Raw genomic sequence first — 114505 nt, forward strand, 5'->3', positions numbered from 1 at the left:
CGCGGGGTCACGGGTGAGGCCGCCGGACGCCGACCCTGACGCGTACACGGCGGAGGCACAGCTCGCCGCGGGCGCGATCGACGCCGTCGTGGCGCCGGAGCTGCTGCCCGCCCGCCTCGGCCGCTGGCTGCGGCTGCTCACCACGCCCGCGAGCGGCGCGCCCGAACCGCCGCGCGCCCTCGGCGCCACGACCCTGCCCGCCACCGGCTGGGACGCGGTGCACCGGGCCCGCGCCGCCGGGCGGCCGCGCGCCGAGGCCTACCTAGACGCCTACTTCGACGTCCGCGAACCGCTCAGCGGCGACCGCTGCGGCGGCGCGGACGACACCGTGCTGTGCGGCTTCGGGCTGCGCGCGGGCCGGGCGGTCGCGTACGCCGCCCAGACCGGGACGCCCACCCGGCCCGCGGGGTACCGCACCGCGGCCCGCCTCGTCCGCCTCGCCGACCGCCTTTCGGTTCCCGTGCTCACCCTCGTCGACACCCCCGGCGCGGCCAACGACGCGGCGGCGGAGCGGGCGGGCGCGGGCGCGGCCATCGCGGACGTCTTCGCGGCGGTGGCCGCCGCGCGCGTCCCCGTCACGTCCCTGGTGATCGGCGAGGGCGGCTCCGGCGGCGCCCTGGCCCTCGCCGCGCCCGGCGACACCTGGGCCACGCCGAACAGCTACTTCTCGGTCATCGGCCCCGAGGCCGCGGCCGCCATCCTGAAGCTCCCCCACGAGGACGTCCCCGACCTGGCGGGACGGCTGCGGCTGCGCCCGCAGGACCTGGTGGAGCTCGGCGTCGTACGCGCGGTCGTGCCGCACTGAAGCCGTCCACCGCTGCCCGGGGGCGGGCCCCGCACCCCGTCCCGAACGCGGTCCGTGCCTTGGGCCGTACCGTGCGGGATCGGGCCCCGCGTTGCAGGATGGCCGCATGTTGTTTGTCCGGGTGGCGGAAGTGTCCAAGGGTGTGGCCGCGACGTCCGCGCGGTCACGGAAGATCGAACTCCTGGCCGAGTTGTTCCGGGCGGCGGAACCCGACGACGTACCGCTCGTCATCCCCTATCTCGCCGGACGGCTGCCGCAGGGCCGCATCGGGGTGGGGTGGAACGCCCTCAAGGACCCCGTCGCCCCGGCAGCGGTGCCGACGCTCACCGTGGGGGACGTGGACCGCGCCCTCACCGCGCTCGCCGGGGTGGCGGGGTCGGGCGCGCAGGCCGAGCGCAGGCGCCTCGCCCAGGAGTTGCTGGGCGCGGCCACGGAGGTGGAGCAGCGTTTCCTGCTGGGGCTGCTGACCGGGGAGGTGCGTCAGGGCGCCCTCGACGCGGTGGCCGCCGAGGGGCTCGCGCGTGCCACCGGGGCGCAGGCCGCGCCGGTGCGGCGCGCGGTGATGCTGGCGGGGTCGCCCGCCCCGGTCGCGCGGGCGCTGCTCGCACGCGGGCCGGAGGCGCTGGAGGAGTTCCGGCTGACGGTGGGCCGTCCCGTGCAGCCGATGCTGGCGCACAGCGCGCCGTCCGTGGGCGAGGGCATCGAGAAGCTCGGCCCGTGTGCCGTCGAGGAGAAGCTGGACGGCATCCGCGTCCAGGTGCACCGCGACGGATCCGACGTACGCGTCTACACCCGTACGCTCGACGACATCACCGCCCGGCTGCCGGAGGTGACGTCCGCCGTACAGGAGTTGGCGGCCGAGCGCTTCATCCTGGACGGGGAGGTCATCGCGCTCGGGCCCGACGGGCGGCCGCGGTCCTTCCAGGACATCGCGGGGCGGGTGGGGTCCCGGCTCGACGTGGCGACGGCGGCCGCCGAGATGCCGCTGTCCCCGGTGTTCTTCGACGCCCTGTCCGCCGACGACGAGGACCTCCTGGACCTGCCGCTGCGGGAGCGGCACGCCCGCCTCACGCGCCTGGTGCCGGAGCCGATGCGGGTCCGCCGCACGCTGGTGCCCGACCCGGCGGACGAGGAGGCCCGCCGGGCCGCCGACGCGTTCTTCGCCGACACCCTGGCGCGCGGCCACGAAGGCGCGGTCCTGAAGGGGCTCGACGCCCCCTACAGCGCGGGCCGCCGCGGTGCCTCCTGGCTCAAGGTCAAGCCCGTGCACACCCTGGACCTGGTGATCCTCGCGGCGGAGTGGGGCCACGGCAGGCGTACGGGGAAGCTGTCCAACCTGCATCTGGGGGCGCGGCGCGACGACGGGACGTACGCCATGCTCGGCAAGACCTTCAAGGGCATGACCGACGCGATGCTCACCTGGCAGACCGAGCGGCTGCGGGCGCTCGCCGTCGAGGAGGAGGGTCCTGTGGTGCGGGTCCGCCCCGAGCTGGTCGTGGAGATCGCCTACGACGGGTTGCAGCGCTCCACGCGCTATCCGGCGGGGGTGACGCTGCGGTTCGCACGGGTGGTGCGCTACCGGGAGGACAAGCCCGCCGACGAGGCGGACACGGTGGAGACGGTGCTCGCGCGGTACGACGCGCCGTAGTCGGGTCGCAGTCGGACGGCGGCCCGGTGCCGGGCACCGCCCCGTCAGCGGCGGCGGGGGCGCCCCCGGCCGCGGGCCGGAACCGCACGGAGAGGCTCTCGGTCCTGCCGGCGCCGTCGACGGTGACGGCCACGACCGTGCCCCGGACGAGGACACCGTCCTCCTGGAGCCTGAGCACCCGCGAGTGCCCCACGTATCCGAACAGGGTGACGACGACCGAGCCGACGACGACGAGCAGCGCGCCGAGCCAGAAGCGCTTGACGCCCCGGCTCACCCGGGGGCGGGGGTGTGGAGCCCGCGTGGTCGTGGGGGACATGCCCTCAGCGTGCCCGGCCGCCGTGCCGGAAGGGTGACGCCGATGTCGGGGGTACGCCACAGCGGGCCGGCCGTGCGCGACTGCCCGGGGCGCGGCGGACGAGTGATCTGCCGTCACTTCCGCGGCCCGGGCGGCGTTACGTGTTCCGGCAGCGCGCCGAGCGTCCCGTGATGCGGCGCCGCGACGGCCGGTCCGTCGCACGCCACGGCGCGCCCGAGGAACCCGAGAGACCCCAGGAACCCAGGAACCCCAGTAACCCCAGGAAACGGAGACCGAACGTGAACATCGCCAAGGCCGCTGCCGGAGTCGTCGGAGTCGCGATGGCGCTGGGGGCCGCGTCCCCCGCCGTCGCCAGTCACGAGTCGCACGGCGCCGGGGATCAGCTCATCACCAAGGACCTCAGCACGAAGTCCTTGAAGAACCCGGTCAAGGACCTCCACCTCGCCGATACCGTCGGTGCGGTCGCCGACACCGTCGACCGCCTCCAGACCGACCGCTTCACCACGACCAACGTCACCGGTACGACGACCATGGCGGGCAAGGTCGCCGACGTCGCGGGGCTGCGCTGAGCGGGCGTGCGGCGCGGCGGCGGGGTGGCAGCCCCCGCAGCGGGCGCCGCACGCGGCGGGTCGATCGGTCCCGGGCGGGCCGGGGGCGGGCTACTTGCGCGGCACTTCCCCGGACGCCGCCCCGTAGTGCCACCGCCCCACCGCAGACCACCAAGTATGGGCAAAATCGTCACCGATAGGGTGGCATGAGCACGAAATGACGACCCGTACCAGGGGAGAGCTGTGTCCGCTTCACGTATGAGCCGAACGCCGCTGCCAGGCATCGGCATGCGCTACGACCTGACCACACGCGAGCAGCAGCGCCTCTCCGTCGTGGCGCACCGGGACGGCAGCAGGACGCTCAGCGCCTACCGGTCCGACGACCCGGACGCCTGCGCGCTCTCGGTGCGGCTCGGCTCCGGGGAGGCGGCCGCGCTCGTGGACGCGCTGCTGCCGACGCACCACAGCCCCAATCTGCTGCACACCACCGATCTGGGCCTGGTCGCCGAGCGGATCGAGGTCGCGGCGACCTCGCACTGGAACGGCCGGGTGCTCGGCGACACCCAGTTGCGCACCGAGACCGGCGCGTCCGTCGTCGCCGTGCTGCGGCGGGCCGAGGCCATCCCCTCGCCCGCGCCGGACTTCCGGCTCGCGGGCGGGGACACCCTCATCGTGATCGGCACCCGGGAGGGCGTCGAGAGCGCCGCCGCGATACTCGGCCGGGAGTGAGCGCATGCACTCCGCCGTCCTGCTCATCGAGTTCGGCGCGATCATTCTCGCGCTCGGGCTCCTCGGCCGCTTCGCCGGCCGCTTCCAGTTCTCCCCGATCCCGCTCTACCTCCTCGCCGGTCTCGCCTTCGGTACGGGCGGGCTCCTGCCGCTCGGCACCAGCGAGGAGTTCGTCGCCATCGGCGCCGAGATCGGCGTCATCCTGCTGCTCCTGATGCTGGGCCTCGAATACACGGCGAGCGACCTCGTCAGCAACCTCAAGACCCAGTACCCGGCCGGGATCGTCGACTGCACGCTCAACGCGCTGCCCGGCGCGGCGGCCGCCCTCCTCATGGGCTGGGGTCCGGTCGCCGCCGTCGTCCTCGCGGGCGTCACCTGGATCTCGTCCTCGGGCGTCATCGCGAAGGTCCTCGGCGACCTGGGGCGGCTCGGCAACCGGGAGACACCCGTCATCCTGAGCATCCTCGTGCTCGAAGACCTCGCCATGGCCGTCTATCTGCCCATCATCACCGCCCTCCTCGCGGGTGTGGGCCTGGCCGCGGGCAGCCTCACCCTCGCCGTCGCGCTCGGCGCGGCAGGGCTCGTGCTGTTCGTCGCGGTGCGCTACGGCCGGGTCATCTCGCGCTTCGTGTCGAGCGACGACCCGGAGAAGCTGCTCCTGGTGGTCCTCGGCCTGACGATCCTCGTCGCGGGCATCGCGCAGCAGCTCCAGGTGTCCGCCGCCGTCGGCGCCTTCCTCGTCGGCATCGCGCTCTCCGGGGAGGTCGCCGAGGGCGCGCACAGCCTGCTCGCTCCGCTGCGGGACCTGTTCGCCGCGGTGTTCTTCGTCTTCTTCGGTCTGCACACCGACCCGGCGAGCATCCCGCCGGTGCTCCTTCCCGCGCTCGCCCTCGCCGCCCTCACCGCGTGCACGAAGATCGCCACCGGCTACTGGGCGGCACGGCGGGCCGGTATCTCCGTCAAGGGCCGCTGGCGGGCCGGTGGCGCGCTCGTCGCCCGCGGCGAGTTCTCCATCGTGATCGCGGGCCTCGCGGTCTCGGCGGGCATCGAGCCGTCCCTCGGCCCGCTGGCCACCGCGTACGTCCTGATCCTGGTCGTGCTCGGCCCCCTCACCGCCCGCTACGCGGAGCCGGTCGCGGCGCTGGCCGCACGGGTGTCGGGCCGCGACGGGACCGGGGCTCCCGGCGCTCGCCCGCAGGACCACGCCCCCGTACCGGAGGAGTCCGGCCAGGTCGCGAGCCACGGGCGGGACGCCTAGCGTGTGACGGGGGTGCCGCTCGAGGCGGGGGGTCTGGAGGTCACCATGGACCGTTCGCCCGGCCCCGACTCAGGCGCGGGCCCCGGCTCGGAAGGCGTTCCGGAGGGCGTACCGGACCGTACGCAGGAGAGCACACCGCACGGCATACCGGACGCCACGCCGGAGGGCATACCGGACGGTATACCGCAGCCGGTGTCACAGCCGCCCCCGTCGGCCACCGACGCCCCACCCGCCACCGGCGCCCCGCCGGCCACCGCCGCCCCGCAGCACACCGGCGGCAAGCACGAGCACCGCTGGCTGATCCTCGCGGTCATCGCCGTCGCCCAGCTCATGGTGGTCCTGGACGCGACGATCGTGAACATCGCGCTGCCGTCCGCGCAGCGCGACCTGGGCTTCACCGACGGAAACCGGCAGTGGATCGTCACCGCCTACGCCCTCGCGTTCGGCAGCCTGCTGCTGCTCGGCGGGCGCGTCGCCGACCTGGTCGGGCGCAAGGGCGTGTTCCTCGCGGGCCTCGCCGGGTTCGCGGTGGCGTCCGCGGTGGGCGGCGCGGCCACCAGCTTCGGGATGCTGGTCGCCGCCCGCGCCCTGCAAGGCGTCTTCGGCGCGCTCCTCGCGCCCGCGGCCCTCTCGCTGCTCACCACGACGTTCACCGACCCGCGCGAGCGCGCCAAGGCGTTCGGCATCTACGGCGCCGTCGCGGGCTCGGGCGCCGCGGTCGGACTGCTGCTCGGCGGCGTCCTGACGGAGTACCTGGACTGGCGCTGGTGCCTGTACGTGAACCTCGCCTTCGCCGCGGCCGCGATGCTCGGCGGCGCCCGCCTACTGCACCCGGGAGCCCCGGAGGACCGGCCGAAACTCGACGTGCCGGGCACCGTCCTGGTGTCCGCGGGCCTCTTCGCCATCGTCTACGGCTTCTCCAACGCCGAGACCCACGCCTGGAGCGACCCGTTGACCTGGGGGTTCCTCGTCATCGGCGGGGTACTGGTGACGGCGTTCGCCTGGTGGCAGACACGGGCCGTCCATCCGCTCCTGCCCCCGCGGGTGGTGCTCGACCGGGACCGGGGCGCGTCGTTCCTCGCCATGTTCATCTCGGGCGCGGGCATGTTCGGCGTGTTCCTGTTCCTGACGTACTACATGCAGCAGATCCTCGACTACACGCCCATCAGCACCGGCCTCGCGTTCCTGCCGATGGTCGCGGTGATGGTCGTGGTGTCGGTCCTGACCACCAACGTCCTCGTGCCGCGGTTCGGCGCGAAGCCGATCGTGCCGCTCGGCATGGCCCTCTCGGCGGTGGGCATGGCCTGGCTGACGGCACTTCAGACCACCAGCGGGTACGGACTGCACGTCCTGCCACCGCTGCTCGTCGCCGGTCTCGGCCTCGGTCTGATCTTCGCCCCCGCGATGAGCATGGCCACGGCGGGCGTCGCCGCGCACGACGCGGGCGTGGCCTCCGCCATGGTCAACACCAGCCAGCAGGTGGGCGGTTCGATCGGCACCGCGCTGCTCAACACCCTCGCCACGACCGCGGCGTCGAACTACCTCTCCGGCCGCGAACCGACCCGGCAGGCACAGGCGGAGGCCCAGATGCGGAGTTACGAGACGGCATACTGGTGGTCGGCGCTCTTCTTCGCCGTCGGCTTCGCCGTCACGGTCGTGCTCTACCGCAGGGGCCGCCCCGCCGACAGCCACATGAACGACGGCGCGGTCCACATGTAGGCGGGCACCAGGCGCCCCCGCAATATAGGCGGGCACCAGGAGCCCCGCACGACCAGGTCAGGAGGGCGGTGGTCCGGTGACGACGTCGCCCGGTGGCGCCGACGGGGTGGCCCTGGCCTCCGCGCGGGGGCGCTGGGTCCTGACGAGCGCCGTCCTGGCATCCGGCATGGCCATGCTGGACGGCACGGTGGTCAATGTCGCCCTGCCCACCCTCGGCCGGGACCTGGACGCGTCCATCTCCTCGCTGCAATGGGTCGTCAACGCCTACATGCTGACGCTGTCCGCGCTGCTCCTGCTCGGCGGGGCGCTCGGCGACCGCATCGGACGCCGGCGCACGCTCGTCATCGGCGTCGTCTGGTTCGCGCTCGCCTCCGCCCTGTGCGGCCTGGCACAGGACGTGGGCACCCTGATCGCGGCGCGGGCCCTCCAGGGCGTGGGCGGCGCCCTGCTCACACCCGGGTCCCTCGCCCTCGTACGCGCGTCGTTCAGGGCGCGGGACCAGGCCAGGGCGGTGGGCGCGTGGTCGGGTCTCGGCGGTGTCGCGGGCGCCGTCGGCCCGTTCCTCGGCGGCTGGCTGATCGACGGGCCGGGCTGGCGGTGGATCTTCCTCATCAACGTGCCGCTGGCGGCGCTCGTCCTGGTGGCGGCGCGCCACGTGCCGGAGAGCCACGACGAGCACGCCGCGGGGCAGCGGTTCGACGTGCCGGGCGCGGTCCTCGCTGCGCTGTTCCTTGCGGGCGTGAGCTTCGCGCTGATCGGCGCCTCCGGGGACGCGTCGTTCGTCACGACCGTGGTGCCGGGGCTCGTGGGACTCGCCGCGGGCGCGGTGTTCCTGCTCGTCGAGCGCCGCCGCCGCCACCCGATGCTGCCCCTCGAACTGTTCCGCTCCGGCCTGTTCTCGGCCTCGAACGCCATGACGCTGTGTCTGTACGCGGCCATCGGCGGGATCCTGTTCATGCTGCCCGTGCAGTTGCAGACCACCATCGGCTACGACGCGCTCCAGGCCGGCACGGCCACCCTTCCCATCACCGTCCTGATGCTGCTGCTCTCCGCGCCCGCGGGCGACCTGGCACGCCGGATCGGCCCCCGCCTGCCGCTGTGCGCGGGCCCGCTGATCGCCGCCGCGGGCGTGCTGCTGATGCTGCGGATCGGGCCGGGAGCCTCGTACGCCACCGACATCCTGCCCGCCGTCGTCGTCCTCGGACTCGGCATGAGCCTGTTCGTGGCCCCGCTCACGGCGACCGTCCTGGCGTCGGTGGACGCGGGCCGCGCCGGGCTCGCCAGCGGCGTCAACAACACGGCGGCCCGCATCGCGCAGCTCCTGGTGGTCGCCGCGCTGCCGCTCGCGGTGGGCCTCACCGGCACCGCGTACACCGACCCGGACGCCCTCGACGGCGCGTTCGGGAAGGCGGTCTGGGGCTGCGCGGCCCTGTTCGCCCTGGCGTCCTTCGCGGCCCTCGCCTTCGTCCGGCCGCGCCCCGACGACTGGCACGGCGACGAGGGCAACACCCCGCACTGCACGGCGAACATGGCGGTGACCTCGCCGCCCCTCGAGCCGGGGGAATGCGGGCACCGAAGCTGACCCGGCGAACGGCGCATTGTCCCAGAACCACCCCGGTCGGCCCAACCGCCGACCCCGACAACCCAGTTGGCGCAGCCTCCACTGCGGAAGCTCGAGCGGCAGGCCCTATCGTGTACGGCATGTCCGCTCCCGAGCTGATCCGCATCGTCTCCCGCTCATCACCCATGGCCCTCGCCCAGGTGGAGCGCGTACGCGCCGAACTCGCCGCCCGCCACCCCGGCATCCGCACCGAGGTCCTGCCCGTGACGACCTCCGGGGACCGCTGGATGGGCGACCTGTCCGCGCTCGGCGGCAAGGGCGCTTTCACCAAGGAGGTGGACGCGGCGCTGCTCGCCGGGGAGGCCGACCTCGCGGTGCACTGCGTCAAGGACGTACCGGCGGACCGGCCGCTGCCCGCGGGCACGACGTTCGCCGCGTTCCTGGAGCGCGACGACATCCGGGACGCGCTCGTCGACCCGGCGGGCCGGACCCTCGGCGAACTGCCCGCGGGCAGCCGCATCGGCACCTCGTCGGTGCGCCGCATCGCCCAGCTCGCCGCGTCCCACCCGCAGCTGACCTGCGTGCCGATGCGCGGCAACGCCGGTCGCCGGCTCGCGAAGCTGGCGGGCGGCGAGGCGGACGCGCTGCTGCTCGCCGTGTCCGGTCTGGAGCGCATCGGCGCGACGGAGCACATCTCCGAGGTCCTCTCCGTCGAGACGATGTGCCCGCCCATCGGCGCCGGGATCCTCGCCCTCCAGTGCCGTGAGGACGACGCCACGACGATCGACGCCGTCAGCGGCCTCGGTGACCGGGACGCCTGGCGGGAGGCCACCGCCGAGCGGATGTTCCTGCACGTGCTCCAGGGGCACTGCAACTCCCCGATCGCGGGGTACGCCCGGTGTGAGCCCAGCGGTGACCTGTCGCTGCGCGCGAAGGTGTTCACTCCCGACGGCAAGACGGTGCTCAACGCCCACGAGTGGGCCGGTCCCCTCGACCCGGCGACCCTCGGCACGTCCGTGGCCGTGACCCTGCTGCGGCAGGGGGCGCGGGAGTTGATTGACTCGATCGCCCACTGAGCGCGCGGCGGCGGCCTCCGGGACCGGGCCCCCGCGTGGGGGAGAACCCCCGGTCCGGTCGGAGGAAAGCCGCATGACGGCGGTGCCCGCCCCGGACCTAGCATGATCTTCATGACACCGCCAGGTACGCGGGACGCTCCCTCGGCCACCCCGCGGGACGGCCGTCCGGCCACGCTCCGGGATCGCGCCACCGCGTTCCTGCGCGCACCGCTGTCCCGGCGCGCCCTGACGGAGACGGCGTACTGCCTCCTCGCGTTCCCGCTCGGCCTGGCGGGCGGTGTGCCGCTGGCCGTGCTGCTCGCGCTCGGCGCCGGTCTGACGGTCTCGCTGCTCGGTGCCGTGGTCGGGGTGTTCGTGCTGCTGGGGTGCCTGGGGCTCGCCCGGGGGCTCGGCGCGGCGCACCGGGGTCTCGCGTCGTGGCTGCTCGGTGAACGGCTGCCCCGTCCGGCGCCGCCGCGTCCCGGCTCCGGCGTGGTCGGGCGCGTCGACGCCCGGTTGCGGGACGGCGCGGGGTGGCGGGCCGTCGCGTACGCCCTGGTGAAACTGCCGGTGAGCACCCTCGGCGCCTACGCCGCGCTGGGGTGGGTGACCGGTCTGATCGACCTCACGGCACCGCTGCGGTGGGGCGTCTTCGGCCAGGACACCTCGGGCGGCATGCCCGTCCCCACCCCCGTCCCCGTCGGCGGCCTCGAAGTGCACGGCTTCGCCGGTACGTTCGCCGCGCTCGCCCTCGGGCTAGCGCTGCTGCTGCTCGCGCCCTGGCCGGTCCGGCTCGTCGTGGCGGCCGACCGGTGGCTCCTGCGCGCCCTCCTAGGGCCCGGCCCCCTCGCCGAGCGGGTACGGGACCTGGAGACCACGCGTGCGCTCGCCGTCGACGACTCCGTCGCCCTGCTGCGCCGCGTCGAGCGCGATCTGCACGACGGCGCGCAGGTGCGGCTCGTCGCCGTGGCGATGACCCTGGACATGATCAGAGAACACCTCGACGCCCCGGCCCTCGACCCCCGGATACCCGCCGCTCCGGCCCCCGCACCACGGCTGCCCGACGACCCGGCCCCCTCCCCCTCGCCCCCGGCTACGCCCCACGAACCCGCCGCCGCGCCCCCGCCCCAGCCCCCGCAGGTGGACCTGGACCTCGTCCGCCTGCGGCACCTGGTCGGCACCGCCCACCACCACGCCACCGAAGCCCTCACCGAGCTGCGCGACCTGGCCCGCGGCATCCACCCGCCCGCCCTCGACGACGGGCTGCCCGACGCGCTCGCGACCCTCGCCGCCCGGGGCGCGCTGCCCGTGGAGCTGCGCACGGACATCCCGCGCCGCCCGACCCCCGCCATCGAGACCATCGCCTACTTCTGCGCGGCCGAGCTGCTCACGAACGTCATCAAGCACAGCGGTGCCACCAGGGCGGCGATCACCGTGGCGGAGGGCGACGACGGCGTGCTGCGGCTGCGGGTGAGCGACGACGGGCGCGGCGGTGCCCGGGTGGGCGCGGGCAGTGGCCTCACCGGTCTGGTGCAGCGGGTGCGCACGGTCGACGGGCGGCTGCTCGTGGACAGTCCGCCGGGCGGCCCGACGGCGGTCGTCGTCGAACTGCCGCTGCACGCGTGAGAGCATGCCGCCATGCGTGTCGTGATCGCCGAGGACGCCGCCGTCCTGCGGGAGTTGCTGGGCCGGATGCTGGTGGAGCGTGGCCACGAGGTGTGCGCCTGCGTGGGCGACGCGGACGCGCTGCGCGCCGCGGTCGCCGAGCACCGCCCCGACGTCACGGTCGTCGACATCCGCATGCCCCCGGCACACACCGACGAGGGACTGCGCGCCGCCATCGACATCCGCCGCCGGCACCCCGGCACGGGGGTGCTCCTGTTCTCCCAGTACGTCGAGACGACGTACGCCACGCGCCTCCTCGCCGAGGGCTCGGCGGGCGTGGGCTATCTGCTCAAGGACCGGGTCGCGAACATCGCGGAGTTCACCGACGCCCTGGCCCGGGTCGCCGCCGGCGGCACCGCCCTCGACCCCGAGGTCGTCACGCAACTCGCGGGGGCGAGCCGCCGCACGGCCGAGCTCGCGCCACTGACCGCCCGCGAGCGGCAGGTCCTCTCCCTGATGGCGGAGGGCCGTTCGAACGCCGCGATCGCACAGACGCTCGTGGTCTCCACGGGCACGGTCGAGAAGCATGTGGCCGCGGTCTTCGACAAACTGGGCCTGCCCGTGTCGCAGGACGCGAACCGCCGGGTCCTCGCCGTCCTCCGCTATCTGCGCTCCTGAGCCGTACGCCGCTCCCGCGCCGGTCGAGGAACACGGCGGCCCGCCGATTCGTTTCCCCCGCAAGGACTGTGGCACATGCCAGAAGCACCACCGCATCGGGTGTTGCCAAATCCCTTACGGGCATGGGCGTGCTGTGCCAGAGTCGTTACCGGTCGAAGAGTTGTTACGGAAGTCGGTACCGCGCCCGGCCCGCATGTCACCCATGGCAGACCCGTAGGTGAAGCACTCGGGTCGACGCGTGCCTGCCGCTACCGGTCGAGGAGCCATGACCGGCGTTCCCCACAGCCAGCCCGGTCGCACCGGATCGTCAACGGAGCACCCCATGCCGTCCCATGTGTTCGCGGACCGCCCCGACCGGCCGCACGAGCACGGCGCGGTCGACGCGCTGATCTCGCAGACGCGCCGGTTGCGCGGCGAGGTCGACGCCGTGCGCCGTGAGACCGCCGCCGACCACGGCGACCCCGCGGGCCGCTGGCAGCGGGCACTGTGCGACCTGGCCGTCCACCAGCTCAACGACCTGCACGGACACCTGGCCCAGCTCCGGGAGGGCCCGCCGCACCCCCTCCCGCGGGCCGCTCCGCCCGCGCCCCCGGAGCCGACGCGCGGCTCCCTGCTCAGCAGGGTCGGCAGCGCCGAGTGGAACCTCCTCAACGACGAGGCCAGCTGGTCCGGCGAGCTGTACCAGATCCTCGGCAGGGACCCGGCGAAACCTCCGCTCTCCCTCGACGAACTCCCCTCCCTGGTGCACCCCGAGGACCAGCCGATGCTGACGGCGATGGTCACGGACTGCCTGGTCGACGGCAAGCCGATCGACGGCGAGTTCCGTGTCGTCCGCGGCGACGGCGACGTACGCCAGGTGCACATGATGGGCGAACCCGTGCTCGCCGCCGACGGCTCCACCGCCTCGATGTGGGCGGTGCTGCGGGACGTCAGCGAACTGCGCCGCAGCCAGCGAACGGTGCGCGAGACCCGTGACTCGCTCCAGCGCCAGCGGCACATCGCGCAGACCGAGCACCGGCTCGCGGTCGAGTTGCAGGAGGCCGTGCTGCCGCCGTGGCGCGGCTCCCTGCGGTTCCCGCAGGGCGGCTCAGGAAGCCTGGACCTGGCCGCCCACTACCTCCCCTCCTCCTCCCCCGCGCTGATCGGCGGCGACTGGTACGACGCTCTCGAACTGACCGACGGGCGTACGCTCCTGAGCGTCGGCGACCTCACCGGGCACGGCGTCACCGTCACCTCGGGCATGGCGATGCTGCTCGGCGCCCTGCGCGGCATGGCCGTCACCGGGACGGGTCCCGGTCGGCTCATGGGCTGTCTGAACCAACTGCTCGACGCCTCCGCCCAGCCCGCGCTCGGCAGCGCCGTGTGCTGTCTGTACGACCCGGGCGACCACACCCTCACCTGGGCACAGGCGGGACACCCCGCCCCGCTGCTGTTCCGCGGCGGAACGGGGCGCGCGCTCACCCCGCCCGAAGGCGTGCTCCTCGGCGCGACGACCGGCGCCGCCTACGGGCAGGCCGAGGAGCAGTTGCACCCCGATGACCTGCTGTTGCTGTACACCGATGGCCTGGTGCCGCGGCGCTCCCGAGAGGTCGCGACCAGGCGGCTGCTCGCCCTCGCACCGCGCTTCACCGAGGCGCGGTCGGCACAGGAGTGTGTGCGCGTCGCCATGGAGGAGTTCGGTGTGGCCCTGCGCGAGGACGACGCCTGCCTCCTGGTGGCCAGGGTCGGCGCCTGAGCCCCGTACCCGTCCGGGCTACGCCTTGGCCCACTTGCCTCCTCCCGGCCGGCCCGTCCTCGGCAGGGCGTGCTTGATCTCCTCGCGCAGGTCCTCGATCTTCGGATAGCCCGCGTACTGCGTGGTGAGCCGGTACATCTCGCGCAGGCGGTCCCAGGTGCGGTGCGAGGAGTTGGAGCCCATGGACACCAGTGCGAGACGCGCGTACCGGTCCGCCTGCTCCGGCTCGTCGGCGATGAAGCAGGCCGACGCGAGCGAGATGTAGTCGAAGATCGTCGAACGGTCGCGGCCCTTGGCGCGCAGCGCGATGGCCTCCTTGGCGTGCCGCTGGGCGAGCCGGGCCGCGGGCGCCTCGTGCTCGGCGAGGGTGCGGTAGGCGAGGGCCTGCATGCCGTGCAGGTCCGCCTCGTCGAACATCTGCATCCAGCTGGGCGGCGGCACGTCGCCCTTGTCCGACACGAAGAGGTCCTCGGCCATGCCGAGCGTGCGGCGCATGGCCTGGCCGCGCCCCATCGACGCCTGTGCCCAGGCCTCGATGGTGTACAGCATGGCCTGGGTGCGCGGCAGCGCCTCGTCGCCGCCGCCGGACTTGGCGAGCTTCATCAGGTCGAGGGCGTCGTCGGGCTTGCCCAGGTGCACCATCTGGCGTGCGGCCCGGGACAGGGCCTCCCCGGCGCGGGGCCGGTCGCCGCCCTCGCGGGCCGCGTGCGCGGCGATGACGAAGTACTTCTGCGCGGTGGGTTCGAGGCCGACGTCGTGGGACATCCAGCCGGCGAGTACGGCGAGGTTGGCGGCGACGCCCCACAGGCGCCGGTGCAGGTGGTCGGGGTGACGGTAGGTGAGCATGCCCCCCACCTCGTTCAACTGGCCCACGACGGCCTTGCGCTGCAAGCCGCCGCCGCGGGACGCGTCCCAGGCGCGGAACACCTCGACCGAGCGCTCCAGCTCCTCGATCTCCTGGGACCCGATCGGGGCGGCCTCGTAGCGGTCGAATCCGGCGGGGTCGGCGTGCAGGGGGTCGTGGACGCGGGGGGCGTCGGCGTTCAGGGTCGGATCGGTGTGCAGCCAGTCGTGCATGGCGCTGGTGAGTGCGGAACCGGCGGCGAGCGCGGCACCCGCGCCCACCAAGCCGCGTCGGTTGAGCATGAGGTCCATTCCCGTGAATTCGGTGAGGACCGCGGCGGTTCGCTCGGGCGCCCACGGCACGCCGTCCGGGTGCTCCACGCTCCCGTCGCCGCGCTGTTTGCCTACGCGCCCGTGCCGGACCAGACCGAGGTCCTCGATGGTCACGACACGGCCGAGACGCTCGGTGAACAGAACAGCAAGGACCCTCGGCACCGGATCGCGCGGGATCTCTCCCATGTCGATCCAGCGCCGCACCCGCGAGGTGTCGGTGGCCAGCTGCGGATGACCCATCGCTGCCGCCTGCCGATTCACCAGTCTGGCGAGTTCGCCCTTGGACCAGCCCGCCAGGCCGAAGAGGTCCGACAGGCGGGTGTTGGGTTGTCCGTTCACGTCAAGCCCCCAGGTTCTCGGCTGAGTTGACAGTAGCCCGCTGTCAGTTGCTGAGCGACTATTCGCCAGGGTTCGCCAGGGTGCGCCACATGGTGTGCCAGGGGCCGACGGGTGTCAGGTAGGAATGCGCCACCCCGACCCGGTCGCCGCAAGGCATTCCCCAGGGTGCACCCACTGCGGCCGGGGCGGGAGGGCGCCGCAACTCGCCGGCACACGAAGGGATCTGTATCGCCCATGTACGCAGCATCGTCCCCCGTGTCCGCCCCGCCCCGGTCGCTGCGCCCGCACCCTCCGACCCGCGGCTCCGCCCGCCCCGCGGAGGCCCCCCTCACCGGAGGCGGCCCCTATCTGGCTCCGGCGCGTTCCGCGGCCCCTCCGCTCGGTGCCGGCCGTACCCGCCCGGTACCGGCGTCGGGGCGGCTCAGCGGGAGACTCGACTTGTCGGGGCCACAGGGTGCCCAGCTGCGCACCGCGATCGCCTCCGTACTCCGCATCTGTCCGGAGTTCCAGCCGGTGCAGGTGCTGCGGCGCAGCGGACGCACCGTCCTCATGGTCGGCACGGCGGGCCGCGCCACCGCGGTGGCCAAGTGCCTGCTCGACCACTCACCCCTGTGGGCCGAGCGGATCAGGCACGAAATAGCTGCATACCGCTCGTTCGTCCGGCACCGTCCGCCCGTGCGCGCGCCGCGTCTCATCGCGGCCGACCCGGACGACTGCACGCTGGTGATCGAGCGGGTTCCCGGCCGGGTGGCCGCGCTGCAACGGCACCCCGTGGAGGCCCCGCCCCGGGTGGACATCCGGGCGGCGGTGGACGCCGTGCGGCGGCTCAACGCCTGGCGCCCGCCGCAGGAGATGTTCGGCAGGCCGCTGGACTACGGCCGGCGGATCTCCCGTTTCCACGAGCTGGGGCTGCTCACGGACCGGGACATGGGCGATCTACAGAAGCTGCTGCACGGCATAGCGCACGCCCACCCGTCGGGTCCGCATCTGACCTGGCAGTTCTCGCACGGTGACGCGTTGCTGTCGAACGTGCTCCTGTCACCGGCGGGTCCTGTTCTCGTCGACTGGGAGCACGCCGGCTGGTACCTGCCGGGCTACGACCTGGCGACGCTGTGGTCCGTGCTCGGCGACGCCCCCCTGGCGCGCCGCGACATCAGCCAGCTCGCCCAGGCGCCGGGCCCCGCGGCGCGCGACGCCTTCCTGGTCAACCTGATGCTGGTGCTCACGCACGAGATCAGGATGTGCGAGATGGCCGTGCAGCGGTCGCTGCACGACCAGACCCCGGGCGCCGCCCACGCCGGTGCCGCCCCGGCCGGCGAGGAGCAGCGGCTGTTGCTGCGCAGGCTGCACGACGACTGCCAGATGGCCCGCCGGGCCGTACGGGCGGCGGTCGGCACCCGCTGACGGAGCCCCGACGAGGACCCGCGACGCGTAAGGACAGGGACGCGCCGCGGGTCCTTGATGCGGTACGCGGGAGCCTTCCGCGCGCGGGGGCCTTCCGTGCGCTGGGGGGCTTCCGGGCGCGGGGGGCCTTCCGGGCCCGAGGGTGGCGCCCCCTGTCAGGTCACGCGGGCCGCGCGAGCCGGTCGAGCGTCTCGGTGAACCCCAGCCACGCCGTCCCGGTGTCCTCGGTACGGTCGTGTGCGCCGCGGAACCACCGCGTGAACTCGGCGATGTCCAGCAGGCTCCACCGCAGCCGGTACAGCGCGAGCGCCGCCGCGTCCGGCGTCCGGCCGGTGAGTTCGGTGTAGCGCGCGAGTTCCGCGGGCTCCGCGGAGAGCAGGGAGAGGTCGCGCTCGGGCAGGGCGAGCCCCACCGTGTCCCAGTCGACGAGGCGGTAGCCGTCCTCGCCCAGGATGAGGTTGCCCGGGTGCGGCTCGCCGTGCGTGACGACGAGGGGCGCCCCACGGCCCCGTACCTCCTCGGTCAGGGCGTCGAACTCGGCGCGGCGGGCGCGTACCTTCGCGGCGTGCTCGGCGAGGAGTTGCCGGGCGGGCTCGGCGAACGCGCCGCCCGACCAGGTGCCGCCGAGGTCGTCGAGGGCCGCACGGATGTCGTGGGGTCCGGTGGGCTCGACGGCCGTCGCGGGGGTGCTCTGCGGCGGTGTCCTGCCGTGCAGCTTGGCCAGGAGTTCCAGGACCTGGTCGCGCTCGGCGTCCGTGAGGCGCTGCCCGAACCGGCCGGAGCGGCCCGGTACGTGGGGGAAGAGCGCCAGGGCGTACCGTGCGTCCAAGGGGACGAGTGGGCTGCCGTCCTTCGTGGGCACGGGCGCGACGACGAACCGCAGCCCGTCGCGCTCCCGCAGGGTCAGCGCGGTGTCCATGGCCCGCCGCAGACCGTCGAGCGCCGCAGCGGCTCCTTGCCCGCAGTGCTCCTTGTGGTCGAGGTCGAAGACGGTGGCGAACCACGGTCTGCCGTCGTCGTCGGTGAGCTGCCAGTGATGGTCCCCGAAGCCGACCGGGGCGTAGGAGACGGCCGAAGGGGATATGCCGAACTCTCCTGCGGCATCCCAGAGGCGGGTTTCATCGAAGTTCTCGGGGCGGTTCTGCACGCGCACCACGCTAACAACTTCCGTGCCGAAAAGGGGTGTTGGGGCCCGGTCGGCAGCGGGGGGCCACCGTCGCCGGTGGCCCCCCCCGGGACGCAGGTCAGGTCACCGGTTCGGCGGCTTGACCCAGCCCTTCTTGACCAGCTCGTTGCAGTGCCACTTCCCCTGCGCCGGGCTCTCCCCCTTGTCGGCGGTGGCCTTGAGGCAGTCCTTGTACGCGTACGGGGGCCCGTCGAGGGGGGCGGAGGCGGCCTGGGCGGTCATCGCCGACGCACCGAGCCCACCGGCGGCGACGGCCAGAACCAGGGCCATACTCATCCGACGCACAGCTTTCTCCTCTTCTCGTGGCTTCCCACGACTTCTTGTCACTTCTTGTCACTTCTCGTACCGAATTTCGCTGTCCGCATCCTGCGTCGAACAACGACCGGTCAACGAACGAAGCCACCGCCAGGAAACCGCCCATTCGCTGTAATTTGGGCTGTGGGTTGTGGGCTGTGGGCTGTGGGGAGACAGGGCCACGGCTCACCGAGGTGCCGCTACAGCTCCCCGGCCGGGGGCAGCCGCAGCCCGGTGGCACCGTCGTAGGCGCCGAGTGTGAGCGTGCCGTCCAGGCCGTCGGGGTCCTTGGCCCTGACGGCGAGCACATGGGTGCCCGGGCCCGTGCCGCGGACGTCGAAGGAGCCTCCCGTCACCCCGGTCTCGGCTCCGTCGACCAGCCAGCTGAGCGCGCCGCCCGTGAGCGGTCCGTGCTGGGGCGAGCTGCCCTGTGCGTGCAGGACGGGCCCGTCCGTCGCGCCGGGCAGCAGGTGCGGCGGCCGCGGCGGGAGCCGGAACGGCGGGGTCTGCACGTACGAGGTGTGGTAGCCGTTGGTCGCGACGACTTGGGCCACGCAGCGTTGGTGTCCGGGCATCGTGCGCAGGTCGAGGTCGAAGGACTCGCCGGTGAGGTTGACGCCGGGGCGGGGCGCGAAGGTGCCGTCGGCGTTGGTGAACCGCACGTCTTAGGTGATGTCCGGTCGCGGTTCCGGCTCCCCCGTGTCCGGGCGCTGCCAGCGCAGGTGCAGGACGCCCTCGGTGTCGATCTCCGGTACGGAGCTGGGGGTGCGCAGCAGGAAGTGCGGCGGTTCCTGGGGCACGGTCATGGCGCCGAGTTCGACGCCGTCGCGGCGGAGCACGACGCGGTGGGCATGCGGTGTGTAGGGCAGGCGGGCGCCGAAGGGGGCTTCCTCGCGGTCCTGCCGGTGGAAGGCCACGGTGGTCGGGGAGCTGGCGAGGACCTGGCCGGAGCGGTCCTCGACGGAGACGGTGCAGGGGGACTGGACGGGTGCCGCAGGAGGTCCGCGGAAGGTGCGCAGGCAGGGCTGCCATCGCACGCTGCCCGACCGTGAGAGCCTGCCGCGGACCCGTACGTAGGGGCCGGGGAAGGGCCGGCTCGTGGTGGTGAGCACGGCGGGCACGGCGGCCCCGTACCCGGCGGGCCGTGGCGGCGCCCCGGCGTCCTCGTGCGCGGCGCTCGCGGACAGGACATTGAGCAGCCGCAACCAGTGGTAGCTGCCGATCCAGCGCACGGCGCGGTCGCAGTAGCTCATGAGGTCGCCGGTGGCGCCCGGGTGCACGCGCAGCGTAAGGGGTTCGATGCCGACGTCGCCGATGCGGCCGTCCGGCGGCCTGAAGTCCTCGTCGACGTCCTCGGGGCCGCCGCAGGGCGCGTGCTTCAGGCCCAGCAGGTGGCCGATCTCGTGGGCGAACGTGGTCACGATGCCGTACCCGAACGCCACATGGTCGTCCAGGCGCGCCATCCCCGCGATGTCTCCCAGGTGCACCGCGTCGTCGACCATGGCGTACAGCAGCTGGTCGTCGGACCCGTGGTCCTCCTGGATGTCCTCCAAGTCGTCGACGAAGTCGTCCTGACCGTCCTCGGAGGCCAGGTCACGGGTGGTGTGGATCTCTGCCAGGCCGGGGACGGTGTAGTAGGTGATGCCGTCCGTGTCGGCGATGGGGTACCGCAGCGGCAGGGTGTCGGAGACCGCGCGGTACCGCGCGGCGGTCGGTGCCGGGACCATCGGCGTCGACACCCGCACCATCCAGATCGTGACCGGCCGTGTCGCCCTGAACTCGGCCGTCACCTCCATCGGGTTGCTGCGGGTGCCGGCGACCTCGGCGTGTACCAGGATCCTCGCCGTTCCGGCCGCACCCGGTCCGCGGGGATGAGGAAGTTCAGGGTGTGCCCGGCGTCCCCGCGGTCGACCTGGGCGACGGGCCTCGCCGTCATGGGCCGCAGGGCGGGGGTGGTGAACGCGCCGCCGTCGAGGCTCAGCGTGCCCGTCACTCCGTCGACCGTGCCGCCGCCCTCGCGCGGGTCGATGCCGGAGTCGAGGTAGACGCGTACGAGAGTGGCCTTGCCCGCGGCGAGCGCGTGCGGGGGTTCGCCGCCCGTCGGCGGTGTGAAGTGCTGGATGGCCTGGGTGACTTCGACGCCGGTGATCTCCAGGTTCGGGGTGGCGTCGGGCGGGAGCAGTTCGCTGCTCATCGTGAGCAGGAAGCCGTTGTGCGTCTGGTCGGTCTGGGCGGGGCCGAGGACGTGCCGGCCCATGGTGTTCTCGGCGTCGCCCGGGTCGATGGTGACCATCGCGCGGCCGAGGAAGTTCTCGTAGGCGCCGGGGCCGGGCAGGGCTTCGTCGTCGTGGGTGTAGGCCTCCACCCAGATCCGGGTGGGGCCTCCGACGGTCAGGGTGGTGACGGGTCCCGGGGTGCCGCTGGTGAGCGGGAACAGCGCCTCGTCGAAGACGCGTGCACCGCCGTTGTTCCAGCGCAGGAGTTCCCTGTCGATGGCCTCGACGCCGCCCTGCTCCGGGGCGAGGGCGCGGACGTAGAGCCCCATGTGGGTGAAGTCGCTGTTCTCGTCGTCGAAGACCAGTACGTCCCTGAAGACGATCCTGACGTGCCGGAGCCCCCTCGCCGGCACCTCTTCGAGGACGCCGTTGACGGCGTAGCCGGTGTTGCCGTTGTCCGTCGTGGTGGGGCCGAGCAGCACCTGACCCAGCTGGCTGGGCTCCCGGGTGTCGAACACGACCTCCGCCTCGCCGAGGAAGTTCTCGTGGTGCCCCTCGCTCGGCCACTGTTCGTCGTTGTCCGTGTAGGCCTTGACGCGGATCCTGCCGACGCCGCCGGGAACTCCGCCGATGTCGAACAGCAGAACGCTCGGGAATTCCGTGTCGCCGTCCAGTGGATACGCGAAATTGTCCTCGACTTCGCCGTTCCGTCTGTTCCAGCGGAATTCGGCTACCTGGCCCGTGGAGTTGTCGAGGACGGTGACGTACAGACCCATTCGGGTCGACCCCGCCTCCTCGTCCTCGAAGAGGTGGACGGTGTCGAGTGTGAGGCGCATGAGTGTCATGGGCGCCACCCCTGTTCAAGAGAGTCCCACCACACTCGGCACGGGCCCGACGAGTGTCAAGGGGAATCCGCCCGCCCCCGTACGGAAACAACGGAAAGGCCGAAATGCGGGGGCGTGAAAGGAATTGGGGGCGCGGGAATGTCCGGCGCGCACCACCGGCGGAACTCCGCCCCCGCCCGGCGGACCCCTCGGCCCGGTTCACCTTTCCGCAGGTTCGCGGTGGTAGGGGGTCCCGCCCGCGGGCACGGTCCTCACCGCCGCCCGCCGAACTCCCAGGCCCGCACCTCCGTTTCGGCGTACGCGTGCGGACGCAGGACGGCCCGCGCGCCGTCCGGGTCCGCGGCCCGCACCAGCGCCGCCGTGCCCACCCAGGTGGTGGCGTCGTCGGACAGGAGCGGCCCGAACGCGATGAGTCCGTCCCGGTCGGACGGCGGGGCGAGGGCGGTGACCCGGTCCGTGCCTTCGGGGCCGAGGCCGAGCACCAGGTACTGGTCGCCGTCGGTCTCCCGGCCGGGGAACTGCCACATGGTGCGCCCCAGCATGTCGCGCCACCGGCGCAGCAGCACGTCCCGGTACACGCCGGCCTGGTGGTTGGGCTCGTCGAAGGCGAACGCGCGGGCGGCGGCGGCGTCGGGCAGATCGACGATGTGCACGCTGCCGCTGGGGGTCTCGCCGTCCGCGGCGAAGGTCGGACCGCGGGCGATCAGCCGCGCCGCGTACCGGTCCATGTAGGACCAGTGCTCCTCCACCAGCTTCTCGCGCAACGCCACGGATCCCGCTCGGTCACGGTGGTAACAGAAGTACTCCATGACCGGTGACTCTCCCTTATGGCGGGGTGGCATCACAACGTGTGCCGAACGGCTCAGTCCAGCGAGAGCGCCGTGGGGTGGGGTGCGGGCGCGGCGACCGGCTGGAACTGGGGGTCGAGTGTGATCGTCATGAACTGCTTGCCCTTGTGCATGGGCGTGGCGCTGACCCGGCCGAGCTGCGGGTCGACCCACACGACCTTGCCGCCGTGGTTGACGCCGCAGACGGCGTGCACGAAACCCGTCTCCTCGCGTTGGAAGACCACGACGCCGCACGCTCCGTGCCCCGCGCCCTTCAGCCGGCTCGCCACGACCTGCCAGACGCTCTCGACCCGCTCGCCCTCCGCCGCCTCTCTGATCGAGGTCCGCCACTGGGTCCGCAACATGGTCGCCGTCCGGTCGTTGCCGCCCTGTTCGACGTCCCCCGGCCCCGTGTTGTGCACCCCGGCGGCCACGGTGGGGTTGCCCGACCAGGAGGCCAGGAAGGAGCGGGCCGCGTCACCGCAGTTGCGGCGGTACGCGCCCCCTGCCTCGTCCCGCTGCGGGTTGATCGCCTTCACCCAGTCGGCGGCCTTCCCGAACTGGCCATCGGGCCCTTGGGATCGAGCTTGTTCAGCCTCTGGGTGAGCTGGCCCACCAGGGCGTAGCCCGTCGCGGTCGGGTCGGGGAACTGCTGGAACCCCCCGTCACTGTTCTTGGGGAAGACCCTCTCCAGGTTGTCCTGGTCCTCCTGCCGGGGCGGCTTCAGGCCGCCCGGGCCGAACTGCCGAGCGTCGTTGGACAGCACGTTGGAGGGCCCGCCGCCGGCCCGCTGCACGGGCACCCCGGGCCCCTGGCGCGCGCCGCGGGCCTGGCGCTGCGCCACCAGGGCACGGTTCGCGGCGGTGTTTCCGGCGGAGCCCTGGATGGTCCTCATGTCGGCGGGGCCGATCCGGCCGCCACGGGCCGCCGCGGCCGCCTCGTTCGTGCCCGGAGCGGCGGTCCGGGTGTCCTGGGCCGGCCGAGCCGTCGGCAGGCGGGCAGCGGAGCCGGCCCGGTCGTCCCGCTCACTTGTGTGCACGCCCGCACTCCCTTTCCGCTCTGCCTCGTCCTGCCCTCCGTAGCCAGGTGTAACAGGGAGCGCGCAGCGCCCGGAAGGACCGAAAGGGCAGGGTCGCCGACGCTCGCGTCTGCCGGGTGCGGCACGGAGGGCGCCCCTTCGCGCAGGGCGGCGGGCGCCCCGACCGTGACCACGGGTCACCAGGTAGTACAGGGTGGCTCTTGACGGAGTGTCGGGCCGCCCTCACAGGTCAGCGGCGATGATCTTCTCGATGTTGCGCTCGGCGAGTGCCGTGATGGTGACGAACGGGTTGACGCTCGTGTTCCCCGGGATCAGCGCGCCGTCGATGACGTAGAGACCCGGATGGCCGTGCAGGCGGCCGTGGTTGTCGGTGGCCCTGTCGAGGACGGCGCCGCCGAGCGGGTGGTAGGTGAGGTGGTCGCCCCAGATCTTGTACGTGCCGAAGAGGTCGGTGCGGTAGATCGTCCCCTCCTTGGCATTGATCTTGTCGAAGATCGTCTTGGCGGCGTCGATCGAGGGTTGCTTCCACGCGGTCTGCCAGTTCAGTTCGGCACGCCCTGCCGTCGCGTTCCAGGTGAACTGGGCGCGGTGCGGGTTCTTGGTGATCGACAGGTAGAACGAGGCGTACGTCTCGATCCCGGTGGGCAGCGGCGCCACCTCCGCGAAGGCTCCGCCCGCGGCCCAGTTGTCGATGCCCGCGGTGGGGATGGCCGACTGGAGGCTGCCGGTGGCGTCCCCCATGTGGTTGGCGCGCCCGCACATCACATTGCCGTTGTCGCCCCAGCCCTTGCCGATCTCACCGTTGAGGTGCGGCAGGGCGCCGGTCGCCCGCAGCTTCACCAGGAGCTTGCTGGTGCCGACGCTGCCCGCGGCGAAGAACACCCGCTCGGCCGTCAGAGTCTCGGTGGCGACGGTGTCACCGCTGGTGTCGATCCGGTCGACCGTGACCGCGTAGCCGCCGCCCGCTGCCGGGGTCACCGATGTGACCTTGTGCAGGGGGGAGACGGTGACGCGGCCCGTGGCCCTCGCGCGGGCGAGATAGGTCTGCTGGAGGGACTTCTTGCCGTGGTTGTTGCCGTAGAGGATCTCCCCCGCCAGCGCCGACTTGGGTGCGGTGCCCGCGGCCTCGCGCTTCATGTGGTCCCAGTCGTAGACGTCGGGCACGAAGACGAACGGGAAGCCGGAGCGCTGCGCGTGCTTGCGGCCGACACGGGCGTAGCGGTAGCACTCGGCCGTCTCGAACCAGTCCGGGTCGACGGCACTGACGCCGAGGCCCGCGTTGGCGCGCGGGTAGTAGGTCCCGTACATCTCGTCGGCGTCGACCGTTGGCAGTACGGCGCCGAAGTTCTCGCGCTTCGGGGTCACCGCCATGCCCCCGTTGACCAGCGAGCCGCCGCCCACTCCGCGGCCCTGGTAGACGGTGATGCCGCCGAACTCCTCGGCGTCGAGGATGCCGGTGTGCCGCGGGACGGTCTTGTCGAGCGGGAAGCCGAGGAAGTTGCTCAGGGGCTGCTTGGTCCTCGTGCGGAGCCAGTAGGAGCGGAGGTCCGGCTTCGTGGTGTTGGCGAAGATCTTGCCGTCGGGTCCCGGGGTGTCCCAGGCCATGCCCATCTCCAGCATGTGCACATCGACGCCGGCCTCGGCTAGCCGCAGGGCTGCGACGGAGCCGCCGTACCCCGTACCGATCACCAGGGCGGGGACCCGGGCGCCGTCGACGGCCCGGGCCGGGAACGGCTGTGCGCCCAGCGCCGCGGCGCCCAAAAGAGAACCTGTTCCTGTTAAGAATCGACGACGTGACACACCGTCAGATGTCTTGTCGCACACGGGTTTTGCCCTCACGTGACCTTCCTCGCCGGTGGCTGGATTGCAACGAGTTCTACTGCGGGCACTCCAGGAAGTCACGCCATACCAAAAGGTAACTTCTGTCCGAACTCGCCCCTGCCGCGCAGAGGTCGGCCTCCTCCTCCGGGTACGGGCGCCCGCTCGCGCTGTACCCAAACAGTCACAGTCGCACAGAGACGTTGGTGTACCGCAGCGCCGCCCACTACGGTTCGTGACGGGTTCGGCAGTGAGCCCGCATCCCCTCTCCTCGTGCCGCACCGGTCCGAGGAGCGGGGTCGCTCACGCGGAGCGTCAGGACGCCGGTCCGGCGCTGCCGCTCGGGGCGTGGCTCAGGTCGACGACGCAGAAGATGTTGCCGTCCGGGTCGGCGAGGACGACGAAGTCGGGGTCGGGCGGGTAGAGGTCCCAGTCGACGGCCCGTGCGCCGAGCGCGACGAGACGCTCGACCTCCGCCCGCTGCTCCTCCGCCGTGTCCACGAAGAGGTCCAGGTGGACCCGGGGGCGCGGCTCGGGCGGGGTGTCACTGCGCATGAGACCGAGCGCCCGGCCCGAGCCGTCGGCGTGATGCAGCGTGCACCACGTCTCGCTCCGCCACTCCTCCGCGGCCACCAGTTCCAGAGCCGTGGTCCAGAAGGTCACCGCCCGATCCATGTCCGTGACGCCGATGACGGGAATTCCGAGTCGCAGTCGCACCATGCGGCCGAGTCTAGGCGGCCCATCGGCGTACCCGCGGTTCGCCCCTGTCACTCCTGGTCGACCAGGCCGCCCCGGCCGCCCGATCAACCGATCGACCTTGCCAGGTCCGCCCCTCCACGGAGCTGGAGAAGCCGCCGGTGCTCGCGGCACGGGGCGGCTGCTGGTTCCGCGGTGGCGGGCTCGAGGTCCATCTGGGGGTCGACGAGGGCTTCCGGCCCAGTGGGAAAGCGCATCCGGGCATCCTCGTCACCTCGCCGCGAGCGCTCGCCGTACGGCTTCGGGAGCCGGTGCAGGAGCGCTGACGTCGGCCGCCGGTGTCGTCCATTGGTCCACTCCTCTGACGCGCCGCAGGCGATGGCGCCGCCCGTGGCGAAAACACGCCAGACCCGTGCTGACATGGGAAATCTCTTCCTCTGGGCATGATTGACGGATCGTCGGCCAGCGGGTACCACTGACGCACGCCCGGCCCCGCACGCCCCGTCACACTTCACCGGCCCAGAAGTTCCCAGGAGGCTGTCTTGCGAGGATCCGTCACCGCCACCGCCCCGCCCGCACGCAGACGCTCCGTCAGGACGGCGGGGGCGCTCGCGTCCGCTGCGCTGCTCGTGCCGCTGCTCGGAGCGGCCCCCTCCGGGTCACCGGCGGCCGCGCCCGGGGCCGCCGGCGCGAACGCCACGTCCGGCGGGTTGCAGCGTGCCTTCGCCGCGGCCGCCGCCGAGTACGGAGTGCCGCAGAGCGTGCTGCTCGGCGTCTCCTACATGCAGTCGCGCTGGGACGCGCACGGCGGCGCCCCGAGCGTCACCGGCGGCTACGGCCCGATGCACCTGACCGACGCCCGTACCGCCCTCGCCACCGCCCCGCACCACAGCCACGGCGAGGAGGACCCGCGCGGGGACAGCTCGCGGCCCCCGCTGCTGCCGAGGAAGAAGGCGCCCGCGGAGGCGCAGCTCCCCGCCCGGCTGAAGACCCTGAAGCGCGCCGCGCAGCTCAGCGGACAGCCCGCGCACCGCCTGCGTGCGGACGCCGCCGCCAACGTCCGCGGCGGGGCGGCCCTGCTCGCCGCCGCCCAGAAGCACCTGGGCAAGCCGCTCAGCAGCGACCCGGCCGACTGGTACGGGGCCATCGCGCGCTTCTCCGGCGCCGACGACCGGGCGACCGCGGCCTCGTACGCCAACGACGTGTTCGCCGTGATCCGCGACGGCCAGCACCGCACGACGGACGCCGGCCAGCACGTCGCCCTCGCCGCGAGGCCCGGCCTCGCCCCCGACCCGGCGCAGCTGCGTCACATGGGCCTGCGCAGGGCCCCCGCGGCCGGGACGGACTGCCCGCGGACACTCGCGTGCGAGTGGATCCCCGCGCCCTACGAGGAGTTCGGCGACAAGGACTACGGCAACCACGACAAGGCCGACCGTCCTGAGAGCCAGGGCATCGAGTACATCGTCGTGCACGACACGGAGGGCGCCTGGGAGGGCGTGCTCAAGCTCGTCCAGGACCCGACGTACGTGTCGTGGCACTACACGCTGCGCTCATCCGACGGCCATGTCGCCCAGCACGTGCGGACCAAGGACGTCGCCTGGCACGCCGGCAACTGGTACGTCAACGCCAAGTCGATCGGCCTGGAGCACGAGGGCTTCCTGACGGCGCCCGACACCTGGTACACGGAGGCGATGTACCGCTCGTCGGCCCGCCTGGTGAAGTACCTGGCCAAGCGCTACGACATCCCCCTGGACCGCCAGCACATCCTCGGCCACGACACCGTTCCAGGCACCACCGCTGCCACCATCCGGGGCATGCACACCGACCCCGGCCCGTACTGGGACTGGCAGCACTACTTCACGCTGCTCGGCAAGCCCTTCCACCGCACGTCGGGGCCCGCGGGCGGCCTGGTGACGGTCGCCCCGGAGTTCAGCGCGAACAAGCCGGTGTTCACGGGCTGCGCCAAGCCGGGCGAGACGTGCACACCGCACGGATCGAGCGCGGTACGCGTGTACACCGAGCCCCGCGAGGACGCCCCGCTGATCAAGGACATCGGGCTGCGGCCCGGCGGCGAGCCCTCCACCATCGACGTCAACGACATGGGGTCGCGCCTCTCGACGGGCCAGCAGTACGCCGTCGCCGAGCGCAAGGGCGACTGGACGGCCGTCTGGTACCTCGGGCAGAAGGCCTGGTTCAAGAACCCGAAGAAGCAGCCCACGGCCGTCGACGCCCGCGGACTCGTCGTGACGCCCAAGGACGGCGCCGCCGACGTGCCCGTGTACGGCCGCGCCTACCCGGAGAAGGAGGCCTACCCGGCCGGTGTCCCGGTCCAGGCGGTCTCGCCGCTGCCCTACAAGCTCCTCGCGGGCCAGAAGTACGCGGTCGGCGACAAGCTCCCTGGCGAGTACTTCTACTCGCCGACGTTCGACCTCGCCCCGCACCGCGTCGTGCGCGGCAAGGACGTCTACTACGAGATCCAGTTCGGCCACCGGGTGGCGTTCGTGCGCGCCGCCGACGTACGGGTGGTGCCGTCCGGATCGTGAGTGCGCGGGCTCCGCGGGCCGGACGGCGGCCCGCGGGGTCCGTGACCCCCGTACAGCGGTAACGCTCCGACCTGGGAATGTGCGCCCAGACGCACACAGTTGTCCCCCGGCGCCCGGCCTGCGGCAGGCTTCTCGCAGCACACCGGACGAGCCCCCGCACCGTGGCGGGAAGTCGCCACGGCGGACGCGGGAGCGAAGCTCGTCCCGACCGCTACGACTCCACTCTGGGGGAAACCATGGCCAGGACCAGGACATTGATCGCCGCTCTCGCCCTGGGCGGCGCGTGTGTCGCCGTGCTGCCGGGAACGGCCGGCGCGGCCACGGGCGCGCCCGCCGCGGCACAGGGCCCCGCAGCCGTCAGCTGCTCCACCGGCTACGCCTGCATCCACTACCACCCGAACCTCGAAGGCGCCGTCTACAAGAGCAAGAACGACGCGAACCACGGCAACAACAGCTTCGTCACCAGCACCCATCCGCGCGGCGGCAGCGGCGCCGGGCAGATCGTGCGCAACAACGCCGCCTCCGTGGACAACTGGAACTTCGGCCAGCGGTTCCGGGTCTACAAGTTCCCCAACTACCAGGGCGCTTACACCACCATCGCGGCAGGTGGCGAGGGCAACCTCGGCGCTCTGCGCAACGACAACGCCTCCGGCAAGTTCCTCTGAGGCCACACGGTTCCCGACTGCCCCGTCCCGCCTGCCGGGCGGGGCAGTCCCCGCTCCGTACCCGCCAGCGAGGAGGCGACCCCGTGCCCCGACCACTGCCCATCGACCCGCGTGGGCTCGCGCTGCGCCTGGGCGCGACCGCGCTGCTTGTCACCGTGGCCGGCTGCTCCTCGGGCGCACCGCGCGCCCCGCGTGACGCCGCCGCGCCACCTCCGCGCGTCGCGTCGTTCCCCAAGCTGGTCACGGCCGTCGACGAACGGCTGCCGATAGAGCGCTACTTGCTCAGGGACGACCAGCTCGACCGTCTCGAGCGGGCCCGCTCCACCCTCGTCGAACGCTGCATGGAGGAGTTCGGGTTCGCCTACCGGATGCCCCGCAACGACGCCGGTTTCCGGCCGAAGACCCGTACGCAGTACCGCTACTGGGTCACGGACGAGTCGGCCGCGCGCGTGCACGGCTACGCTCCCGCCGGCAGTGACCGCACCCCCCGGCCGCCCGACCAGCAGCAGGGGACGGCGCTGCCCCGCACCATGGCGCTGGCACTCGGCGGTACGGACGACCGCACCGTCAAGCCGGGCTCGGAGGCGGCGGCCGGAGGGCAGAGCGTCAACGGCCGCACCGTCCCGGCCGGTGGGTGCCTCGGCGCCGCGAACCGGCGGCTCAAGGCGGGCGGGCCCGAAGCCGGCGGGGACGCGCCGCAGGCCGACCGCATCAACCGGCGCGGCCTCGACCTCGCCCGGCGCGACCCGCGCGTCATCGCCGCCTTCGCCCGGTGGTCCCGGTGCATGGAAGGAAAGGGCTACTCCTACGGCACGCCGGTCGAAGCGGCGGGCGATCCGGCCTGGCGCACCCCCGAGGCCACACCGCGGGAGCGTGCCGTCGCCACCGCCGACGCGCGCTGCAAGAAGCGGCACAACGTGGTCGGCGTCTGGTACGCCGTCGATGTCGCCTACCAGAAGCGGGACATCGGCAAGCACGCCGGGCAACTCGCCCGGATCCAGCGGGACATCTCCGAGCGGCAGCGGCTCGCGGGCGCCGTGCTCGACGGCGGCCGGTGACCCGCCGGGCGGGTCCTCGTACGCGCCGGTGCGGCTCAGCCCTGCTGGAACAGCTCGGCGGGCAGCGGCTTCAGGAGGGCGTACAGGTCGTCGGTGATGGGGCGGTCCCAGGCGGCGATCGTCACCAGGACGTTGTCGCTGCGGTCGAACTGCACACAGGAGATGCGGCTCTCGGACAGCCGCAGACGGCGCACGATCAGGAGGTTGTCGCCCTGCATCACCGGTACGTCCTCGCTGGCGACGACGGTGACCTCCTCCTCGTTCTCCAGCGCGAGCAGCAGCTGGACGACCTCGAAGGGCGCCTCGCCGTCGGTGAGCTCCCTGGCCGGGGAGCCCTCCGGCAGATTGCCGATGATCATCGCGGGGCCTCGGCCGCCGAACAGGTCGTAGCGCAGGAAGATGCCCTGGCAGCTGCCGTCGGGCGCGGGCAGCAGACCGGCACCCAGGTTGCCGGGCCAGTCACCCGGATCCATGGCCAGGACATCGAAGTCCGGGCCCGCGGGTGTGGCGGAGCTGCGGCGGCGGAGGAAGGACATGCCGCCATGGTACGTGTCCGACGGGGTGGACCCGGCGCGGGGGCGGCGCCGGGAAAGGCCCTGGCGGGAGCAGGTACGGGCCGGTACGGGCCGGTGGGAAGCGGTACCGGCGGGCGCGGGGACCCGGCCCGCGCGCCGGGTGTCGGGGGGTGACCCTGCCGCACTCGTGGCGGCGGGCCACGCGGGCGCGGTTGCCGCAGGCGGGCTTGCACCACTCCTGGCGGGGGTGGTCCTTCAGGAAGTACCGCACGCAGCGAGGCGCGCGGCAGGCACGCAGCCGCTGCCGGTCGGGCCCGGTGAGGAAGGCGAGGGCTGCGCGGGCGAGGGGCGCGTTCAGGAGGTCCTTGCGGGTGTGCTCCTCGCGTGTCTGCGGGGGGGGGTGGCGGAGCTGCGGCGGTGGGGGCGCGGGGGGATTCCTTGGTGGTGGCGGTGTCATGGGCGGATGCCGTGCCCGCCTGGGCCGGTTCGTCCCTGGCAGTGGGCCCCGCGGCGTCCGGCCAGCTCAGGACGGGCACCATGGGCACCCGGGCCGCGGCTTCGTTGAGCCTGGCGACGGTCTCGCCGACGGGCGGCAGCCGCCGTGCGTCCGCGGGGCTCGGCGCCGCCGGACGCACCGCGGACGGGACCGTCGGCCCGGACGGAGCGGTCGGCCCGGACGGGGCGGAACACGCGGACCGCTCGGAACGCGAGGACCGCTCGGACGAAGCGGGCATAAGGTTGCTGATAGGTTCTGCCGCAACCATTAGCCGGGGGGAGGCGCACGGTGGCCGACAGGTTCGTGCTGGACTACTGGCGGGCGGGGCTCGACGCCGTACCGGAGCAGGTCTGGGACCGCCCGGGTCTCAGGGTCCTGCTGCTCGCCGACAACGCGCTGACGCACCTGCCCGCCCGGCTCGCCACCCTCACGGACCTGCGCACGCTTGACCTCGGCCACAACCGCATCGGCTCGGTCCCACCGGAGCTGGGGAGCCTGCCCGCGCTGACCGACTTCCTGTATCTGCACGACAACCGGCTGACCGCGTTGCCCGAGGAGCTGGGCGGCCTCGACCGGCTCGCCTATCTCAATGTCGGCGAGAACCAGCTCGACGCCCTCCCCGACGGGATCGGCCGCATGGCGTCCCTGGTCGAGCTGCGCGCCCAGCACAACCGCCTCACCGGCCTGCCCACGACGCTCGGCGGACTGCGCGGCCTTCGCGAGCTGTGGCTGCGCGGCAACCGGCTCACCGCGCTCCCCGACACGCTGCGCCACCTCGGGGAGCTCCGCGAACTCGACCTGCGTGAGAACGCGTTCGGGATCGTACCGGAGGCCGTGCGCGGGCTGCCGCTGCTTCGCCGCCTCGACCTGCGGGCCAATCGGCTGCGCGCGGTGCCGCCCTGGCTCACCGCGTTGCCGTCCCTGGAGAAGCTGGATCTGCGCTGGAACGACGTCCGCGACGGCGAGGACACCCTGGCGGCACTGCGCGCGCGGGGATGCGTGGTGCTGCGCTAGGACCTGGCGTCGAACTCCCCGCGTCGCACGGAGAGCGGCCCTGCCAGGACCCGACCGGGGAGCCGGGCGGGTCCTGGCAGGGTGGGCCCAGCCGTTCAGGGCGCGGCGTCGACCCCGCGGCGGCGCTCGATGAGCGAGGCGCGGATCTCGCCCGCCCGCACGGCCGTGTTGGACAGCAGGGTCGAGGTGAGGCCGTGGGTGTGCTCCGTGCCGCCTTGCAGATAGATGGCGGCGGAGACGTTCGCGTGTGTGGCGACCCGGTGGTCGCGGCCCACGACGAGGGCGTCCTCCTCGTCACGGCGGCACAGCTTGCCGAGCTCGCCGAGGCGTTCGTCGATGCCGCGCGGCTGGTAGCCCGTCGCGCACACCAGGAGGTCGGCGTCCAGGACGTCGCGTTCGGCGGTGGGCAGGAACTCGATGCCGATCCGCAGCCCGTCGCCCCGCGCGTCGATCTCACGGATGCGGGAGACGTTCAGCATCCGCATGCGCTGCCGCCCCTGGACCTTCTCCTGGTACATGGTCCGCGAGAGCGACTCGATGAGGTCCATGTCGACCACCGAGTAGTTGGTGCCGCGGTGGTAGTCGAACAGGGAACGCTTCACCTCCGGCGGCGCGTTGTAGAAGATGTCCACGGCCTCCGGGTCGAAGATCCGGTTGGCGAAGGGACTGTCGTCCGCGGGCGTGTAGCCGTACTTCGCGAAGACCGAGCAGATCTCGGCCTCGGGGAAGTGCCGGTGGAGGTAGTCCACGCTCTCGGCCGCGCTCTGGCCCGCGCCGAGGACGACGGCGCGGCGCACCGGGGTGCCCCGTTCGAGGAGCGCGCCGACGCGCGGGATCAACTCGCTGTTGTGGAAGACGCGTTCGGAGCGCGCGGCGCCGGGCGGCAGGTGCGGCTCCATGCCGGTGGCCACGCAGAGGCTGCGGGCCCGGCGCACGACGGTCGCGTCCGGGTTCCCCGGCTCGCGGCTGACGACGTCGAAGGCGACGACCTCGCCGTCCTCGGTGACCGGCTTCACGGCGACGACCTCGGAGGAGTACTCGACGAGTCCCGCGACGCGTGCGGCGGCCCACTCCAGGTAGTCGTGGAACTCGATGCGCAGCGGGAAGAGCGTCTTCTGGTTGAGGAAGTCCACCAGGCGGTCCCGCTCCTGGAGGTAGCACAGGAAGCTGTAGCCGCTCTTGGGGTCACGCATGGTGACGAGGTCCTTCAGGAAGGACACCTGCATCGTCGCGTCGTCGATGAGCATCCCCCGGTGCCAGCCGAACCGGGGCTGCTTCTCCAGGAATCCCGCGTGTATCCGCTCGCCCTCGGCGGCCTGGGCGTTGTGCTCCTCGACCGCGATCGCAAGCGCGAGGTTCGAGGGCCCGAAGCCTATGCCCAAGACGTCGTACGTCACTTCGCGTCCCCCGTGTGTCGGCTCGGTGCCGCCGTACGTCGAATCCGGCTCGCTGTGCAAGGTGTTCACCCGCGTCATCGCCTCCCTAAGCAGGCACATGTTAGATAAGGTTAGGCTTACCTTGCAATGTCTGACGAGGGATTGATGTGCGGTCGGCCGCATTCGACCGCCATCGGACCCGCGGGCATCGCCCACCGCGGCCCCGCGAACGCCCGGAAGTGCTCGATCTCCCCGGCACGGCAGCAGAATGTACACGACACCCTGTCGCCGCCCGCCCGCACCGGTTTCACGGCGCCGGTCCGGGCGTCGATCGCCTCCTCCCCCGCGCTCATGACTCGCCCGGCGGCCGGGCGTGGACCGGCAGGCCCTCGTCCACCCGCACGAGGCGGTACCCGCGTCCGCCCCCTGAACCCCCGCGCCGCTCCGCCCTCCTGGCCCGCGACCTGGCCCTGCGGGCGGCGGCGAGCAGGGCCGCGACCTCCGGACTGCGCCTGCGAAGGCGCAGGAAGGAGCGCTCCGACCAGCCGCCGAGCAGGGCGGCCGACGGCTGCGGGGCACCGTCGCGCACGGCCCGCAGGACGACCCGCAGCGCAGCGGCGCCGGGGCCGGCCGGGGCCGCCACCAGGCGGGCCCGCTCGCCCTCGCGCGCCGCGAGCCGGGCCGCCGCCGCCATCGCCGCCGCGAACGCCGGTTCCTGGGCCTGCCAGTTGAGCAGGATGCGCTCCGACACCCCCGCAGCCGCGGCGCAGCCCGCGGGACCCAGGCCGAGGGCGGCCGCGCGCAGCGCGTCGGCGCGGCGCACGGCGGTCTCCTCGCGCAGGCTCGGATCCACGTACAGCGCGCGCAACAGGGAGCGATCGACGTCTTCTTGCGCGTCGAGGTCCGCGACCACACCATCGGCCCAGGCCTCGAGGCGATTCACCGCGGCCACCCGCAGCTCCACCCGTTCCTCGTCCACCACCCACCACCCACCACCCCGGAAACTTAGGCTAGCCTCACCTAATAATAGAACACAAGGTCGTTGAGGACGCAGACCAGCCGTCACCCCCGCCCCTTCGAAGGGATCTGTCCGTGCTCTGCACCAGGATCACCAACGCTCATGTCGTCACGATGGACCCGGACCGCCCCACCGCTCGTGAACTGGGCATCTGGCGGGGCCGGATCGTGGGCCTCGACTCCGACGTCGCGGGGCTCCCGGCACGCCGGGTCCTGGACCTGGACGGCGCGACCGTGCTGCCCGGCTTCATCGACAGCCACGTACACATGGTCTGGGCGGGCCTGAAGGCACAGGTGCCGAGTGTCGCTCCGAGCAGGCGCGTCGACGACATCCTCCGGGTGGTGGCCGACGCCGTGGCGACCCGGCTGCGGGACGCCTGGGTGACCCTGGCGGGCTACGACCAGCGCGACCTCGACCGGCCCCTGACCGCCGCGGACCTCGACGCGGTCAGCGACGGTCACAAGGTCCACCTGGGACATGTCTCGGGACACGCGTGCCTGGTGAACACCGCCGTCCTGAAACTCCTGCCGTCGCGGCTCGCGGACTCGGAGGGGTTCCTCGCCGAGGAGGACATGGGCGAGGTGCTGCGCCTGCGGCCGCCGCACGCCCTGGGTGAACTCGTCGACGCGCTCGCGCACTCGGCGCGCGTGTGCAGGTCCGAGGGGGTGACGGCGGTCGCGGAGGCGGGCGTCGGCAGTGCGCTGTTCGCCCACAGCCCGATCGAGGCGGCGGCCTATCAACTCGCCCACGAGTCGGGCAGGCTGCCGGTGCGCGTGCAGCTGATGGTGGCCGCCGACGCGCTGCGCCCGGTCGAAGCCGCGCCCGGGGACACCACGACGCGGGCCTTCGGACTCGGCCTGCGCACCGGCTTCGGGGACGGGCCGCTCTCCCTGGGGGCGCTGAAGATCTTCACCGACGGCGGCATGATGGCCCGCACGGCCGCGCTCACCGAGCCCTACGTCGGCAGCGACTCGAACGGGCGGCTCCAGATGGACGCCGGGGTGCTCAAGGACACCATCGTCGCCGGGCACCGCGCGGGCTGGCAGCTGGCCGTGCACGCCATCGGCGACCTCGCCGTCGACGTCGCCCTGGACGGCATCGAGGCCGCGCAGCGCGCACACCCGCGCCCCGGCGCCCGGCACCGCGTGGAGCACGCGGGTCTCGTACGCCCCGACCAGCTGCGCCGGTTCGCCGAGCTCGGCGTCACCGCCGTGGTGCAGCCCAACTTCCTGCGGCACTTCGGGGACGACTACGCCGCGATCATGGGTGCGGAGCGGGCGCCGTGGCTGTACCGGGGGCGCGGCTTCCTCGACCACGGGGTGCGCCTGGTGGGCAGTTCGGACCGCCCCGTGGCCGACGGGGCACCGCTGCGGGCGATCCAGTTCATGGTGGAGCGGGCGTCCGCGTCGGGTGCGCGGATCGGCCCCGACGAGGGGATCGGCGTGGACGCCGCACTGCGCGCGTACACCGTGGACGCGGCGTACGCCTGCCACTGGGAGGACAGCGCGGGCAGCATCACCCCCGGCAAGCGCGCCGACCTCGTCGTCCTCGGCGACGACCCGAGGCGGGTCGAGCCCGCACGCATCGGGGGCATCGAGGTGGTCCGCACCTTCGTCGAAGGCGACGACGACCTCGGCCCCGACGCGCCCTGACGCCCGCCGCGGCCCGGCCGCGGACCGGCCGCCCCGCGGACCGGCCGCCCCGGGGACCCGCTCCCGGTCGAGGGCGACCCCCGGGGCGGGATCGAAGCCCCTAGGTGAGGTCGAAGCGGCCCGCCCGGGCGCCGTGCACGAACGCCCCCCACTCGGCGGGGGTGAAGATCAGGGACGGGCCCTCGGGGCGGCCGCCGTTGCGCATCGCGATGAAGCCCTCGACGAAGGCGATCTCCACATCTCCGCGCCCCTCACTGCTCGACCGCCACTCGGCGGTGCTGAGGTCGAGGTCCGGCTTGTCCCAACCCCGAAGCGGATGCTGCTGGGTGGTGGTGCTCTCAACCACGTCCGTGCTCCTCCCGATGCGACGTCCGCCGCCAGCCTAGCTTTCGCCCCGGGCGCAGCACAGGCCGCGGTGGCAGGACACCATCACCTCCGGCACCGGGGAACACCGCCCGGCGCTCGCCGCGCGTCACGTCGTGGGCGGCTCCGCGCCCACCAGCCACATGGCGAAGAACTGCGAGCCACCGCCGTAGGCGTGCCCGAGTGCCCGGCGCGCACCGGGGACTTGGTGCGCGCCGGCCTGCCCCCGCACCTGTAGGGCCGCCTCGGCGAAGCGGATCATTCCGGAGGCGCCGATGGGGTTGGCCGACAGGACACCGCCCGACATGTTCACCGGTAGGTCACCGTCCAGTTCGGTCACCCCCGACTCGGTGAGCTTCCAGCCCTCGCCCTCGGCCGCGAAGCCCAGGTTCTCCAGCCACATGGGCTCGTACCAGGAGAACGGCACATACATCTCGACGGCGTCGATCTCGCGGCGCGGATCGGCGATGCCCGCCTGCCGGTACACGTCGGCCGCGCAGTCCTTCCCTGCCTGCGGCGACACGAAGTCCTTGCCCGCGAACATGGTGGGTTCACTGCGCATGGCGCCGCCGTGCAGCCAGGCGGGCGGGCGCGGCGAGCCGGCCGCGCCCGCGCGGTCGGTGAGGACCATCGCGCACGCCCCGTCGGACGACGGGCAGGTCTCGGAGTAGCGGATGGGGTCCCACAGCATCGGTGACGCCCGCACCCGCTCCAGCGTGATGTCGTGCTCGTGCAGGTGCGCGTAGGGGTTCTTGAGGGCGTTGCGCCGGTCCTTGTACGCGACGAGCGAGCCGACCGCGTCGGGGGCGCCGGCGCGCCGCATGTACGCGCGCACGTGCGGGGCGAAGAATCCGCCCGCCCCCGCGAGCAGCGGCTGCTGGAACGGTACGGGCAGCGACAGGCCCCACATCGCGTTGGACTCGGACTGCTTTTCGAAGGCGAGGGTGAGCACGGTGCCGTGGACGCGGCCCGCGACAAGGCTCGCGGCGACGAGCGCGGTGGAGCCGCCGACCGAGCCCGCGGTGTGCACGCGCAGCATGGGCTTGCCGACGGCGCCGAGTGCGTCGGCGAGGTACAGCTCCGGCATCATCACGCCCTCGAAGAAGTCGGGCGCCTTGCCGATGACGACGGCGTCGATGTCCGCCCAGGTCAGTTCGGCGTCGGCCAGGGCCCGTCGCGCGGCCTCACGGACCAGGCCCGCGATCGACACGTCGCGGCGCGCGGCGACGTGCTTGGTCTGGCCGATCCCGACGACGGCGACGGGTTCCCTGCCGGGTGCGCTGCTCATCGCGGGTCTCCTTCCAGGACGGCGACCAGGTTCTGTTGCAGACAGGGGCCCGAGGTGGCATGGGCGAGGGCGCGGTCGGACGCGCCCCGGTGGATGCGGGCCGCGGCCTCGCCGAGCCGGATCAGACCGGCCGCCATGACCGGGTTGGCGGCGAGCGCGCCCCCGGAGGGGTTGACCGTGACGTCGTCGCCGAGCCGCAGCGCCCCGCGCAGGACGATCTCCTGCGCGGTGAACGGCGCGTGCAGCTCCGCGGTGTCGACGGGACGCGCGAAGGCCCCGGCGCGTTCGGCCGCGAGGCGTGTCGACGGCGAGTCGGTGAGGTCGCGCACGCCGAGGCCGTGCGGTTCGATGCGGTGGTCGACGCCGCTGATCCACGCGGGGCGCCCGCACAGCTCCCGGGCCCGCTCCCCCGCCGCGAGCACCACCGCGGCGGCCCCGTCGCCGATGGGCGGGCAGTCCCCCGTACGCAGCGGCCGTACCAGGTAGTCGCCGTGCGGCACCGGGCCGCGCAGCTGCGCGTGGCTGTTGCCGCGGGCCGCGTCCCTGCTGCGGGCGGCGACTCCCGCGAGGGCGGGCTCGTCGGCCGCGCCCGCGTCGATGAGCGCCTGTGCCTGGAGCGCGGCGAGGGCGACGGAGTCCGGCCACAGCGGCGCCACGTAGTACGGGTCGAGCTGGCGGGTCAGGACGTCGCGCACGGAGCCGGGCGACGACTTGCCGTAGGCGTAGACGAGCGCGGTGTCGGCGTCGCCGGTCTGGAGCTTCACCCACGCCTCGTACAGGGCCCAGGCACCGTCCATCTCCACGTGCGACTCGGAGATCGGCGGCCAGGCGCCCACGCCGTCCAGGGCCATCGTGAAGGAGAAGGCACGCCCGGCGAGGTAGTCCGAGGAGCCGGAGCAGGTGAAGCCGATGTCGCTGGTCCTCAGACCGGTGGCGGCCAGTACCTCGTGCAGGACGGGCATGAGCATCTCGACTTCCGAGAGCTCGTCGCAGGCGCGCAGATGGTCGGTCTGCCCGAAGGCGACGATCGCGACATCGCGGTTCACAGGAGCTCCTTGTACGTGTCGTAGTCGGCGTCGGGTTCACCGGTGGGGCGGTAGTGGTCGGGGAAGCGGGCGCCGTCGCTCCACACGGGTTCGACCCGCAGGCCCATGCGCACCCGGTCGTAGGGGATGCCCGCGATCCGGGCGTGCAGGGCGAGGTCGGCGCCGTCCAGGGCGATGTGGGCGTAGACGTACGGCACCTCGACGGCGGCGTTCGCGGGGGCCTTGGCCTTGATGTTGACGATGCAGAAGGTGGTGACCGTGCCCCGCGGCCCGACCTCCACCTGCTCCGCGGTGGCGACACCGCAGGTGGGGCAGGCGCCGCGCGGCGGCACGTACACCTTGCGGCAGGCGGGGCAGCGCTCGCCGACCGTCCTGCGCCCGGAGAGGGCGTGGAGGTACTGGGACTGGGCGCGCCCGGGGCTGTAGGTGTAGTCGAGCCGGGCGTGCGCGACGATCCCGTCGACAGGGGGCACGCCCGCGAACTGCCCGCTGTGCGCCCGGACTTGCGACGGCATCACCGCCTCCGCCCCCGCCGCCGGCTCCGGCTCGAAGCAGGCGATGTCGGTGATGGCGCCGGTGCGCTCGGCGGCCCAGCGGATCCGCACGCGCATCCCGGTGCGGACGCCGTCGGGGCCCGGTGCGTCGAGGGCGTGCAGCAGGGCGGTGTCGGCGCCGTCGAGGCGTACGAGGACCCAGGCGAAGGGGGTGGCGAGGGGCTGGCCGCGGCGGGGCTCGGGATTCCAGGCCCAGGTGGTGACGGTGCCGGCGGGGGCGACTTCGACGAGGTCGCACAGTTCGTCGGCGGTAGCGGGGTCGTACTCGACGGGCGGCACGAGCACCTTGCCGTCTGCCGTGCGCACGCCAAGCACGGTACGTTCGCGCAGTCCGGTGAGGAAGGCACTCTGCACGGGCCCGAGGGACCGGGTGAAGGGAAACTCGACGACGAGCGGCGCACGCAACACTTCGAACTCCGATTCCGTGAGGGGGACGCCCCGTCGGGGGCAGCGCCCCGTCAGGGGCGCGGGGAACTGCGCGACCAGCCACGACGACCCCGCAGCCGAGATACGACCGAGGCACCCGAACAAGACCGGGGCACCCGAACAAGAGGGACCGACCTACGCCCGCCAAGAGGGACCGCCCTACGCCCGCCGAAAAACGGGAGCCCTCTTCTCGGCGAAGGCCCGAGCCCCTTCCTCGGCGTCAGCCGTGTCGAAAACGGGCCACCCCCTCTCCAACTCGGCCGCGAGGCCATCGACCTCGCTCATCTCCAAGGCCCCGTACACGGAGGCCTTGACCGCCTCCACGGCCAGTGGCCCGCACGCATTGATCTGCTCGGCCACAGCGAGCGCAGCGCCCAGCGCGGTGCCGTCCGGCACGACCCGGCCGACGAGACCGACGGCCGCGGCCTCGGCGGCCGAGTAGGCGCGGCCGGTGAGCAGCATCTCCAGGGCATGCGTACGGGGAATCTGCCGCGGCAGCCGGACGGTCGAGCCGCCGATGGGGAACAGACCCCGCCTGACCTCGAAGAGGCCGAAGGTGGCGGACTCCCCCGCCACCCGGATGTCGGTGCCTTGCAGGATCTCGGTGCCGCCGGCCACACAGGCGCCCTCGACGGCGGCGATGACCGGCTTGCGGGGCCTGTGATGGCGCAGCATGGCCTTCCAGTGCAGGTCGGGGTCGGCCTTGAGCCGGTCCCTGTACCGCTCGCCGCCCATGCCCTTGCCCGCGAGGGCCTTGAGGTCCATGCCCGCGCAGAAGGCGCCGCCCGCCCCGGTGAGGACCACGGAGCGCACCGCGTCGTCCGCGTCCGCGGCCACCCAGCCGTCGTACAGGCCCACGAGCATCGGCAGCGAGAGCGCGTTCCTGGCCTCGGGCCGGTCGAGCGTGAGTATCAGCGTGGCGCCTGCGCGCCGTACGGAGAGATGTTCCGTACCACTCATAGCCGTCCTCCCGTCGTCGGACCCGGAACAGGTTGCAGCAGGGGACGTGGCAGTTCAATAGTTTTCTGACACCTAGTCAGTTTTCTGTCGCGGCGCCCCTTCCCAGTTGCGGGCGGCTCTGCTCTAGTGACCGCCACACGCGATGACGCCGGGGTCAGGAGGAGCGGTGGAGTACAACCTTGCCGACCTGTTCGAGTCCGTCGTGGACGTGGTGCCGGGCCGTGCGGCGCTCCTGTACGTCGACCACCCCGGCACGGGCGCGGAGCGCGCGCTCACGTACGCGCAGCTCGACGCCGCCGCGAACCGCCTCGCGCACCACCTGACCGACCGCGGCGTCAAGCCGGGCGACCACCTCGGCCTGCACCTGTACAACGGCGTCGAGTACCTCCAGACGGTCCTGGCCTGCCTCAAAGCCCGCATCGTGCCGGTGAACGTCAACTACCGCTATGTCGAGGAGGAGTTGGCCTACCTCTACCGGGACGCCGACCTCACGGCGCTGGTCTTCGACGCCGAGTTCGGGGACCGGGTCGCCGCGGCGCTGCCGCGGGCGCCGAAGCTGCGCCATCTGATCCGGGTCGGCGACGCACCCTCCGGGGCCGCGGCGCCGGACGCGGTGCCCTTCGCCGCGGCCGAGGCGTCCGGGTCGCCGGAGCGCGGCTTCCCCGAGCGCTCGGCGGACGACCTCTTCATCATCTACACCGGTGGCACGACGGGCATGCCCAAGGGCGTGATGTGGCGCCAGGAGGACCTGTTCTTCTCCGGGCTCGGCGGGGGCGCCCCGACGGGGGAACCGGTGACGCGTCCGGAGGAGGTCGCCGAGCGGGTGGCGGCGGGCGGCGACGGCATCACGTTCTTCCCGACCCCGCCCCTGATGCACGGCACCTCGACGCTGACCGCCTTCATCTGCTTCCACTTCGGGCAACGCCTGGTCGTGCACCGCAGGTTCGCGCCCGATGACGTGCTGCGCACCATAGCGAAGGAGAAGGTCACCAGTGTGTCCCTGGTGGGCGACGCGATGCTGCGTCCCCTCGTCGACGCCCTGGAGGGCCCGCTGCGCGGCACCGACCTGTCCTCGCTCATGAGCGTCTCGTCGTCCGGCGCGATCATGTCGGAGACGGTCCGCGCCCAGTTCGCGGCGCTCGCGCCGGACGTGCTGCTGCTCAACAACTTCGGCTCGTCCGAGTCCGGCTTCAACGGCACCGCGACGGACGACTCGGGACCCGACAAGGGCTTCCGGCTGCGGGTCAATTCCCGCACCCAGGTGGTGGACCCGGTGACCCGCGAACCCGTCCGCCCCGGCGAGGTGGGCCGCATCGCACAGCGCGGGCACGTACCGCTCGGCTACTACAACGACCCGCGGAAGACGGACGAGACGTTCTTCCGGCGCGGCGACGAACGCTGGGTGCTGCTCGGCGACATGGCGACGGTCGACGAGGAGGGCATCGTCACGGTGCTCGGCCGGGGTTCGCAGTGCATCAACACCGGCGGCGAGAAGGTGTACCCCGAGGAGGTCGAGCAGGCGCTCAAGTCCCACCCGGACGTCTACGACGCGCTGGTCGCGGGGGTGCCCGACGAGCGCTGGGGCAACCGGGTCGCCGCGGTGGTCCAACTGCGCGACGGCGCGGGAACCGTGGCCCCGTCCGCGCTCCAGACCCACTGCCGGAGCCGTCTCGCCGGATACAAGATCCCCCGCGCCGTGGTCTACACGGACCGCATCCAGCGCTCGCCGAGCGGCAAGGCCGACTATCGCTGGGCGCGGGCCGTGACGGCGGACGCGGTCCGTCGGTCCTCGGCGCGCTGACACCGAAGGGCGTTCAGCGCGCCGACACCGAAGCGCGTTCAGCACGCTGAACGCCGAACCAGCCCGCTGAAAATTCTGGTGGTCGTGCACCTTGTGAGCCGCTCCTCGCCGCTGCTATTCCTTGGTTAGGAAAGGTTCCTAACCTTCTACGGCTCGGAGTCCCCCATGAGACCAGTACGTCTGGCCACCGCTCTCGCCACCGCACTCGTCGCCGCCCTGGCCACCGCCACGCCCTCCGCCCTCGCCACCCCCAGCACGCGGGCGGCCACGCCGGTCGCCGCCAACGGCCAGCTCACCGTGTGCGGCACCAAGCTCTGCAACCACAACGGCAAGGCCGTCCAGCTGCGCGGCATGAGCAGCCACGGCACCCAGTGGTACCCGCACTGTCTCACCGGCGGCTCGCTCGACGCCCTCGCCGGCGACTGGAAGGCCGATGTCCTGCGCGTCTCCACGTACGTACAGGAAGGCGGGTACGAGACCGACCCCAAGAAGTACACCGACCTCGCCCACTCCCTCATCGAGCAGGCCACCGCGCGCGGCATGTACGTGATCGTCGACTGGCACATGCTCAGCCCCGGCGACCCGCACGCCAACCTCGCCCGCGCCAGGACGTTCTTCACCGAGATCGCCAAGCGCCACCACGGCAAGAGCAACGTCCTGTACGAGATCGCCAACGAGCCCAGCGCGGTGAGCTGGTCGCGCGTCAAGTCCTACGCCGAGCAGATCATCCCCGTCATCAGGAACATCGACGGCAACGCCCCGGTCCTCGTCGGCACCCGCGCCTGGTCGTCGTTCGGCGTCTCGGAGGGCGCCGACGAGAGGGAGGTGGTCAACAATCCGGTGAAGGCCGCCAATATCCTCTACACCTTCCACTTCTACGCCGCTTCGCACCGCGAGGAGTACCTGGACACGCTCGCGCGCGCGGCCGAGAAGCTCCCGGTGTTCGTGACCGAGTTCGGTACGCAGAACTACGCGGGCGAGGGCGCGAACGACTTCGCCATGTCGCAGAAGTACCTGGACCTGATGGCGTCGAAGAAGATCAGCTGGGTCAACTGGAACTTTTCCGACGACCACCGCTCCGGCGCCGTTTTCAAGACCGGCACCTGCGACAAGGGCGGCCCCTGGACCGGTACGGCACCGCTGAAGCCGGCCGGTGTCTGGATCAGGGAGCGGATGCGCACCGCGGACGACTTCTGAACCCGGCCGGGGGCCGCCGGGCGCGGCACCGCCCCGCACTCCGGTCCCCGGCACCACCGCCGCCCCAGCGCCGGATGCCGCCGCGCGCGCCACCTCGTACGAAACCCTTGCCAGAAGCGGTGAAGCTTGAATAACTGACCCCGACACAAGATCGGCCGACGGCACGGTCGCCCGGCACGGACGGGGGTATCTCCAGATGGCGCCCACACCGGCACTCCTCGACGCGGCGGAGCGGCTCGGCCGCGCGGACCTCGAGGCACTTCAGCTCGAACGGCTCCAGGACACCCTGCTGCACGCCTACGAGAACGTGCCCTTCTACCGGGCGGCGTTCGACGCGGCGGGCCTCGGGCCCGACGACTGCCACACGCTCGGCGACCTCGGGCGCTTCCCGTTCACGACCAAGGCGGACCTGCGGGCGAACTACCCCTTCGGGATGTTCGCCGTGGAGCAGTCCGAGCTGCGGCGGCTGCACGCGTCGAGCGGCACCACCGGGCGCCCCACCGTCGTGGGCTACACCGAGCAGGACCTGAACATCTGGGCCGACGTCGTGGCGCGGTCCATCCGCGCGGCGGGCGGGCGGCCGGGGCACAAGGTGCACGTGGCGTACGGGTACGGCCTCTTCACCGGCGGCCTCGGCGCGCACTACGGCGCCGAGCGGCTCGGCTGTACGGTGATCCCCGCGTCCGGCGGGATGACCGCGCGCCAGGTGCAGCTGATCCTGGACTTCCGCCCGGAGATCATCATGGTGACGCCCTCGTACATGCTGACCCTCCTGGACGAGTTCGAGCGCCAGGGCATCGACCCGCGCACGACCTCGCTCCAGGTGGGCATCTTCGGCGCGGAGCCGTGGACGGAGGCGATGCGGGCCGAGATCGAGGAGCGGTTCGCGATCGACGCCGTGGACATATACGGGCTCTCGGAGGTCATCGGCCCCGGTGTCGCCCAGGAGTGCGTGGAGACCAAGGACGGTCTGCACATCTGGGAGGACCACTTCTACCCCGAGGTCGTGGACCCGGTCACGGGCGAGGTGCTGCCCGACGGCGCGCACGGCGAGCTCGTCTTCACCTCCCTCACCAAGGAGGCCCTGCCCGTCATCCGCTACCGCACCCGCGACCTCACCCGCCTCCTGCCCGGTACGACCCGCGCGTTCCGGCGCATGGAGAAGGTCACCGGGCGCAGCGACGACATGGTGATCCTGCGCGGGGTGAACCTCTTCCCCACCCAGATCGAGGAGATCGTCCTTGCCACCCCGGGCCTGGCCCCCCACTTCCAGCTCCGCCTGACCAAGCAGGGCCGCCTGGACGCCCTCACGATCCGTGTGGAGACCCGCCACGACACCCCACCCGGCCGCGGCGAGGCCGCCGCCCGCGAAGTCGAGTCGGCGGTCAAGGAGAGCATCGGTGTCTCGGCGACCGTCGAGGCCGTGGCCCCGGAGAGCCTCGAACGATCGGTGGGGAAGATCCGGCGGGTGGTGGACCTGCGCGGGGTGTGAGCGGTGCGCCCTCAGCCGTCCGCCAGGCGCTTGCGCAGCTCCCTCTTGAGGATCTTCCCGCTGGCGTTGCGCGGCAGCGCGTCCACGAACACCACGCGTTTGGGCGCCTTGAAGTGGGCGAGCCGCTCGCGCGCGTGCGCGAGGAGTTCGGCCTCGGTGACGTCCGCGCCGGGGACGACGACGGCGGTGACGGCCTCGATCCAGCGCTCGTCGGGCAGGCCGATCACCGCGGTCTCGGCGACGGCGGGGTGCGTGTAGAGGGCGTCCTCGACCTGGCGGGACGCGACGAGCACACCCCCGGAGTTGATGACGTCCTTCACGCGGTCGACGACGGTGAAGTAGCCCTCCGCGTCGCGTACGGCGAGGTCCCCGGAGTGGAACCAGCCGTCGCGGAAGGCCTCCGCGGTCTCCTCCGGCTTGTCCCAGTACCCCTCGCACAGCTGCGGCGAGCGGTAGACGACCTCGCCCCGGGTGCCGTCGGGCACCTCCTTGCCGTCCTCGTCGACGACCTTCGCCTCCACGAACAGGACGGGCCGCCCGCAGGAGTCCATGCGGCCCTCGTGCTCGTCGGGGCCGAGCACGGCGGCGAGCGGGCCGATCTCGCTCTGCCCGAAGCAGTTGTAGAACGCGAGCCCGGGCAGCCGTGCGCGCAGCCGTTCGAGGACCGGCACCGGCATGATCGAGGCGCCGTAGTAGGCCTTGCGCAGGGCGCTCAGGTCGCGCGTCGCGAACTCGGCGTGCTGCGACAGGCCGATCCACACGGTGGGCGGCGCGAACAGGCTGTCGGCGCGGCCGGACTCGACCAGGTCGAAGACCGGTGCGGCCGCGGGCGCGTCGAGGATCCTGTTCTCGGCGCCCACCGCCAGGTACGGCAGCAGGAACACATGCATCTGGGCCGAGTGGTAGAGCGGCAGGGAGTGCAGCGGCCGGTCGGTTGCCTTCAGGTCGAGCGCGTGGACGGCGCTCACGTACTCGTGGACCAGGGCGCGGTGGGTCATCATCGCGCCCTTGGGCAACGCGGTGGTGCCCGAGGTGTACAGGAGCTGGACGAGGTCCTCGGCGTCCGGCTCGGGACCGTCGTACGGGCCGCTCGCGGCGAGCCGCCCGAGCAGGGAGTCGTCGGCGTCCCTGAGCGCGAGCACGGGGAGGCCGGGGGGCAGGTTCCCCGCGATGTCGGGGTCGGCGAGCGCGAGGGCGCTGCCGGACTGCCGGACGACGTACGCGAGGTCGTCACCGGTCAGGTTCTGGTTCACCGGCACGTGCACCAGGCCCGCGCGGGCGCAGGCGAGGAAGCCGATGAGGTAGGCGTCGGAGTTGTGGGCGTAGGCGGCGACGCGGTCCCCGCGGCGAAGGCCCCGCTCGGCAAGGACACGGGCGGCGCGCGAGACGGCGTCGTCGAGTTCGGCGTACGTCCAGGATCGGTCGGCGTAGTGCAGGGCGGTGCGGGCCGGTGTCCTGCGGGCGCTGCGCCGCAGCACTCCGTCGACCGTGCTCGCCCGCGCTCCCGGGGCGCCTGTGTCTGCGGGGGCACCCGCGCCCCCGTCCCCGCCCGCCGCCGCGTCGCCGTCGTCCCGCATGTCCCGCGCACCCGTCATGGGCGTGATCCTGCGGGCGGCCCGGTGCGCGGGTCAAGGCTCGGTACGAGGGAACGTCGTCGGCTCGACCGGCCCTCCAGACACAGCACATACCGCTTGGTACGCTCCATCGGCCCCTGCTTCCCCACCAGTTGCGAGGCACGATGCGCGCAAGCACCGGCTCCGTCGTGGCGTTCGGCGCCGCGCTGCTCACCGCCGCGGCTCTGCTCTCACCCGTGGCGGCGGCGCGGGACGACGCACGGCAGGGCGACGCCCACCCCGCCGCCCACGGCCTGCGCGCCACCATCAGGTACAGGGTGACCTCGCGGTTCTGCGAGAAGGACATCCGCAGCGCACCCGGCCTGAAGGTGGTGCGGGTCCGCGGGCGCTGACCGGCCCCCGGCAGCGGTGGGAGCGGTGTCACACGGCCCGCTCGCGTCCCTGCCAGTACGGCTCCCGCAGCCGCCGCTTGTACAGCTTGCCGTTCGGGTCGCGCGGCATGGAGGCGGTGAAGTCGACGCTCCGGGGCCGCTTGTAGCGGGCGAGCAGACGGTCGCAGTGGCGCAGGACGTCGGCGGCGAGCGCCTCGTCCGGAGTGTGCCCTTCGGCGGGCTCCACGACGGCCTTGACCTCCTCGCCCCAGTCGTCGTGCGGCACTCCGAACACGGCGGCGTCCGCGACCGCGGGATGACTGAGCAGGACCGACTCGATCTCGGCCGGGTAGATGTTGACGCCGCCGGAGATGATCATGTCGATCTTGCGGTCGCGCAGGAACAGATAGCCGTCCTCGTCCAGGAGACCGAGGTCCCCGACCGTGAAGAAGTCCCCCACGCGGTTCTTCATCGTCTTCGAGGCGTCCTTGTGGTACGAGAAGCCGCCGGTGCTCATCTTCATGTAGACGGTGCCGAGTTCACCGGGCGGCAGCCGGTGTCCGCCGTCGTCGAGGACCGCGAGCTCACTGATCGGCCACGCCCTGCCGACCGTACCGGGCTTCTTCAGCCACTCCCGCGCCGTGGCGAACGCGCCGCCGCCCTCGCTGGCCGCGTAGTACTCCTCGACGCACTCTCCCCACCACTCGATCATCGCCCGCTTCACATGGTCGGGGCAGGGCGCCGCCCCGTGGATGGCGTGCCGCATCGAGGACACGTCGTACGCGCCCCTGGTCTCCTGTGGCAGGGCGAGCAGACGGTGGAACTGGGTGGGGACCATATGGGTGTGGGTGCACGCGTGCCTGTCGATCAGCCGGAGCATGTCCTCGGGCGTCCACTTGTCCATGAGGACGAGCCGGTGGCCGAGGTGCAGGGACGCGCCCGCGAACTGGAGGACGGCCGTGTGGTAGAGCGGCGAACACACCAGGTGGATGTTGCCGTCGAAGGGCTTGATGCCGAAGATGCCGAGGAAGCCGCCCAGCGGGGACTCCTCGGGCGGCCTGCCGGGCAGCGGGCGCCGGATGCCGCGGGGCCGCCCGGTGGTGCCCGACGTGTAGTTCATCACCCAGCCGAGGGTGCGCTCGGCAGGCGCCGACTCCGGCTGCCCGGCGACGAGTTCGGCGTACGGGCGAAAGCCCGGCACGTCGCCCACCGCGTAGCGCCGGCGCACGGGCAGCCGCGCCTCGTCGGCCGCGGCGGCCGCCGCGGCGCCGAACCGCTCGTGCGCCAGCAGGACCTTCGCACCCGAGTCGGCCACGATCCACGCGATCTCGGGCCCCACCAGATGGTGGTTGACCGGTACGAGGTAGAAACCGGCCTGCGTGGCGGCGAGGTAGGCGGCGAGGAACTCCGCGCCGTTGGGCAGCACGACGGCGAACGCGTCGCCGCGCTCGAGGCCCGCCGCGCGCAGCCCGTGCACGAGCCGGTTGGCGGCGGCGTGCAGCCGCCCGGCCGTCCACTCCTCACCGTCGGGGGCGACGAGGACGGCACGCCCGGGGTCGGCGGCGGCCTGGGCCCAGAACCCGACGGGTGGCCCGGTGCTCCGGCCCGCGTCCTGCGTCACTCCTTGCTCCGGGGTGCTCATCGGTCTCCGGTCTCCTCAGGCTCGTCCTGCGATGCGGTTCATCCGGTCGACGGCGCGCTCGAAGCCGCGGGTGAGGTCGTCGAACACGGCCCGTACGCTGCGTTCGCTGCGCATCCGGCCCACGATCTGCCCGACGGGCGTGCCGAGGAGCGGCTCCACCTCGTACTTCTGGATGCGGGACACGGCCTCGGCGACGAGCAGCCCCTGCAACGGCATCGGCAGCGTCCCCGGCCCCGCGGGGTCGTCCCACGCGTCGGTCCACCCGGTCCGCAGCTGGCGGGCGGGCTTGCCGGTCAGCGCGCGGGAGCGGACCGTGTCGCCGGACTCCGCCGCGAGCAGCTTGCGTGTCAGCGCGGGTGAGTGCAGGTCGGCCTCCGTCGTGGTCAGCCACACCGATCCGAGCCACACGCCCTGCGCGCCGAGCGCGAGGGCGGCGGCGACCTGCTCGCCGCTGCCGATGCCGCCTGCGGCCAGGACGGGCAGCGGCGCGACGGCCTCGGTGACCTCGGGCGTGAGCACCATGGAGGCGATCTCCCCGGTGTGCCCTCCGGCCTCGTAGCCCTGCGCGACGACGATGTCGATGCCCGCGTCGGCGTGCTTGCGGGCGTGCCGGGCGCTGCCCGCGAGGGCGGCGACGAGGACGCCGTTGTCGTGGGCGCGGGCGACGACGTCGGCGGGCGGCGGGCCGAGCGCGTTGGCGAGCAGCTTGACGGGGTGGTCGAAGGCGACGTCGAGCTGGCCGCGCGCCACCTGCTCCATCCACCCGGTGACGCGCCAGCCGGACGCCTCGCCGTCGGCGAGCGGGGGCACCCCGTGCGCGGCCAGGGTCTCCTCGACGAAGCGCCGGTGCCCTTCGGGGATCATCGCCTCGACGTCGGCCTCGGTCAGCCCCCGGCCCTGCGGTGTCTCGGCCTTCGTTGCGGGCATCACGACGTCGAGGCCGTACGGGCGCCCGTCCACGTGCCGCCGCATCCAGTCGAGGTCGCGCGCGAGGTCGTCGGGCGCGGTGTAGCGGACCGCGCCGAGCACACCGAGGCCGCCCGCCCTGCTGATCGCGGCGGCCACCGCGGGGAACGGCGTGAAGCCGAAGACGGCGTACTCGATCCCGAGTTGCTTGCTCAGCTCCGTCTGCATGGGCGCAGGATGCCGCAGCGCCCCGGACGAAGGAAGCCCCTTACTGACGCCTCGTCAGATTGTCGGTGACTAACCGAGCGGTCAGATTACTGACCGATCGGTTAGAGACCCACCCAAAGCACCCCACGCACCCCACGCACAAGAACCAGGAATCGACCGAACACACCACCTGTTGCGTGGTGGGCGGCGGCCCGGCGGGGATGATGCTGGGGCTGTTGCTGGCCAGGGCCGGTGTCCGGGTCACCGTCCTGGAGAAGCACGCAGACTTCCTGCGCGACTTCCGGGGCGACACGGTGCACCCGTCGACGCTGCGGCTCCTCGACGAACTCGGCCTCGGCGAGCGGTTCGCCCGGTTGCCCGCGCACCGTCTGACGGAGATGCGGATGCATGTCGAGGGCGAGACGTTCGTGGCCGCCGACCTCAGCCGCGTGCCCGGCCGCCACAAGTACATCGCGATGGTCCCGCAGTGGGACTTCCTCGACCTGCTCGCGACCGCGGCAGCCGAGGAGCCGTCGTTCACGCTGCGGATGCGGACGGCGGTGACGGGCCTGCGCACCGACGCGGCGGGCCGGGTCACCGGCGTGAGGTACACCGCCGAACACGGCAACCCCGGCGAGCTGGCCGCCGACCTGACCGTGGCCTGCGACGGCCGGGACTCCGTGGTGCGCGCGGCGGCCGGACTGAGGCCCGAGCCCTTCGAGGTGCCGATGCGGGGTGGGGCTGCGCCCGGAACACGCGCCGGCGTTCGCGCGGCGGGTCAGCTGACGGGCCGCCCCAGCCATTCGAGCGCGGCGGCGGTCATGGCGGTCACCCCCGTGGTGACGGCGGGCGCGGCCTCGGGTGCGAAGCGGGGCGAGTGGTTGGAGGGGATGTCGCGGTCCAGGGTGCCCGCGGCGGCCGCGGTGGCGTACGTGTCGGGGTCGCAGCCGCCGAACAGCCAGTAGCAGACGGGGGCCTTGGCCGCGGTGCCGAAGAGCCCGGCGTCCTCACTGCCGGTCACCGGGCCGGGGTCGACGACCTGGCCCTCTCCCAGCGCCACGGCGACGGCTCCCATGGTGCGGGCCACCGCGGGCTCGTCGTTGACCAGCACGGGGAACGCGTCGAGCGCGGTGAACTCCGGCTCGCGCTCGGCCCCGGCGACCAGCGCTTCACCGCGTACGATCCGTTCGACCGCGGCGCGTACCCGGGCGCGGATGTCCTCATCGTACGTACGGATGCTCAGCCGCAGTTCGGCCTCGTCGGGGATGATGTTGTCGACGGTGCCCGCCCGCAGCGACCCCACCGTGAGGACGGCGGTCTCCCCTGCGGGCACCTCGCGGGAGACGACGGTCTGTAGCCGCATGACGGTGGCGGCGGCCATCACCACGGGGTCGACGGAGGTCTCCGGCCGGGAGCCATGGGCCCCCTTGCCGTACATGACGACCTTGAGCGAGTCGGTGGCGGCGAAGGCGGGTCCCGCGTGACAGGCCACCAGGCCGGCGGGCAGCGGGGCGACGTGCTGGCCGAGGACGACGTCGGGCGTACCGAACCGTTCGAAGAGCCCGTCGTCGATCATCGCCTGGGCGCCCTCGCCGATCTCCTCGGCGGGCTGGAAGACGGCGACGATCCGCCCGCGCCAGCGCGCACGCGCGTCCGCGAGGAGCTTCAGGGCGCCGAGCAGGCAGGTGACGTGCATGTCGTGACCGCAGGCGTGCATGACGCCGTCGGTGCGGGAGGCGTAGGGCAGGCCGGTGCGTTCGGTGACGGGCAGGGCGTCGAAGTCGGCGCGCAGCAGCACGGTGGGGCCCTCGCCGTGGCCGAGGACGGCGACGACGCCGGTACGCCCGACGCCGGCTGTGACGTCGTACCCGTAGGCGGTGGCTCGCCGGGCGATCTCGGCGGCGGTGCGGTGCTCGGCGAAGGAGAGCTCGGGGTGGGCGTGCAGGTCCTGGTACAGCTCGACGAGGTCGACGAGGAGGTCACCGTCGATGCGCGGAGAACCGGACGGGTCGCAGGACGCCCCACTGCCCCTCATACGAAGCTCAGCTCCTCACACACGCGGTTCCCTCGGACGTTCCGGCACGGGGGCCGGACCGGCTCGCGGACGGCGGGCGGCCCACGCGCCCCACAACTGCTTCCCGGCCCCCGGGCGACGCACACCTCCGGGGCCGGGGTCTACGGGGCCGCCCCGAGGGCGTTGATGAGAGGGGAGGCGGACCCGTCGGCGGGGGTACGGGCATCGGCACCGCGCCCGCCGCGGCCCGAGGCCGTGGACCGGGAAGCCATGGGTGAGCACCTCTCGTCGCCATCACGCACGCGGGGGGCCCGCGCACCGAACGGTGTCCGACCGTACACGAGCCCCCGAGCCAAGATCACTGCCCAAGGACGGCCATGGCGGCGTTGTGTCCGGGGATGCCGCTGACGCCGCCGCCGCGCAGGACGCCCGCGCCGCACAGGAGGATGTTCGGGTGCGGGGTCCCGACGCCCCAGCGGCCGGGCCCGCGCGGGTCCTGCTCGTCGGCGTACGGGAAGGACAGGTCGCCGTGGAAGATGTTGCCGCCGGGCAGCCGCAGGTCGCGTTCGAGGTCGAGCGGGGTCTTGGCCTCGATGCAGGGGTTGCCGTCGGTGTCGGTGGCGAGGCAGTCGGCGATCGGCTCGGCGAGGTGCTCGTCGAGCTGGGCGAGGGTCCCGGCGAGGAGGGCGGCGCGTGCGGTGTCGTTGGTGGCGTCGGTGAAGAGCCGGGCGGGGGTGTGCAGGCCGAAGAGGGTCAGGGTGTGGAAGCCACGATCCGTCAGATCCTGGCTGAGGACGGTGGGGTCGGTGAGCGAGTGGCAGTAGATCTCCGACGGCGGCGCGGAGGGCAGCGCGCCCGCGGCGGCCTGGCCGTGGGCGGCGGCCAGCGCCTCGTATCCCTCCGCGATGTGGAAGGTCCCGGCGAAGGCGTCCCGGGGGTCGACGTCGGGGTCGCGCAGCCCGGGCAGCCGCTTCAGGAGCATGTTCACCTTGAGCTGGGCGCCTTCGGCGGGCGGTGGTGGGGCGTCGCCGGTCAGGGCGGCGAGTTCCCGGGGTGCGGCGCCGACGAGCACATGGCGGGCGCCGACTGTGCCTTCGCCGTCCTCGGTGCGGTACGTGACTTCGGCGCGGTGGCCGTCGGTCTCGATGCGGGTGACCTCGTGTCCGGTGCGTAGTTCGGCCCCGGCCGTGCGGGCGGCGCCGACGAGGGCGCGGGTCAGGGCGCCCATGCCGCCCACAGGGACGTTCCAGTCTCCGGTGCCGCCGCCGATGACGTGGTAGAGGAAGCAGCGGTTCTGGCGCAGGGAGGGGTCGTGGGCGTCGGCGAAGGTGCCGATGAGCGCGTCCGTGAGGACCACACCGCGTACCAGGTCGTCCGCGAACCGCGCCTCGACGGCCTTGCCGAGCGGCTCTTCGAAGAGGGTGCGCCAGGCGGTGTCGTCGTCGACGAGATGGCGCAGCTCGGCCTTGGTGGGCAGGGGCTCGGTGAGGGTGGGGAAGACGCGGGCGGCGACGTGGGCGGTGAGCGCGTAGAAGTCCCGCCAGGCGGTGTACTCACGGTCGCCGCCGGTGAGACGGGCGAAGGACTCCCGGGTGCGGGCCTCGCCACCGCCGACGAGGAGGCCGGTGGGGTGGCCGTCGCGGGTTGTCGGTGTGTACGAGGAGACGGTGCGGGTGCGGACGCGGAAGTCCAGGTCCAGGTCTCGCACGATCTTCCTCGGCAGGAGGCTCACGAGGTAGGAGTAGCGGGAGAGGTGGGCGTCCACGCCGGGGAAGGGCCGGGTGGACACGGTGGCTCCGCCCGGGGCGGGGAGGCGCTCAAGGAGGAGGACCGAGTGACCCGCCCTGGCCAGATAGGCGGAGGCCACCAGGGCGTTGTGGCCACTCCCGACCACTACTGCGTCGTAGCTGGATCGCATGATCCTTGGTAACACGTTTCCACCCCGAGGGCGCCGCTGGCGTGCCACTCGCTTGCCCACACACGTCACGGTCACCGAAGGTCCACAGGCTCACAGGAACCACTGTCCACCGAGCGGCAGACACAGAACCGACAACCGCAAGGGCCACGCAGCCGCAGACACAGAACGACGGGAGGGGTCGTGGCGGGATGACCGAGCGCAGCGTGCCAAGCAACACACTGACGGCAAGGTGAAGCAGACAGTGTCCACTACGCGAGCACGGCCATCCCGCCACGACCCCGCCACCCCCACAGACGGTCAGTGCTCCCCGGACGCCCACTGCTGCCGCAGCACCGCAACCCGCCGGTACAACTCCACGGCTTCGGTCCCCCGCCCGAGCTGTTCCAGGCAGTGGGCTTCGTCGTTGCGGCTGGCGAGGCTGTCGGGATGGCCCACACCGAGCACCCGCTCACGGGCGGCCGCCACCCCGCGGTACTCGGTGAGGGCGTCCGCCCACCGCCCGAGCCACCCGAGCCCGACGGCGACCTCACGACGGCTGACCAGGGTGTCGGGATGGTCGGCGCCAAGGACCCGCTCGCGGATCGCGCACACGTCACGGGCCTCGGCGAGCACCTCCTCCCACCGCCCGAGCCGCCCGAGGTTCACCCCGAGCCCGTGCCGGGCGCGCAGAGTCTCGGGGTCGGCGGGACCGCTCACGCGGGTGCGGTCGTCGATGAGGGAGCGATAGAGCTCGAGGGCTTCGGCGCTGCGCCCGAGCCGCCCCAGGCTGATGCCGACCTCGTAGCGCGCGGCCAAGGTGTCCGGGTGGTCACCACCCAGTGCCCGGGTCCGCGCGTCGGCCACTTCGCGATAGGTGTGCAGGGCTTCGGGCCAGCGCCCCAACTGCCCGAGAGCGTAGGCGACTTCGTACTGGGTGACCAGCGTGTCGGGATGGGTGGGCCCAAGGACACGGGCCCGGGCGGCGGCCACTTCGCGGGCCAGGCGGTAGGAGTCCTCGAGGCGCCCGAGGCGGCTGAGGTTGAACGCCAGGTTGTGCCGGCAGCGCAGGGTGTCGGGATGGTCGGGTCCGGCGGCACGCTCCCGAACGGCGAGCACCTGGGTGTACACTTGGTGGGCCTCGAAGTGCCGCCCGAGCCGACCGAGGACGTAGGCCATCTCCTGGCGGGCGGCGAGGGTGTCCGGATGCCCGGCGCCGAGGGTGCGTTCGCGGCCTTCGGCGACGCGTCCGTACTCACGCAGGGCGTCCGCGGGCCGCCCGGTGCGGCTGAGGGTGAAGCCGACCTCGTACCGGCTGGCGAGGGTGTCGGGATGGTCGGGTCCGAGGAGGTGCTCGCGCTCGGCGGCGACGGCACGGTGCACCTCACCCGCTTCGGTCCAGCGGCCGAGCCGCCCGAGGCTGAGCCCGGCGTTGTGCCGACTGACGAGGGCGGCGACGGCGGCGGGAGCGGGAACGGGCCGCACGGGCACGGACTGCACGGGGGCGGGCCACTCGGAAGCGGGCCGGGGCAGGACGGTGTGGCGGCCACCGGCAGGCCGCGGAATCCATGCGCCGGTCAGAGCGGCGGAAGCGTCAGGGGGCGCGCTACCCGGGGCGGCGCCGGCGGCTTTGTGACCGGTGGTCATGCCGCGCGTCCACGAGGGAAGGGGGCCGGCAGAGCCGGAAACAAGCGCACCAGCAGCAGAGAAACCAGGGGAACCAGGGGAACCAGCCGCACCAGAGAAACCAGAGGAACCAGAGAAACCAGAGGAACCAGAGGAACCAACCGCACCAGAGGAGCCAACCCCACCCACCCCCCGCCCCACGGCTTGACCGCGCCGCACCGGCGCCGAGACGACGGTGGGCACATAGGCACCGCCCCCGCCGCGCCCGGCGTGGATGCGCCGCACGAGCTCACGGGCGTCGCGGGGCCGGTCGGCGGGCTCCTTGGCGAGGAGGTCGAGGACGATGCGGTCGAAGTAGGGGGGAAGCTCAGCGCGGCGGCGGCGCGGCGACTCGGGCACGGTGTCGCGGTGGCCGACGAGGACGGCCCAGGCGTCGTCCATGTCGAAGGGCGGTGCGCCGGTGGCGAGTTCGTACAGTACGCAGCCGAAGGAGTACAGGTCACTGCGCTGGTCGACCTCGGCGCCGCTGATCTGCTCGGGCGACATGTAGTGCGGGGTGCCCATGGCGATTCCGGTGCCGGTGAGGCGGGAGGTGAAGCCGATGTCGTGGCCGAGCCGCGCGATGCCGAAGTCGCAGATCTTCACGGTGCCGTCGCTGAGCCGCATGATGTTGGCGGGCTTCAGGTCGCGGTGGACGATGCCTTGTTCATGGGTGTAGGCGAGGGCGGAGGCGACCTGGTCGGCGATGTCGACGACGTCGGCGACGGGAAGGGGATGCTGCTCGTTGCCCTCCAGTATTTCACTCAGATTCCGGCCTTCGAGGAGTTCCATCACGAGGAACAGCAGCCCGTCGTGCTCGCCGAAGTCGTGCACGACGGTGACCCCGCGATGCTGGAGGGCGGCGGCGACCCGCGCCTCGCGGCGGAAGCGCTCCCGCAGGACCCGGGTGAAGGACTGGTCGTGCTGGGGCCCGAGGGGCTTGAGGCACTTGACGGCGACCTTGCGGCCGAGCGACTCGTCGTGCGCCCGCCACACTTCGCCCATGCCGCCGCGCCCGATGAGATCGAGCAGTCGGTACCGGCTCTGGATCAGCCTGGTGTCCGCCATCGCGTGCCGTCGCCCCCGTTGCCTCGCTGCGCCCTCCCCGGCCCGTCCAGTATGGCGTCCCGGGTGTCGTGTCCGTACGGGACTCGGCGCGGGTCGGGACGGCTGCCGGGGCCGATCCTGGCCACGGCGCGCAGGATGTGCTTGGGCGGGAGTTGCCAGCGCACACGGGTGGGTATGCGGCGAAGCAGGGTGCCGGTGGTGACGAGGCGCCGGGTGACGGCGGGCGGCGGCGGTGCGGGCCTGCCGTACAGGGCGTGGGCGTACGGGGGCAGCGACGCGTACGCGAGTTTGGCCACGCGCTGCCACAGGAGGGCGCGCGCGGGGACGAGGAGGGCAGGGGCGGGCGGCCGCCGCAGGAAGTCGTCGACGGCACGCGCTTCGGGCCCGGCGGCGAGCTGGGGCCGTACGGTCGTGAAGTAGCGGGCGAGTTCGGCGGTGGACCCCGGCACGGTGGCGGGATCGAGGCCGACGAGGCGGGCGCTCTCCCGGTGTTCGGCGACGTACCGGTCGGCGGCGGCGTCGCTCAGCCGGATGCCGGAGCGGCGGACGACATGCGCGTAGGAGTCTATTTCCGCGCAGTGCACCCACAGCAGAAGCTCGGGCTCGTCGACGCCGTAGCGCTCACCGGTGTCGGGGTCGGTGGCCGACAGCATCGTGTGGATCTTCCGGACCCGGGCACCGGCCTTCTCGGCGGCGGCCGTGGTGCCGTACGTGGTCGTGCCGACGAAGTCGGCGGTGCGCCGCAGCCGCCCCCAGGCGTCCGCGCGAAAGTCGGAGTTCTGCATCACTCCCCGCACGGCCCGCGGGTGCAGCGCCTGCAAGTAGAGGGCCCGCACCCCGGCCACCCACATCATGGGATCACTGTGCAACTGCCAGGTGACCGAGGAGGGCCCGAAGAGCCCGACGTCCACCCCACTCGTCTCTTCCACGCCACCACCTCCTTGCGGCAGGGTAGTCCGTCCCGCCGCCGGGAGGCCCGGACGCCGCTCAGCGGCGGACCCGCGGCATGCCGAGTCCGATCCACGAGATGATCTCGCGCTGGATCTCGTTGTTGCCGCCGCCGAAGGTGAAGATGACGGCGGACCGGTAGCCGCGCTCCAGTTCGCCGTGGAGGACGGCGCCCGCGGAGCCCTCCTTGAGGGCGCCCGCGGAGCCGACGACCTCCATCAGCCAGGCGTAGGCCTCGCGGCGGGTCTCGGAGCCGTACACCTTGACGGCGGAGGCGTCCTGCGGGGTGAGTGTGCCGTCCTGGACGGCGTCGACCATCTGCCAGTTGAGGAGCTTCATGGCGTCCAGCCTGGTGTGGGTCTGCGCGAGGCGGCGGCGTACCCAGGGCAGGTCGATGACGCGGCGGCCGTCGGCCAGCTTGGTAGCGGTGGCCCAGCGCTGGACGTCGTGCAGGGCGCGGACGGCCATGGTGCCGTGGGCGGCGAGGGTGACGCGTTCGTGGTTGAGCTGGTTGGTGATCAGGCGCCAGCCCTTGTTCTCCTCGCCGACGCGGCGGCTGGCGGGCACGCGGATGTTCTCGTAGTAACTGGCGGTGGTGCTGTGCGAGGCGAGGGTGTTGATGAGGGTGCAGGAGTAGCCGGGGTCGGACGTCGGTACGAGCAGCATGGTGATGCCCTGGTGCGGCGGGGCCGCGGGGTCGGTGCGGACGGCGAGCCACACCCAGTCGGCGGTGTCGCCGTTGGTCGTCCAGATCTTCTGGCCGTCGACGGTGTAGTGACCGGTGTCCTCGTCGCCCTCGCGCACCGCACGGGTCTTGAGCGAGGCGAGGTCGGTGCCCGCGTCGGGCTCGCTGTAGCCGATCGCGAAGTCGATCTCGCCGGACAGGATCCGGGGCAGGAAGTACGCCTTCTGCTCCTGGGTGCCGTACCGCATGAGTGTCGGGCCGACGGTGTTGAGCGCCATGAGCGGCAGCGGCACACCGGCTTGGGCCGCCTCGTCGAAGAAGATGAACTGCTCCATGGGCGTGAGCCCGCGCCCGCCGTACTCCTCGGGCCAGCCGACACCGAGCCAGCCGTCGGCCCCGAGGCGGCGGACGGTCCGGCGGTAGAAGCGCTTCTGGGCGGCGTGCTCGGCGTTCCGGGTGTCCACGTGGTCGGGCACGAGCCCGGCGAAGTACGTGCGCAGTTCGGCGCGCAACCGCTGCTGATCGGGCGTGTATTCGAGGTGCACGACCCCTCCTGTCGTCCCTGCGCCGACCCCTGTCGTGGCGCTGCGGCGTGACGGCGCACACCGTAGAACGTGTTCCAGTAAGGCGGAAGGGAGATGACGCCGCCGCCGGTACCGGCGGCTCAAGCCCGGGAACCCCGCATCCCGCTGGGACGCCGCCGAGCGGGGCGGCACGGCGGACGGATCGGACCGGGCCGGTCCCGCGGCGGCCCCCGACGGCAAGGACGATTCGCAGGTGATCGACGGCGACGTGGCCGACCTGCGCACCGTCGGGTTCGACACCAGGACCTCGTCGGTCGAGTTCCGCTGAGAGGCCTGCGGACCGACCGGCCCACCGGCACCGACCCTGCGGCCAGGGCCGAACTGGCCGTCTAGACCGACCAGGACACCGAGGCCGCCCCCCCGTTGGGGCCGACCAGGCCGCAGTGCCGACTAGGCCGCCGCCCGCGAGTGCGGTACCGCCTCCCGGGTCCGGACCCGGGCCACGTACCCGTCCGGACGGATCAGCACCGATTCCACCCCCGCCCAGTCGGCGCCCGCATCGGCCGGCGGCCCCTCGTGGACGACGGCGTCCGAGGGGCCGTCGGCCCGTCCGGTGCCCGCGAGGTCGAGCAGGACGTACCGCCCGGCGCGCAGCAGTCCGAAGAGCTCCGCGCCGCTCGCGAGACGCAGGTTCGGGGCGCGACGCCCGGTCAGGGGGTGCGCGTCGCCGTCGGCCGGGTACGCGACCGCGAGGCCCGAGAGCCCCTCGGCGAGCCGCCGGGAGAACTCCGGCACGGCGGCGACGGCGTCGCTCAGCAGCTCGCGCAGGGCGCCGCCGTCACCGGAGTAGGCCGTCATCAGGGCGGTCTGGGCGCGGGTGGTCCTGATCAGCTCGGCGCCCACCGGGTGCCGTTCCCGGTGGTAGCTGTCGAGCAGGCCGTCGGGCGCGTCGCCGCGGACGGTCGCGGCCAGCTTCCAGCCGAGGTTGGCGGCGTCCTGCACGCCGACGTTGAGGCCGACCCCGCCCGCGGGGAAGTGCATGTGCGCGGCGTCGCCCGCGAGCAGCACCCGGCCCTTGCGGTATGTCTCCGCCTGCCGTGCCGCGTTGCCGAACCGCGAGAGCCACCGCGGGTCGCGCATGCCGAAGTCCTCGCCGGTGATGCGCACGACCTTCGCGCGCAGCTCCTCGAAGGTCAGCTCCCCCGGCCAGTCGGGGCGCTGGTCCTGCGGGGTGTGGCCGACGAAGCGGTGGACGCCACCGGGCAGCGGTACGCACATCAGGCCGCCGCGGGGCGAGGCATGGCCGAGGACGGGTCCGGCGGGCGGTGCGTCCAGGACGACGTCGCCGAGCCATCCCCACACGGTGGCGTCGCTGCCGGGGAAGCCGATGCCCGCGGCGTCGCGCACGGTGCTGCGGGTGCCGTCACAGCCGACGACGTACGCCGCGTCCGTCTCGTACGGCCCCTGCGGCCCCGTCACCGACACGCGCACGCCGGACGCGTGCTCGGCCAGGCCCGTCAGCCGGTGACCGCGCCGGATGTCGGCACCGGCGGCGCGCGCGTGTTCCGCGAGGAGCGCTTCGGTACGGGCCTGCGGGATCGCCAGCGTGAACGGGTACGGGGTGTCGAGCACGCCGAAGTCGAGGCGGCTGTCGAGCGCCGCGAAGTGCCCGTCCGGCAGGCGCAGCCCCTCGGCGAGGAACGGCTTCACGACGCCGCGGCAGTCGAGTACCTCCAGGGTGCGGGGGTGCACGGTGAGCGCCCTGGAGTGGGGCGACGGCGTGACGCTTCGTTCGAGGACGGTCACCTGGACCCCGCCGACGCGCAGCTCCGCGGCGAGCCACAGGCCGACGGGGCCCGCTCCGGCGATGACGACATGACGGTTGCGCGGCTCCGGATGCGGCTGGTCCATGGACATGGGGCCTTCCCTTCGAGGACGACGGTCGTATTGGTCACTGACCAAGACCGCTCAGTCGTCAGTAGACTAGGTCAGTGACCAAAAAGCAAGGGACGTCCGCACGGTCCGAGAGCGGCCACCGCGCGGGCCTGACACCACGGGCGGTGGCGCGGGCGGCGCTCGGCCTGCTCGCCGACAGGGGCGCCGACGGCGTCTCGGTGCGGGGCACGGCGGAGCGGCTCGGCGTGCGCATGAACACCGTGCTGTGGCACGCCAAGACCAAGACCCGGCTCCTGGAGCTGATGGCCGACGCGATCGTCGCGGAGGTCCCCCTCGACGAGCTGCCGGCGGATCCGCGGGCCCGCGTGCGCGAGCTGATGCGCCGCTACCGCGGAGTGCTCCTCGCGCACCGCGACGGCGCGCGCGTCGTGGCGGGGACGTACGCGGCCGAGCCCGCCACGCTGCGCTTCGCCGAGACGCTCACCGCCGCGCTCCTGCACGGGCCGTCGGGCGAGCGCGAGGCGGCGTGGACGGCGTGGGACCTGCTGTACTTCGTCCTCGGCCTGACACAGGAGGAGCAGTCGGTGCCCGCCGCGGACGACGCCCGCTTCGACCGGGCCGTGGCGGCGGGTGACTACCCCGCACTCCGCCGCCTGGCCCCGCACCTGCGCGACACCTCTTTCGACGGCCGTTTCGAGCACGGCCTCGATCTCCTCCTGGGACCCGGCGCCGAGTAGCCGCGCGCACGGGCCCGCGACACGAGGCACGATGCGCACGGCGCACGGCGCAGGACATACGGCGCACGACTCACGGCTCACGGCTCACGGCTCACGCATCGAGCCCCGCGTCCCGGGCCCCGCCGCGGTGCGGCTCAGTAGGGCCAGGACCAGTCCACGACCTCGGGCAGGTCGGTGCCGTGCTCACGGATCCAGGCGTGGTGGCGGGTGCGCTGGTCGGCCATCTCCTGGCGCAGGGCGGTGGCGCGTACGGAGAGGCCGGGCACGCGGTCGATGACGTCCATGACGAGGCGGTACCGGTCGAGGTCGTTGCGTACGACCATGTCGAAGGGGGTGGTGGTCGTGCCTGCTTCCTTGTAGCCGCGGACATGGAGGTGGTCGTGGCCGGTGCGGCGGTAGGTGAGGCGGTGGATCAGCCACGGGTAGCCGTGGTAGGCGAAGATCACCGGCTTGTCGGTGGTGAACAGCGCGTTGTACTCGGAGTCGCCCATGCCGTGCGGGTGTTCCTCGCGCGGCAGGAGCCGGGCGATGTCGACGACGTTCACGACCCGCACGGCGAGCTCGGGCAGGTGCTCGCGCAGCAGGGCCGCGGCGGCGAGGACCTCCTGGGTGGGCACGTCGCCCGCGCAGCCGAGGACCACGTCGGGGTCGCGGGGGCCGTCGTCGGTGCCGGCCCAGTCCCAGACACCGGCGCCGCGCGCGCAGTGTGCGCGGGCCGCGTCCAGGTTCAGCCAGTCGAAGCAGGGCTGCTTGCCCGCCACGATGACGTTCACGTAGTCCCTGCTGAGCAGGGCGTGCTCGGCGACGGACAGCAGGGTGTTGGCGTCCGGCGGCAGATAGACACGGACGGCTTCGGGGCTCTTGTTCAGGACGTGGTCGACGAATCCGGGGTCCTGGTGCGAGAACCCGTTGTGGTCCTGGCGCCAGACGTGCGAGGTCAGCAGGTAGTTCAGCGAGGGCACGGGCGCGCGCCACGGCAGCGCGCGGGCCGTCTTCAGCCATTTGATGTGCTGGTTGACCATGGAGTCGACGATGTGCACGAACGCTTCGTACGAGGAGAACAGGCCGTGGCGGCCGGTGAGGAGATAGCCCTCGAGCCAGCCCTGGCAGAGATGTTCGGACAGGACTTCCATGACGCGGCCGTCGGTGGCCAGGTGCTCGTCGGTGGGCAGCGTCGGCTCCTGCCAGGCCTTGCCGGTCGCCGAGTAGAGCGCGCCGAGCCGGTTCGACTCCGTCTCGTCGGCGCCCATCACCCGGAAGTCGCGGCGCCCGGCGGTGTCGGCCATGACCTTGGCGAGCATCGTGCCGAGCACCTTCGTCGGCTCGTGCTGGGCCGTGCCGGGCTTGTTGACGGTGACGGCGAAGTCCTCCAGGGGGCGCAGCGGCAGCGCACGGGTGAGCAGGCCGCCGTTGGCGTGCTTGGTGGCGCCGAGGCGGCGCTCGCCGACGGGTACGGACGACAGGACCTCGTCGGTGGGGCGCCCTTCGGCGTCGAAGAGCTCCTCGGGTCGGTAGGACCGCAGCCAGGCCTCGAGCTGCCGCAGGTGTTCGGGGTTGTCGCGCACTCCGGACAGCGGTACCTGGTGGGAGCGCCAGGTGCCCTCGACGGGATCGCCGTCCACGCTCTTCGGCCCCGTCCAGCCCTTGGGGGTGCGCAGGACGACCATGGGCCAGGCGGGCCGGTGCGCGCGGGCGCCCGCGGCGCGTGTCTCGCGCTGGATCCCGGTGATCCGGTCGACGGCCCGGTCGAATGCCGCGGCGAGCTCGCGGTGGACGGTCGCGGGGTCGTCCCCCGACACGTACAGGGGCTCGTGCCCGTAGCCGCGCAGGAGCGCGTCCAGCTCGGGCTCGGGGATACGGGACAGAAGCGTCGGGTTGGCGATCTTGTAGCCGTTGAGGTGCAGGATCGGCAGGACCGCGCCGTCGTGCACGGGGTCGAGGAACTTTCCGGAGTGCCAGCTGGTGGCGAGGGGACCGGTCTCCGCCTCGCCGTCGCCCACCACGCAGGCCACGAGCAGGGCCGGGTTGTCGAAGGCGGCGCCGTAGGCGTGGGCGAGGGAGTAGCCGAGCTCGCCGCCCTCATGGATGGAACCGGGTGTCTCGGGGGCCACGTGGCTCGGTACGCCGCCCGGGAAGGAGAACTGCCGGAACAGGCGTCCCATGCCCTCGGCGTCCCGGGTCACGTCCGGGTAGACCTCCGTGTAGCTGCCTTCGAGCCAGGAGTTGGCGAGGACGGCGGGGCCGCCGTGGCCGGGGCCCCAGATGCACAGGGTGTCCTGGTCACGCTCCTTGATGATGCGGTTGAGGTGGGTGTGGACCAGGTTGAGGCCGGGTGAAGTGCCCCAGTGCCCGAGGAGGCGCGGCTTGATGTGCTCGGGCCGCAGCGGCTCGGTCAGGAGGGGGTTGGCGAGCAGATAGATCTGGCCCGCCGCCAGGTAGTTCGCGGCGCGCCAGTGGGCGTCCAGGGAATGAGCGTCCCGGGAGGTGAGGGAGTCCTTGGCCATGGACGGGGGCCTCGTTTCTGTCCGGTCGGCGCGGTGGCCGCCTGTCGGGTGCGGTCACCGGGCGGTGTGCGGTGGCCGTCTGTGGTTGCGGTGGCGGGCCGGGTTCCACGTATGGCGCGGTTCAGACGGGGTGATGGGCGGAACGTGCGGGACGGACGGGCGGCGCGGACCGCTGACCGACACATCCCTTACCCCTTCTATCGCACTATGTACCGATTCGCTTCGGGCCGCCGACGTTCCCGGCGGCCGTCGGGTGACGCGCACGGTTCAGCGCCGCGCACTGCGCCGCGCTGAGCCGTCCCGCCCTCACGGCGACGCCGTACGTCCCCTGCTCCGAGCGGTGCACGGCCAGCGGGTCGGCGATGTCCGGGTGCTGCTCGGCGTCGTGCAGGGCCGTGGCGATACGCTCCTGCGGCCAGCCGAGCGCGGCCGCCGACGCACCGGCGGTCAGGGGTACCGCGGCCTGCACGAGGGCGGCGAGCACGGTCAGGGCGTCGGCGAACGCGGAGGCGGTGGTGCCGCCCGCCATCTCGTCGCTGAGGCTCGTGAAGAACTGCCGCATGCTGTCGAGACGGGCGCCCGCGGGGGTGCCGGGGCCGAGGACGTCGGCTCCGGCCTGGGCGGTGTCGGCCATCATGGCGTGCGTACGGGCACTGGTCAGCCAGGTCCGCAGCCATACGTCGCCGTCGATGACGTAACGCTCGCGCCGTCCCTCGGCACGGCGTTCGCGCCGCAGCAGTTCGAGGCGCTCCAGATATCCGACGGCCTTGGACACCGAGGCGGGGCTGACGCCGAGCCGCCGTGTGAGGTCGGCGGCGGTGAGGGCGCCCGTGTCGGTCGCGACCAGGGCGGCGAGCACGCGCGCGGCCGTGCGCGGGAGCCCGATGTGCACCATCAGCTCCGCGAACTGCTCCACGAAGCCGCGTACCGCGTCGGGGTCCCGCCCTTCCCCCGCCTCGTACGGGGTCGTGGCGGCGCGGCGGGCCCGGCGGGCGGTCGCGTGGTGGGCGTGGTCGGCGCGGTAGCCACGGGGGCCGCCGTTGCGGGCCACTTCCCTGGGGAGACTCTCCACGAGCTGCGCGGACAGACTCGCCGATCAGCGGAAACGACCTCCTGGTCGAGGTGTACGACTATCTCGGTACGGCTCTCAGTTCGTCCTTGGGCGGCCTGCCCTGGGACGCCGTCGGCGCCGAGGAGCACTCCGATCTGCACCGGCGGCTCGTCGACGCGATCGAGGCGCGGGACGAGAGCGGTGCCCGCGCCACGGCGGCCGCGATCGTGCGGCTCACCCGTGACCACGAGGCCGGGGCACCCCGGGCAGCGGAGGAAGAGTGAGCGCCGAGCCGCCGGTGACATCCCGCCGGGCCTCACCCCCGGGTCGCAGTCACCCTCGTCCCCCGCCACCGGGCCGCGGTCGCCTCCGCCCGCCACCGCCGGACCCCCGTCCGCCACCACCGGCCCCCTGTCCCCTCCACCCGCCACCACCGGGTCCCCGCCCATCGACCGCACCCGGCCCGCCGTGTCCATCAGGCTTCTCGTCGCGATCTGCCTGGTGGCGGCGAATCTGCGCACCAGCCTCACCGGCGTCGGCACGCTGCTGCCGGAGATCGAGCGGGGCAGCGGCCTGACAGCGAGCTGGGGCGGACTCCTGAGCACCCTGCCCCTGCTGACGTTCGCGGCGACGTCGCCCCTGGTGGCCCGCGCCTCACACCGGTTCGGCACCGCGCGCCTGCTGGTGGCGGCGCTCGGCGCGCTGGCCGTCGGCACGGTGGTCTGGTCGCTCCCCTCGGTGATCTGCCTGTTCACGGGAACCGTGGTCCTGTCCGCGGCCATCGCGTTCGGCAATGTGCCGCTGCCCGCCCTGATCAGGCGGAACGTCCCCGCACACCGCATCCACGGCGTCAGCGCCCTCTACGTCACGGTCATGGGCGTCACCGCCGCGGTCTCCTCCGGGATCTCCGCACCGCTCTCCCACGCCCTGCCCGGCTCCTGGCACACGGCCCTCGCCTGGGGCGTCGCCCTCCGCCGTCGCGGCGTTCCTCGCCTGGCTGCCCCGGACGCGGGGCGACAGGCCGCAGGCCGCCACGGGCGCGACCCGCAGCGCCGTTCCCTTACGGTCGCGGCTCGCCTGTCCTGGTGTCCGCGCCCGCGCTGTCCGTCCTCGCGTGCACCCTGCTCGGCGCCGGCGGCGGCGTGTGCCTCGTCCTCGCGCTGACGTTCCAGAGCGAACGCGCGGGCAGCGCCGGGGAGGCCGCCGCGCTCGCGGGCATGGCGCAGTCCGTGGGCTACCTCGTGGCGGCGGCCGGCCCCCTCCTCCTCGGCATCCTGCACACCACCACGAGCAGTTGGACGCTTCCGCTCGTGGTCCTGATCGTCCTCGGCGTCGCCATGGCGGGTGCCGGGTACGGTGCGGATCGGGACCGCCGGGTTCGCTGACCCGCTGGGGTCGGGTTCAGCAGGTGGGCCGTCACCGGCACCGTTGACCCCATCGCCCCGTTCCCGCGCGTCGGCGGCGCGGTCGAGAACGTCACCGGTGTGAACACGGGCACGGTTCCCGCCGGACACGGCGGTTGCGTGGACCGGTGCGGCGACAGCTGTGCCGAGTCCGCCGGAGCACCGGCCGGCGCGGCTTTGCCCGTGCGCCGGGGCTACGATCGGCCACACGCCCCGAGCGGCGGTCCGGACCGGTGGGGGATACTGGCGACGACAACGCGCGGGGCGGCGGGAGGACGATGTGAACGACCCGTACGGCGGGTACCCGGCAGCGGGCGGAGCGGCATCGTGGAGAAGGCAGTTGAGCGTCTGTACGTTGCCGGACCGAGCCGGTCTGAAGGTGACAGGGGAAGTCTGCCTGCCCACTCAGCCGGTGTGGGAGCGCGCCCTGGAGCGCGTGCCGCGGCAGCGCCAGGAAGGCCCGTACCGACTGGAGCTCTCGGCGCTCACCTTCATCGACGTGGCCGGGGCCGCGGCTCTGGCGACGACCGCCCAGAGCCTGGACGACGAGCAACGCATCGTGCTGGAAGACCCACCGCCCGCCCTGAGCCGCCTCCTCGAGCTGTTCTGGCCCGACCTGTCCGCGATCGAGGTGGCCACCGCATGAATGCCATGACCGAGACCGACCCCTTCGTCCACCCGGCGCTCTTCTACCGCGGGGAGCAGGAGTACTTGGCGGGCACCGTGCCGTTCGTCCGTGCGGGCCTCGACGCCGGTGAGGCGGTGGCCGTGGCGGTTCCCGGGGCCAACCTCGAACTCATCCGCGCCGCGCTCGGCAAACAGGCCTCGCGGGTGCGGCTCCTCGACATGACGGAGGCGGGCCGCAACCCCGGCCGGATCATCCCGCGCGTCCTACGGGCCTTCGCCGACACCCATGCCACCCGGCGGGTCCGTATCATCGGTGAGCCGATCTGGGCCGGGCGCACCGAGACCGAGTACCCCGCCTGCGTACAGCACGAGGCGCTCATCAACCTGGCGTTCCGGGGCCGAGAGGCAACGATTCTCTGCCCCTACGACGCGCAGCGCCTGGAAGAGACGGTCCTGGCCGACGCCCACGCCACGCACCCCACGATCATCGAAGCCGGTACGCAGGACACCAGCGCGTCCTACGCCCCCGAAGCGGTGGTCTCCCGCTACAACCAGCCCCTCGACGCGCCCGGTGACGCGCCGTCGACGCCCTACGGGGCGGAGTCACTGCCCGACGTCCGCCACGCGGCCGCGCGCCGGGCGGCCGAGCTCGGCCTGCCCGAGTCCCGCCTCGGCGACTTCGCCCTCGCGGTGGCGGAGCTGACGACCAACAGCGTGATCCACGGCGGCGGCGCGGGCACGCTGCGGATCTGGTCCAAGGACCAGTACGTCGTCTGCGAGGTACGGGACGCGGGCCTCCTCGCCGACCCCCTGGCCGGCCGCCACCCCGCGTCCCGGGACCAGCGCGGGGGGCGTGGACTGCTGCTCGTGCACGTGCTCGCGGACCTCGTCCGCCTGCACACCGCTCCGGGCGAAGGCACGACCATCCACTGCTACTTCGCACGCTGACCGGCTACCCGGCGAGGCCCGGGCGACCGGGTGACCGCGTGCCCGGGGAGAGCGCCATGGCTCTCCCCTCTTGATGTGCCCCCGTCACCCTGTTCCAATTGGTCCGGACCAATTGCGTCGAGTGGAAGGCACGACCGTGCGACGGACCCCCCACCCGCCCCGCCAACCGCTCCCCCTGCGGACCGCCTGCCTCCTTGTCACCGCGGCGGTCTGCGGACTGAGTTCCTGCGCCTGGGGCGGTGGTGACGGCAAGGCCACCCGGATGCCGTCGGCGCCGCGCGGGCTCACCGTCCAGGCGGGCAGCGCGACCTCCGTGCACGTCATGTGGAACAGCACCACCGACGGGTCCGACATCGACGGCTACGAGATCTACCGCGGCGCCGACAAGGTCAAGGACGTCCCGGCCGACCAGCACATGGTCGACGTCACCGGGTTGAAGCCGTCGGCCACGTACACCTTCTTCGTACGGGCCCGCGACACCGACGGCAACGTGAGCCCGGACAGCACCAAGCTGGAGGTCAGCACGCCCGCCGCCACCGCCGCCGACCGCAAGGCCCCGTCGCGTCCCGCCACCCTGCGCGGCGCGGCCGAGGGCGGCCGCGCGGCGACCCTCGCCTGGGCCGGGTCCAAGGACAACCGGAGCGTCGCCTCGTACGAGATCTTCCAGGGCGGCTCGAAGATCCACAGCGTCGGCGGGGGCACCACGGACACCCTGATCACGGGCCTGCGGCCGGGTACCGCGTACACATTCACCGTGAAGGCGCGCGACGCCGCCGACAACTTCTCCGCCGCGAGCCCCAGCGTGCGCGTCACCACCGCGGCGGGCAAGGACAGCGGGCGCGCCACGGCCCCGGCGGACTTCCAGGCCCGTACCCACCGCTCGAAGGACGACAAGGCGTACTACATCGACCTCACCTGGAAGCCGCCGCGCACCGGCGGTGCCGTGACGGAGTACCAGATCCACCTGGACGGCCGGAGCGCCACGTCGCTGGTGTTCGGCGGCGAGACACCGACGGACAAGGCGAAGCACAGCTTCTACGTGGGCCGCGAGGCGGGCGAGACGCACCGCGTGAAGCTGCGTGCCAAGCTGCCCGACGGCACCTGGGGCGGCTACTCCCCCGAGCGGACCGTCACCACCCGCTGACGCAGGACCTCCGCCGTGCGCAGGCACCAGTCGTACGTCTCGCGCTCGAAGGCCAGGCCGCGGCGGCACGTCAGATAGGGCCCGATCCGCCTGCCGGTCCGCAGGAACTCCTCCTCGTCCATCTCCCCGCGCAGCCGCACCAGGAGCTTGCCGAGGACGTCGGCCTTGGCCTCGGCGACCGCCGCGCGCTCCTGGAGCTGCGCGATCACCGGGGCCGGGTCGACGCCGTCGACGGCCTGCACCTTGACCAGCAGGTCGTCCCGGATGAAGGACGGTTTGGCGGGCGTCGCGGCGAACCGCTCGAGCTCCGCGACGCCCGCCTCGGTGACGTGGAACATCCGCTTGTTCGGCCGCCCCTCCTGCACCACCTCGCGCCCGGCGACGAGTCCCTCGCCCTCCAGGCGCGCCAGCTCGGCGTACAGCTGCTGCGGCAGCGCGTGCCAGAAGTTGGCCACGCCGATGTCGAAGCCCTTGGCCAGCTGATATCCGCTGAACTCGCCGTCGAGCAGCGCCGCGAGCACCGCGTGCCGCAAGGCCATGGCCGCCTCCTTCTCCCGCTCGGTCCGCTCCGCCGGGGGCTTTTGCCGCGCGCCCAGCTCCGCCATCATAGTCAAGAATCAGAATACTCAGTTTCATGAGTATCTCGAGTACCTGGACCGGGAGGTTTCCCCATGGCCGCAGCACCTGTCGTCGACGCCGCCGCCCGCTTGCGCGAAGCGGTCGAGAAGCGCGAACTCGCCGCGCTCGACGACCTGTTCACACCGGACATCCGCTTCTACAGCCCCGTGAAGTTCCAGCCCTTCGAGGGGCGCCGGACGGTCGTGGGGCTCTTCGGGGTGCTGCTGCGCCTCTTCGAGGACTTCCGGTACATCGGGTCGTACGAGGGCACGGCGCGGACCAGCGCCGACGGCAGCGAGGCGGCCTCGGCCGTGCTGCCGTTCCGGACGACGGTGAACGGCAAGGAGATCCACGGCATCGACCTGCTGCACTTCGACGAGGACGGCCGGATCAAGGAGTTCACGGTGATGGTGCGCCCGCTGTCGGCGGTGCAGACGCTCGGCGCGGCCGTGTACGCGGGCCTGGTCGCCGACGGCTTGGTGCCACCGCTCCCCGAGGAGCGGTGACACCGGGCCTTTGGGGGCGGCCGCCGGCTCAGGCGGGCAGCGGCACGTCCAGGCGTGCCTTGCGGTGGCTGAAGGTCGCGAGGGAGTGCGGGCCGTGATAGGCGCCCATCCCGCTCTCGCCGACACCGCCGAACGGCAGCTCGGGCACGGAAAGATGGGCCATCGGCAACCCGAACCCGAGCCCGCCCGACGACGTCTCCGCGGCGAGGCGCTCACGGGTGTCCTCGGAGTCGGTGAAGGCGTACAGGGCGAGCGGCTTGTCGCGGTCGTTGATGAACCCGATCGCCTCGTCGAGCCCCTCGACCTCGACGATCGGCAGGATCGGGCCGAAGATCTCCTCCCGCATGACCGGTTCGTCGGGGCGCACCCCGGCGAGCACGGTCGGCGCGATGTACTTGGTGGCGCGGTCGGTCTGCCCGCCGGTCACCACGCGGCCCGAGCCGAGCAGGCCCGACAGCCGGTCGAAGTGCCGCTCGTTGACGATGCGGCCGTACGCGTCCGAGGCCGCCGGGTTCGCCCCGTACCGCTCCTCGACGGCCTCCGCGAGGGCCGCCTCCAGGGCGCGGGCGGTGGCGGGGTCGGTCAGGACGTAGTCGGGGGCGACGCAGGTCTGCCCCGCGTTGGCGAACTTGGTGCGGACCAGGCGCCGGGCGACCTCCGTGGTGTTCACACCGGCGTCGACGAAGGCCGGTGACTTGCCGCCGAGTTCGAGGGTGACCGGGGTCAGGTGCTCGGCGGCGGCGCGCATGACGATGCGGCCTACGGTGCCGTTGCCGGTGTAGAAGATGTGGTCGAAGCGCTGCGCCAGCAGTTCCGTGGTCTCGGGCACGCCGCCCTCGACGACGGCGACGGCGTCCGTGTCCAGATGGCGCGGCAGCAGCCGGGCGATCACCGCGGAGGTGGCGGGGGCCATCTCACTGGGCTTGACGACCACCGCGTTGCCCGCGGCGAGCGCTCCCGCCACGGGTACGAGCAGAAGCTGCGCGGGGTAGTTCCACGGCGCGACGACGAGGACGACGCCCAGCGGGTCGTACTGCGTGCCCGCGCGCGCCCGCTCCCCGAAGACGCCGCTGACGTCCACGGACTCCGGGCGCAGCCACTCCTCCAGATGGTCCAGGGTGTGGTCGATCTCCCGCACGGAGAAGTCGATCTCGGAGCGGTAGGCCTCGGCCCGGGGCTTGCCCAGGTCCGCGTGGAGGGCGTCCGCGATGTCCTCGCGGTGCTCGGTGAGCATGTCGCGCAGGCGCGTGAGCTGCTGCCTGCGCCACGCCAGGGGCCGGGTGCGGCCGGTGCGGAAGGTGGCGCGGAGCCGGGCCACGAGGGTCGCGGGGTCCTCGGCGGGCGTGGGGGTGGTGCTGTCGTTCATGAGTTCCTCACGGGTGTCGCTGTGGGTGCGGGCAGGAGCCCGGTGAGCAGGGCGTTCGTGGCGGGGCGCAGCAGGGTGGCCGCGTCGGGCGTGGATTCCAGGCCGATGACGAGGGCCAGGCAGATGTCGGCGGCCCGGGCGGGGGTGACGTCGGACGCCTCCCGTACGCCCGCCGCCGCGAACTGGGCGGTCAGCAGCGCCCGTACCCGTTCGGTGAAGGCGTCGCAGATGTCGCCGGACAGCCGGGCCTTGGTGTCGACGAGTTCGGCGGTGTGCGGGGAGCCGCCGACGAGGTCGAGGACCAGGTCGAGCTTGGCGGCGAGGACGCCGTGGACGCGCTCGGCGGTCGGCACGCCGGACACCGCCGCGGCCTCAGCACGCTCCAGGGCCCGGTCGTGCAGACGGCGCGCCAGCTGCCGGACCGCGTCGTCCTTGCCCCGCACGTACTGGTAGACCGCCGAGCGCGAGACGCCCATCTCGCTCGCGATGTCGTCCACCGTGGTGCGCCGCACGCCGTATCTGGTCAGGCACGTGTAGGTGGCGTCGAGGACGTCGGTGAGTCGGTCGGTGGCCATGGCTCCAGTCGGTTCCGTGCGTGGCGCATGCGGGACGTATGACGCATGCGGGCTGCGGGCGTTTCACGCTGCTCGCGATACAGCTGCGGGCGTTTCGCGCTGCGGGCGTTTGAGCTGCTGCTGCTGTTGTTGCTGCTTCGGACGCGCTGACGTTTCGTACGCAAAGTGTCAGGCTGCCGTGCTTTCGACGGTAGGCGACGGCCCCATAGAGGGCCAATAGGATGTTCTGCATGGCCCATAGAGAATCCAATGGCCCTGGCGCGAACCGGGGGCGTTCGCGCGCACCGCTGGATCTGTCGCTGCTGCGTACGTTCCTCGCCGTGCACCGCTCCGGCTCGTTCACCGCCGCCGCACGGGTGCTGGGCCTCTCGCAGCCGACGGTGACGACACAGATCCGCTCCCTGGAGCAGCAGCTGGGGCGTGAGCTGTTCGAGCGCAGGCCGCGCGGGGCCGTTCCGACCTCCGTCGCCGACGAGCTGGCCGCGCAGGTGGCGGCCCCGATCGACGCGCTCGCGGCGGTGGCCGACCGGGGCCCGCTCGCCCCCGAGAAGCGCCCGGACCCGGTCCACCTGGCCGGTCCCGCCGCGCTGGTGTGCACCAAGGTGCTGCCCTCGCTCGCGGCGCTCACCGGACAGGGCGTGCGCCTGCGCGTCACCCTCGGTCTGACCGACGACCTGCTCGACGGGTTGCGCGGTGGCCGCTTCGACCTGGTGATCTCCACGGTCCGGCTGCGCGGGCGCACGCTCAGCGCGGTCCCGCTGGCGGACGAGGAGTTCGTGCTGGTCGCCGCGCCGGCCGTGGCGGAGCGCATCGGCGCGGGGCGGGTCGCCACCGAGGGGCCCGCCGCGCTGCGCGGCGTACCGCTGCTCGCGTACGCCGACGACCTGCCCCTCGCCCGCCGGTACTGGTGGCACGTCTTCGGTGAGCGGCTCACCGGGGATGCCGCGATGACGGTGCCGGACCTCCGCGGGGTGCTCGCGGCGGTCGTGGCCGGGGCGGGCGTCAGCGTCCTGCCGCGCTATCTGTGCGTCGACGAGCTCGCCTCGGGCGCGGTGGTGCCGCTGCTACTGCCCGAGGACCCGCCGATCGACACCAGCTACCTCGCGCAGCGGCCGGGTGCTCCCGCGAATCCGCACGTCCAGCTCGTCCGCGACCGCCTTCTGCGGTCCGCTCCGGCCTGGTGACGCTCCCGGCCGGGGGGTGGCTCGCCCCGGCGGGCGGTCGTCCTGCGGCCGGACGACGGAATCCGTCACCTGCCCGGCGTCCGTCCGCATGCGCCGCGGACCGACGCCGCGTTGGCTCGACGTCAGGTAGCACGGGCGTTTCCCGACTCCGGCGGCGCATGGGACGTACCGCCTCCCGTGCCACCGGAGGGAAGAAGCATGCGCACCACCCAGATATCGCTGCTGTCTCCACGCTCCGGACTGTTCGTGGCCGCCCTCGCGCTTCCGCTGGCGCTCTCCGCCCCGGCGGCGGTCGCGGGTCCGGGGATCACCGTGACCGTCAACGGGTCGACCGTGCAGGTCAGCACGACCGCCTGCACCGGCGGCGGCAAGGCGGCCCTGATGAGCAACGGCACCGCCAGCTTCGCGTCGGGCCGCCAGGCCCAGCTGTCGGGCGGCACCGCGTCCTGGCCGAACGTCGCATCCGGCACCCATACGGTGGCGGTCATCTGCACGGACGGCTCGGCTGCGGGTTCGCAGAGCGTGACGGTCGGCACCAGAGCGACGTCGACGCCCACGGTCTCGTCGACGACGGCGCCCCGCGGTGTGCGCGGCGGTGTCGGCGGCGCGGTCGAGGACTACGGCACGATCACGCTGGCGGCGGGCGGAACCATGGTGGCCGCGGCCGCGGCGGGCGGTGTCTGGTTCATGCGCCGCCGCACGGCCCGCGGCCGCTTCTGACCCGGGCCTCCCCCACGGCCGGACCACCCGATCCGGCTCCCACCCGCGGCCGGGGCCCCGCCCCGGCCACCGACCGGCCCGAGTCCGGCCCCGGCATCGTCGCCGGGTCCGGGCGCGGGCCTTCGCGGTGTGCGGCTGGATGCGGCCGGGAGGGGTGGGGGCCGGGACGGCCGGGGGGTGGTGTGCGGCCGGGACGGCCGGGAACGGCCGGGAAGGCCCGGGAGCGGGGGACGGTCGGCGTCCGGGGCCGGGGCGGTGCCATGCCCCCTTGTCGGGGCCGCGTTCCCGACCTACGGTCCTCCCAGTCGACGGGGAGGGACCTCCATGTCACGACCTCTCAGCGTTCAGCTCTACTCCGTGCGCGCGGAGTTGGCGGCCGACCGTGCGGGGACGCTGGGGCGGCTCGCGGCGATGGGGTACGGCGCGGTGGAGGCGTTCGACGTCACCGACGACGCCGCGGGGCTGCGGCGCGTCGCCGACGACCTGGGCCTCGCCGTGTCCGGCGCGCACGTCGCGCAGGCACTGACCGGTGCGCCGGGCGCCGTGTTCGACGCGGTCGCGGAGCTCGGCACCGACCTCGCGATCGTCCCCGCCGGGTTCCCGCACGAGGACTTCACCGCGTACGAGGGCCTCGCCCGGGTCGCGGAACGGCTGAACTCCCTCGCAGAGCGGGCAGCCGGGCACGGGCTCCGGCTCGGCTACCACAACCACTGGTGGGAGATCGAACCCCGCCTCGGCGAGCACGGCGCCCGGCACGCCCTCGAGGTCCTGGCCGGGCTCCTCGAACCGGCCGTGTTCCTCGAGGTCGACACCTACTGGGCGGCGGTCGGCGGCGCCGACGTACCGGCGCTGCTCGGCCGCCTCGGCGAGCGCGTGCAGGCCCTGCACCTCAAGGACGGCCCGGGTACGAAGGAGGACCCGAACGTCGCCGTGGGCGGCGGCACCATGCCCGTGCCCGAGGTCCTCGCAGCCGCACCCGACGCGTGGCGGGTGGTCGAGTTCGACGCGTGCGCGGGCGACCTCCTGGGGGAGCTGGAGGCGAGCCGCGCCTACGTCAGCGCGCTGGAGGCGGGGTGAACACCGGCCCCGTCGGTGTCGCCGTGGTCGGCGCGGGCGTCATCAGCGCCGAGTACTTGCGCACGCTCAGCTCCTTCCCCGACGTACGTCTGGTCGCGGTCGCGGACCTGCTCCCGGAGCGCGCCGCCGCCGCTGCCCGCACGCACGGCGTCCCGCTCGCCGGCGACCTGGCCACGGTCCTCGACGAACCGGACGTCGAGCTGATCGTCAACCTCACCGTGCCCGCGGCCCACGCGCAGGTGGCGGCGGCCGCGCTGCGGGCCGGGAAGCACGTGTACGGCGAGAAGCCGCTCACGCCGACGCCCGCCGACGCGGAGAAGCTGCTCGCCGAGGCGTCGGAGCGCGGCCTCCTGCTCGGCTGCGCCCCCGACACCTTCCTGGGCGCGGGCCTCCAGTCGGCGCTGCGGGCGATCCGCGCGGGCCACATCGGGGCACCGGTCGCGGCGACGACGGTGGTGCAGAGCCTCGGGCCCGAGTCCTGGCACCCGGACCCGGGGTTCTTCTACCAGCCGGGCGCGGGACCGCTCTTCGACCTCGGGCCCTACTATCTGACGGCCCTGGTCGCCCTGTTCGGAAGCGTGGAGCGGGTGGCGGCGACGGCGGCACGGGCCCGCGAGCGGCGCACGGTGGGTTCGGGCCCGCTGGCCGGTCGGACGTTCCCGGTGGACGTGCCGACGCATGTGAGCGCGCTGCTCGCCTTCGCCTCGGGGGTGAGCGCCAACGCGACGTTCAGCTTCGACAGCGCCCACTCCCGCATCGGGTTCGAGGTCACCGGCACGGAGGGCACCCTCGCCGTGCCGGACCCGAACACCTTCCGGGGCCCGCTGCGGCTGCGGGCCAACGGCAGCGAGGCGTGGCGCGAACTGCCCGTGACGGGGCGTACGGACGGGCGCGGCCTCGGCGTCGTCGACATGGCACGGGCCGTCCGCGCGCACGAGGCCAAGGCTGGTCGCGGGCCTGCCGGTCCTGCGGTGCCGGCGGCACGCACCGCGCAGGACGGTCCCGCCGCGCGCGCCCCACGGCACGGTCCAGCCGTGGACACCACCGACGACGGGCCGTCCGGCCAGGCGTCGACCAACCGGGCGTCCGCCGCACTGGCCTGCCACGTCCTCGCGACCATGACGGCGATCCAGCGGTCCGCCGCCACCGGGGCGTTCGTACCCCTGTCGGCCCAGGTCGTACCCCCGCCGCCACTGCCCGAGGACTGGGATCCGACGGCGGCCACACTCACGGCGGGCTGAGCCTGCCCGCGAGCCCCCTCACCCGGCGTCGTCCAGTTCCTCCAGGGTCCGCGTGAGCCACTGCGTCCAGAACGTCTCCAGGTCGATGCCCGCCCGCAGCACCACATGGCGCAGCCGGTCCTCCATGGTGTCCCTGCCGGGCGGGAAGTCGCGGCGCTCGATCTCCTCGTACTCCGCCAACTGCGCCGTGTGCAGGGCGAGATGGCGGCGCAGGTCGTCCTCGATGCCGTCCGTGCCGACGACGGCGGCGGCCCGCAGGCGCAGCAGCAGGGTGTCGCGCAGCGGTTTGGGGTCCTGGCTCGCGGCCGTCCAGCGGGCCAGTTCGCCCCGGCCCGCGGGCAGCACCTCGTACTCCTTCTTCTGCCCGCGGGCGGCCCGCTGTGACGGCAGCGCGCGGATGAGCCCGTCGCGCTCGAGCCTGCCCAGCTCGCGGTAGATCTGCTGGTGCGTGGCCGACCAGAAGTAGCCGATCGACCTGTCGAACCGGCGAGTCAGCTCCAGACCCGAGGACGGCTTCTCGAGCAGGGCGGTGAGGATCGCGTGCGGGAGTGACATGTCGGCATCCTAGGGACGACGCGCGGCCCTCCGCCGGAACGGCCGCGCGGGCACATCCCCGAGGCCCACGCGGGCGAAGGCGTCACAGCGCGGCGGCCAGCTCCGTGCCCTGCTTGATGGCGCGCTTGGCGTCCAGCTCGGCGGCCACGTCGGCGCCGCCGATGAGGTGCGCGTCGACGCCCGCGGCGACCAGCTCGTCGTACAGGCCGCGGCGCGGCTCCTGGCCGGTGCACAGGACCACCGTGTCCACGGGGATGGTGCGCGTCTCGCCGTCGACGGTGATGTGCAGGCCCTCGTCGTCGATCCGTTCGTACCGGACACCGGCGACCATCGACACGCCCCGGTGGCGCAGCTCGGTGCGGTGGATCCAGCCGGTGGTCTTGCCGAGGCCCTGGCCGACCTTGGACGTCCTGCGCTGGAGGAGGTGGACGGTGCGCGGCGGTACCGGCCGCACGGGAGCGGTCAGACCACCGCGGTCGCGGTAGTCCATGTCGACACCCCACTGCTTGAAGTACGTCGCCGGGTCCAGGCTGGCCTTGTCGCCGCTGTCGGTCAGATACTCCGCCACGTCGAAGCCGATACCGCCCGCGCCGACGATCGCGACCCGCTCGCCCACGGGTGCCCCGTCGCGCAGGACGTCCAGATAGCTGACGACGCTCGGGTGGTCGACGCCGGGGATGTCGGGGGTGCGGGGGGTGACGCCGGTGGCGACGACCACCTCGTCGTGACCGGCCGCGGCGAGCTGCTCCGCCGTCACGCGCGTGTTCAACTCGACGCGCACGCCGTGCTGTGCGAGCTGGGTGCGGAAGTAGCGCAGCGTCTCGTCGAACTCCTCCTTGCCGGGGATGCGGCGGGCGATGTCGAGCTGTCCGCCGATGTGCGGCGCGGCGTCGTACAGGGTCACGTCGTGGCCGCGCTCGGCCGCGGAGACCGCGAATGCCAGGCCCGCGGGGCCCGCGCCGACGACGCCGACGCGCTTGGCGCGCCGGGTCGGCGAGAGCACGAGCTCCGTCTCGTGGCAGGCGCGGGGGTTCACCAGGCAGGAGGTGATCCGCAGGCTGAAGGTGTGGTCGAGGCAGGCCTGGTTGCAGCCGATGCAGGTGTTGATGGCTTCGAACTGCTCGGCCCGCGCCTTGGCGACGAAGTCCGGGTCGGCGAGGAGCGGGCGTGCGAGCGAGACCATGTCGGCGGCGCCGTCGGCGAGCAACTGCTCGGCGATGTCCGGGGTGTTGATGCGGTTGGTGGTCACCAGGGGCACGGCGACCTCGCCCATGACCTTCTTGGTCACGAAGGTGTACGCGCCGCGCGGCACCGAGGTCGCGATGGTGGGGATGCGTGCCTCGTGCCAGCCGATGCCGGTGTTGATGATGGTGGCGCCGGCCGCCTCGATCTCCTTGGCGAGGTGGACGACCTCGTCGAGGGTGGAGCCGCCGGGCACCAGGTCGAGCATCGAAAGGCGGTAGATGACGATGAAGTCCTGGCCGAGTCGTGCGCGTGTGCGGCGGACGATCTCGACGGGGAAGCGGATGCGGTTCTCGTACGAGCCGCCCCACCGGTCGGTGCGGTGGTTGGTGGGCGCCGCGATGAACTCGTTGATCAGATAGCCCTCGGAACCCATGACCTCGACGCCGTCGTAGCCCGCGAGTTTCGCCAGCTCGGCGGTGCGCACGAAGTCCTCGATCGTCTGCTCGACCTCGTCGTCCGTGAGGGCCCGGGGCGGGAACGGGCTGATCGGCGCCTTGATCGCGCTCGGCGCCACCAGGTTCTCGTGGTAGGCGTAGCGGCCGAAGTGCAGGATCTGGAGGGCGATCCTGCCGCCTTCGCGGTGCACCGCGGCGGTGACGCCCGCGTGCTGTCCGGCCTCCGCCTCGGTCGTCAGCTTGGCGCCGCCGTCCCACGGGCGGCCCGCCTCGTTGGGGGCGATGCCGCCGGTGACGATGAGGCCGACGCCGCCGCGCGCCCGGGCCGCGTAGAACTCGGCCATCCGCGCGAACCCGTCCGGCGCCTCCTCGAGGCCCACGTGCATCGAACCCATCAGGACCCGGTTGGGCAGGGTCGTGAAACCCAGGTCGAGCGGGCTGAGCAGGTGCGGGTAACGGCTCACGGAACTCATGCGGGCGGCCCTCTTTCGTACGCGTACGCCGTGCCGGGCGTCGGCGCGATGCGGGTGTCGTCAGCACAGTTCTAGGGCAGCCCCCGGCTTTATGCAACTAGTTGCACTAGGTCGCACGGCGTACGGAGACGGAGGTCACAGCGGCAGCGGTCCGCTCACCACGGCAGTGGCGCTCACAGCGGCAGCGACCGCTCCTGGACCACGTGCTTCATGACCAGCGTCGAGCTGAGCCGCTGGACGCCCGGCAGCGTCGCCAGCTCCTCGTCGTAGAGCCGCTGGAAGGCCCGCAGGTCCTTGCTGACGACGCGCAGCAGGTAGTCGGGGTCGCCGAACAGACGCTGCGCCTGCACGACGTGCCGGATGTCCGCGACCGCCGCCTCGAAGGCGGCGACCGTGTCCCTGTCCTCCTGGCGCATGGTGACGAAGACCAGGGACTCGAAGGTCAGACCGACGGCTTCGGGGTCGAGGACCGCGCGGTAGCCGCGCACCGCCCCCCGGCGTTCGAGTTCGCGCAGTCTGCGGTGGCACGGCGAGAGGCTCAGCCGCACCCGCGCGGCGAGTTCGGTGACCGTCAGACGGCCGTCCTTCTGTAGCTCGGCAAGGATCTGCCGGTCAACGGTGTCCATGGAGAAGATTCTTCCACGTACACCCTCGTGTTCGAAGGATCTTGGGAACACCTTCGGACGGATCGGAACTAATCTCCCTCGGGCCAGCACATCGCAAGCCACCTTCCGGGAGAACGAACACCCCATGGCCGTCAGCTCCATCACCGCTTTCTGGGCGGTGTCCGTCCTGCTCATCCTGGTTCCCGGAGCGGACTGGGCGTACGCGATCTCCGCGGGGATCAGGGACCGCTCGGTGGCCCCCGCCGTCGGCGGGCTCCTGCTCGGCTACGTCGGGCTCACCGCCGTCGTCGCGGCGGGCGTCGCGGCCGTCGTCGCCGACCATCCGGCCGTGCTTGCCTCGCTGACCCTGCTCGGCGCGCTGTATCTGATCTGGCTGGGCGCCACGACCCTGAGCAGGCCGAGCACACCGCAGGCCGCGCAGGACCCGGCAGCGGGGGTCGCGCCGGCAGGGGCGACCGGGGCGCGCTCGGGCGGTGGCACCCCCTGGCGGCGGGCCCGGGTGCTCCAGGGCGCAGGGATCAGCGGACTCAACCCCAAGGCGCTGCTGCTCTTCCTCGCCCTGCTCCCGCAGTTCACCCGGCCGGGCACCGGCTGGCCGCTCGCCCTCCAGATCAGCACCCTCGGCCTGGTCCACATCGTCAGCTGCGGCGCGATCTACTTGTGCGTGGGCGTGCTCGCCCGTACGGTCCTGCGGGCCCGCCCGGCCGCGGCGCGCGCCGTCACCCGGGTCTCGGGGGCCGCGATGATCGTGATCGGTGTGGTCCTCGCGGTGGAGCAGCTGACCTGAGCGGGCGCCGTCGAGGCCCCGGCGCGGCCGCGAGCGTCCCGTCCGAAATCCGCCAGCCGCGTCCGCCGTCGCGGCGCAGACTGGGCACTGTCACCGCCGGGGAACACGCCCCGGACCAGGACGGACGCACCAGGAGAGGACAGGCGCGATGACCGGTCACACCACGGCCGAAACCCCGGCAGCCCGTACGACAGCCGACGGGGCCCTCGTCCACACGACGGTCGAGAGCCCCCTGGGTGAGCTGCTGCTCGTGGGCCGGGCCTCGGACACCGCCACCGGCGGGACGGCACTCGTCTCCCTGTCGGTGCCCGGGCAGAAGGGCGGCGCGGTCGTCCAGGACGGCTGGGTGCGCGACGACACGGCGTTCACGGCCATCACCCGTCAGCTCGACGCCTACTTCGCGGGCGCCCTGACGGAATTCGACATCGAGTACGCCGAGGAAGCGGGCACCGACTTCCAGCGCAAGGTATGGCATGCGCTCGACTCCGTGCCCTACGGCACCACGACCACGTACGGCCGGCTCGCGGCGCGACTCGGCCTGTCCCGGGTGGCGGTCCGCGCCCTGGGCGCGGCCATCGGCCGCAACCCGGTCCTCGTGGTGCGCCCCTGCCACCGCGTCATCGGCGCGGACGGCTCACTGACGGGATACGCGGGCGGCCTCGACCGCAAGCGCCGACTCCTCGACCTGGAGTCGGCGTGAGCGACCGGAGGCCGACGGCGGCGGGGGCCGCGGCGGCGGCCGGGTCCCGCGTCGCCGCCACCGACTGGACCGCGCTCGCCACCGAACTCGACGTCCACGGCTGCGCCCTGACCCCGCCGCTGCTCGACCCGGCGCAGTGCCGCGCGATCGCCGCCCTGTACGAGGACACGAGCCTGTTCAGGTCGACGGTCGACATGGCACGGCACCGCTTCGGCTCCGGTCAGTACCGGTACTTCCGCCATGAACTGCCCGCTCCGGTCGCCGCGTTGCGCGCCGCGCTCTACCCGCGGCTGCTCCCGGTCGCCCGGGACTGGGCGGCCCGCCTCGGCCGGCCCGCGCCCTGGCCCGACACCCTGGACGCCTGGATCGAGCAGTGCCACGCGGCGGGTCAGAGCAAGTCCTCGCAGATCCTGCTGCGGTACGGGAGCGGCGACTGGAACGCGCTGCACCGCGATCTCTTCGGCGACCTCGTCTTCCCCCTCCAGGTCGTCGTCGGCCTCGACACCCAGGGAACGGACTACACCGGCGGTGAGTTCCTGCTCGTCGAACAGCGGCCGCGGGCCCAGTCACGGGGCACGGTGACGGTGCTTCCGCAGGGCCACGGCCTGGTCTTCACCACCCGCGACCGGCCCGTGCGCTCCAGCCGCGGCTGGTCGGCGGCCCCGGTGCGGCACGGCGTGAGCACCGTGCGCTCGGGCCTGCGGCACTCCCTCGGCCTGGTGTTCCACGACGCCTAGCCGGACAGGCGTCGTGGCACACCGGGACGGGCGCCGCCTAGCGCAGGGTGCTGCCGAAGCGGGCCGCCGCGCTCGGCGCCGAGAGGTCATCGGGGCCGAAGGCCACGGACTTCGTCGCGGTCGGGCCCGTCGCGGTGCCGCGCAGGGACCACACGGCGCCCGCGTCGGCGTTCTCGTGCACGGAGGAGGCGGCGAGGTCGCCGCGGCCGTCGCCGTCGACGTCGAGCAGGGCCGTGGCCGCACCGAACTCGTCACCCCGCTCGGCGACGCCGGGCACACCCGCGGTGTTCTGGTGGAAGGCCTTCGCTCCGGTGCCGGTGACACCGGCGGCGCCGCCGCGGACCAGGACGACGGAGCCCGCGTCCACGACGCTGCCCACGTCCTCGCCGGGCACGCCGACGGCGATGTCGGCGTAGCCGTCGCCGGTGACGTCACCCACGGCGAGGGAGGAGCCGAAGCCGTCGCCCTCCTCCTCGGCGCCGGGGACGCCGGGGAGGTCCTGGTCGAACCGCTGCTCGTTCCTCAGCCCGTCCGCGCTGCCGTAGGCGACGGTGACCTTGTTGTCCTCGGAGCCGTCGGAGCCGGACACCACGTCGTCGACGTGGTCGCCGTTGATGTCGCCCACGGCGAGGGCGCCGCGCGAACCCGGCGCCGAACCGCGCTCGAAGCCGTCGCGGCCGCCGTACAGGACGCTGTTGCTCCACGTGCCGTCGCCCGCGTAGTCGTTCATGACGATGTCGGCGCGGCCGTCGCCGTCGAGGTCCCCGACGCCCTGGGGGAAGACCGGGCCGTTCACGGAGGCCGGGCCGTCGATGCAGACGGCGTGGTTCTGGACGCAGGCGGGGCTCGGGCGCTCGTCGTCGTCGTAGCTCGACCACTGCGACCTCTCCATGAAGTCGAGCTTCTTCGCCGGGGTGCCGGTGCGGGTGAGCGGGCCCTTCCACAGCCGGGCGCGGTGGGCGATCGGGTCGTCGCCGTGGGAGCCCACGGCGCCGAAGAGGGCCAGGTCGGTCCTGCCGTCGCCGTCGAAGTCACCGGCCTGCGGGGCGTGGCCGTAGGTGGCTATTTTCGTTCCACCGGTCAGGCCGCTCTTCGCGCCCCACAGGATCACCGCGCCCGCGGCTGCGCCCTTGGCGCCCGCGCCGACGACCAGGTCGGTGTAGCCGTCGTGGTCCACGTCGCCCTTGGTGACGGAGCTGCCGAACGCCTGCTCGGCGGTGGCGGAGCCGGGGACACCGCTGGTGGAGCGGCTGATCAGCTTCTTCCGGGCGGGGTCGAGCCCGTTCTTGGAGCCGTACGTGACCGCCACGTACCCGGCCCGCTTCTTGCCGGAGACGGTGCCGCCGGGGGCGCCGACGACGAGGTCGGCGTAACCGTCGCCGTTGAAGTCGTCCGCCGTCTTCGCGGCGGCCTTCCCGGCGGCGGGCGTGGCGGCCTCGGCCCGGCCCTGCCCGAGGGACCAGGCGGTGAGCCCTCCCGTGAGCAGGAACGTGGCGATGAGGGGTGCGGTGAGCCGGACTCGACGGCTTGCAGACGTCATAGGGCTTCGTGGTTCCTTCGTTCGGAGATCGCTGGGGTGAACTCCATCCGGAATTCACCCTCGCTTCACGTCACTTGACCCTCGGCCCGCACCGATGGTTGTGCGCTCGCACCGCGCCGCAGCTCCGCCCGCAGATGGTGCTGCAACGGCTGCCCGACGGCCGCGAGGTCGTGGACGAAGGTGAGCAGGCCGTCGTCGCCCAGGGTGTAGCGGCGACGGGTGGCGTCGACCACCTTCGCGGTGGGGGTGCGGGCCACCTGGTCCGTGGCCAGGTCGACCGCGGTGCCGGTCGCCCGGCCCACGGCGATCTCCGCGATGCCCGTGGGCTGGGTGATCAGCGCCTCCACCCGGCCTTCGGGACCCAGCCGCCACCATCCGCTCTCGCGGGCGGACGGACGCAGCGCCGCCCCGTCCGCGTCCACCAGCCACGCCCGGGCGTCGTAGCGCAGGAACGGGCGGCCGTCGTGGCTGAACGTCACCTCCTGCGCGTAGGTGAAGTCCTCGGCGAGGGTCGGGTACGTTCCCCGGCCCCGGCCGTGCCAGCTGCCGAGGAGGCCGAGCACCGGCGCGAGCAGCGCGTGCGGCGCGGGTGCCCCGTCCGGGCGCAGGCTCTCGGGGTACGGGTTGTCCGGTACGGCGTCGAACACGCGGGGCTCCTGGGGCAGGGGGTGGAGGGCGGTGACTGACGCAGCCTAGGGCCCCCGGCGTCTCTCAGCCGAGGCCGCTCACCCGCAGCGTGATGTTGAGCCGCCCGGTGAGCCCGAGGCCGGGCGGCGCCGTGCCCTCGTACACCTTCGGCACCCCGTGGTAGGCGAGCCGCGAGGGCCCGCCGAACACCATCAGGTCGCCGCTGCGCAGCTCGATGTCGGTGTACGGCCGCCCGCGCGACGCGGTGGTGCCGAAGCGGAAGACACAGGTGTCCCCGAGGCTCAGCGACACGACGGGCGCCGCGGACTGCTCGTCGCTGTCCCGGTGCATGCCCATGCGGGCGTCGGCGCCATAGAAGTTGATCAGCGCGATGTCGTACGCGGCCGGGTCGCTGTCGTCGTACGCGGGCGCGGCGCGCCCGGGGAGCGCGGCGCGCACCGCCGTCCGGCCGAGCTCCGCGAGCCACGCGGGCATGGGCTTCACCGGTGCGCCGTCCCCGTCGACGACGGTGCGGGCGTAGCCGTACGGGTACCAGTGCCACCCCAGGCACACCTGCCGGGCGGTCATCGTGCCGCCGCCGGGCAGGTGGACCGTACGGAGCCCGGCCGGGGGCCGTGCCCACTCCCGGCACGCGGCGACGAGTTCGCGCTGCCGTGCGGGGTCGAGCCAGTCCGGCACGTGGACGGCGCCCGGCGCCACCTCGGCGCGCTCGCGCGGGAACAGCTCGCCGGTCACCGGCGGCGCACCGCCCGCAGGACGACGAACTTGCGGTTGCTCGCGGCGACTTCGACGTTGCCGAAGAGGCGCTTGAGGCGTACGTGGTAGCCGAGGTGCCGGTTGCCGACGACCCACAGCTCGCCGCCGACACGCAGGGCGGCGTGCGCCCCGCGGAACATGCGCTGGGCGGTGGCGTCGGTCGTCGCCTGGTGGCTGTGGAAGGGCGGGTTGTTCAGGACCAGGTCGACGGAGTCCGCGGGCATCGCCGTCAGGGCGTCCCCGGCGACGAAGTCGGCCTCGGCCCCGGCGGCGGTGTTCGCACGGAAGGTGGCCTCGGCGGAGGCGACGGCCTGGTACGACTCGTCGACGAAGGTGACCCGGGCGCCCGGCTCCGCGACCGCGGCGGCGGTGCCGAGCACGCCGTTGCCGCTCCCGAGGTCCACGACGTGGGCTCCGCCGTGTACGGCAGGCAGGTGTTCGAGGAGGAAGCGCGTGCCGATGTCGAGGCGCTCCGCGCAGAAGATCCCCGCGTGGTTGACGGCCGTCAGACCCGCGCCCGCTCCCGCGTCGGCGGGCAGGACATAGCTGCGCGGCCAGGGGCTCGGGCCCGGTCGCAGGTCCGGATCGGGGGTGCTGAGGATCAGGCGTGCCTTCTGGCGGGCGAGGGTCGTACGGGTCGGTCCGACGATCCTCTCGAAGAGCTCCAGGGTGGAGGTGTGGATCTCGGTGACCATGCCGGTGCCGACGACCACGCTGTCCGCGTGCAGGGCCGGGGCGATCCGGTGCAGCTGGTCCTCGAGGAGCGCCAGGCTCTTGGGCACCCGGACGAGGAGCACATCGACGCGGTCGGGCGGGGCGTCCCTGGTTGTCAGGAGCCGGGCTCCGTCCGCGGGGCGGCCCGCCCGGGCGAGGTTGGCGAGGGTCGCCTGCCGGGCGAGGTGGGAATCGGTGATCTGCACCGGCCGGTGCGCGGCCAGAGCGGTGGTCAGGGCTCCCCACCGGTCCCCGACGACGGCGATCGTGCCGTCCAGGGGCACCGGTTCGCCGATCCCCGCACCGGTCCCGGCGGTCTTGCCGGTGTCAGTGGCCTCGCCGGCCTCAGTGGTCCCGCCGGTCCCAGCAGGCTCACCGGTCCCAGTGGTCCCGCCGGTCCCCACCGCCTCGCCGGTTCCAGCGGCCTCGCCATTCCTACCGGTCTCACCGGCGAGGTGCCGCAGCAGATAGGCGTCGGCCGCGGACCAGGCGCGCAGTGGGTCCCGCGGGTCCTCGGGGAAGCGTGTGAGGTCGTACTCGCCCCATGACGTGCTCAAACGGTTCATCGTGCCCTCAGGCTAACGGAGCGTCGACACCGCCTCGATCGGCCACCGGCCGGGCAGCCCGTCATCCCGCTAGATGCAGGGCCCCCACAAGCCCCGCCACGACGACGGCTCCGGTGAGGTACGGGGCTCACGACGGCGGCGCCGAGCAGCACGTCCAGGGCGAGGAAGCGGCGTACGGAGTGCCTCATGCCGGGGTCCTCACGGCGAGCGCGGCGAGCGTCGCCGGGGCACGGCGACCCGGGTGCGCCCGGGGTCGGCGGGGCGGTCGCGGTCGTACACGGCGAGCACGGGACGGTCCAGGGCGGCGCGGTCCACGACCACGGGCACGGCGTGGCGCGCGCCCCGGGTGTCGTGGAAGACGACCGTGACCTCACCGCGCCTGCCGCGCACCGGACGCCAGCCCTCCAGGCGCGCATCCGCCGTGCTGAACTCGGCGCGCAGCCTGCGCAGCGCGGCGGTCCTGCGCAGGCTCACGGCACCGCCCCACAGGGCGGCCAGACAGCCCGCGGCGGCCACCGCGAGGAGGAACGTCAGCCAGAACGACACGGAGTGCCGCCCCGCGGGCACGACGAGCATGAAGTCGGTGACGGTGCCGTAGTCGACCCGGCCGTCGGACACCGCGTCGCGCCAGCCCGCGGCGGCCCCGAACGCGCTCAGGGCGATCACCGCGCCCGTCGTGGCCCGGTGCAGGAACCGCGCGGCGACGAAGCCGAGCAGCACGGCCGAGGCGACGCCGAGCTCCGGCGCCATCACCGCGAACTGTTCGCTGCCGCAGCCCTCGCCGTCGCACCCCCACATGACGGACGTGACGTCGTAGGTGCTCAGGTGCCACACGAGCCAGACCTGGAGGGCCAGCAGCGCGCAGGCGAACCCGCGCAGCGTCAGTCCGTAGGTCTTCCGGCGCAACTCCCGCCCCTGTCTCGCTGGTCCCGCGGCGGCGCGCAGGCCTCCGCGCGGACAATGTCCGTGCAGGTTACATGCTGTCTGTGGGGGTCACCACGCCGTTTCCCGCCGCTCCCGGCCGCCCCGCGGTCCGCCTGCCCGGCCCCCTCTGCCGGGCTTCTTTTCCCGGTACTGGCCCGGTCCCGACCCCGGCGCCGGTCCCGGCTCCGGCCCGCTCAGCCGCGGTCGAACCAGGTGGGGCTGTCCGCCATCGCCTGCTTGATCCGGAACAGGCCGGTCTCGTGCAGGTCGGGCAGCGCGTCGAGGCCGAACCACCCGACTTCCAGGGACTCGTCGTCGTTCACGCGCGGCTCGCCGCCCACGGCACGGCAGCGGATCGTGATGTCCATGAACTGGCAGACGTCCCCGTTGGGGTAGGTGACCGGCTTCAGGGCCTCCACCAGGATCACCCGCTCGGCGACGCACCGCACGGCCGTCTCTTCGTAGACCTCGCGCACGGCGCACTCGGCGGGCTGCTCACCGGGGTCCGGGATTCCGCCGATGACCGACCACTTGCCGTTGTCGGCACGGCGGCCGAGGAGCACCCTGCCGTCGTCGTCGAAGACGATCGCGGTGACACCGGGGAGCCACAAAAGTTGCCGGCCCGCGTCGGCGCGGAGGGTGCGGATGAAGTCCGGGGTAGCCATGGTGCGACCCTAACCGGCGGTCCCCGCGCGACGGCGGGCGATCACCCGGGCGAGACCCGCCGCGCCCATCAGTGCGAGGACCAGTTCGGGCCAGGCGCCGACGCGGGTGGCGGGCGTCAGGGAACTGCGCCTCGGCACTTCCGCGACCAGGGACTCCGCCGTGAACATCCCGGTGCGCTGCGCGATCGTCCCGTCCGGGCGGATCACCGCGCTCACGCCGCTGGTCACGGGGACCATGACCGCACGGCCGTGCTCGACGGCCCGCACCCGGTCCATGGCCAGCTGCTGGTACGTCATCTGGCTGCGTTCAAAGGTGGCGTTGTTGCTGGGTACGGAGAGGATCTCGGCGCCCGCGCGCACCTGGTCCCTGACCACGTCGTCGAACGCGGCCTCGTAGCAGGTGACCGGGCCGACCCCGGTGCCCGCCATGTCGAAGACGGCCGGTTCCGCGCCCGGCTCGAAGGCACCGGCGCGGTCGACGTCGGAGCTGAAGAGGCGGAAGAAGCCGCGGTAGGGCATGTACTCGCCGAAGGGCTGGAGGTGCCGCTTGTCGTAGACCGCGCCGGGGCCCGTCCTCGGGTCCCACAGGATCTGCCGGTTGCGCGGCTTGCCGTCCTCGGCCGTGACGACGGCGCCCACCGACACGGGGGCGCCGATGGCCTTGACGGCCTTGTCGATCACGGCGCGGGCGTCGTCGTTACGGTACGGGTCGATGTCCGAGGAGTTCTCCGGCCACAGGACCAGATCGGGCTGCTTCGCCCTGCCCGCCTTCACGTCGGCGGCCAGCCGCAGGGTCTCCCGCACGTGGTGGTCGAGGACGGCGCGGCGCTGGGCGTTGAAGTCGAGGCCCATCCGCGGCACGTTGCCCTGGATCACCGCGACGGTGGCGGTGCCGTGCTCCGCGCCCGTGGACACCAGCGGGGTGGCTGCGGCCCCCGCCACCACGGGGACGAGGGCGAGCGCGGCGGACGTCACGAGGGCCCGGTCGCGCGTGCGGCGGTCGGCCACGAGACGGCGTACGACATCGCCGGTGCCGAAGCCGCAGAGGACCACCGCGAAGCCGAGCAGCGGGGTGCCGCCGAGCGCGGCGAGGGGCAGGAACAGGCCGTCGGGCTGGCTGAAGGCGACCTTGCCCCAGGGGAAGCCCCCGAACGGGAAGCGCGCCCGCGCCGCCTCCCCCACGATCCACACACCGCCGGCCCACAGCGGCCACACCGGCAGCCGGGACACGAGGGCGATGCCCAGACCGGTCAGACCGAGGAAGGCCGCTTCGGCGACGGCGAGCGCGATCCACGGCACGGGACCCACGTCGACGCCCGTGAAGGACAGCAGCGGCAGGAAGTAGCCGAGCCCCATGAGCATGCCGAGGCCGAAGCCGGACCTGGGCCGCCGGCCGTGCAGGACGAAGGCGAGCGGTGCGAACGCGAAGGGCGCCAGCCACCACAGCTCACGCGGGGCGAAGCTCAGATAGAGGAGCACTCCGGAGAGCACGGCCGCCCCGGCCGGAAGCAGCCGCCGTCCGAGCCGCTCCGCACGCGTTTCCGGTCCGGGCCGCGGTGCGGTCTGCTCGGACACGTCGGTGGGAACGGTGGTGGCGGTCACCCGGGGAGTGTACGGCGCGTCACCTGGGCACCGACAGCGCGGCCTGCGGGCCCCGCCGGCTGCCCCGAAGAGCCGTTCCACTCCCCCGGACGGATCGTTCCTGCGCAAGATGTCCCCATCTGGTGTCCGCAGCCGCTAGCGTGGGCCCACGTCCCTGACGTGCGTCGACAACAAGCCATGCACTCGGGGGCCGTCACACATCGGGGGGCGACGGGTGACGTCGAGGAAGACGACCGCGGCGACCGCCGCCGGGGCCCACGAGCGGCGGGGGGCCGCGGGCTCGGCGACGACCGCGGCCACCGCCGACACCGCGGGCATGGCGATCCTCGCGGCCTGCGCCGCCTGGGTCCTGATCACGACCGGTGTGCGCGGGGGCAGGCCCGACGGGATACTGCTCGCGGTCCTCGCGGTGGCTGCCGGGTACGCGGGCGGGCGCATCACGGGCGCGCTGCTGCCGGTCGCCGCGCCCTGCGCCGGTGCGCTCGGCGGGGTCGCGCTCGCGGCGGCCGCCCCGCACGTCACCCCGGGGCCCGTCAGCTCTTCGCCGCTCGGCCCCGTCGGCGCCACGGCGGCGCTGCTCGCCCTGGCCGCGGGTGCCGCCTGCTGTGCGGCGTGGGCGGCGCACGGGGCGCTGCGGACCTGGCTGCGGCTGCTCGCGGCGGCGGTCGTGGTGGCGGCGGCCCTGCTCGGTTCGACGGCCGGGGTGATCGCGGCGGCGGGCATCGTGCTCTGTTCGCTGGCGACGGCGCTGATGCGGCGCAGGGGGCTCGTACTGACCGGTTTCGCGCTGACCGCGGCCGTGGTGGCGGGCCTCGCCTGGACCGTGGCGGGCGGGGTGCTGCCCGAGGGGCTCGCCACGTCCCTGGAGGGGCAGCTCGGCCCCTTCCGAGTGCGGATGTGGCAGGACGCCGAGGGGCTCGCGGCGGAGCATCCGGCCCTCGGTGTGGGCCCGGGGCGGTTCGGCGAGACGTCGCCCGCGGTCACCGAGGGCCTCCTGACGGACGCCAAGCCGCATTCGGCGCTGTTGCAGCAGGCGGCCGAGCAGGGGTTCGTGGGCGTCGCGCTGCTCGTGGCGGCCTTCTGCTGGATGCTCTTCGCCCTGTGGCGCTCACCGCGGCCCACCCAGATCGTCCTCACGGCGGGCGCGGCCCTCACGGCGCTCGCGGCGGTGGCGACGGTCGGCAACGCGCTGAGCGTGACGTCCGTGTCGGTGGGCGCGGGACTGCTCGCGGGCATCGCCACGGCACGGCCCCTGGAGGACGGGCGGGACCAGGTCAGGCCGGGGCGCGCCCGGCCGCCCGCAGCCGGTCGCGGATGATGCGGACGGCGGCCTCGGCGTTGTCGACGGTCACGGTGAACTTGCGGCCGTCGCCGAGCATCAGGACGACGCCCTCACCGCGCCGGACGACGACGGCGGTGCCCTGCTCGGGCCGCCAGCGGTAGCCCCAGCCGCCCCAGTGCCGTGGCGTGACGGAAGGTGCGAACTCCGCGCCGACGACGTGCGAGAGCAGGATGCGGCGGCGCGGCACCCCGATGTGGCCGCAGCGGACCTCCAGGGAGTCCTCGTCGACCTTCACGGCGACGTGCACGAAGGCGAGCGTGCCGAACAGGATGAGCAGGCCGCCCGCGATGCAGCCGACGGCGGCCATGATCAGCGGCAGGATGCCCGAGGGCCACAGGGCCTCGACGGCCAGGTCGATGCCCAGGGCCAGACAGGCGGCACCGCCACAGGCCAGCAGCCACTGACCTCGGTTCCGCGCGCGTCCGGTCCAGATCTCGGTCTGCTCCGAGCTGACCCGCTCGCTGGGGGCGTGGTCCGTCATGGAGTCGAGAGTACGCACGTTCCGCCCCGAAGGCACGACGTCGCGGAACCGCGCCCGCGCGGCGACGGGGTACGAGGGGGCCGTGGCCGGGTGGGGTGGGCGCTGGGGCGGGGCGCGGTGGGTTGCGCCACACGCGTGGGGCGGGTCGGGGCGGGGTGGGGGTGCGGGCCCCGGCAGCCGTCCCCCGGCGGGTGCCCGCCCGTGGTCAGGACCGCAGGGCTCGGACGTCCCCCGGCGGTCGCCCGCCCCGCGGTCAGGACCTCGGGGCGCGGCCGTCCCCCGGCGGGCGCCTGCCCCCGCGGTCAGGACCGCAGAGCCGGGTCTGAGGCCGCGAGGAGGCGCCCCTCCGCGTAGGTGTGGGCCGCGCGCGGCAGGGGTGCTTCGTGGCCGCCGAGGAGGACCGTCAGGGTTCCCTCGGTGCCGCCGGTGCCTCCGGCGCGCTCGGGGGCCTGCGGGGCGGCGCCCCCGTGTGGGGCCGCGGCGCGCTCGCGGGCCCTGCGCAGGGCCTGCGCGGCGACGGCTCCGGCGGAGCCGTACAGGACGAGTGGCGGCATGTCCGGCTGCTGCACGGCGGCCCGGATGCGCTCTTCGACCAGCTCGTAATGGGTGCAGCCCAGGACGACGGCCCGCACATCGGGCGGCGTGCGCGCCGCGGCGGCCTCGACGGCCCGCGCGATGGCGTCCTCGTCGGCCTGCTGCACGGCGTCGGCGAGGCCGGGGCAGGGCACCTCGGTCACGGACACGCCGCCGGCGAAGTCCTCGATGAGACCCCGCTGATAGGGGCTGCCAGTGGTGGCGGGCGTGGCCCAGATGGCGACGGGCCCCCCGCCGGCCGCCGCGGGCTTGATCGCCGGGACCGTGCCGATGACGGGCAGCTCCGGTTCGAGTCGGGCGCGCAGGGCGGGCAGGGCGTGCACGGAGGCGGTGTTGCAGGCAACGATCAGCGCGTCGGGGCGGTGCGCGGCGGCGGCCTCGGCGACGGCGAGGGCCAACTCGGTGATCTCCGCAGGGGAGTGCGGGCCCCAGGGCATCGAGTCCGGGTCGGACGACAGGACCAGGTCCGCTTCCGGGTGCAGTCGGCGCACCGTAGCGGCGGCGGCGAGCAGTCCGATGCCGGAGTCCATCAGCGCGATCTTCACCCGGCCACCTTAGACGATCGGTCGGACAAGTCCGGCGGGGTGGGGCAGACTGCGGCGGATGAGCGTCGTTGTGTGGATCGCCGCCGCCTCGTTCGCCGGCTGGCTGTGGCTCCTTGTGGGGCAGGGTTTCTTCTGGCGTACGGATCTCCGTCTGCCGCCGCGCGAGGAGCCGGAGCACTGGCCGTCGGTCGCCGTCGTCGTCCCCGCGCGGGACGAGGCCGAGGTGCTGCCGTCGAGCCTCCCCTCACTGCTCGCGCAGGACTATCCGGGGCACGCCGAGGTGTATCTCGTCGACGACGGCAGCACCGACGGCACCGGCGAGCTGGCCCGGACCCTCGCGGAGCGCGCCGGCGGGCTCGCGCTGACGGTGACGTCGCCGGGCGAGCCGCCCGCCGGCTGGACCGGCAAGCTCTGGGCGGTGCGCCACGGCATGGACCGGGCACGCGCGCGAGACCCCGAGTACCTGCTGCTCACCGACGCGGACATCGCCCACGCGCCGGACAGCCTGCGGACGTTGGTGGCCGCGGCGGGGACCGGCGGCTACGACCTCGTCTCGCAGATGGCGCGGCTGCGGGTCGTGAGCGGGTGGGAGCGCCTGGTCGTCCCGGCGTTCGTGTACTTCTTCGCGCAGCTCTATCCGTTCCGCTGGATCGGCCGCGCGGGCGGGCGGACCGCGGCGGCGGCGGGCGGGTGCGTGCTGCTGCGCGCGGACGCCGCCGAGCGGGCCCGGGTCCCCGACGCCATCCGGCACGCGGTCATCGACGACGTGGCGCTGGCACGGGCGGTCAAGCGCGCGGGCGGCCACATCTGGCTCGGCCTCGCCGACCGGGTCGACAGCGTGCGCCCCTATCCGCGCCTCGCCCATCTGTGGCGGATGGTGGCGCGCAGCGCCTACGCCCAGCTGCGGCACAACCCCGCGGTGCTCGTGGGGACGGTCGCGGGGCTCGCGGTGGTGTATCTGGCGCCGCCGGTCGCCCTGTTCGCGGGACTGGCCGCGAACAGCCCCGGCGCCGCGGTGCTCGGCGGGCTCGCCTGGCTGGTGATGACCGCGACGTATCTGCCGATGCTCCGCTACTACCGCCAGCCCCCGTGGCTCGCCCTCACGCTGCCCGCCACCGCGTTCCTCTACCTCCTGATGACGGTGGACTCCGCCGTGCAGCACTACCGGGGGCGGGGCGCGGCCTGGAAGGGCCGCACCTACGCCCGGCCCGGCACGTCGGCGCCGGAGGAGTCCCGCCCCTAGGGCCTGTCCCCCGCGCGTGGGGGCGCGGTCACTTGCGGCCCGGCGTCCAGTTCATGCCCCAGCCGTAGGCGTAGTCGATGGTCCGCTGGGGGCTCACGCCGCGCTCGGGCACGAGGTAGCGGGCCTCGCGCTGGACGGTGAGTTCGCCGCCGTTGTTGGTGATCAGCGCGAGGGCGCAGACCGTGGACGGCACCGTGCACTCGTCGAGGGAGAACTCGATCGGCGCGCCGTGCTGCGGGGTCAGCGTGACCGTGGCGTTCAGGTCGGCGAAGCTGCGCGCGCCCTCGTAGATGGTCACGAAGATGACCAGGCGCTTCAGCTCCTGGGAGTGGTCGAGGTTGACCGTCAGGTTCTCGCCGGTGGAGACGGCGCCCGTGCGGTCGTCGCCGTCCAGGAGGATGTACGGCGGCTGGTGCAGGGCGCCGAAGGCGTTGCCGAGTGCCTGGACGACGCCCTTGCGCCCGTCGGCGAGTTCGAACAGCGCGCACAGGTCGAGGTCGAGGTCGGCGTGCATGGCGACGGCTCGCCCGAGCTTGCTGGCCCAGCCCTTGAACTGCTTGCGCACCTCCCAGTTGAGGTTCACCCGCAGCGCTCCGGAGGTGCCGCCCTGCTTCGTCAGCGAGACCGAGGGCGCTTCCTTGGTCAGCGTGACCTTGGTGAGGCGCACCGGCTGCGCGGGCGCCGCGGCGGGCGGCGGCGGGGACGCGGGGGCGGGCGCCGCCACCGGAGGTGCCACGGGAGGCGCGGCGGGGGGTGCGACGGGCGACGCGGGAGCGGGGGCGGGCGTTGGGCTGGGCTGTGCCTGCTGGGGCTCGTCGACCGAGATGCCGTAGTCGGTGGCCAGGCCTTCGAGTCCGCTGCTGTAGCCCTGGCCGACGGCGCGGAACTTCCAGGCGCCCTGGCGGCGGTAGAGCTCGCCGAGGACGAAGGCCGTCTCCACGGTGGCGTCCGCGCTGTCGTACCGGGCGATCTCCGCGCCGCCGGCCGCGTCGAGGACGCGGATGTGCAGGCCGGGGACCTTGCCGAACGAGCCGCCGTCCGAGGAGGCGGCGAGGACCACCGTCTCGACCGCGGGCTCCACGCGCGCGAGGTCGATGACGAGCGAGTCGGTCACACCGCCGCCCGCGGACCGCTTGCCCTCGTGGCGCACCGCGCCCGATGCGTGCGTCGCCTGGTTGTAGAACACGAAGTCGGCGTCCGAGCGCACCTTCCCCGAGGCGCCGAGCAACAGCGCGGAGGCGTCCGCGTCCGGCACCCCGGGACCCGAGCCCCACCCCAATTCGACCCGCACCGAGGGTGCCTGCACGGGAACATTCGAACCTTTGGCCATTGACATGTTTGCCCCCATCACAAGTTGCCGGGTCGGCCGGGCCGCCGTTGCGTTCCGACCCAACCTATTACCTGGCATTCGAAGCGGTGCACGGGCGGTCCCCGCGGCGCCCTCCGGACGGACGCGGGAAGCCGGGAGAACACCGGAGGGCCGGACGCGGGACAGCCGCAGGACCCGCGCCGGTGGACCGCGGGTAACCCCGGTGCGCGCCGCCCTGAGCAACCCGCGTAGACCGCCGCATTTACACGATCCCTACGCCGCCGCGCGACCGATTTTCCCAAGTTCGCTCGCATTGGGGATCGGGCGGCCCCTGGCGACACGCAAAACAACCCTCTTATCGGTCTCCCCAACCAGCACATCAAGGGCTTAACTTATGGAGCATGACCTCCCCCCGCTCCACCTATGGCGGCGGTTACTACTCCGCGCCGTCCTTCCCGGACACCCCGATCTACGACTCCCTGGTCGCTGAGCGGGGCACCCCGCAGATCGCCCCGATCCGGGTCCCCTCCGCGTACGACACGGGCAGTCACCTCCCCGCCCTGCCGGCCCTGCCCGCCCTGCCCTCGGGCCCCTCGATGCACCCGGCGGCCGCCATGGCCCCCGCGCCGATGCCCGCGGCGGCCCACCCCAACCCGGCGTACGGATACGCCCCCGCCCCGCAGCCCGCTCCGCTGCAACAGGCCCCGGCGCCGTACATCCCGCAGCAGGCCGCGGGCCCGCGCGGCTATCCGGGACCGCAGCCGCAACGCCCCATGGGCCACGCGCAGCAGCCCCAGCGCCCCATGGGCAACACGGGTTACGAGGCGATGCGCCCCGCGGCGCCCCGCCCGGCCCCGGCCCCGCACGAGGACCCGTACAACCGGCAGTACCGCGGCTACTGATCGGCTGCGGCCGTCGCTGTCAGTGCCTGCTGGCAGGATGGCCGCATGCCGATTCCCGCGCTCCACTCGCTGCACATCCACCCGCTGAAGGCGGCCGGGGGGCACGCTCCGCGTGAGGCCGTCGTCGAGCCCTGGGGGCTCGCGGGTGACCGGAGATGGGTGCTCGTCGACAGCGCGGGCAAGGCCGTGACGCAGCGGCCCCATCCGGGTCTCGCGACAGTCGCCGTCGAGCTCCTGCCCGACGGCCGCATACGCATGTCCGCGCCCGGCGCCCGCCCGCTCACGGTCGCCGTGCCGGAGCCCGGGGCGACGGTGCCCGTGCAGTTCCCGCGGGACAAGACCGAGGGCGTTCCCGCCGGGCCCGCGGCACACGCGTGGTTCAGCGCGCTCCTCGGCGTGGACGTCCGCCTGTGCCACCTCGACGACCCGGCGACCCGCCGCCCCATCGCCGCGGAGTACGGCAGGCCCGGCGAGACCCTCTCCTTCGCCGACGCCCTGCCGCTCCTGCTCACCACGCTCTCCTCCCTCGACGCCCTGAACTCCCTCATCGCGCAGGGCGACCACGCGGACGAGGGCCCGCTCCCCATGGACCGCTTCCGGCCGAACGCGGTGGTGGCGGGCACCCCGCCCTGGTCGGAGGACGACTGGTCGCGCCTGGCCATCGGCGACGTGGCGTTCCGGGTGGCCAGGAAGTGCGCGCGCTGCGTGGTGACCACCACCGACCAGCGCACCGCCGAGCGCGGCAAGGAGCCGCTGCGCACCCTCGCCCGGCACCGCCGCGTCGGTAAGCAGTTGCTCTTCGGGCTGCAACTCGTGCCCGAGTCGACCGGGACCATTCGTGTCGGTGACCCGGTGCGGATCCTCGAATGAACGGGCGGGACCCGGGGAACCCGACGTCCGTGGGCGGACGTTGACGTACCGGGCGCGGTCGGGTCGACGCGGAAGGGGTTCAGGACTGTGCGAGCGATCACCGGACTCTGGCGCTGGCGCCACAACCCGCTGCGGCGCCGCACCGACATCGCCGAGGCCTGGACGGCCCTCGTCGCCCTCGTCCTGATCCTCGTCGCCGCCCCCGTCGCCGGAGCGGTCACGGGCCTGCTCACGCACGACGCGCTGCAACGCGCGGTCACCGCCCAGCGCGAGTCCCGCCACAGCGTCACCGCCACCGTCCTCCAGCGCTACGACAAGGTGCCCGTGGACCCCGACCCCGAGACCTCCTCCGCCCGCGACGCGCACCGCAGGGTCTTGGCGAGCTGGACCGCCCCCGACGGCTCCGGACACACGGGCACGGTCGCCACGGGCCTCGAGTCCCCCCGCCCCGGCGACCGTTTCCGGGTCTGGACCGACGCCGAGGGCCACGTCGTCGGCCGCCCCCTGGACACCGCCACGGCGTCGACGCACGCCGCCCTGGCCGGCTTCGGCGCGGCCCTGTGCTGCGGCGGGCTCGTCGAGGGCGGCAGGCGCCTGGTCCTGCGGCGCCTGGTCCGCCGCCGTCACGCCCGCTGGGACCAGGCCTGGAACAGCGCGGGCCCGGACTGGGGCAGGGCGGGCACGGGCGCCTGAGCAGGCGGGATCCATCGCCACCGGCCCGGCCATCGGGTCAACTCGCCCTCCTCGCGCGCGCTACGGTGGACCGGGCGAACTCTTCGGCCTCCTTGCGCGCGGGCGCGAGGCCCGCGTAATCCGAGGTGGGGGCAGAGCAACTCCATGGCACAGGGCACGGTCCAGGTGACGCACACCGGTACGTCGCGGTGGCGGCGCCGCACGGGCGAGTACGCATCGCTGGCAGCCGCCCTCGATGCCGCGGGCGACGGCGACATCCTGACGGTGGCCCCGGGGACGTACCGCGAGAACCTCGTGGTCGAGCGGGCGGTCACGCTGCGCGGCCCCGAGGGCTCCCCCGGCTCCGTGCGCATCGCGCCGGTGGACGGGGTGCCGCTGACGGTGCGGGCGTCCGCGCTCGTGCAGGACCTCCATGTGGAGGGCCAGGACTCGGCGGCGCCCGCGCTGCTCGTCGAGGACGGCGCGCCCGAGCTCAACGACATACGGGTGATGACGCGCTCCGCCTGCGGCATCGAGGTGCGCGGCGGCGCCCGCCCGACGGTGCGCCGCTGCACGGTCGACAACCCGGGCGGCGTCGGCATCGGCGTGCTCGACGGTGGCGGCGGTGTGTTCGAGGAGTGCGAGGTCGTCGCCGCGGGCCAGTCCGGCGTCTCGGTGCGCGGCGGCGGCCGTCCGCGCCTGGAGCGCTGCCGGGTGCACCACGCGTCGGGCGCGGGTCTGTCGGTCACCGGTGAGGGCAGCGGCCTGGAGGCCGTCGGCTGCGAGGTGTACGAGATCAAGGGCTCGGGCGTGCAGGTCACCGCTCGGGCGACGGCGCAGCTGACGGACTGCGGTGTGCACCGCACGACGTCCGACGGCGTCACCCTCGACACCGACGCCGTCCTCACCCTCGCCGACTGCCGCATCCACGACATCCCCGAGAACGCCGTCGACCTGCGCTCCCGCGCGGTGCTCACACTGACCCGCACCACGGTGCGCGAGTTCGGCCGCAACGGCCTCTCGGTGTGGGACCCGGGCACCCGCGTGGACGCCAACCAGTGCGAGATCCACGACAGCACGGGCGACTACCCTGCGGTCTGGGTCAGCGACGGCGCGACGGCCGTCCTGGAGTCGTGCCGGGTGCACGACGTGCCGGACGCGCTGTTCGTCCTCGACCGCGGCTCGCGCGTCGACGTCGTCGACAGCGATCTCACCCAGGTCCGCAACACGGCGGTGTCGGTCAGCGACGGCGCGACGGCGCAGCTGGACGACGTACGCATCAGGGAGGCCGCGACCGGCGCGTGGTTCCGCGACCACGGCAGCGGCGGCGTCCTCGCCAACTGCACGGTGGACGGCACCCAGACGGGCGTCATCGTCACCAAGGGCGCCGACCCCACCATCGAGCGGTGCACGGTCACCGCACCCGCCGAGGCCGGTTTCTACGTCTCCGCGGGCGGCCGCGGCAGCCTGGACCGCTGCAAGGTCACCGGCAGCGGCGGGTACGGCTTCCATGTGATCGACGGCTGCCGGACGACGCTGCGCCGGTGCCGCACGGAGCGGTGCGCGCGCGGGGGGTACGAGTTCGCGGAGGACGGGCCGCTGGTCGAGGACTGCACGAGCGACGAGAGCGCGGGGGTGCGGCCCGCCGTGCGGGAGGCGGCACCGCAGACGGCCACGCAGGCCGTGGGGCTGCTCGGTGCCATGCCGGGCCCGCGCCCCGCGCAGCCGCCCGCCGCGGCCGTGCCCGCACCGGCGTCCCGCTCGCCGAAGGCGGTGCTCGGCGAACTCGACACGCTGGTGGGCCTGGAGAGCGTCAAGCGCGAGGTGCGTGCGCTCACCGACATGATCGAGGTGGGTCGGCGCCGCCAGGAGGCGGGGCTCAAGGCGGCTTCGGCGCGCCGTCATCTGGTCTTCACGGGCTCCCCCGGCACCGGCAAGACGACCGTGGCCCGGCTCTACGGCGAGATCCTCGCCGCGCTCGGTGTCCTGGAGCGCGGCCATCTCGTCGAGGTGTCCCGCGTGGACCTGGTGGGCGAGCACATCGGCTCCACGGCGATCCGCACCCAGGAGGCCTTCGACCGGGCGCGCGGCGGGGTGCTCTTCATCGACGAGGCCTACGCGCTCTCCCCCGAGGACTCCGGGCGCGACTTCGGCCGTGAGGCCATCGACACGCTCGTGAAGCTGATGGAGGACCACCGGGAGGCGGTGGTCGTGATCGTCGCGGGCTACACGGCGGAGATGAGCCGCTTCCTGTCCGTCAACCCCGGGGTGGCGTCCCGGTTCTCGCGCACCATCACCTTCGGCGACTACGCGCCCGAGGAGCTCCTGCGCATCGTCGGGCAGCAGGCCGAGGAACACGAGTACACCCTCGGTCAGGGCACGGGCGAGGCGCTGCTCAAGTACTTCACGGCCATCCCCAAGGGTCCGGCGTTCGGCAACGGCCGCACGGCGCGCCAGACGTTCGAGGCCATGGTGGAACGGCACGCGGGCCGGGTGGCCCAGCTGGCGGCGCCGAGCACGGACGACCTCACCCTGCTGTATCCGGAGGATCTGCCGGATCTGCCGGATCTGCCGTAGCCGCCGTGTCCGTCGCCGCCACCGATGCTCCCGCGCCGGTGTCCGCCCCGCCCACCGATGCCTCCGCGCCGGTGTCCGCCCCCGCCGCCGGGCGCGGCGCGGGCACCGCGGGCTTGAGGCGGGCGAGCAGCCGGGTGCGCTCCTCGGCGAACGCCGGGTCGGCCTGGTAGTCGCCGTGCCCGAGTATCGGCGTGGGCAGGGGGTGTGCCTCGGTGCGGCCGTAGGCGAGCGGGTCGCGCAGCGGTGCCCGGTCGACCTGCGGCCCGCGGTCGCCGTGCAGCCGGACGGGACCGCCGATGGGGTCGGTGAGGCGGTACAGGTTGCGCCAGCAGTCGACCTCGCGGTGCAGGGAGCCGAGGGCCGCGGGTCCGAAGTGCGCGGGGAACCAGCGGCCGTAGAGGCGTTCGAGGGGCGAGCCGTAGGTGAGCAGGGCGACGCGCTTGCGTACGGCAGGGTGCAGCTGCCAGGCCGCCGCGGCGGCGAGCACACTGCCCTGGGAGTGCCCCGACAGGACGAGACGACCCCCCGTGGCGCGGGTCCAGGTGTGCATGCGCCAGGTCAGGTCGGGCACCGCGCGCTCGGCGTAGCAGGGGGGCGCGAAGGGGTGGGCGGCGCGCGGCCAGAACGTGCCGACGTCCCACAGGATGCCGATGGTGCGGCGGGCCGACGGGTCGCGGTAGGCGCGGCGGCCCCAGGTGACGAAGAGTATGAAGCCGAAGCCGATCAGCCAGGAGCCGAGGGCCTGGGCGGTCTCGGCGAAGCCCTGGACGAAGGGCGGGGTGTCCCGCGCCGCCCGGCCGGGCACCTTGCCGGTGGTCCAGGCGCCGATGAGCGCCACCGCGCCGAGGAGCAGGGTGGTGCCGGAGGTGATGCCGACGATCCGGGGCGCCCGGTCGGTGAGGGACGCGCCGACGCGGGTGCGCGCGATGCGGCGGGTACGCGTGGCGTCCCTGCGCTCGTTGGGATAGTCGAGCGGCACCTGGGCCAGTTCGCGCCGCAGCAGCCGCGCGGAGCGCACGGCCAGCCAGCCGCACAGCACGGCGACGACCACGAGGAGCGGCGGGATGACGGACGCCTGCCAGGTGAGGAGCGCGGGCGGCCCGTCGATGGAGCCGCCCGCACCGGGCGATCCCGACCCGTCGAGCCAGTCGGCGACGCGCTGCGACCCGCCGCCCGACATCACCCCGCCCAGGGCGCAGGCCAGCATGGCCACGGCGGGGCCGCCGAGCCCGCGCACGGCGGTGCGGGCGTCGGGCGCGCCGCGGAAGATGAGGGCGGCGACCACGCCGAGGGCCAGGACGAGGGCGCCCTGGACGAGGGCGATGCCGCCGAAGACGGTGTTGCCGGGCAGCCGTCCCGCCGACGACCAGTCGGGCCGTGACCAGCCGGCGTACCCGACGGTGAGGACGAGCAGGGCAAGGGCGGCGACCGGCAGCCTGCGCACCAGGGCGCGGTCGACGCGCCGGTCGAGGCGGTTCTCGCTGCGGCCCCTGCGGCACACCACCCACACCACGGACGCGCCCGAGGCGACCAGGGCCGCCGACAGTGCCCAGCCCGCGATGTCGAGGAGCGCCGGGCCGCCGGGCCGCCGGTCCTGGCGGGCGGCCGACGCGCCGACGGCGGCGGCGACCGTCAGGAGGCCCGCAGCGGTGTGCGCGGCGCGCAGGCGGGCGACGATCCGGCGCCCGTACCAGAACCCCGGCTTGCCGAGGGCGTTGCGGGTGGTCTCCTCCGGGTCCGGTCGGTGGGGCATCGGCTGCTGGGACTCGTACGCGCTCCAGGTGCGGTGGGACAGGTACCAGAGCAGGCCGGTGAGGGCGGCGGGCAGGGTCGCGGCGAGGGCCAGGCGGCGGCCGGGCTGCGACCACCAGCCGCCGCCCCCGCCGGGCCGGGGCGCGAGGAAGCCGAGCCAGGAGTGGTCGTTCGCGCAGGCGGCGGTGCCCGCGCACTGCCAGGCCGCCAGGTCGATCGCTATCTCGCAGGCGGCGGCGACCAGGAGCACGGTCAGGGTGAGGGCGAGCAGCCGCACGAGGAGGCCGTAGGCGCGCACGGCGCGCCGCGCGCGGCGGGCCGTGGGCCGCATCCAGTGGGCGAGGTTGACGACCATGAACGGCAGGAGCAGCAGCCACAGGGCCCGGGAGCCGTTGCCGGACGTCAGATTGCACCAGACGTAGGCCTCGGGGACCGGGCGTTCGCGGTAGTCCTGCGGGTGTTCCTCGGCGTCCACGTCGTCGGTGCGGCGGTAGACGGCCGCGGTCCTGTCACCGGAGACGGAGACGGTGCGCGGATCGCCGAGCATCGCCTCCGGTGTGGTGCCGCCGACGCCGTGGACGAGCAGTTCCAGGGCGATCGGCTCGTGCTGTTCCCCGTGCTTCCCGTGCTCCCCGTGCTCCCCGTGCTCCACTGTTCCGCATCCCCCGAGTCGTGCGCTGTGACGAGTCTCGTACGGCCACGCAAGGACACCAGGATCGCCGCTGCGCGCTCCGTGCGCAGCCTCCGTCACGTAATCTCCCCCTTCCGTGCCTTTGTCGGGCGTGCCCGGTCGGTGGCGTGCGCGGCGAGGGCTCGTGCGAGGATGAAGCGACCCGGTGACGGGCTCCGAGCGGGTGGAAAGGGCATGGACCTGTCGTGAGCGAGAATCAGAACCTCCTCGCGGAGCAGCGTCGCGCCCTGATCCTGGACGAGGTCCGCAGGCGCGGTGGCGTCCGGGTCAATGAACTCACCAGGAAACTGGGCGTGTCCGACATGACCGTCCGTCGTGATCTGGACGCCCTCGCCCGCCAGGGAGTCCTGGAGAAGGTGCACGGCGGCGCGGTCCCGGTGGCGGAGGCCAGTACGCACGAGCCGGGCTTCGAGGCGAAGTCGGGGCTCGAGCTGAGCGCCAAGGAGGACATCGCGCGGACCGCGGCGTCGCTGGTGGCGCCGGGCACGGCCATCGCGCTCTCCGGTGGCACCACGACGTACGCGCTCGCCCACCAGCTGCTCGACGTGCCCGACCTGACCGTGGTGACGAACTCGGTGCGGGTCGCGGACGTCTTCCACTCGGCGCAGCGCAGTTCGGGCCGGAGCCAGGGCGCTGCCACGGTGGTCCTCACCGGTGGGGTGCGCACGCCGTCGGACTCGCTGGTCGGACCGGTCGCCGACCAGGCCATCGCGGCGCTCCACTTCGACGTGCTGTTCCTCGGCGTGCACGGCATATCGGCAAAGGCGGGGCTCTCCACACCGAATCTGGCGGAGGCGGAGACCAATCGCCGTCTGGTGCAGTCCGCGCGCCGTGTGGTCGTGGTCGCGGACCACACCAAGTGGGGCACGGTGGGCCTGAGTTCGTTCGCCGCCCTCGGGCAGGTCGACACGCTGGTCACGGACGCGGGCCTGCCCGGCCGTGCGCGCGCGGAGATTGCCGAGCACCTGCGCAGGCTTCTGATCGCGGGTGTGCCGGGCGACGGCGAACCCGGGACGGACCTGCCCGGCGAACCCGGGACGGACCTGCCGGGCGAACCCGGGACGGACCTGCCGGGCGGAGCCGGGGACGCGGCAGACAGCTGACGGCGCCCCGGTTGGAGTGGCCGGGCCGACCGCCCGGCTTCGCCGAGGGGGCGCGTTCCATGCGGCACCGGCCGGCCCGCCGCGGACTCGACCGGAGCTTCACCACCACCGTCGTCGACCTCGACCGCCGTCCGGCACGGAGGAGCGCCCCCTAGACCTCCTGGCCCTCCTGGACCTCCTGAACCTCCTGGCCCTCCCGGGCCTCCTGGGTCGCGGCGGGCCATCGGCCGGTGGCGAGCAGGATCTCGATGGTCCGTTCGTACGGCGTGATGTCGAGGCCCTGCCCGGCGAGCCAGGTGTCCGAGTAGTACTTGTCCAGATACCGGTTGCCCGGGTCGCAGATGAGGGTGACGACGCTGCCCTTGCGGCCCGCGGCCACCATCTCCGCGACGATGCGCAGGGCGCTCCACAGCCCCGTACCGGTCGAACCGCCCGCCTTGCGGCCGATGGCGCGGTCCAGTGCGCGCACGGCCGCCACGCTCGCCGCGTCCGGGACCTTCATCATGCGGTCGATGGCGCCGGGCACGAAGCTCGGTTCCATCCGCGGCCTGCCGATGCCCTCGATGCGGGAGCCGCAGTCGCTGGTGGCTTCGGGGTCGTGGTGCGTCCAGCCGTCGAAGAAGCAGGAGTTCTCCGGGTCGGCGACGCAGATCCGGGTGTCGTGCTGCAAGTAGTGCACATAGCGGGCGATGGTCGCGGAGGTGCCGCCGGTACCCGCCGTGGCGACGATCCAGGCGGGTTCCGGGTAACGCTCGAGGCGCAGTTGCTGGAACATCGACTCGGCGATGTTGTTGTTGCCGCGCCAGTCCGTGGCCCGTTCCGCGTAGGTGAACTGGTCCATGTAGTGGCCGCCGGTCTCGACGGCGAGCCGGGCCGACTCCGCGTACATGGTGCGGGAGTCGTCCACGAAGTGGCACCGGCCGCCGTGGAACTCGATCAGGCGGCACTTCTCGGCGCTCGTCGTGCGCGGCATCACCGCGATGAAGGGCACGCCGATGAGTTTCGCGAAGTACGCCTCGGAGACGGCCGTCGAGCCGCTGGAGGCCTCGATCACGGGGCGGTCCGGGCGGATCCAGCCATTGCACAGGCCGTAGAGGAACAGCGAACGGGCGAGGCGGTGTTTGAGGCTGCCGGTCGGGTGCGTCGACTCGTCCTTCAGATACAGGTCGATGCCCCAGTGCTCGGGCAGCGGGAAGCGCAGCAGATGGGTGTCCGCGGACCGGTTGGCGTCCGCCTGGACCTTGCGCACGGCCTCTTTCAGCCAGGAGCGGTAGCCCTCGTCGCTGCGGTCCACGTCGAGGGTGGCCATCGGCTCGTCGATCGGATCGTGCTGGGTGGTGCGCACCGCATGGCTCCTCAGCCTCGTGCCGGAGCCGGTTGGAGCCGGCCTCACACCTCGATGATAGACACCCAGAACACCGTTCTCACCTGCATAAACACACCTTTTGGCCGCTCAAAGGCACTGCTTTCCCACGGCTGGGGCCGACCGGCGGCGGCGCCGTCGCGCGCCGAAAGTGGCATGTGCGACGTGGCCGGACACACTGGCCCTCGGCGCCGCGTGCGGGCACACTGCACCGCAGCGGCGGGGGCAGTTTTTCTGTAGGCGTACGACGGCGCGCGACGCGCCGGACGCGCGATCAGGCGCACCATCACCAGGCGCACGAGAGGGCGGAGCCACATGGCAGAGCCGGAGTTCAGGGCCATGGGCGTGCGGATCGGGCGGCGGCTCAGGTCGCTGACGCACGCGGGCCAGGTCCGGATCAGCGACGGCAGGCTGGAACTGCTCACCAGTTACGGCACGGAGATCGACAGCGCGCCCCTGCGGGCGGTGCGCGCGAGCAAGCCGTGGTTCGCCCCGCACGACCGGGCCCTGGCCGAGGTGAACGGCACCCGGTATCTGCTCACCCTCGGCGCACACGATCCGGCGCCCGGTGAGGCCGGGCCCCCCACCGTCCGTACCTTCCTTCAGGCACTGCACTCGGCAGCGGGCGGACGCCGGAGCTGAGGGGCGCGAGGCGGGCGCGAGTTGCACGCCCGCACCCACTGGGTCACGCTGGTCTCACATCACTCTGGGTTTACCGGCGATTACGCTGCGAACCAGCCCGCCGGGCCACCACAGCAGGCGGCAGTACCGCACAACGGCCCCTGCTGGATCCGAACGCCGTCTTCTTCCGGACCTCAATTCGGGGAGTCGCACCGTGATCAGCCAGCCAAGCAGGCATTGCACGGTAGAGCTCCAAGCCCTGCCGTCGCGGATCGGCCAAGTCCGCAGAATCGTATCGGCGCAGTTGCGCTATTGGCATCTGGACCCTCTCATCGACCAGGCCGCGCTCGGGGTGACCGAGCTCCTGGCCAACGTCCACCGGCACGCGGAGCCGGACAAGACGTGCACCGTGGAGATCGAGCTGCTGCTCGAACGGCTCATGGTCTCCGTGCACGACCACGACCCGCGCCTTCCGGTCGTCACCGAGGCCGACCCTTTCGAGACCTGCGGGCGCGGGCTCGCCATGGTCGCCGCGGTCAGCGAGAGCTGGGGCGTGCAGTCACAGGGCGACGCGGGCAAGGTCGTCTGGTTCACGCTCTGCGCCCCGTCGTCCCCCCTGACGGCACCCGCGTACCCCGTGTACGGCGCCGACGGCGCGCAACCGTTCGCCGCCGACACCGGTGCGCACGCTCCCGCCCGGTCGGCCGTTGCCGGCTGACCGGGCGGTGACCTCTTCACCGCTCCGCCGCGCGCTCACTCGGCGGCGAAGGACCGCGGCACGTCGAGCCGGGCGACGCGCCGGGCGGGCCGCAGCCCCGCGACGGCTCCCGCCGTGCGGCCCACCAGGGTGACCACGGCGAGCTGCGCAGGCGGCAGCGCGAAGGCGAACGCGGTGCCGGACGCTTCGTCACAGGCCCGCACGAGGAAGCGGCCGATGAAGCCGCCGAGCGCGAGACCGCCCGCCGTGCCGAACGCGGCGACCAGGACGGACTCCCACCGGACCATGGCCCGCGGCTGCCCGCGGGTCTGGCCGACGGCCCGCGGCAGCCCCGGTTCGCGGGTGCGTTCGTGCACCGGGAGGGTGCGGGTGTTGGCGATGCCGAGGAGCGCGATGAGCACGGCGAGCGCCAGCAGGGCGTAGACGAGGGACGGCGCCGAGGTCGAAGGACTCGGCGGGCGCGACGGGGTCGGTGACGGTCAACGCCCTTCCCCCGCCGTCGACTTCGGCCACGCCCGTGCCGAGGCCGACGGCCGTGGCGACCTCGGGGCGTTCGGCCACGGCGGGTGCGAGGCGCGGGCTGAGGCCGCTGCCGCCCGCGCCGAACGGCGGGGTGCCGACCGCGACGTCACCCGCGAACGAACGCGACACCGTCCGGTCCATGGTGGCCCTCAGCGAGGCGCCGAAGACCGTGAACAGGCTGACGACGGCGACGCCGATCATCAGGGCGCGGAGCCGGACGTCAGCGTGTCCAGACCGGCGGCGCAGTGCATCAGCGTGGGCTTGCCCGAGCGGCTTCGGATCGATCGCCTCCGCGACTCCTCGCCGAACGGCCCCGAGTCGTCGTACGGCCAGCGGCCGTGCGGGTACCTCCGCGGGAGTACGCGGGGCCGTGACGGCTGCTTCGACCACCCGGCGGTCGGGCCCTCACGATCATGCCCACCCCCTGCCGCGGACCAGGGCACCGGGCACAGCCGGTGTGCTCGTCCGGAACAGGCAAAGGGGGGTGTCCCGTACGGGACAGACAGGACATGCGGCGCGGGATTGACTTCCCGCCAACCACTCGATGAACGAGCCAAGGGAGTCCGTCCCATGCCTGAGCAGCCGAAGAACGAGTTCTGGAAGAACCTCAAGCCGATCGAGAACTCGTTCAAGCCGGACGCGCTGCCGGAGGTCTATCTCTCCGACGCCGCCACCGACGACGACCGCTACTACGCGCCCTTCACCGACACCGTCAGCTCCCGCCCGCTGTGGATCAACGTGAAGGACAACACGTGGTCCGACATCCTGCGGGCCAAGGAGGCGGGCCTGGTCAATCGCCACTACCACCCGCACGAGGTGTTCGCGTACACCATCTCCGGCAAGTGGGGCTACCTGGAACGGCCCTGGACGGCCGCCGCGGGTGACTTCGTGTACGAGGCTCCGGGCGAGGGCCACACCCTGGTCGCGTACGAGAGCGAGGAGCCGATGAAGGCGCTCTTCATCGTCAAGGGCCCGCTCATCTGGCTGGACGAGAACGGCGAGCCCAACGGGTTCTTCGACGTGCACGACTACATCGAGATGTGCCGCCGCCACTACGACGAGGTCGGCATCGGCGCCGACTACGTCAACTCCCTGTTCCGCTGACCGGCAGCCTCCGCAACCCGAGTCCAGAACCCGACATGAGGTCGCCATGACCAGACCCTCTTCCCGGTCCGGCGCCGCGCCGCCGGACCCGGCGGCGGCACCCGGGGACGCCGGGGCCCGCCGCTACGAGCACCGGCTGCTGCTCGTCCTCTTCGCGGCCTTCGGCTTCGTCTTCTTCGACCGCCAGGCGCTGACCTTCCTCGCCCCGTTCATCTCCGACGACTTCCACCTCTCGCACACGGCCCTGGGCGTCCTGTCCGGTGTGCTCGCGCTCACGTGGGCACTGTCGGGTCTCGTCTGCGGCAGGCTGGCGGACCGGTACGGCCGCCGCCCGGTCCTGATCGCCGCCGTCGTGCTGTTCTCCTGCTTCTCCGCGGCGGGCGGCCTGATGACCGGCTTCGCCGGTCTGCTGATCGCCAGGGCCCTGATGGGCCTCGCGGAGGGCGCGGTCCTGCCGCTGGCGCAGTCGCTGATGGTGGAGGCCTCGCGGGAGCACCGGCGGGGCCTGAACATGGGCCTGCTCCAGGGGTCGTCCGCGGGGCTGCTCGGCGGCATCGTCGCCCCGCTGGTCGTGGTCTGGATCGCCGAGCACCACAGTTGGCGGACGGCGTTCCTGGTCACCATCGTGCCCGGGCTGCTGATCGCCGTGTGGATCGCGCGGTCGGTGCGTGAGCACCCGCCCGCCCCCGTGCTCCCCGCCGCCCCCGAAGCCACCGCGCCGGAAGCCACCGCGCCGGAGGCGGCCGCCCCTTCGCTGCGCGAGGTGCTGCGGGAGGTCCTCGCGCACCGCAACATCGTGCTGTGCGCCCTGGCGGCCTGCTGCTACCTGACCTGGTTCACGGTCATCATCACCTTCACGCCCACCTACCTGGAGGACGAGAAGGGCTTCTCCTCCGGCACGATGAGCCACGTCATGACCTGCTTCGGCGTGGCCTGGGTGCTGTGGGGCTTCCTGACCCCGGCGGTGTCCGACCGGATCGGCCGGCGGGGCGCGCTCATCGCCTTCACCGTCGTGGCGGCGCTGTGCCCGCTGGCCGTGGTGTACGTCGACGACCCGGTGCTGCTCGGCGGCGTCGTGCTGCTCACCTACACCGGCCTCGGCTGCTTCACGCTGATCATGGCGACCATTCCGGCCGAGACCGTGCCGCGCCGGACGCTGACCGTCGCCCTCGGCCTGGTCATGGGCGTCGGTGAGCTGGCGGGCGGGTTCCTCGGGCCCCTGGTCGCCGGTCTCGCCTCGGACGTCTGGGGTCTGGACGCGGCGATGTACATCTCGTCCGGCGGCGCCGTCGCCGTGGTGCTGCTCGCCCTCGGGCTGCGGGAGACCGCCCCCGCGGTGCTGCGCCGCAGGGCCGCCGGCGCCGGGCCCGCCCACGACACCACACCGGTCACCATCTCGGAGAGTGCGCCATGAAGGCCGCGGTCTGGTACGGAGCGCGCGATGTACGGGTCACCGAGCGGGAGGTGACCCCGCCGGGCCCGGACGAGGTGCTCCTCTCGGTGGCGTACTGCGGCATCTGCGGCAGCGACCTGCACGAGTACGCCGACGGCCCGCACTCGGTGCCGGTCGGCGAGGCCCACCCCGCCTCGGGCGTCCGCGCCCCGCTCGTCCTCGGGCACGAGTTCTGCGGCACGGTCACCGCCGTGGGCCCGGGTGTGCGGGGCCTCACGTCCGGTGACCGCGTCGCGGTCGAACCGCACTACCGCTGCGGCGCCTGCCCGCGCTGCCTGGCGGGCGAGTACAACATCTGCCGCCACTTCGGCTTCGCCGGTCTGATGGGCCACGGCGGGCTCGCCGAGTACGCCACGGTGCCCGCGTACATGGCGCACCGGCTGCCCGACGAGGTGCCCTTCGAGCAGGCGGCCCTCTTCGAACCGGCCTCGGTCGCGCTGCACGCGCTTCGGCGCGGCGGGGACGCCGACAGCGTGGCCGTCGTCGGCCTCGGCCCGGTCGGACTCCTCACCGTGCTGCTCGCCGCGCGGCGGGGCGTCCGAAGGATCGTCGCCTGCGACGTCGACCCCGCCCGGCTCGGCCTCGCCGCGCGCCTCGGCGCGAGCGAGGTGGTGGACGCCCGCGACACCGGAGAGGGGGGCGCGGGGCCCCGGGTGCGTGCCGCCTGCGGCGGTGAAGGCGCCGACGTGGCCTTCGAGGCGGTCGGCTCCCAGGCGGCCCTGGACACCTGCCTGGCGGCGACCCGCCGCGGCGGTCGGACCGTCCTCGTGGGGCTGGGGCGCCGCGTCAGCTTCGACTCCTCGGCGCTTGTGGACAACGAGCACTCGATCGTGGCGAGTGTCGGCTACCGGGACACCTACCCGGAGCTGATCCGGCTCGTCGGCACGGAGGGCCTGGACCTCCGCCCCGTGGTGACGTCCGTCATCGGCCTCGACGACGTGGTGCGTGCGGGGTTCTCGGCGCTGCTCGACGGCGGCGACCAGATCAAGATCCTGGTGTCGCCCTCGGCCCCGGCGTCGGACTCGGACTCGGACTCGGTTTCGGCCTCGGCTTCGGCCTCGGTTCCCGACTCGGTGTGGGCCCCGGTCCCGGACCCGGTCCCGGAAGCGCGTACCCCGGCGGCCCCGGCGCCCGCCGGACGGAGAGGAGACAGCCGATGACCACCGGCGCACCGACAGGCCCCGGCACCGGGCCCGCACCGCCCGCCGCGGGCACCGGCCCCGGCGCCGCCCCGCCGTTCCCCGGCCCCGACGCCTTCGCGGGCCGCACCGCGCTGGTCACCGGCGGTACCTCGGGCATCGGGGCGGCCACCGCAGAGCTGCTGGCGGAGCTGGGCGCCCGGGTGTACGCCCTGGGGCTGCCGCCCGCGCCCGGCGGTGAACCGCCCCGGCACGAGCGGGTGCGCGTCGTCGAACAGGACGTGACCGACCGGGAGGGCCTTGCCCGGCGCATCGCGGAGACCGGCACCCTGGACCACTTGGTGGTCTGTGCGGGCATGAGCGCGGACCGCGCCGAGTACGAGCCCGCGACCTGGGACCGCGTCCTCGCGGTCAACCTTGGCGCGGCGATGACGGCGTGCGAGGCGGCCCGGCCGCTGCTGGCCCGCCGGGCGGACTCCGGCGGCACCGGCAGCTCCGGCGGCACCCGCGGGTCCGGCGGCACCGGCGGCACCGGCGGCACCGGCGGCTCCATCGTCACCGTCTCATCCATGTTCGCGCTGTTCGGCAGCCGGGACCGGCCCGCCTACAGCGCAAGCAAGGGCGGCGTCTCCCAGCTCACGCGTTCCCTGGCGGCCGAGTACGCGTCCGACGGCATCCGGGTGAACGCGGTGGCGCCGGGCTTCGTCGTCACCCCGCTGGCCCGCGGGGTGCTCGACGACCCGGCGGCGGCAGGTGCCGTGCTCGCCCGCGTCCCGCTGGGGCGCCTCGGGCTGCCCCGCGAGGTCGCCTCGGTGATCGCGTTCCTGTGCGGCCCCGCGGCTGCCTACGTCAACGGCGCGGTGATCCCCGTCGACGGCGGCTACTCGGCGGTCTGAGACCCGGCCCCGTCGAACCGGGCCCCCGCCGCACCCCCCGGTCGACCCGGGCCCGCCCCGCCCTGCCGCCCCCGTTCGACGGCCCGCCCAGGAGTTCCGGGGCGGGCTGTCGGACGGGGGCCCGTCTTCGGGTCGTGACCGGAGCCGGATCGCCGAGTAGCCTTCGTTCACGGCCACAGCACACGGGCACCCCCGCCCCGCCCGGCTCCGGCGGAACCTCTCCGACAGAACCACTACGGCGGACCCTGCCCGACGCGTCGAACCCCGGCGGGCCCCGCCCGGCGCATCCGGCCCGGCCCCTCCGGCCCGACCCGCAGGGGCCCGCTTCGAAGGCGCACTCCCCCGCGGCGCGCAGGACACTGGCTCACGGCAGCAAGGAGGCCGAGTTGACCGGACACCCCGCCACCGTGTTCTCCCGAGTGTCGACACGGTCGGTCGACCAGGCGGACCGCGTCGACCTCTGGGAGGACTACAACCGGCAGGCCCTGGTCGGCCTGACCTGTTCCCCGTACTCCGACGACGGACTTCTCGCCACCCAGACCAACGTCGGCCTCGGCAGCCTGCGCCTGGCCGACATCGCCGGGAACGAGCACGTCATCGAGCGCAACGCGCGGCTGTGCCGGGAGACGCCCAAGGACTCCGTCTTCGCGACCCTGCTGGTCTCGGGGCAGGCGGTCTTCTTCCACAGCGGCGGCTGCCTCAGCCTCGGCGCGGGCGACCTGGTCCTGTACGACACCCGCCGCTCCTACCTGCTCGGTTTCCCCACGACCATGCGCCAGCTCCTGGTGGACATCCCCCGGGAGGTCTTCGCCGAACGCTGCCTGTCCGCCGAGCTCGCGGCACCGCTGGTCTTCGGGCGGCGGTCGTCGGCCGACGCCCCGGCGGTGCGGGTCCTGGAGTCCGTGCTGGCCGGCTGGTTCGCCCAGCGGGAGCCCGGTGACGTGACGGGCACCGAGGGCACCGTCCTCGGGCTGGTGCGCTCGCTCGCGGCGTCCCGGTTGGGGGACGGGCGGCCCGGGGACGACCAGGGCGCCCGGCTGCTGCTCGCCAAGGAGTACATCGACCAGCGCCTGTCCGACCCCCGGCTGTGCGCGGAGCACGTCGCCGACGCGGTGGGCGTCTCCACCCGGCAGCTGCGCCGCGACTTCCGGCAGGCCGGGCTCAGCCCCTCCCGCCACATCCTGGAGAGCCGCCTGACGCGGGCCCACCAGCAGCTCACCGACCCCGGTTCGGCACGCCTGACGGTGGCCGACATCGCGCACGTCTGGGGCTTCGCCAGCCAGTCGCACTTCACCCGCGTCTTCCGCGAGCGGTACGGGCGGACCCCGGGCGAGCTGCGCCCGGCCGCGCCCGGCTGCCCGGACTGACCAGCGCGACGGCGGGGGGACGGCACGGGGCGCCGGAGGTCGGCGCAGGGCTCGGGCGGGGGTCGGGACGGAGCTCGGCCGCAGCCGTAACTCCGTCCCCGGCCCCCGTCGCGACTGCCGTCACCGGCCGGCGTCGTCCTCCCCCAGCACGCGCTGGGCCACGGCGAACGCGGAGTTGGCTGCCGGGACACCGCAGTAGACCGCCGTCTGCAACAGTGCCGCGCCGATCTCCTCGGCCGACAGACCGTTGCGTCGCGCCGCCCGGACGTGCATGGCCAGTTCTTCGTAGTGCCCCTGCGCCACGAGGGCCGTCATGGTGATCAGGCTGCGTTCGCGGCGGGAGAGCGTGTCGTCGGTCCAGATCTCCCCCCAGGCGTAGCGGGAGATGAAGTCCTGGAACGGAGCGGTGAAGCCGTTCTGCCGCTCCTGCGCGCGGTCCACGTGCGCGTCCCCGAGTACCTGGCGGCGCACCGCCGTCCCCCGCTTCGCGGCCCCGGCCCCCGAGAAGTGGGTGCGCAGCGCGGACAGCACGGCTTCGGGCCGCTCGCACGGTGCGAGGTGGGAGGCGCCCGGAATCTCGGTGAGCGAGGCACCGGGGACCGTGTCGGCGATCTCCCGCAGGTGTGCGGGCGGAGTCGCGGGGTCCTCGCGGCCCGCGAGGAGCACCGTGGGGGCGGTGATCGAGGAGAGCCCGTCCCGGATGTCGAACGCGGCGAGCGCGTCGCAGCACGCCGCGTACGCGGCGGGGTCGGCGGCACGGTGGTCGGCCACGAGGCGGGGCACGGTGAAACCGGGCGTGAACCATCTGGACGGCGCGCTGTCGGCGAGTGCGGCCAGGCCCTCGCGGCGCACGCGGGCGGCCCGCTCCCGCCACGGGGCGGAGCCGCCGAAGTGCGCGGACGAGCAGATGACGGCGAGGGCCTCCACCCGCTCGGGGTGGTGCACGGCGAGGTGCAGGCCGACGGCGCCGCCGAGCGAGACGCCCGCGTAGGCGAACCGGTGGATGTCGAGCGAGTCGGCGAGCGCGAGCACCAGCCCGGCCAGGTCGCCGACGGTCGCTCCCGGGCCGACGAGGTCGGCGGCGGAGCCGCCGTGGCCCGGGAGGTCCCAGCGTACGACCCGGTGCGTGACGGCCAGTTCGGGGGCGACGGCGTCCCACAGGGCGGTGGAGGTGCCGAGCGACGGGCCGAGGAGCAGCGCGGGGGCGGAGGGCGGTCCCTCCGCGCGGTGGTGGGGCAGCCCCCGGTCCTGGCCGGTGGCCGGGGCGGTGTTCGGCTCGCTCGTCACGGTCGCTCCAGGGCACGGTCGGTGAGGATCCCGGCGGAGCCGGTGTAGCGCGCCGGGTCGGTGAGGTCGTCGATGTCGAGGGCGAGGCCGTCGCCGTCGAGGGGAAGGCCGACGGCACCGAGGCCGTCGCGTGCGAAGTGTTCGGTGAGGAGCTCGGCGAGTGTCCTGCCCTCTGTCCTGGTGCGTGCGGCGAGGTCCGTGAGGAGCGCCTTGGCCCGGCCCCGGCCCAGGGCGGGGGCAAGGACGGCGGCCACCCGCTCGGAGACGATCAACCCCGCCGTCAGGTGCAGGTGCTCGCGCATGGCGTCCGGGTGGACCCGCAGCCCCTCGGCCAGTTCGGCGGCGTCGCGGGCGGCGCCGCCGACCAGACGCAGCAGATCGCGGAGCGTCTCCCACTCCGCGTGCCAGGCGCCGGCGGGGCGCTCGTCCTCCGCGACCATCGAGGCGTACAGGGTGGCGGCGAGGCCGGGGGCGCGGCGGGCGGCCCCGGCGACGAGCGTGGCGCGCACCGGGTTCCTCTTGTGGGGCATGGCCGAGGAGTCCCCGCCGGTGCCTTCGGACAGCTCGGCGATCTCGGTGCGGGACAGGGTGAGGACATCGGCCGCCGTCTTGCCGAGGGCCCCCGCGGTGAACGCGAGGGCGCCCGCCAGGTCCGCGACGGGCGTGCGGAGGGTGTGCCAGGGAAGGTCGGGTGCCGCGAGACCGGTCTCGTGCGCGTAGGCGGCGGTGAGCCGTCGCGCCGTGTCCGGGTCCCCCTCGTCGCCGGGCGGGCCGAAGGCGGCCATGGTGCCGGCGGCGCCGCCGAGTTGCACGGGCAGCGAGGCGCGTACGCCGCGCAGCCGGTCCCGTGCGTCGAGGATCAGCGAACGCCATCCTGCCGCCTTGAGGCCGAAGGTCGTCGGTACCGCGTGCTGGGTCAGGGTGCGGCCGGGCATCACCGTGTCCCGGTGGGCCGCGGCGAGGCC

The 114505-nt window shown here is 73.4% G+C and carries 100 protein-coding genes and 4 pseudogenes (2 of these 104 running past the window's edge); 52 read left to right on the forward strand and 52 right to left on the reverse strand.

Annotation, left to right across the window (positions count from 1 at the left end; translation table 11 throughout):
- The 11 genes from ACH4DX_RS16550 to ACH4DX_RS16600 form a co-directional block, all read left to right on the forward strand.
- Window positions 1-805, forward strand: partial view of a carboxyl transferase domain-containing protein gene (locus ACH4DX_RS16550; RefSeq protein WP_398155812.1) — the 3' portion only. Its footprint begins 563 nt before the window's first position; the window shows 805 of its 1368 coding nt (coding positions 564-1368); its start codon lies off the left edge, out of view; the stop codon is at window positions 803-805.
- A gap of 106 nt (window positions 806-911) precedes the next feature.
- Window positions 912-2453, forward strand: a complete 1542-nt coding sequence (locus ACH4DX_RS16555; RefSeq protein ID WP_398155587.1) for an ATP-dependent DNA ligase — start codon at window positions 912-914, stop codon at window positions 2451-2453.
- Between the two features lie 594 nt (window positions 2454-3047).
- Window positions 3048-3338 (forward strand): hypothetical protein, encoded by a 291-nt coding sequence (locus tag ACH4DX_RS16560; RefSeq protein ID WP_398155588.1) that lies wholly within the window; start codon window positions 3048-3050, stop codon window positions 3336-3338.
- Between the two features lie 237 nt (window positions 3339-3575).
- The gene (locus ACH4DX_RS16565) at window positions 3576-4046 is read left to right on the forward strand and encodes a cation:proton antiporter regulatory subunit (RefSeq protein ID WP_398118640.1); all 471 of its coding nucleotides are present in this window, start codon (window positions 3576-3578) and stop codon (window positions 4044-4046) included.
- Between the two features lie 4 nt (window positions 4047-4050).
- On the forward strand, window positions 4051-5304 hold the full coding sequence (locus tag ACH4DX_RS16570; protein ID WP_398155589.1) for a cation:proton antiporter: 1254 nt from the start codon (window positions 4051-4053) through the stop codon (window positions 5302-5304).
- A gap of 192 nt (window positions 5305-5496) precedes the next feature.
- The gene (locus ACH4DX_RS16575) at window positions 5497-7023 is read left to right on the forward strand and encodes an MFS transporter (protein ID WP_398155813.1); all 1527 of its coding nucleotides are present in this window, start codon (window positions 5497-5499) and stop codon (window positions 7021-7023) included.
- Between the two features lie 76 nt (window positions 7024-7099).
- Window positions 7100-8605: an MFS transporter gene (locus ACH4DX_RS16580; protein ID WP_398155590.1), complete on the forward strand. Its 1506-nt coding sequence runs from the start codon at window positions 7100-7102 to the stop codon at window positions 8603-8605.
- Window positions 8606-8724: 119 nt separating this feature from the next.
- A complete protein-coding gene (hemC, locus tag ACH4DX_RS16585; protein WP_398118632.1) occupies window positions 8725-9660 on the forward strand; it encodes a hydroxymethylbilane synthase in 936 nt (311 codons plus the stop codon).
- Window positions 9661-9771: 111 nt separating this feature from the next.
- A complete protein-coding gene (locus tag ACH4DX_RS16590) occupies window positions 9772-11265 on the forward strand; it encodes a sensor histidine kinase (protein WP_398155591.1) in 1494 nt (497 codons plus the stop codon).
- Window positions 11266-11277: 12 nt separating this feature from the next.
- Entirely contained in the window at window positions 11278-11922 is a 645-nt protein-coding gene (locus ACH4DX_RS16595; RefSeq protein WP_398155592.1) for a LuxR C-terminal-related transcriptional regulator, read from the forward strand.
- A 322-nt stretch (window positions 11923-12244) separates the two neighbouring features.
- Complete coding sequence (locus tag ACH4DX_RS16600) at window positions 12245-13657, forward strand: PP2C family protein-serine/threonine phosphatase (protein ID WP_398155593.1); 1413 nt, start codon at window positions 12245-12247, stop codon at window positions 13655-13657.
- 18 nt (window positions 13658-13675) lie between these two features.
- Here the strand turns inward: ACH4DX_RS16600 and ACH4DX_RS16605 are convergent, their stop codons facing one another.
- The gene (locus tag ACH4DX_RS16605) at window positions 13676-15172 is read right to left on the reverse strand and encodes a hypothetical protein (RefSeq protein ID WP_398155594.1); all 1497 of its coding nucleotides are present in this window, start codon (window positions 15170-15172) and stop codon (window positions 13676-13678) included.
- Between the two features lie 234 nt (window positions 15173-15406).
- Here ACH4DX_RS16605 and ACH4DX_RS16610 point away from each other — a divergent pair, with 234 nt between their 5' ends.
- Window positions 15407-16576 (forward strand): phosphotransferase, encoded by a 1170-nt coding sequence (locus tag ACH4DX_RS16610; protein WP_398155595.1) that lies wholly within the window; start codon window positions 15407-15409, stop codon window positions 16574-16576.
- Between the two features lie 160 nt (window positions 16577-16736).
- On the opposite strand, the gene ACH4DX_RS16615 is transcribed toward ACH4DX_RS16610, so the two are convergent.
- The 10 genes from ACH4DX_RS16615 to ACH4DX_RS16660 form a co-directional block, all read right to left on the reverse strand.
- On the reverse strand, window positions 16737-17723 hold the full coding sequence (locus ACH4DX_RS16615) for a phosphotransferase (RefSeq protein WP_398155596.1): 987 nt from the start codon (window positions 17721-17723) through the stop codon (window positions 16737-16739).
- 102 nt (window positions 17724-17825) lie between these two features.
- Complete coding sequence (locus ACH4DX_RS16620) at window positions 17826-18047, reverse strand: hypothetical protein (protein WP_398118620.1); 222 nt, start codon at window positions 18045-18047, stop codon at window positions 17826-17828.
- 209 nt (window positions 18048-18256) lie between these two features.
- Window positions 18257-18718, reverse strand: coding sequence for a hypothetical protein (locus ACH4DX_RS16625; RefSeq protein WP_398155597.1), 462 nt, complete (start codon window positions 18716-18718; stop codon window positions 18257-18259).
- 3 nt (window positions 18719-18721) lie between these two features.
- Window positions 18722-19846, reverse strand: coding sequence for a hypothetical protein (locus tag ACH4DX_RS16630; protein ID WP_398155598.1), 1125 nt, complete (start codon window positions 19844-19846; stop codon window positions 18722-18724).
- Window positions 19843-21117, reverse strand: coding sequence for a hypothetical protein (locus tag ACH4DX_RS16635; protein ID WP_398155599.1), 1275 nt, complete (start codon window positions 21115-21117; stop codon window positions 19843-19845). Before ACH4DX_RS16635 ends, ACH4DX_RS16630 begins: the two co-directional genes overlap by 4 nt.
- 251 nt (window positions 21118-21368) lie before the next feature.
- Window positions 21369-21926, reverse strand: coding sequence for a YciI family protein (locus ACH4DX_RS16640; protein ID WP_398155600.1), 558 nt, complete (start codon window positions 21924-21926; stop codon window positions 21369-21371).
- A 53-nt stretch (window positions 21927-21979) separates the two neighbouring features.
- Window positions 21980-22483 carry a toxin glutamine deamidase domain-containing protein gene (locus ACH4DX_RS16645; RefSeq protein ID WP_398155601.1) on the reverse strand — a complete coding sequence of 168 codons (504 nt, stop codon included), beginning with the start codon at window positions 22481-22483 and terminating at the stop codon, window positions 21980-21982.
- Complete coding sequence (locus tag ACH4DX_RS16650; RefSeq protein WP_398155602.1) at window positions 22480-22983, reverse strand: hypothetical protein; 504 nt, start codon at window positions 22981-22983, stop codon at window positions 22480-22482. Before ACH4DX_RS16650 ends, ACH4DX_RS16645 begins: the two co-directional genes overlap by 4 nt.
- A 222-nt stretch (window positions 22984-23205) precedes the next feature.
- Window positions 23206-24744, reverse strand: coding sequence for a GMC oxidoreductase (locus tag ACH4DX_RS16655; RefSeq protein WP_398155603.1), 1539 nt, complete (start codon window positions 24742-24744; stop codon window positions 23206-23208).
- Between the two features lie 372 nt (window positions 24745-25116).
- A complete protein-coding gene (locus ACH4DX_RS16660) occupies window positions 25117-25521 on the reverse strand; it encodes a VOC family protein (protein ID WP_398155604.1) in 405 nt (134 codons plus the stop codon).
- A 116-nt stretch (window positions 25522-25637) separates the two neighbouring features.
- On the opposite strand from ACH4DX_RS16660, the pseudogene ACH4DX_RS16665 reads away from it, so the two are divergent.
- The 4 genes and pseudogenes from ACH4DX_RS16665 to ACH4DX_RS16680 form a co-directional block, all read left to right on the forward strand.
- A pseudogene (locus tag ACH4DX_RS16665) lies at window positions 25638-25799 on the forward strand (glyoxalase); the annotation flags it as partial.
- Window positions 25800-26039: 240 nt separating this feature from the next.
- Window positions 26040-28040 carry an N-acetylmuramoyl-L-alanine amidase gene (locus ACH4DX_RS16670; RefSeq protein ID WP_398155605.1) on the forward strand — a complete coding sequence of 667 codons (2001 nt, stop codon included), beginning with the start codon at window positions 26040-26042 and terminating at the stop codon, window positions 28038-28040.
- Between the two features lie 236 nt (window positions 28041-28276).
- On the forward strand, window positions 28277-28705 hold the full coding sequence (locus ACH4DX_RS16675; RefSeq protein ID WP_398118605.1) for a peptidase inhibitor family I36 protein: 429 nt from the start codon (window positions 28277-28279) through the stop codon (window positions 28703-28705).
- A gap of 83 nt (window positions 28706-28788) precedes the next feature.
- Window positions 28789-29763, forward strand: a complete 975-nt coding sequence (locus ACH4DX_RS16680; RefSeq protein WP_398155606.1) for a hypothetical protein — start codon at window positions 28789-28791, stop codon at window positions 29761-29763.
- 35 nt (window positions 29764-29798) lie between these two features.
- Here ACH4DX_RS16680 and ACH4DX_RS16685 read toward each other — a convergent pair whose 3' ends face one another.
- Both ACH4DX_RS16685 and ACH4DX_RS16690 read right to left on the reverse strand, forming a co-directional pair.
- Window positions 29799-30299, reverse strand: a complete 501-nt coding sequence (locus tag ACH4DX_RS16685; RefSeq protein ID WP_398118601.1) for a hypothetical protein — start codon at window positions 30297-30299, stop codon at window positions 29799-29801.
- 163 nt (window positions 30300-30462) lie between these two features.
- Window positions 30463-31042 (reverse strand): annotated as a pseudogene (locus tag ACH4DX_RS16690) (CGNR zinc finger domain-containing protein); the annotation flags it as partial.
- Window positions 31043-31062: 20 nt separating this feature from the next.
- Between ACH4DX_RS16690 and ACH4DX_RS16695 the strand changes: the two are divergent.
- The gene (locus tag ACH4DX_RS16695; RefSeq protein ID WP_398155607.1) at window positions 31063-31788 is read left to right on the forward strand and encodes a leucine-rich repeat domain-containing protein; all 726 of its coding nucleotides are present in this window, start codon (window positions 31063-31065) and stop codon (window positions 31786-31788) included.
- 95 nt (window positions 31789-31883) lie between these two features.
- On the opposite strand, the gene ACH4DX_RS16700 is transcribed toward ACH4DX_RS16695, so the two are convergent.
- Both ACH4DX_RS16700 and ACH4DX_RS16705 read right to left on the reverse strand, forming a co-directional pair.
- Window positions 31884-33254: a lysine N(6)-hydroxylase/L-ornithine N(5)-oxygenase family protein gene (locus ACH4DX_RS16700; protein WP_398155608.1), complete on the reverse strand. Its 1371-nt coding sequence runs from the start codon at window positions 33252-33254 to the stop codon at window positions 31884-31886.
- Between the two features lie 259 nt (window positions 33255-33513).
- The gene (locus ACH4DX_RS16705; RefSeq protein ID WP_398155609.1) at window positions 33514-34146 is read right to left on the reverse strand and encodes a hypothetical protein; all 633 of its coding nucleotides are present in this window, start codon (window positions 34144-34146) and stop codon (window positions 33514-33516) included.
- A 110-nt stretch (window positions 34147-34256) separates the two neighbouring features.
- Between ACH4DX_RS16705 and ACH4DX_RS16710 the strand changes: the two genes are divergently transcribed.
- Window positions 34257-35834, forward strand: a complete 1578-nt coding sequence (locus ACH4DX_RS16710; protein ID WP_398155610.1) for an amidohydrolase — start codon at window positions 34257-34259, stop codon at window positions 35832-35834.
- A gap of 100 nt (window positions 35835-35934) precedes the next feature.
- Here ACH4DX_RS16710 and ACH4DX_RS16715 read toward each other — a convergent pair whose 3' ends face one another.
- From ACH4DX_RS16715 to ACH4DX_RS16735, 5 genes are all read right to left on the reverse strand, one after another.
- A complete protein-coding gene (locus tag ACH4DX_RS16715) occupies window positions 35935-36180 on the reverse strand; it encodes a DUF397 domain-containing protein (RefSeq protein WP_398118592.1) in 246 nt (81 codons plus the stop codon).
- A 126-nt stretch (window positions 36181-36306) separates the two neighbouring features.
- Complete coding sequence (locus ACH4DX_RS16720) at window positions 36307-37485, reverse strand: thiolase domain-containing protein (protein ID WP_398155611.1); 1179 nt, start codon at window positions 37483-37485, stop codon at window positions 36307-36309.
- Complete coding sequence (locus tag ACH4DX_RS16725; RefSeq protein WP_398155612.1) at window positions 37482-38531, reverse strand: thiolase domain-containing protein; 1050 nt, start codon at window positions 38529-38531, stop codon at window positions 37482-37484. The genes ACH4DX_RS16720 and ACH4DX_RS16725 overlap by 4 nt, the downstream gene beginning before the upstream one ends.
- Window positions 38528-39547, reverse strand: a complete 1020-nt coding sequence (locus tag ACH4DX_RS16730) for a Zn-ribbon domain-containing OB-fold protein (RefSeq protein ID WP_398155814.1) — start codon at window positions 39545-39547, stop codon at window positions 38528-38530. Before ACH4DX_RS16730 ends, ACH4DX_RS16725 begins: the two co-directional genes overlap by 4 nt.
- Window positions 39548-39670: 123 nt before the next feature.
- Complete coding sequence (locus tag ACH4DX_RS16735; RefSeq protein WP_398155613.1) at window positions 39671-40471, reverse strand: crotonase/enoyl-CoA hydratase family protein; 801 nt, start codon at window positions 40469-40471, stop codon at window positions 39671-39673.
- A gap of 166 nt (window positions 40472-40637) precedes the next feature.
- Here ACH4DX_RS16735 and ACH4DX_RS16740 point away from each other — a divergent pair, with 166 nt between their 5' ends.
- The 3 genes from ACH4DX_RS16740 (at window position 40638) to paaK (ending at window position 44961) form a co-directional block, all read left to right on the forward strand.
- Window positions 40638-42272, forward strand: coding sequence for an acyl-CoA synthetase (locus ACH4DX_RS16740; RefSeq protein ID WP_398155614.1), 1635 nt, complete (start codon window positions 40638-40640; stop codon window positions 42270-42272).
- 165 nt (window positions 42273-42437) lie between these two features.
- Complete coding sequence (locus ACH4DX_RS16745; protein WP_398155615.1) at window positions 42438-43469, forward strand: glycoside hydrolase family 5 protein; 1032 nt, start codon at window positions 42438-42440, stop codon at window positions 43467-43469.
- A gap of 196 nt (window positions 43470-43665) precedes the next feature.
- Window positions 43666-44961 (forward strand): phenylacetate--CoA ligase PaaK, encoded by a 1296-nt coding sequence (paaK, locus tag ACH4DX_RS16750; RefSeq protein WP_398155616.1) that lies wholly within the window; start codon window positions 43666-43668, stop codon window positions 44959-44961.
- Between the two features lie 11 nt (window positions 44962-44972).
- Here the strand turns inward: paaK and ACH4DX_RS16755 are convergent, their stop codons facing one another.
- Complete coding sequence (locus ACH4DX_RS16755; RefSeq protein WP_398155617.1) at window positions 44973-46556, reverse strand: acyl-CoA synthetase; 1584 nt, start codon at window positions 46554-46556, stop codon at window positions 44973-44975.
- Window positions 46557-46699: 143 nt separating this feature from the next.
- Between ACH4DX_RS16755 and ACH4DX_RS16760 the strand changes: the two genes are divergently transcribed.
- Complete coding sequence (locus ACH4DX_RS16760; RefSeq protein WP_398155618.1) at window positions 46700-46927, forward strand: hypothetical protein; 228 nt, start codon at window positions 46700-46702, stop codon at window positions 46925-46927.
- A 28-nt stretch (window positions 46928-46955) separates the two neighbouring features.
- Here the strand turns inward: ACH4DX_RS16760 and ACH4DX_RS16765 are convergent, their stop codons facing one another.
- Together ACH4DX_RS16765 and ACH4DX_RS16770 are read right to left on the reverse strand one after the other, a co-directional pair.
- A complete protein-coding gene (locus tag ACH4DX_RS16765) occupies window positions 46956-48548 on the reverse strand; it encodes an acyl-CoA synthetase (protein WP_398155619.1) in 1593 nt (530 codons plus the stop codon).
- A 15-nt stretch (window positions 48549-48563) separates the two neighbouring features.
- On the reverse strand, window positions 48564-49682 hold the full coding sequence (locus ACH4DX_RS16770; protein WP_398155620.1) for a nitronate monooxygenase: 1119 nt from the start codon (window positions 49680-49682) through the stop codon (window positions 48564-48566).
- 200 nt (window positions 49683-49882) lie between these two features.
- Here ACH4DX_RS16770 and ACH4DX_RS16775 point away from each other — a divergent pair.
- Window positions 49883-50392 (forward strand): annotated as a pseudogene (locus ACH4DX_RS16775) (FAD-dependent monooxygenase); the annotation flags it as partial.
- Window positions 50393-50439: 47 nt separating this feature from the next.
- Here the strand turns inward: ACH4DX_RS16775 and ACH4DX_RS16780 are convergent.
- From ACH4DX_RS16780 to ACH4DX_RS16805, 6 genes are all read right to left on the reverse strand, one after another.
- A complete protein-coding gene (locus ACH4DX_RS16780) occupies window positions 50440-51696 on the reverse strand; it encodes an amidohydrolase (RefSeq protein ID WP_398155621.1) in 1257 nt (418 codons plus the stop codon).
- 337 nt (window positions 51697-52033) lie between these two features.
- Window positions 52034-53593 carry a phytoene desaturase family protein gene (locus tag ACH4DX_RS16785; RefSeq protein ID WP_398155622.1) on the reverse strand — a complete coding sequence of 520 codons (1560 nt, stop codon included), beginning with the start codon at window positions 53591-53593 and terminating at the stop codon, window positions 52034-52036.
- Window positions 53594-53890: 297 nt separating this feature from the next.
- Complete coding sequence (locus ACH4DX_RS16790) at window positions 53891-56302, reverse strand: tetratricopeptide repeat protein (RefSeq protein WP_398155623.1); 2412 nt, start codon at window positions 56300-56302, stop codon at window positions 53891-53893.
- Complete coding sequence (locus ACH4DX_RS16795; RefSeq protein ID WP_398155624.1) at window positions 56284-57231, reverse strand: oxygenase MpaB family protein; 948 nt, start codon at window positions 57229-57231, stop codon at window positions 56284-56286. The genes ACH4DX_RS16790 and ACH4DX_RS16795 overlap by 19 nt, the downstream gene beginning before the upstream one ends.
- A 58-nt stretch (window positions 57232-57289) precedes the next feature.
- Window positions 57290-58480 (reverse strand): acyl-CoA dehydrogenase family protein, encoded by a 1191-nt coding sequence (locus tag ACH4DX_RS16800; protein WP_398155625.1) that lies wholly within the window; start codon window positions 58478-58480, stop codon window positions 57290-57292.
- A 429-nt stretch (window positions 58481-58909) separates the two neighbouring features.
- Window positions 58910-60376, reverse strand: coding sequence for an FAD-dependent monooxygenase (locus ACH4DX_RS16805; protein ID WP_398155626.1), 1467 nt, complete (start codon window positions 60374-60376; stop codon window positions 58910-58912).
- Window positions 60377-60450: 74 nt separating this feature from the next.
- Here ACH4DX_RS16805 and ACH4DX_RS16810 point away from each other — a divergent pair, with 74 nt between their 5' ends.
- Window positions 60451-61092: a TetR/AcrR family transcriptional regulator gene (locus ACH4DX_RS16810; RefSeq protein WP_398155627.1), complete on the forward strand. Its 642-nt coding sequence runs from the start codon at window positions 60451-60453 to the stop codon at window positions 61090-61092.
- Between the two features lie 134 nt (window positions 61093-61226).
- Here the strand turns inward: ACH4DX_RS16810 and ACH4DX_RS16815 are convergent, their stop codons facing one another.
- Together ACH4DX_RS16815 and ACH4DX_RS16820 are read right to left on the reverse strand one after the other, a co-directional pair.
- Complete coding sequence (locus tag ACH4DX_RS16815; RefSeq protein WP_398155628.1) at window positions 61227-63596, reverse strand: phosphoketolase; 2370 nt, start codon at window positions 63594-63596, stop codon at window positions 61227-61229.
- Window positions 63597-63801: 205 nt separating this feature from the next.
- Complete coding sequence (locus ACH4DX_RS16820; protein ID WP_398155629.1) at window positions 63802-64668, reverse strand: MarR family transcriptional regulator; 867 nt, start codon at window positions 64666-64668, stop codon at window positions 63802-63804.
- A gap of 23 nt (window positions 64669-64691) precedes the next feature.
- On the opposite strand from ACH4DX_RS16820, the gene ACH4DX_RS16825 reads away from it, so the two are divergent.
- From ACH4DX_RS16825 to ACH4DX_RS16850, 6 genes are all read left to right on the forward strand, one after another.
- Window positions 64692-64931, forward strand: coding sequence for an FCD domain-containing protein (locus ACH4DX_RS16825; protein ID WP_398155815.1), 240 nt, complete (start codon window positions 64692-64694; stop codon window positions 64929-64931).
- Window positions 64932-65115: 184 nt separating this feature from the next.
- The gene (locus ACH4DX_RS16830) at window positions 65116-65811 is read left to right on the forward strand and encodes an MFS transporter (protein WP_398155630.1); all 696 of its coding nucleotides are present in this window, start codon (window positions 65116-65118) and stop codon (window positions 65809-65811) included.
- Window positions 65733-66032, forward strand: coding sequence for a hypothetical protein (locus ACH4DX_RS16835; protein WP_398155631.1), 300 nt, complete (start codon window positions 65733-65735; stop codon window positions 66030-66032). Before ACH4DX_RS16830 ends, ACH4DX_RS16835 begins: the two co-directional genes overlap by 79 nt.
- 397 nt (window positions 66033-66429) lie before the next feature.
- A complete protein-coding gene (locus ACH4DX_RS16840; RefSeq protein WP_398118549.1) occupies window positions 66430-66696 on the forward strand; it encodes an STAS domain-containing protein in 267 nt (88 codons plus the stop codon).
- Entirely contained in the window at window positions 66693-67625 is a 933-nt protein-coding gene (locus ACH4DX_RS16845) for an anti-sigma factor RsbA family regulatory protein (RefSeq protein WP_398155632.1), read from the forward strand. The genes ACH4DX_RS16840 and ACH4DX_RS16845 overlap by 4 nt, the downstream gene beginning before the upstream one ends.
- 136 nt (window positions 67626-67761) lie before the next feature.
- Entirely contained in the window at window positions 67762-68769 is a 1008-nt protein-coding gene (locus ACH4DX_RS16850) for a fibronectin type III domain-containing protein (protein ID WP_398155633.1), read from the forward strand.
- Here ACH4DX_RS16850 and ACH4DX_RS16855 read toward each other — a convergent pair.
- Window positions 68736-69308, reverse strand: a complete 573-nt coding sequence (locus ACH4DX_RS16855; protein ID WP_398118543.1) for a PadR family transcriptional regulator — start codon at window positions 69306-69308, stop codon at window positions 68736-68738. The genes ACH4DX_RS16850 and ACH4DX_RS16855 overlap by 34 nt on opposite strands.
- A 132-nt stretch (window positions 69309-69440) precedes the next feature.
- On the opposite strand from ACH4DX_RS16855, the gene ACH4DX_RS16860 reads away from it, so the two are divergent.
- The gene (locus ACH4DX_RS16860; protein WP_398155634.1) at window positions 69441-69893 is read left to right on the forward strand and encodes a nuclear transport factor 2 family protein; all 453 of its coding nucleotides are present in this window, start codon (window positions 69441-69443) and stop codon (window positions 69891-69893) included.
- Between the two features lie 28 nt (window positions 69894-69921).
- Here ACH4DX_RS16860 and ACH4DX_RS16865 read toward each other — a convergent pair whose 3' ends face one another.
- A complete protein-coding gene (locus tag ACH4DX_RS16865) occupies window positions 69922-71259 on the reverse strand; it encodes an aldehyde dehydrogenase family protein (protein WP_398155635.1) in 1338 nt (445 codons plus the stop codon).
- A complete protein-coding gene (locus ACH4DX_RS16870; protein ID WP_398155636.1) occupies window positions 71256-71834 on the reverse strand; it encodes a TetR/AcrR family transcriptional regulator in 579 nt (192 codons plus the stop codon). The genes ACH4DX_RS16865 and ACH4DX_RS16870 overlap by 4 nt, the downstream gene beginning before the upstream one ends.
- A gap of 230 nt (window positions 71835-72064) precedes the next feature.
- On the opposite strand from ACH4DX_RS16870, the gene ACH4DX_RS16875 reads away from it, so the two are divergent.
- The 4 genes from ACH4DX_RS16875 (at window position 72065) to ACH4DX_RS16890 (ending at window position 76056) form a co-directional block, all read left to right on the forward strand.
- A complete protein-coding gene (locus tag ACH4DX_RS16875; protein WP_398155637.1) occupies window positions 72065-73018 on the forward strand; it encodes a LysR family transcriptional regulator in 954 nt (317 codons plus the stop codon).
- 198 nt (window positions 73019-73216) lie between these two features.
- Window positions 73217-73738: a hypothetical protein gene (locus ACH4DX_RS16880; RefSeq protein ID WP_398155638.1), complete on the forward strand. Its 522-nt coding sequence runs from the start codon at window positions 73217-73219 to the stop codon at window positions 73736-73738.
- Window positions 73739-74062: 324 nt separating this feature from the next.
- The gene (locus ACH4DX_RS16885) at window positions 74063-74815 is read left to right on the forward strand and encodes a sugar phosphate isomerase/epimerase family protein (RefSeq protein ID WP_398155639.1); all 753 of its coding nucleotides are present in this window, start codon (window positions 74063-74065) and stop codon (window positions 74813-74815) included.
- Entirely contained in the window at window positions 74812-76056 is a 1245-nt protein-coding gene (locus ACH4DX_RS16890; RefSeq protein ID WP_398155640.1) for a Gfo/Idh/MocA family protein, read from the forward strand. The genes ACH4DX_RS16885 and ACH4DX_RS16890 overlap by 4 nt, the downstream gene beginning before the upstream one ends.
- A gap of 18 nt (window positions 76057-76074) precedes the next feature.
- Here ACH4DX_RS16890 and ACH4DX_RS16895 read toward each other — a convergent pair whose 3' ends face one another.
- The 3 genes from ACH4DX_RS16895 to ACH4DX_RS16905 form a co-directional block, all read right to left on the reverse strand.
- Window positions 76075-76611 (reverse strand): PadR family transcriptional regulator, encoded by a 537-nt coding sequence (locus tag ACH4DX_RS16895; protein WP_398155641.1) that lies wholly within the window; start codon window positions 76609-76611, stop codon window positions 76075-76077.
- Between the two features lie 82 nt (window positions 76612-76693).
- Window positions 76694-78715: an FAD-dependent oxidoreductase gene (locus ACH4DX_RS16900; protein ID WP_398155816.1), complete on the reverse strand. Its 2022-nt coding sequence runs from the start codon at window positions 78713-78715 to the stop codon at window positions 76694-76696.
- A 182-nt stretch (window positions 78716-78897) separates the two neighbouring features.
- Window positions 78898-79350: an Lrp/AsnC family transcriptional regulator gene (locus tag ACH4DX_RS16905; protein ID WP_398118525.1), complete on the reverse strand. Its 453-nt coding sequence runs from the start codon at window positions 79348-79350 to the stop codon at window positions 78898-78900.
- Window positions 79351-79474: 124 nt separating this feature from the next.
- Here ACH4DX_RS16905 and ACH4DX_RS16910 point away from each other — a divergent pair, with 124 nt between their 5' ends.
- The 3 genes from ACH4DX_RS16910 (at window position 79475) to ACH4DX_RS16920 (ending at window position 81574) form a co-directional block, all read left to right on the forward strand.
- A complete protein-coding gene (locus ACH4DX_RS16910; RefSeq protein ID WP_398155642.1) occupies window positions 79475-80137 on the forward strand; it encodes a LysE family translocator in 663 nt (220 codons plus the stop codon).
- A 148-nt stretch (window positions 80138-80285) separates the two neighbouring features.
- Entirely contained in the window at window positions 80286-80837 is a 552-nt protein-coding gene (locus ACH4DX_RS16915) for a methylated-DNA--[protein]-cysteine S-methyltransferase (protein WP_398155643.1), read from the forward strand.
- Complete coding sequence (locus ACH4DX_RS16920) at window positions 80834-81574, forward strand: 2OG-Fe(II) oxygenase (protein ID WP_398155644.1); 741 nt, start codon at window positions 80834-80836, stop codon at window positions 81572-81574. The genes ACH4DX_RS16915 and ACH4DX_RS16920 overlap by 4 nt, the downstream gene beginning before the upstream one ends.
- A gap of 37 nt (window positions 81575-81611) precedes the next feature.
- Here ACH4DX_RS16920 and ACH4DX_RS16925 read toward each other — a convergent pair whose 3' ends face one another.
- The 7 genes from ACH4DX_RS16925 to lnt form a co-directional block, all read right to left on the reverse strand.
- The gene (locus tag ACH4DX_RS16925) at window positions 81612-83114 is read right to left on the reverse strand and encodes a hypothetical protein (protein WP_398155645.1); all 1503 of its coding nucleotides are present in this window, start codon (window positions 83112-83114) and stop codon (window positions 81612-81614) included.
- 65 nt (window positions 83115-83179) lie between these two features.
- Window positions 83180-83761, reverse strand: coding sequence for an FABP family protein (locus ACH4DX_RS16930; RefSeq protein ID WP_398155646.1), 582 nt, complete (start codon window positions 83759-83761; stop codon window positions 83180-83182).
- A gap of 64 nt (window positions 83762-83825) precedes the next feature.
- Entirely contained in the window at window positions 83826-84497 is a 672-nt protein-coding gene (locus tag ACH4DX_RS16935) for an alpha-ketoglutarate-dependent dioxygenase AlkB family protein (protein WP_398155647.1), read from the reverse strand.
- Window positions 84494-85798 (reverse strand): methyltransferase, encoded by a 1305-nt coding sequence (locus tag ACH4DX_RS16940; RefSeq protein WP_398155648.1) that lies wholly within the window; start codon window positions 85796-85798, stop codon window positions 84494-84496. Before ACH4DX_RS16940 ends, ACH4DX_RS16935 begins: the two co-directional genes overlap by 4 nt.
- A 198-nt stretch (window positions 85799-85996) precedes the next feature.
- Window positions 85997-86704, reverse strand: a complete 708-nt coding sequence (locus ACH4DX_RS16945) for a hypothetical protein (RefSeq protein WP_398155649.1) — start codon at window positions 86702-86704, stop codon at window positions 85997-85999.
- Window positions 86705-86916: 212 nt separating this feature from the next.
- Window positions 86917-87387 (reverse strand): NUDIX hydrolase, encoded by a 471-nt coding sequence (locus tag ACH4DX_RS16950; protein ID WP_398155650.1) that lies wholly within the window; start codon window positions 87385-87387, stop codon window positions 86917-86919.
- A gap of 9 nt (window positions 87388-87396) precedes the next feature.
- The gene (lnt, locus tag ACH4DX_RS16955; protein WP_398155651.1) at window positions 87397-88989 is read right to left on the reverse strand and encodes an apolipoprotein N-acyltransferase; all 1593 of its coding nucleotides are present in this window, start codon (window positions 88987-88989) and stop codon (window positions 87397-87399) included.
- 316 nt (window positions 88990-89305) lie between these two features.
- Between lnt and ACH4DX_RS16960 the strand changes: the two genes are divergently transcribed.
- Entirely contained in the window at window positions 89306-90307 is a 1002-nt protein-coding gene (locus ACH4DX_RS16960; RefSeq protein WP_398155817.1) for an O-antigen ligase family protein, read from the forward strand.
- Here the strand turns inward: ACH4DX_RS16960 and ACH4DX_RS16965 are convergent.
- Entirely contained in the window at window positions 90264-90812 is a 549-nt protein-coding gene (locus ACH4DX_RS16965) for a hypothetical protein (protein WP_398118503.1), read from the reverse strand. The two genes, ACH4DX_RS16960 and ACH4DX_RS16965, sit on opposite strands and share 44 nt — an antisense overlap.
- Before the next feature lie 302 nt (window positions 90813-91114).
- Window positions 91115-91951, reverse strand: a complete 837-nt coding sequence (locus ACH4DX_RS16970) for a glutamate racemase (protein ID WP_398155652.1) — start codon at window positions 91949-91951, stop codon at window positions 91115-91117.
- A 58-nt stretch (window positions 91952-92009) separates the two neighbouring features.
- Between ACH4DX_RS16970 and ACH4DX_RS16975 the strand changes: the two genes are divergently transcribed.
- On the forward strand, window positions 92010-93194 hold the full coding sequence (locus ACH4DX_RS16975; protein WP_398155653.1) for a glycosyltransferase: 1185 nt from the start codon (window positions 92010-92012) through the stop codon (window positions 93192-93194).
- Between the two features lie 28 nt (window positions 93195-93222).
- Here the strand turns inward: ACH4DX_RS16975 and ACH4DX_RS16980 are convergent, their stop codons facing one another.
- A complete protein-coding gene (locus ACH4DX_RS16980; RefSeq protein ID WP_398155818.1) occupies window positions 93223-94542 on the reverse strand; it encodes a TerD family protein in 1320 nt (439 codons plus the stop codon).
- Window positions 94543-94904: 362 nt separating this feature from the next.
- On the opposite strand from ACH4DX_RS16980, the gene ACH4DX_RS16985 reads away from it, so the two are divergent.
- From ACH4DX_RS16985 to ACH4DX_RS17000, 4 genes are all read left to right on the forward strand, one after another.
- Window positions 94905-95405 (forward strand): DUF6643 family protein, encoded by a 501-nt coding sequence (locus ACH4DX_RS16985; RefSeq protein ID WP_398155654.1) that lies wholly within the window; start codon window positions 94905-94907, stop codon window positions 95403-95405.
- 45 nt (window positions 95406-95450) lie between these two features.
- Window positions 95451-96275: an MOSC domain-containing protein gene (locus tag ACH4DX_RS16990; RefSeq protein WP_398155655.1), complete on the forward strand. Its 825-nt coding sequence runs from the start codon at window positions 95451-95453 to the stop codon at window positions 96273-96275.
- 87 nt (window positions 96276-96362) lie between these two features.
- Window positions 96363-96968 carry a hypothetical protein gene (locus ACH4DX_RS16995; RefSeq protein ID WP_398155656.1) on the forward strand — a complete coding sequence of 202 codons (606 nt, stop codon included), beginning with the start codon at window positions 96363-96365 and terminating at the stop codon, window positions 96966-96968.
- Window positions 96969-97112: 144 nt separating this feature from the next.
- Window positions 97113-99524 carry a right-handed parallel beta-helix repeat-containing protein gene (locus tag ACH4DX_RS17000; protein WP_398155657.1) on the forward strand — a complete coding sequence of 804 codons (2412 nt, stop codon included), beginning with the start codon at window positions 97113-97115 and terminating at the stop codon, window positions 99522-99524.
- On the opposite strand, the gene ACH4DX_RS17005 is transcribed toward ACH4DX_RS17000, so the two are convergent.
- Window positions 99475-101928: a hypothetical protein gene (locus tag ACH4DX_RS17005; RefSeq protein WP_398155658.1), complete on the reverse strand. Its 2454-nt coding sequence runs from the start codon at window positions 101926-101928 to the stop codon at window positions 99475-99477. The two genes, ACH4DX_RS17000 and ACH4DX_RS17005, sit on opposite strands and share 50 nt — an antisense overlap.
- 224 nt (window positions 101929-102152) lie before the next feature.
- Between ACH4DX_RS17005 and ACH4DX_RS17010 the strand changes: the two genes are divergently transcribed.
- Window positions 102153-103070, forward strand: coding sequence for a DeoR/GlpR family DNA-binding transcription regulator (locus ACH4DX_RS17010; protein ID WP_398155659.1), 918 nt, complete (start codon window positions 102153-102155; stop codon window positions 103068-103070).
- Between the two features lie 151 nt (window positions 103071-103221).
- Here the strand turns inward: ACH4DX_RS17010 and ACH4DX_RS17015 are convergent, their stop codons facing one another.
- On the reverse strand, window positions 103222-104379 hold the full coding sequence (locus tag ACH4DX_RS17015) for a PLP-dependent cysteine synthase family protein (RefSeq protein ID WP_398155819.1): 1158 nt from the start codon (window positions 104377-104379) through the stop codon (window positions 103222-103224).
- Between the two features lie 369 nt (window positions 104380-104748).
- Between ACH4DX_RS17015 and ACH4DX_RS17020 the strand changes: the two genes are divergently transcribed.
- A complete protein-coding gene (locus ACH4DX_RS17020; protein WP_398118487.1) occupies window positions 104749-105075 on the forward strand; it encodes a hypothetical protein in 327 nt (108 codons plus the stop codon).
- Window positions 105076-105268: 193 nt separating this feature from the next.
- Window positions 105269-105772 carry an ATP-binding protein gene (locus ACH4DX_RS17025; protein ID WP_398155660.1) on the forward strand — a complete coding sequence of 168 codons (504 nt, stop codon included), beginning with the start codon at window positions 105269-105271 and terminating at the stop codon, window positions 105770-105772.
- 35 nt (window positions 105773-105807) lie between these two features.
- Here ACH4DX_RS17025 and ACH4DX_RS17030 read toward each other — a convergent pair.
- Window positions 105808-106612 (reverse strand): annotated as a pseudogene (locus ACH4DX_RS17030) (FtsX-like permease family protein); the annotation flags it as partial.
- A gap of 252 nt (window positions 106613-106864) precedes the next feature.
- On the opposite strand from ACH4DX_RS17030, the gene ACH4DX_RS17035 reads away from it, so the two are divergent.
- From ACH4DX_RS17035 to ACH4DX_RS17055, 5 genes are all read left to right on the forward strand, one after another.
- The gene (locus ACH4DX_RS17035; protein ID WP_398118483.1) at window positions 106865-107398 is read left to right on the forward strand and encodes a 2,4'-dihydroxyacetophenone dioxygenase family protein; all 534 of its coding nucleotides are present in this window, start codon (window positions 106865-106867) and stop codon (window positions 107396-107398) included.
- 46 nt (window positions 107399-107444) lie between these two features.
- Window positions 107445-108812 (forward strand): MFS transporter, encoded by a 1368-nt coding sequence (locus tag ACH4DX_RS17040; RefSeq protein ID WP_398155661.1) that lies wholly within the window; start codon window positions 107445-107447, stop codon window positions 108810-108812.
- Entirely contained in the window at window positions 108809-110011 is a 1203-nt protein-coding gene (locus tag ACH4DX_RS17045; RefSeq protein WP_398155662.1) for a 2,3-butanediol dehydrogenase, read from the forward strand. The genes ACH4DX_RS17040 and ACH4DX_RS17045 overlap by 4 nt, the downstream gene beginning before the upstream one ends.
- Complete coding sequence (locus ACH4DX_RS17050) at window positions 110008-110886, forward strand: SDR family NAD(P)-dependent oxidoreductase (RefSeq protein WP_398155663.1); 879 nt, start codon at window positions 110008-110010, stop codon at window positions 110884-110886. Before ACH4DX_RS17045 ends, ACH4DX_RS17050 begins: the two co-directional genes overlap by 4 nt.
- A 386-nt stretch (window positions 110887-111272) precedes the next feature.
- A complete protein-coding gene (locus ACH4DX_RS17055) occupies window positions 111273-112253 on the forward strand; it encodes a helix-turn-helix domain-containing protein (RefSeq protein ID WP_398155664.1) in 981 nt (326 codons plus the stop codon).
- Between the two features lie 120 nt (window positions 112254-112373).
- Here ACH4DX_RS17055 and pcaD read toward each other — a convergent pair whose 3' ends face one another.
- Window positions 112374-113540, reverse strand: coding sequence for a 3-oxoadipate enol-lactonase (gene pcaD / locus ACH4DX_RS17060; protein WP_398155665.1), 1167 nt, complete (start codon window positions 113538-113540; stop codon window positions 112374-112376).
- A protein-coding gene (pcaB, locus tag ACH4DX_RS17065) for a 3-carboxy-cis,cis-muconate cycloisomerase (protein WP_398155666.1) crosses the window boundary here: on the reverse strand, window positions 113537-114505 show its 3' portion. Its footprint extends 417 nt past the window's final position; only the last 969 of its 1386 coding nucleotides appear in the window; its start codon lies beyond the right edge, outside the window — the gene reads right to left on this strand; it ends in the stop codon at window positions 113537-113539. Before pcaB ends, pcaD begins: the two co-directional genes overlap by 4 nt.

It is taken from the genome of Streptomyces sp. NPDC017940 (genome assembly GCF_044328435.1).
In the GTDB taxonomy this organism is placed as follows: domain Bacteria; phylum Actinomycetota; class Actinomycetes; order Streptomycetales; family Streptomycetaceae; genus Streptomyces.

Coding starts and splice junctions, on each gene's coding strand:
- ACH4DX_RS17000 (WP_398155657.1), top strand. CDS start 97,113: ATGGCACAGGGCACGGTCCAGGTGACGCACACCGGTACGTCGCGGTGG.
- ACH4DX_RS17050 (WP_398155663.1), top strand. CDS start 110,008: ATGACCACCGGCGCACCGACAGGCCCCGGCACCGGGCCCGCACCGCCC.
- ACH4DX_RS17045 (WP_398155662.1), top strand. CDS start 108,809: ATGAAGGCCGCGGTCTGGTACGGAGCGCGCGATGTACGGGTCACCGAG.
- ACH4DX_RS16940 (WP_398155648.1), bottom strand. CDS start 85,798: ATGAACCGTTTGAGCACGTCATGGGGCGAGTACGACCTCACACGCTTC.
- ACH4DX_RS16990 (WP_398155655.1), top strand. CDS start 95,451: ATGCCGATTCCCGCGCTCCACTCGCTGCACATCCACCCGCTGAAGGCG.
- ACH4DX_RS16790 (WP_398155623.1), bottom strand. CDS start 56,302: ATGGCGGACACCAGGCTGATCCAGAGCCGGTACCGACTGCTCGATCTC.
- ACH4DX_RS16985 (WP_398155654.1), top strand. CDS start 94,905: ATGACCTCCCCCCGCTCCACCTATGGCGGCGGTTACTACTCCGCGCCG.
- ACH4DX_RS16610 (WP_398155595.1), top strand. CDS start 15,407: ATGTACGCAGCATCGTCCCCCGTGTCCGCCCCGCCCCGGTCGCTGCGC.
- ACH4DX_RS16640 (WP_398155600.1), bottom strand. CDS start 21,926: ATGGAGTACTTCTGTTACCACCGTGACCGAGCGGGATCCGTGGCGTTG.
- ACH4DX_RS16875 (WP_398155637.1), top strand. CDS start 72,065: ATGGCCCATAGAGAATCCAATGGCCCTGGCGCGAACCGGGGGCGTTCG.
- ACH4DX_RS16975 (WP_398155653.1), top strand. CDS start 92,010: ATGAGCGTCGTTGTGTGGATCGCCGCCGCCTCGTTCGCCGGCTGGCTG.
- ACH4DX_RS16590 (WP_398155591.1), top strand. CDS start 9,772: ATGACACCGCCAGGTACGCGGGACGCTCCCTCGGCCACCCCGCGGGAC.
- ACH4DX_RS16950 (WP_398155650.1), bottom strand. CDS start 87,387: ATGGCTACCCCGGACTTCATCCGCACCCTCCGCGCCGACGCGGGCCGG.
- ACH4DX_RS16885 (WP_398155639.1), top strand. CDS start 74,063: ATGTCACGACCTCTCAGCGTTCAGCTCTACTCCGTGCGCGCGGAGTTG.
- ACH4DX_RS16760 (WP_398155618.1), top strand. CDS start 46,700: ATGCGCGCAAGCACCGGCTCCGTCGTGGCGTTCGGCGCCGCGCTGCTC.
- ACH4DX_RS16980 (WP_398155818.1), bottom strand. CDS start 94,542: ATGGGGGCAAACATGTCAATGGCCAAAGGTTCGAATGTTCCCGTGCAG.
- ACH4DX_RS17020 (WP_398118487.1), top strand. CDS start 104,749: ATGGCAGAGCCGGAGTTCAGGGCCATGGGCGTGCGGATCGGGCGGCGG.
- ACH4DX_RS16595 (WP_398155592.1), top strand. CDS start 11,278: ATGCGTGTCGTGATCGCCGAGGACGCCGCCGTCCTGCGGGAGTTGCTG.
- ACH4DX_RS16880 (WP_398155638.1), top strand. CDS start 73,217: ATGCGCACCACCCAGATATCGCTGCTGTCTCCACGCTCCGGACTGTTC.
- ACH4DX_RS16675 (WP_398118605.1), top strand. CDS start 28,277: ATGGCCAGGACCAGGACATTGATCGCCGCTCTCGCCCTGGGCGGCGCG.
- ACH4DX_RS16555 (WP_398155587.1), top strand. CDS start 912: ATGTTGTTTGTCCGGGTGGCGGAAGTGTCCAAGGGTGTGGCCGCGACG.
- ACH4DX_RS16845 (WP_398155632.1), top strand. CDS start 66,693: ATGAATGCCATGACCGAGACCGACCCCTTCGTCCACCCGGCGCTCTTC.
- ACH4DX_RS16745 (WP_398155615.1), top strand. CDS start 42,438: ATGAGACCAGTACGTCTGGCCACCGCTCTCGCCACCGCACTCGTCGCC.
- ACH4DX_RS16905 (WP_398118525.1), bottom strand. CDS start 79,350: ATGGACACCGTTGACCGGCAGATCCTTGCCGAGCTACAGAAGGACGGC.
- ACH4DX_RS16860 (WP_398155634.1), top strand. CDS start 69,441: ATGGCCGCAGCACCTGTCGTCGACGCCGCCGCCCGCTTGCGCGAAGCG.
- ACH4DX_RS16895 (WP_398155641.1), bottom strand. CDS start 76,611: ATGTCACTCCCGCACGCGATCCTCACCGCCCTGCTCGAGAAGCCGTCC.
- ACH4DX_RS16870 (WP_398155636.1), bottom strand. CDS start 71,834: ATGGCCACCGACCGACTCACCGACGTCCTCGACGCCACCTACACGTGC.
- hemC (WP_398118632.1), top strand. CDS start 8,725: ATGTCCGCTCCCGAGCTGATCCGCATCGTCTCCCGCTCATCACCCATG.
- ACH4DX_RS16720 (WP_398155611.1), bottom strand. CDS start 37,485: ATGAGCAGCGCACCCGGCAGGGAACCCGTCGCCGTCGTCGGGATCGGC.
- ACH4DX_RS16805 (WP_398155626.1), bottom strand. CDS start 60,376: ATGTCCATGGACCAGCCGCATCCGGAGCCGCGCAACCGTCATGTCGTC.
- ACH4DX_RS16915 (WP_398155643.1), top strand. CDS start 80,286: ATGACCGGTCACACCACGGCCGAAACCCCGGCAGCCCGTACGACAGCC.
- ACH4DX_RS16965 (WP_398118503.1), bottom strand. CDS start 90,812: ATGACGGACCACGCCCCCAGCGAGCGGGTCAGCTCGGAGCAGACCGAG.
- ACH4DX_RS16770 (WP_398155620.1), bottom strand. CDS start 49,682: ATGCAGACGGAGCTGAGCAAGCAACTCGGGATCGAGTACGCCGTCTTC.
- ACH4DX_RS16600 (WP_398155593.1), top strand. CDS start 12,245: ATGCCGTCCCATGTGTTCGCGGACCGCCCCGACCGGCCGCACGAGCAC.
- ACH4DX_RS16565 (WP_398118640.1), top strand. CDS start 3,576: ATGAGCCGAACGCCGCTGCCAGGCATCGGCATGCGCTACGACCTGACC.
- paaK (WP_398155616.1), top strand. CDS start 43,666: ATGGCGCCCACACCGGCACTCCTCGACGCGGCGGAGCGGCTCGGCCGC.
- ACH4DX_RS16925 (WP_398155645.1), bottom strand. CDS start 83,114: ATGACGTCTGCAAGCCGTCGAGTCCGGCTCACCGCACCCCTCATCGCC.
- ACH4DX_RS16785 (WP_398155622.1), bottom strand. CDS start 53,593: ATGCGATCCAGCTACGACGCAGTAGTGGTCGGGAGTGGCCACAACGCC.
- ACH4DX_RS16635 (WP_398155599.1), bottom strand. CDS start 21,117: ATGACACTCATGCGCCTCACACTCGACACCGTCCACCTCTTCGAGGAC.
- ACH4DX_RS16735 (WP_398155613.1), bottom strand. CDS start 40,471: ATGAGTGGTACGGAACATCTCTCCGTACGGCGCGCAGGCGCCACGCTG.
- ACH4DX_RS17035 (WP_398118483.1), top strand. CDS start 106,865: ATGCCTGAGCAGCCGAAGAACGAGTTCTGGAAGAACCTCAAGCCGATC.
- ACH4DX_RS16765 (WP_398155619.1), bottom strand. CDS start 48,548: ATGAGCACCCCGGAGCAAGGAGTGACGCAGGACGCGGGCCGGAGCACC.
- ACH4DX_RS17040 (WP_398155661.1), top strand. CDS start 107,445: ATGACCAGACCCTCTTCCCGGTCCGGCGCCGCGCCGCCGGACCCGGCG.
- ACH4DX_RS16660 (WP_398155604.1), bottom strand. CDS start 25,521: ATGGTGCGACTGCGACTCGGAATTCCCGTCATCGGCGTCACGGACATG.
- ACH4DX_RS16855 (WP_398118543.1), bottom strand. CDS start 69,308: ATGGCCTTGCGGCACGCGGTGCTCGCGGCGCTGCTCGACGGCGAGTTC.
- ACH4DX_RS16780 (WP_398155621.1), bottom strand. CDS start 51,696: ATGAGGGGCAGTGGGGCGTCCTGCGACCCGTCCGGTTCTCCGCGCATC.
- ACH4DX_RS16865 (WP_398155635.1), bottom strand. CDS start 71,259: ATGAACGACAGCACCACCCCCACGCCCGCCGAGGACCCCGCGACCCTC.
- ACH4DX_RS16755 (WP_398155617.1), bottom strand. CDS start 46,556: ATGACGGGTGCGCGGGACATGCGGGACGACGGCGACGCGGCGGCGGGC.
- ACH4DX_RS16570 (WP_398155589.1), top strand. CDS start 4,051: ATGCACTCCGCCGTCCTGCTCATCGAGTTCGGCGCGATCATTCTCGCG.
- ACH4DX_RS17015 (WP_398155819.1), bottom strand. CDS start 104,379: ATGGCCACCCTCGACGTGGACCGCAGCGACGAGGGCTACCGCTCCTGG.
- ACH4DX_RS16910 (WP_398155642.1), top strand. CDS start 79,475: ATGGCCGTCAGCTCCATCACCGCTTTCTGGGCGGTGTCCGTCCTGCTC.
- ACH4DX_RS16960 (WP_398155817.1), top strand. CDS start 89,306: ATGGCGATCCTCGCGGCCTGCGCCGCCTGGGTCCTGATCACGACCGGT.
- ACH4DX_RS16815 (WP_398155628.1), bottom strand. CDS start 63,596: ATGGCCAAGGACTCCCTCACCTCCCGGGACGCTCATTCCCTGGACGCC.
- ACH4DX_RS16685 (WP_398118601.1), bottom strand. CDS start 30,299: ATGTCCTTCCTCCGCCGCCGCAGCTCCGCCACACCCGCGGGCCCGGAC.